The sequence below is a fragment of the Demequina sp. NBRC 110057 genome (assembly GCF_002090175.1).
GTDB lineage: Bacteria > Actinomycetota > Actinomycetes > Actinomycetales > Demequinaceae > Demequina.
This window is the reverse complement of record NZ_BBRN01000003.1, coordinates 685,387-794,964: the sequence shown is the minus strand read 5'-3', so window position 1 is coordinate 794,964 and position 109,578 is coordinate 685,387. Positions and strand designations below refer to the sequence as shown.

Annotated in this window: 118 protein-coding genes and 1 pseudogene (2 of these 119 cut by a window edge); 93 read left to right on the top strand and 26 right to left on the bottom strand. The window is 69.7% G+C overall.

Annotation, left to right across the window (positions count from 1 at the left end):
• The 12 genes from nusG to B7K26_RS03620 all read left to right on the top strand — a co-directional run.
• Positions 1–812, top strand: partial view of a transcription termination/antitermination protein NusG gene (nusG, locus tag B7K26_RS03675; protein WP_084077299.1) — the 3' portion only. The gene continues 52 nt to the left of window position 1, outside the view; 812 of the gene's 864 nt are visible here — the last part of the coding sequence; the start codon falls outside the window, past its left edge; the stop codon is at positions 810–812.
• Positions 813–872: 60 nt separating this feature from the next.
• A complete protein-coding gene (gene rplK / locus B7K26_RS03670) occupies positions 873–1,304 on the top strand; it encodes a 50S ribosomal protein L11 (RefSeq protein ID WP_084077298.1) in 432 nt (143 codons plus the stop codon).
• 69 nt (positions 1,305–1,373) lie between these two features.
• Positions 1,374–2,072, top strand: a complete 699-nt coding sequence (rplA, locus tag B7K26_RS03665; RefSeq protein WP_084077297.1) for a 50S ribosomal protein L1 — start codon at positions 1,374–1,376, stop codon at positions 2,070–2,072.
• A gap of 444 nt (positions 2,073–2,516) precedes the next feature.
• Positions 2,517–3,038, top strand: coding sequence for a 50S ribosomal protein L10 (rplJ, locus tag B7K26_RS03660; RefSeq protein WP_084077296.1), 522 nt, complete (start codon positions 2,517–2,519; stop codon positions 3,036–3,038).
• 59 nt (positions 3,039–3,097) lie between these two features.
• Positions 3,098–3,481, top strand: a complete 384-nt coding sequence (rplL, locus tag B7K26_RS03655; RefSeq protein ID WP_084077295.1) for a 50S ribosomal protein L7/L12 — start codon at positions 3,098–3,100, stop codon at positions 3,479–3,481.
• Positions 3,482–3,854: 373 nt separating this feature from the next.
• Complete coding sequence (locus B7K26_RS03650; RefSeq protein ID WP_084077294.1) at positions 3,855–7,334, top strand: DNA-directed RNA polymerase subunit beta; 3,480 nt, start codon at positions 3,855–3,857, stop codon at positions 7,332–7,334.
• Between the two features lie 14 nt (positions 7,335–7,348).
• Positions 7,349–11,224 (top strand): DNA-directed RNA polymerase subunit beta', encoded by a 3,876-nt coding sequence (locus B7K26_RS03645; protein ID WP_084077293.1) that lies wholly within the window; start codon positions 7,349–7,351, stop codon positions 11,222–11,224.
• 438 nt (positions 11,225–11,662) lie between these two features.
• A complete protein-coding gene (gene rpsL, locus B7K26_RS03640) occupies positions 11,663–12,037 on the top strand; it encodes a 30S ribosomal protein S12 (protein WP_084077292.1) in 375 nt (124 codons plus the stop codon).
• Positions 12,037–12,507 carry a 30S ribosomal protein S7 gene (gene rpsG, locus B7K26_RS03635; protein WP_084077291.1) on the top strand — a complete coding sequence of 157 codons (471 nt, stop codon included), beginning with the start codon at positions 12,037–12,039 and terminating at the stop codon, positions 12,505–12,507. The genes rpsL and rpsG overlap by 1 nt, the downstream gene beginning before the upstream one ends.
• 42 nt (positions 12,508–12,549) lie before the next feature.
• Complete coding sequence (gene fusA, locus B7K26_RS03630; RefSeq protein ID WP_084077290.1) at positions 12,550–14,664, top strand: elongation factor G; 2,115 nt, start codon at positions 12,550–12,552, stop codon at positions 14,662–14,664.
• Between the two features lie 118 nt (positions 14,665–14,782).
• Positions 14,783–15,973: an elongation factor Tu gene (gene tuf / locus B7K26_RS03625; protein ID WP_084077289.1), complete on the top strand. Its 1,191-nt coding sequence runs from the start codon at positions 14,783–14,785 to the stop codon at positions 15,971–15,973.
• Positions 15,974–16,075: 102 nt separating this feature from the next.
• Entirely contained in the window at positions 16,076–17,020 is a 945-nt protein-coding gene (locus B7K26_RS03620; protein ID WP_084077288.1) for a hypothetical protein, read from the top strand.
• 1 nt (position 17,021) lies between these two features.
• Here B7K26_RS03620 and B7K26_RS03615 read toward each other — a convergent pair whose 3' ends face one another.
• A complete protein-coding gene (locus B7K26_RS03615; protein WP_084077287.1) occupies positions 17,022–17,585 on the bottom strand; it encodes a hypothetical protein in 564 nt (187 codons plus the stop codon).
• Positions 17,586–17,864: 279 nt separating this feature from the next.
• On the opposite strand from B7K26_RS03615, the gene rpsJ reads away from it, so the two are divergent.
• From rpsJ to B7K26_RS03420, 39 genes and pseudogenes are all read left to right on the top strand, one after another.
• Positions 17,865–18,173: a 30S ribosomal protein S10 gene (rpsJ, locus tag B7K26_RS03610; protein WP_042213186.1), complete on the top strand. Its 309-nt coding sequence runs from the start codon at positions 17,865–17,867 to the stop codon at positions 18,171–18,173.
• A 27-nt stretch (positions 18,174–18,200) separates the two neighbouring features.
• Positions 18,201–18,863, top strand: coding sequence for a 50S ribosomal protein L3 (gene rplC / locus B7K26_RS03605; RefSeq protein ID WP_084077286.1), 663 nt, complete (start codon positions 18,201–18,203; stop codon positions 18,861–18,863).
• 4 nt (positions 18,864–18,867) lie between these two features.
• On the top strand, positions 18,868–19,557 hold the full coding sequence (gene rplD / locus B7K26_RS03600; protein ID WP_084077285.1) for a 50S ribosomal protein L4: 690 nt from the start codon (positions 18,868–18,870) through the stop codon (positions 19,555–19,557).
• Positions 19,554–19,859, top strand: coding sequence for a 50S ribosomal protein L23 (rplW, locus tag B7K26_RS03595; RefSeq protein ID WP_084077284.1), 306 nt, complete (start codon positions 19,554–19,556; stop codon positions 19,857–19,859). The genes rplD and rplW overlap by 4 nt, the downstream gene beginning before the upstream one ends.
• A 19-nt stretch (positions 19,860–19,878) precedes the next feature.
• Entirely contained in the window at positions 19,879–20,715 is an 837-nt protein-coding gene (rplB, locus tag B7K26_RS03590) for a 50S ribosomal protein L2 (RefSeq protein ID WP_084077283.1), read from the top strand.
• Positions 20,716–20,727: 12 nt separating this feature from the next.
• A complete protein-coding gene (gene rpsS, locus B7K26_RS03585) occupies positions 20,728–21,006 on the top strand; it encodes a 30S ribosomal protein S19 (protein WP_062293970.1) in 279 nt (92 codons plus the stop codon).
• A 31-nt stretch (positions 21,007–21,037) separates the two neighbouring features.
• The gene (gene rplV / locus B7K26_RS03580; RefSeq protein WP_084077282.1) at positions 21,038–21,409 is read left to right on the top strand and encodes a 50S ribosomal protein L22; all 372 of its coding nucleotides are present in this window, start codon (positions 21,038–21,040) and stop codon (positions 21,407–21,409) included.
• Positions 21,409–22,218: a 30S ribosomal protein S3 gene (rpsC, locus tag B7K26_RS03575; protein WP_084077281.1), complete on the top strand. Its 810-nt coding sequence runs from the start codon at positions 21,409–21,411 to the stop codon at positions 22,216–22,218. Before rplV ends, rpsC begins: the two co-directional genes overlap by 1 nt.
• Before the next feature lie 5 nt (positions 22,219–22,223).
• Positions 22,224–22,643 carry a 50S ribosomal protein L16 gene (gene rplP, locus B7K26_RS03570; protein ID WP_084077280.1) on the top strand — a complete coding sequence of 140 codons (420 nt, stop codon included), beginning with the start codon at positions 22,224–22,226 and terminating at the stop codon, positions 22,641–22,643.
• A pseudogene (rpmC, locus tag B7K26_RS03565) lies at positions 22,643–22,870 on the top strand (50S ribosomal protein L29); the annotation flags it as partial. The gene rplP and the pseudogene rpmC, both read left to right, overlap by 1 nt.
• 31 nt (positions 22,871–22,901) lie before the next feature.
• Complete coding sequence (rpsQ, locus tag B7K26_RS03560) at positions 22,902–23,189, top strand: 30S ribosomal protein S17 (RefSeq protein WP_084077278.1); 288 nt, start codon at positions 22,902–22,904, stop codon at positions 23,187–23,189.
• Positions 23,190–23,250: 61 nt separating this feature from the next.
• Positions 23,251–23,625: a 50S ribosomal protein L14 gene (gene rplN, locus B7K26_RS03555; RefSeq protein WP_084077277.1), complete on the top strand. Its 375-nt coding sequence runs from the start codon at positions 23,251–23,253 to the stop codon at positions 23,623–23,625.
• On the top strand, positions 23,625–23,966 hold the full coding sequence (gene rplX / locus B7K26_RS03550; RefSeq protein WP_084077276.1) for a 50S ribosomal protein L24: 342 nt from the start codon (positions 23,625–23,627) through the stop codon (positions 23,964–23,966). The genes rplN and rplX overlap by 1 nt, the downstream gene beginning before the upstream one ends.
• Positions 23,963–24,523 carry a 50S ribosomal protein L5 gene (gene rplE, locus B7K26_RS03545; RefSeq protein ID WP_084077275.1) on the top strand — a complete coding sequence of 187 codons (561 nt, stop codon included), beginning with the start codon at positions 23,963–23,965 and terminating at the stop codon, positions 24,521–24,523. The genes rplX and rplE overlap by 4 nt, the downstream gene beginning before the upstream one ends.
• A 1-nt stretch (position 24,524) precedes the next feature.
• Positions 24,525–24,710 carry a type Z 30S ribosomal protein S14 gene (locus B7K26_RS03540; RefSeq protein WP_062069937.1) on the top strand — a complete coding sequence of 62 codons (186 nt, stop codon included), beginning with the start codon at positions 24,525–24,527 and terminating at the stop codon, positions 24,708–24,710.
• A 62-nt stretch (positions 24,711–24,772) separates the two neighbouring features.
• Positions 24,773–25,171, top strand: a complete 399-nt coding sequence (rpsH, locus tag B7K26_RS03535; RefSeq protein ID WP_084077274.1) for a 30S ribosomal protein S8 — start codon at positions 24,773–24,775, stop codon at positions 25,169–25,171.
• A gap of 18 nt (positions 25,172–25,189) precedes the next feature.
• Positions 25,190–25,726: a 50S ribosomal protein L6 gene (gene rplF, locus B7K26_RS03530; RefSeq protein ID WP_084077273.1), complete on the top strand. Its 537-nt coding sequence runs from the start codon at positions 25,190–25,192 to the stop codon at positions 25,724–25,726.
• Positions 25,727–25,728: 2 nt separating this feature from the next.
• The gene (rplR, locus tag B7K26_RS03525) at positions 25,729–26,100 is read left to right on the top strand and encodes a 50S ribosomal protein L18 (RefSeq protein WP_084077272.1); all 372 of its coding nucleotides are present in this window, start codon (positions 25,729–25,731) and stop codon (positions 26,098–26,100) included.
• Positions 26,101–26,123: 23 nt separating this feature from the next.
• Entirely contained in the window at positions 26,124–26,687 is a 564-nt protein-coding gene (gene rpsE, locus B7K26_RS03520; RefSeq protein ID WP_084077271.1) for a 30S ribosomal protein S5, read from the top strand.
• Positions 26,687–26,869: a 50S ribosomal protein L30 gene (gene rpmD / locus B7K26_RS03515; protein ID WP_084077270.1), complete on the top strand. Its 183-nt coding sequence runs from the start codon at positions 26,687–26,689 to the stop codon at positions 26,867–26,869. The genes rpsE and rpmD overlap by 1 nt, the downstream gene beginning before the upstream one ends.
• Positions 26,869–27,555 (top strand): 50S ribosomal protein L15, encoded by a 687-nt coding sequence (gene rplO / locus B7K26_RS03510; RefSeq protein ID WP_084077269.1) that lies wholly within the window; start codon positions 26,869–26,871, stop codon positions 27,553–27,555. The genes rpmD and rplO overlap by 1 nt, the downstream gene beginning before the upstream one ends.
• Before the next feature lie 82 nt (positions 27,556–27,637).
• Positions 27,638–28,936, top strand: a complete 1,299-nt coding sequence (gene secY, locus B7K26_RS03505) for a preprotein translocase subunit SecY (RefSeq protein WP_084077268.1) — start codon at positions 27,638–27,640, stop codon at positions 28,934–28,936.
• On the top strand, positions 28,936–29,502 hold the full coding sequence (locus B7K26_RS03500; RefSeq protein WP_084077267.1) for an adenylate kinase: 567 nt from the start codon (positions 28,936–28,938) through the stop codon (positions 29,500–29,502). The genes secY and B7K26_RS03500 overlap by 1 nt, the downstream gene beginning before the upstream one ends.
• A 1-nt stretch (position 29,503) precedes the next feature.
• Positions 29,504–30,310 carry a type I methionyl aminopeptidase gene (gene map, locus B7K26_RS03495; protein ID WP_084077266.1) on the top strand — a complete coding sequence of 269 codons (807 nt, stop codon included), beginning with the start codon at positions 29,504–29,506 and terminating at the stop codon, positions 30,308–30,310.
• A 140-nt stretch (positions 30,311–30,450) separates the two neighbouring features.
• Complete coding sequence (locus B7K26_RS03490; protein WP_159449597.1) at positions 30,451–30,999, top strand: hypothetical protein; 549 nt, start codon at positions 30,451–30,453, stop codon at positions 30,997–30,999.
• A 116-nt stretch (positions 31,000–31,115) separates the two neighbouring features.
• Positions 31,116–31,745, top strand: a complete 630-nt coding sequence (locus tag B7K26_RS03485; RefSeq protein WP_084077264.1) for a hypothetical protein — start codon at positions 31,116–31,118, stop codon at positions 31,743–31,745.
• Between the two features lie 116 nt (positions 31,746–31,861).
• Positions 31,862–32,155 carry a hypothetical protein gene (locus B7K26_RS03480; protein ID WP_143340437.1) on the top strand — a complete coding sequence of 98 codons (294 nt, stop codon included), beginning with the start codon at positions 31,862–31,864 and terminating at the stop codon, positions 32,153–32,155.
• Between the two features lie 101 nt (positions 32,156–32,256).
• The gene (gene infA, locus B7K26_RS03475) at positions 32,257–32,478 is read left to right on the top strand and encodes a translation initiation factor IF-1 (RefSeq protein ID WP_061960952.1); all 222 of its coding nucleotides are present in this window, start codon (positions 32,257–32,259) and stop codon (positions 32,476–32,478) included.
• Positions 32,479–32,530: 52 nt separating this feature from the next.
• Entirely contained in the window at positions 32,531–32,644 is a 114-nt protein-coding gene (rpmJ, locus tag B7K26_RS03470; RefSeq protein ID WP_062069916.1) for a 50S ribosomal protein L36, read from the top strand.
• A 133-nt stretch (positions 32,645–32,777) separates the two neighbouring features.
• Entirely contained in the window at positions 32,778–33,146 is a 369-nt protein-coding gene (gene rpsM / locus B7K26_RS03465) for a 30S ribosomal protein S13 (protein ID WP_084077262.1), read from the top strand.
• A 3-nt stretch (positions 33,147–33,149) separates the two neighbouring features.
• Positions 33,150–33,539, top strand: a complete 390-nt coding sequence (rpsK, locus tag B7K26_RS03460) for a 30S ribosomal protein S11 (protein ID WP_061963598.1) — start codon at positions 33,150–33,152, stop codon at positions 33,537–33,539.
• Positions 33,540–33,714: 175 nt separating this feature from the next.
• On the top strand, positions 33,715–34,701 hold the full coding sequence (locus B7K26_RS03455; RefSeq protein ID WP_084077261.1) for a DNA-directed RNA polymerase subunit alpha: 987 nt from the start codon (positions 33,715–33,717) through the stop codon (positions 34,699–34,701).
• Between the two features lie 18 nt (positions 34,702–34,719).
• A complete protein-coding gene (gene rplQ / locus B7K26_RS03450; RefSeq protein ID WP_084077260.1) occupies positions 34,720–35,229 on the top strand; it encodes a 50S ribosomal protein L17 in 510 nt (169 codons plus the stop codon).
• 61 nt (positions 35,230–35,290) lie between these two features.
• On the top strand, positions 35,291–36,184 hold the full coding sequence (locus B7K26_RS03445) for a tRNA pseudouridine(38-40) synthase TruA (RefSeq protein WP_084077259.1): 894 nt from the start codon (positions 35,291–35,293) through the stop codon (positions 36,182–36,184).
• Positions 36,185–36,329: 145 nt separating this feature from the next.
• On the top strand, positions 36,330–36,773 hold the full coding sequence (rplM, locus tag B7K26_RS03440; protein WP_084077258.1) for a 50S ribosomal protein L13: 444 nt from the start codon (positions 36,330–36,332) through the stop codon (positions 36,771–36,773).
• Between the two features lie 29 nt (positions 36,774–36,802).
• Positions 36,803–37,282 carry a 30S ribosomal protein S9 gene (gene rpsI / locus B7K26_RS03435; protein WP_375537566.1) on the top strand — a complete coding sequence of 160 codons (480 nt, stop codon included), beginning with the start codon at positions 36,803–36,805 and terminating at the stop codon, positions 37,280–37,282.
• Between the two features lie 12 nt (positions 37,283–37,294).
• Entirely contained in the window at positions 37,295–38,659 is a 1,365-nt protein-coding gene (gene glmM, locus B7K26_RS03430) for a phosphoglucosamine mutase (protein WP_084077256.1), read from the top strand.
• 85 nt (positions 38,660–38,744) lie between these two features.
• On the top strand, positions 38,745–39,584 hold the full coding sequence (locus B7K26_RS03425; protein WP_159449596.1) for a DedA family protein: 840 nt from the start codon (positions 38,745–38,747) through the stop codon (positions 39,582–39,584).
• Between the two features lie 44 nt (positions 39,585–39,628).
• Positions 39,629–40,480, top strand: a complete 852-nt coding sequence (locus B7K26_RS03420; protein ID WP_084077254.1) for a bifunctional 2-polyprenyl-6-hydroxyphenol methylase/3-demethylubiquinol 3-O-methyltransferase UbiG — start codon at positions 39,629–39,631, stop codon at positions 40,478–40,480.
• Between the two features lie 36 nt (positions 40,481–40,516).
• Here the strand turns inward: B7K26_RS03420 and coaA are convergent, their stop codons facing one another.
• Positions 40,517–41,491 (bottom strand): type I pantothenate kinase, encoded by a 975-nt coding sequence (coaA, locus tag B7K26_RS03415; RefSeq protein WP_084077562.1) that lies wholly within the window; start codon positions 41,489–41,491, stop codon positions 40,517–40,519.
• A 71-nt stretch (positions 41,492–41,562) separates the two neighbouring features.
• Here coaA and glmS point away from each other — a divergent pair, with 71 nt between their 5' ends.
• The 6 genes from glmS to B7K26_RS03385 are packed head-to-tail and all read left to right on the top strand — an operon-like array spanning position 41,563 to position 46,496.
• A complete protein-coding gene (gene glmS / locus B7K26_RS03410; protein WP_084077253.1) occupies positions 41,563–43,428 on the top strand; it encodes a glutamine--fructose-6-phosphate transaminase (isomerizing) in 1,866 nt (621 codons plus the stop codon).
• Positions 43,428–43,787 (top strand): holo-ACP synthase, encoded by a 360-nt coding sequence (locus B7K26_RS03405; RefSeq protein ID WP_084077252.1) that lies wholly within the window; start codon positions 43,428–43,430, stop codon positions 43,785–43,787. The genes glmS and B7K26_RS03405 overlap by 1 nt, the downstream gene beginning before the upstream one ends.
• Positions 43,784–44,893, top strand: a complete 1,110-nt coding sequence (alr, locus tag B7K26_RS03400; protein WP_084077251.1) for an alanine racemase — start codon at positions 43,784–43,786, stop codon at positions 44,891–44,893. The genes B7K26_RS03405 and alr overlap by 4 nt, the downstream gene beginning before the upstream one ends.
• Positions 44,890–45,387, top strand: coding sequence for a tRNA (adenosine(37)-N6)-threonylcarbamoyltransferase complex ATPase subunit type 1 TsaE (gene tsaE / locus B7K26_RS03395; protein WP_084077250.1), 498 nt, complete (start codon positions 44,890–44,892; stop codon positions 45,385–45,387). Before alr ends, tsaE begins: the two co-directional genes overlap by 4 nt.
• A 10-nt stretch (positions 45,388–45,397) precedes the next feature.
• On the top strand, positions 45,398–46,009 hold the full coding sequence (gene tsaB / locus B7K26_RS03390) for a tRNA (adenosine(37)-N6)-threonylcarbamoyltransferase complex dimerization subunit type 1 TsaB (RefSeq protein WP_200810938.1): 612 nt from the start codon (positions 45,398–45,400) through the stop codon (positions 46,007–46,009).
• Positions 46,010–46,013: 4 nt separating this feature from the next.
• Positions 46,014–46,496, top strand: coding sequence for a GNAT family N-acetyltransferase (locus B7K26_RS03385; protein ID WP_084077249.1), 483 nt, complete (start codon positions 46,014–46,016; stop codon positions 46,494–46,496).
• Here the strand turns inward: B7K26_RS03385 and B7K26_RS03380 are convergent, their stop codons facing one another.
• Positions 46,497–46,877: a MerR family transcriptional regulator gene (locus tag B7K26_RS03380; protein ID WP_084077248.1), complete on the bottom strand. Its 381-nt coding sequence runs from the start codon at positions 46,875–46,877 to the stop codon at positions 46,497–46,499. It lies immediately after the preceding gene.
• Between the two features lie 88 nt (positions 46,878–46,965).
• Here B7K26_RS03380 and B7K26_RS03375 point away from each other — a divergent pair, with 88 nt between their 5' ends.
• A complete protein-coding gene (locus B7K26_RS03375; protein WP_234998672.1) occupies positions 46,966–48,504 on the top strand; it encodes a SulP family inorganic anion transporter in 1,539 nt (512 codons plus the stop codon).
• On the opposite strand, the gene B7K26_RS03370 is transcribed toward B7K26_RS03375, so the two are convergent.
• Positions 48,501–48,848, bottom strand: coding sequence for a DUF3817 domain-containing protein (locus B7K26_RS03370; RefSeq protein WP_084077247.1), 348 nt, complete (start codon positions 48,846–48,848; stop codon positions 48,501–48,503). The two genes, B7K26_RS03375 and B7K26_RS03370, sit on opposite strands and share 4 nt — an antisense overlap.
• Positions 48,845–49,444 carry a malonic semialdehyde reductase gene (locus B7K26_RS03365; protein ID WP_159449595.1) on the bottom strand — a complete coding sequence of 200 codons (600 nt, stop codon included), beginning with the start codon at positions 49,442–49,444 and terminating at the stop codon, positions 48,845–48,847. The genes B7K26_RS03370 and B7K26_RS03365 overlap by 4 nt, the downstream gene beginning before the upstream one ends.
• Before the next feature lie 112 nt (positions 49,445–49,556).
• Between B7K26_RS03365 and tsaD the strand changes: the two genes are divergently transcribed.
• Positions 49,557–50,597 (top strand): tRNA (adenosine(37)-N6)-threonylcarbamoyltransferase complex transferase subunit TsaD, encoded by a 1,041-nt coding sequence (tsaD, locus tag B7K26_RS03360; protein WP_084077245.1) that lies wholly within the window; start codon positions 49,557–49,559, stop codon positions 50,595–50,597.
• A gap of 6 nt (positions 50,598–50,603) precedes the next feature.
• Positions 50,604–52,349, top strand: coding sequence for a glycoside hydrolase family 3 N-terminal domain-containing protein (locus B7K26_RS03355; protein WP_084077244.1), 1,746 nt, complete (start codon positions 50,604–50,606; stop codon positions 52,347–52,349).
• An 8-nt stretch (positions 52,350–52,357) separates the two neighbouring features.
• On the opposite strand, the gene B7K26_RS03350 is transcribed toward B7K26_RS03355, so the two are convergent.
• Positions 52,358–53,230 (bottom strand): ArgP/LysG family DNA-binding transcriptional regulator, encoded by an 873-nt coding sequence (locus B7K26_RS03350; protein ID WP_084077243.1) that lies wholly within the window; start codon positions 53,228–53,230, stop codon positions 52,358–52,360.
• A gap of 70 nt (positions 53,231–53,300) precedes the next feature.
• On the opposite strand from B7K26_RS03350, the gene B7K26_RS03345 reads away from it, so the two are divergent.
• On the top strand, positions 53,301–53,909 hold the full coding sequence (locus B7K26_RS03345) for a LysE/ArgO family amino acid transporter (RefSeq protein ID WP_084077242.1): 609 nt from the start codon (positions 53,301–53,303) through the stop codon (positions 53,907–53,909).
• A 19-nt stretch (positions 53,910–53,928) separates the two neighbouring features.
• Complete coding sequence (locus B7K26_RS03340) at positions 53,929–54,432, top strand: helix-turn-helix domain-containing protein (protein ID WP_143340436.1); 504 nt, start codon at positions 53,929–53,931, stop codon at positions 54,430–54,432.
• Positions 54,433–54,437: 5 nt separating this feature from the next.
• Here B7K26_RS03340 and B7K26_RS03335 read toward each other — a convergent pair whose 3' ends face one another.
• Complete coding sequence (locus B7K26_RS03335; RefSeq protein WP_084077240.1) at positions 54,438–55,607, bottom strand: class I SAM-dependent methyltransferase; 1,170 nt, start codon at positions 55,605–55,607, stop codon at positions 54,438–54,440.
• A 204-nt stretch (positions 55,608–55,811) separates the two neighbouring features.
• On the opposite strand from B7K26_RS03335, the gene groES reads away from it, so the two are divergent.
• Entirely contained in the window at positions 55,812–56,105 is a 294-nt protein-coding gene (groES, locus tag B7K26_RS03330; protein WP_084077239.1) for a co-chaperone GroES, read from the top strand.
• A 65-nt stretch (positions 56,106–56,170) separates the two neighbouring features.
• Here the strand turns inward: groES and B7K26_RS03325 are convergent, their stop codons facing one another.
• Positions 56,171–56,461 carry a WhiB family transcriptional regulator gene (locus tag B7K26_RS03325; protein ID WP_084077238.1) on the bottom strand — a complete coding sequence of 97 codons (291 nt, stop codon included), beginning with the start codon at positions 56,459–56,461 and terminating at the stop codon, positions 56,171–56,173.
• A 294-nt stretch (positions 56,462–56,755) separates the two neighbouring features.
• Here B7K26_RS03325 and guaB point away from each other — a divergent pair, with 294 nt between their 5' ends.
• Positions 56,756–58,264: an IMP dehydrogenase gene (gene guaB / locus B7K26_RS03320; protein ID WP_084077237.1), complete on the top strand. Its 1,509-nt coding sequence runs from the start codon at positions 56,756–56,758 to the stop codon at positions 58,262–58,264.
• Positions 58,265–58,267: 3 nt separating this feature from the next.
• The gene (locus B7K26_RS03315) at positions 58,268–59,017 is read left to right on the top strand and encodes a TSUP family transporter (RefSeq protein WP_084077236.1); all 750 of its coding nucleotides are present in this window, start codon (positions 58,268–58,270) and stop codon (positions 59,015–59,017) included.
• Between the two features lie 137 nt (positions 59,018–59,154).
• On the opposite strand, the gene B7K26_RS03310 is transcribed toward B7K26_RS03315, so the two are convergent.
• Both B7K26_RS03310 and B7K26_RS03305 read right to left on the bottom strand, forming a co-directional pair.
• Complete coding sequence (locus B7K26_RS03310; RefSeq protein ID WP_084077235.1) at positions 59,155–60,429, bottom strand: Glu/Leu/Phe/Val dehydrogenase; 1,275 nt, start codon at positions 60,427–60,429, stop codon at positions 59,155–59,157.
• 50 nt (positions 60,430–60,479) lie between these two features.
• The gene (locus B7K26_RS03305; protein ID WP_084077234.1) at positions 60,480–61,187 is read right to left on the bottom strand and encodes an exonuclease domain-containing protein; all 708 of its coding nucleotides are present in this window, start codon (positions 61,185–61,187) and stop codon (positions 60,480–60,482) included.
• 108 nt (positions 61,188–61,295) lie between these two features.
• Between B7K26_RS03305 and B7K26_RS03300 the strand changes: the two genes are divergently transcribed.
• The 4 genes from B7K26_RS03300 to B7K26_RS03285 all read left to right on the top strand — a co-directional run bounded on the left by B7K26_RS03300 (position 61,296) and on the right by B7K26_RS03285 (position 65,460).
• Complete coding sequence (locus tag B7K26_RS03300; RefSeq protein WP_084077233.1) at positions 61,296–62,420, top strand: GuaB3 family IMP dehydrogenase-related protein; 1,125 nt, start codon at positions 61,296–61,298, stop codon at positions 62,418–62,420.
• A gap of 156 nt (positions 62,421–62,576) precedes the next feature.
• Positions 62,577–63,176, top strand: coding sequence for a hypothetical protein (locus B7K26_RS03295; RefSeq protein ID WP_143340435.1), 600 nt, complete (start codon positions 62,577–62,579; stop codon positions 63,174–63,176).
• Positions 63,177–63,382: 206 nt separating this feature from the next.
• Positions 63,383–64,288 carry an ABC transporter ATP-binding protein gene (locus B7K26_RS03290; RefSeq protein ID WP_084077231.1) on the top strand — a complete coding sequence of 302 codons (906 nt, stop codon included), beginning with the start codon at positions 63,383–63,385 and terminating at the stop codon, positions 64,286–64,288.
• Positions 64,285–65,460, top strand: coding sequence for an ABC transporter permease (locus B7K26_RS03285; RefSeq protein ID WP_084077230.1), 1,176 nt, complete (start codon positions 64,285–64,287; stop codon positions 65,458–65,460). Before B7K26_RS03290 ends, B7K26_RS03285 begins: the two co-directional genes overlap by 4 nt.
• A gap of 65 nt (positions 65,461–65,525) precedes the next feature.
• Here B7K26_RS03285 and B7K26_RS13065 read toward each other — a convergent pair whose 3' ends face one another.
• Together B7K26_RS13065 and B7K26_RS03275 are read right to left on the bottom strand one after the other, a co-directional pair.
• A complete protein-coding gene (locus tag B7K26_RS13065; RefSeq protein WP_084077229.1) occupies positions 65,526–65,816 on the bottom strand; it encodes a hypothetical protein in 291 nt (96 codons plus the stop codon).
• 120 nt (positions 65,817–65,936) lie between these two features.
• Positions 65,937–68,393: a phosphoketolase gene (locus B7K26_RS03275; protein WP_084077556.1), complete on the bottom strand. Its 2,457-nt coding sequence runs from the start codon at positions 68,391–68,393 to the stop codon at positions 65,937–65,939.
• Positions 68,394–68,518: 125 nt separating this feature from the next.
• Between B7K26_RS03275 and B7K26_RS12810 the strand changes: the two genes are divergently transcribed.
• Positions 68,519–69,550 (top strand): hypothetical protein, encoded by a 1,032-nt coding sequence (locus B7K26_RS12810; protein ID WP_143340434.1) that lies wholly within the window; start codon positions 68,519–68,521, stop codon positions 69,548–69,550.
• 47 nt (positions 69,551–69,597) lie between these two features.
• Here the strand turns inward: B7K26_RS12810 and B7K26_RS03265 are convergent, their stop codons facing one another.
• The 3 genes from B7K26_RS03265 to B7K26_RS03255 are packed head-to-tail and all read right to left on the bottom strand — an operon-like array spanning position 69,598 to position 72,264.
• Complete coding sequence (locus tag B7K26_RS03265; RefSeq protein ID WP_084077227.1) at positions 69,598–70,164, bottom strand: flavin reductase family protein; 567 nt, start codon at positions 70,162–70,164, stop codon at positions 69,598–69,600.
• A gap of 10 nt (positions 70,165–70,174) precedes the next feature.
• Positions 70,175–71,248, bottom strand: a complete 1,074-nt coding sequence (locus B7K26_RS03260) for a methionine synthase (RefSeq protein WP_084077226.1) — start codon at positions 71,246–71,248, stop codon at positions 70,175–70,177.
• 17 nt (positions 71,249–71,265) lie between these two features.
• Positions 71,266–72,264: a putative oxygenase MesX gene (locus B7K26_RS03255; RefSeq protein ID WP_084077554.1), complete on the bottom strand. Its 999-nt coding sequence runs from the start codon at positions 72,262–72,264 to the stop codon at positions 71,266–71,268.
• A 120-nt stretch (positions 72,265–72,384) separates the two neighbouring features.
• Between B7K26_RS03255 and B7K26_RS03250 the strand changes: the two genes are divergently transcribed.
• Complete coding sequence (locus B7K26_RS03250; RefSeq protein ID WP_084077225.1) at positions 72,385–73,326, top strand: LysR family transcriptional regulator; 942 nt, start codon at positions 72,385–72,387, stop codon at positions 73,324–73,326.
• 147 nt (positions 73,327–73,473) lie between these two features.
• On the opposite strand, the gene B7K26_RS03245 is transcribed toward B7K26_RS03250, so the two are convergent.
• On the bottom strand, positions 73,474–75,303 hold the full coding sequence (locus B7K26_RS03245; RefSeq protein ID WP_084077224.1) for an ABC-F family ATP-binding cassette domain-containing protein: 1,830 nt from the start codon (positions 75,301–75,303) through the stop codon (positions 73,474–73,476).
• Positions 75,304–75,355: 52 nt separating this feature from the next.
• Between B7K26_RS03245 and B7K26_RS03240 the strand changes: the two genes are divergently transcribed.
• Complete coding sequence (locus tag B7K26_RS03240) at positions 75,356–75,742, top strand: DUF3054 domain-containing protein (RefSeq protein ID WP_084077223.1); 387 nt, start codon at positions 75,356–75,358, stop codon at positions 75,740–75,742.
• A gap of 15 nt (positions 75,743–75,757) precedes the next feature.
• Here B7K26_RS03240 and B7K26_RS03235 read toward each other — a convergent pair whose 3' ends face one another.
• Entirely contained in the window at positions 75,758–76,969 is a 1,212-nt protein-coding gene (locus B7K26_RS03235; RefSeq protein WP_234998671.1) for an MFS transporter, read from the bottom strand.
• Positions 76,966–77,640 carry a GntR family transcriptional regulator gene (locus tag B7K26_RS03230; protein WP_159449594.1) on the bottom strand — a complete coding sequence of 225 codons (675 nt, stop codon included), beginning with the start codon at positions 77,638–77,640 and terminating at the stop codon, positions 76,966–76,968. Before B7K26_RS03230 ends, B7K26_RS03235 begins: the two co-directional genes overlap by 4 nt.
• 75 nt (positions 77,641–77,715) lie before the next feature.
• Between B7K26_RS03230 and B7K26_RS03225 the strand changes: the two genes are divergently transcribed.
• Complete coding sequence (locus B7K26_RS03225; RefSeq protein WP_084077221.1) at positions 77,716–78,396, top strand: glutamine amidotransferase; 681 nt, start codon at positions 77,716–77,718, stop codon at positions 78,394–78,396.
• Between the two features lie 3 nt (positions 78,397–78,399).
• Here the strand turns inward: B7K26_RS03225 and B7K26_RS03220 are convergent, their stop codons facing one another.
• The 3 genes from B7K26_RS03220 to pta all read right to left on the bottom strand — a co-directional run bounded on the left by B7K26_RS03220 (position 78,400) and on the right by pta (position 82,576).
• Entirely contained in the window at positions 78,400–79,191 is a 792-nt protein-coding gene (locus tag B7K26_RS03220) for a hypothetical protein (RefSeq protein WP_084077220.1), read from the bottom strand.
• Between the two features lie 173 nt (positions 79,192–79,364).
• Entirely contained in the window at positions 79,365–80,501 is a 1,137-nt protein-coding gene (locus B7K26_RS03215) for an acetate/propionate family kinase (RefSeq protein ID WP_084077219.1), read from the bottom strand.
• Complete coding sequence (gene pta, locus B7K26_RS03210; protein ID WP_200810935.1) at positions 80,498–82,576, bottom strand: phosphate acetyltransferase; 2,079 nt, start codon at positions 82,574–82,576, stop codon at positions 80,498–80,500. The genes B7K26_RS03215 and pta overlap by 4 nt, the downstream gene beginning before the upstream one ends.
• Before the next feature lie 192 nt (positions 82,577–82,768).
• Between pta and B7K26_RS03205 the strand changes: the two genes are divergently transcribed.
• Genes B7K26_RS03205 through guaA form a run of 4 tightly spaced genes read left to right on the top strand, consistent with a single transcriptional unit; the run spans position 82,769 to position 86,680 of the window.
• Entirely contained in the window at positions 82,769–83,953 is a 1,185-nt protein-coding gene (locus B7K26_RS03205) for a GGDEF domain-containing protein (protein ID WP_159449593.1), read from the top strand.
• Positions 83,950–84,735 carry an SURF1 family protein gene (locus tag B7K26_RS03200; protein ID WP_084077216.1) on the top strand — a complete coding sequence of 262 codons (786 nt, stop codon included), beginning with the start codon at positions 83,950–83,952 and terminating at the stop codon, positions 84,733–84,735. Before B7K26_RS03205 ends, B7K26_RS03200 begins: the two co-directional genes overlap by 4 nt.
• Entirely contained in the window at positions 84,732–85,085 is a 354-nt protein-coding gene (locus tag B7K26_RS03195; protein WP_084077215.1) for a DUF3817 domain-containing protein, read from the top strand. The genes B7K26_RS03200 and B7K26_RS03195 overlap by 4 nt, the downstream gene beginning before the upstream one ends.
• A complete protein-coding gene (gene guaA / locus B7K26_RS03190) occupies positions 85,082–86,680 on the top strand; it encodes a glutamine-hydrolyzing GMP synthase (RefSeq protein ID WP_084077214.1) in 1,599 nt (532 codons plus the stop codon). Before B7K26_RS03195 ends, guaA begins: the two co-directional genes overlap by 4 nt.
• Positions 86,681–86,810: 130 nt before the next feature.
• Here the strand turns inward: guaA and B7K26_RS03185 are convergent, their stop codons facing one another.
• The 3 genes from B7K26_RS03185 to B7K26_RS03175 form a co-directional block, all read right to left on the bottom strand.
• Entirely contained in the window at positions 86,811–87,503 is a 693-nt protein-coding gene (locus B7K26_RS03185) for a hypothetical protein (protein WP_084077213.1), read from the bottom strand.
• 91 nt (positions 87,504–87,594) lie between these two features.
• Positions 87,595–88,014, bottom strand: a complete 420-nt coding sequence (locus B7K26_RS03180; RefSeq protein WP_084077212.1) for a hypothetical protein — start codon at positions 88,012–88,014, stop codon at positions 87,595–87,597.
• On the bottom strand, positions 88,011–89,723 hold the full coding sequence (locus B7K26_RS03175) for a PspC domain-containing protein (RefSeq protein WP_084077211.1): 1,713 nt from the start codon (positions 89,721–89,723) through the stop codon (positions 88,011–88,013). The genes B7K26_RS03180 and B7K26_RS03175 overlap by 4 nt, the downstream gene beginning before the upstream one ends.
• Positions 89,724–89,904: 181 nt before the next feature.
• Between B7K26_RS03175 and B7K26_RS03170 the strand changes: the two genes are divergently transcribed.
• The 9 genes from B7K26_RS03170 to B7K26_RS03130 all read left to right on the top strand — a co-directional run bounded on the left by B7K26_RS03170 (position 89,905) and on the right by B7K26_RS03130 (position 101,024).
• Positions 89,905–90,924 (top strand): sensor histidine kinase, encoded by a 1,020-nt coding sequence (locus B7K26_RS03170; protein WP_143340433.1) that lies wholly within the window; start codon positions 89,905–89,907, stop codon positions 90,922–90,924.
• Complete coding sequence (locus tag B7K26_RS03165; RefSeq protein ID WP_084077209.1) at positions 90,924–91,574, top strand: response regulator transcription factor; 651 nt, start codon at positions 90,924–90,926, stop codon at positions 91,572–91,574. Before B7K26_RS03170 ends, B7K26_RS03165 begins: the two co-directional genes overlap by 1 nt.
• Positions 91,575–91,632: 58 nt before the next feature.
• Positions 91,633–92,769, top strand: coding sequence for a GGDEF domain-containing protein (locus tag B7K26_RS03160; protein WP_084077208.1), 1,137 nt, complete (start codon positions 91,633–91,635; stop codon positions 92,767–92,769).
• 12 nt (positions 92,770–92,781) lie between these two features.
• On the top strand, positions 92,782–95,451 hold the full coding sequence (gene pcrA / locus B7K26_RS03155; protein WP_084077207.1) for a DNA helicase PcrA: 2,670 nt from the start codon (positions 92,782–92,784) through the stop codon (positions 95,449–95,451).
• 73 nt (positions 95,452–95,524) lie between these two features.
• The gene (locus B7K26_RS03150; protein WP_084077206.1) at positions 95,525–96,160 is read left to right on the top strand and encodes a hypothetical protein; all 636 of its coding nucleotides are present in this window, start codon (positions 95,525–95,527) and stop codon (positions 96,158–96,160) included.
• 261 nt (positions 96,161–96,421) lie between these two features.
• Positions 96,422–97,375 (top strand): L-lactate dehydrogenase, encoded by a 954-nt coding sequence (locus tag B7K26_RS03145; RefSeq protein WP_234998670.1) that lies wholly within the window; start codon positions 96,422–96,424, stop codon positions 97,373–97,375.
• Between the two features lie 176 nt (positions 97,376–97,551).
• A complete protein-coding gene (sucC, locus tag B7K26_RS03140; RefSeq protein ID WP_084077204.1) occupies positions 97,552–98,718 on the top strand; it encodes an ADP-forming succinate--CoA ligase subunit beta in 1,167 nt (388 codons plus the stop codon).
• Between the two features lie 11 nt (positions 98,719–98,729).
• Positions 98,730–99,608, top strand: a complete 879-nt coding sequence (sucD, locus tag B7K26_RS03135) for a succinate--CoA ligase subunit alpha (RefSeq protein WP_084077203.1) — start codon at positions 98,730–98,732, stop codon at positions 99,606–99,608.
• Positions 99,609–99,752: 144 nt separating this feature from the next.
• Positions 99,753–101,024: a DUF6350 family protein gene (locus tag B7K26_RS03130; RefSeq protein ID WP_084077202.1), complete on the top strand. Its 1,272-nt coding sequence runs from the start codon at positions 99,753–99,755 to the stop codon at positions 101,022–101,024.
• Here B7K26_RS03130 and B7K26_RS03125 read toward each other — a convergent pair.
• Positions 101,008–101,436, bottom strand: a complete 429-nt coding sequence (locus B7K26_RS03125) for a hypothetical protein (protein ID WP_084077201.1) — start codon at positions 101,434–101,436, stop codon at positions 101,008–101,010. The genes B7K26_RS03130 and B7K26_RS03125 overlap by 17 nt on opposite strands.
• 49 nt (positions 101,437–101,485) lie before the next feature.
• Here B7K26_RS03125 and purN point away from each other — a divergent pair, with 49 nt between their 5' ends.
• The 3 genes from purN to B7K26_RS03110 are packed head-to-tail and all read left to right on the top strand — an operon-like array spanning position 101,486 to position 104,013.
• Positions 101,486–102,109 (top strand): phosphoribosylglycinamide formyltransferase, encoded by a 624-nt coding sequence (gene purN, locus B7K26_RS03120; protein WP_084077200.1) that lies wholly within the window; start codon positions 101,486–101,488, stop codon positions 102,107–102,109.
• A 24-nt stretch (positions 102,110–102,133) separates the two neighbouring features.
• Positions 102,134–103,690, top strand: coding sequence for a bifunctional phosphoribosylaminoimidazolecarboxamide formyltransferase/IMP cyclohydrolase (gene purH / locus B7K26_RS03115; protein ID WP_084077199.1), 1,557 nt, complete (start codon positions 102,134–102,136; stop codon positions 103,688–103,690).
• 8 nt (positions 103,691–103,698) lie between these two features.
• Positions 103,699–104,013 carry a DUF3017 domain-containing protein gene (locus tag B7K26_RS03110; RefSeq protein WP_084077198.1) on the top strand — a complete coding sequence of 105 codons (315 nt, stop codon included), beginning with the start codon at positions 103,699–103,701 and terminating at the stop codon, positions 104,011–104,013.
• Between the two features lie 81 nt (positions 104,014–104,094).
• Here B7K26_RS03110 and B7K26_RS03105 read toward each other — a convergent pair whose 3' ends face one another.
• Complete coding sequence (locus B7K26_RS03105) at positions 104,095–104,961, bottom strand: aquaporin (protein ID WP_084077197.1); 867 nt, start codon at positions 104,959–104,961, stop codon at positions 104,095–104,097.
• A gap of 207 nt (positions 104,962–105,168) precedes the next feature.
• Here B7K26_RS03105 and B7K26_RS03100 point away from each other — a divergent pair, with 207 nt between their 5' ends.
• The 4 genes from B7K26_RS03100 to B7K26_RS03085 all read left to right on the top strand — a co-directional run.
• Positions 105,169–106,386, top strand: coding sequence for an NADP-dependent isocitrate dehydrogenase (locus B7K26_RS03100; protein WP_084077196.1), 1,218 nt, complete (start codon positions 105,169–105,171; stop codon positions 106,384–106,386).
• An 87-nt stretch (positions 106,387–106,473) separates the two neighbouring features.
• Positions 106,474–107,463, top strand: coding sequence for a malate dehydrogenase (locus B7K26_RS03095; RefSeq protein WP_084077195.1), 990 nt, complete (start codon positions 106,474–106,476; stop codon positions 107,461–107,463).
• Between the two features lie 189 nt (positions 107,464–107,652).
• Positions 107,653–108,870 carry an ROK family transcriptional regulator gene (locus tag B7K26_RS03090; protein WP_084077194.1) on the top strand — a complete coding sequence of 406 codons (1,218 nt, stop codon included), beginning with the start codon at positions 107,653–107,655 and terminating at the stop codon, positions 108,868–108,870.
• Between the two features lie 69 nt (positions 108,871–108,939).
• A protein-coding gene (locus tag B7K26_RS03085; RefSeq protein ID WP_084077193.1) for an extracellular solute-binding protein crosses the window boundary here: on the top strand, positions 108,940–109,578 show its 5' portion. Its footprint extends 684 nt past the window's final position; 639 of the gene's 1,323 nt are visible here — the first part of the coding sequence; it begins with the start codon at positions 108,940–108,942; the stop codon falls past the right edge of the window.

The window sequence follows — 109,578 nt, the reverse complement described above, 5'->3', positions numbered from 1 at the left end:
CCGACATCGCCGAGGCGACCGACCGCGCCCAGGCGGCGGCGGACGGCCCGGCCGATGAGGCGACCCCCGCGGTCGACGAGGCTCAGCTGTCGGACGCCCCCGTCGACGCCGTGATCGAGGGCGACGACGACACCGTTCCCGCGGACGACCCGGTCGAGGCTGCCGAAGAGGCGGCCCTCGAGGTCGAGGAAGAGGCCGCCGAGGCGCCCGCCCCGCTCGACCCGATCGAGGAGTTCAAGGCTCAGCTGCGCATGCAGGAGGGTGACTGGTACGTCATCCACAGCTACTCGGGACACGAGAAGCGCGTGAAGCAGTCGATCGAGCACCGTCGCGAGAGCCTCCACCAGGAGGACTCGATCTTCCAGGTCGAGGTCCCGATGGAAGAGGTCGCCGAGATCAAGAACGGCCAGCGCAAGCTGGTGACTCGCGTCCGGATGCCCGGATACGTCCTGGTGCGCATGTACCTCTCGGACGAGTCCTGGGGCACCGTGCGCAACACGCCCGGCGTCACCGGCTTCGTGGGCCACGCCCACCAGCCCGTGCCGCTCACCCCCGACGAGGTCTACGCCATGCTCGCCCCCAAGGAGAGCGCGGAGTCCACGTCGGAGGAGTCGCAGCAGCAGTCCGCGACGCCCGTCGAGGTCGACTTCGAGGTCGGCGAGTCCATCACGGTCATCGACGGTCCGTTCGCCACCCTGCCCGGCACCATCTCCGAGATCTCCGTGGAGTCCCAGAAGCTCCAGGTTCTCGTCTCCATCTTCGGCCGGGAAACCCCGGTCGAGCTGGCGTTCACTCAGGTCCAGAAGATCTGAGACTGACTCCAGCACCCACGGCGGCAGCCAGCCGCCCCCAGCAACAGAAGGACCCGAAACATGGCAGCCCCTAAGAAGAAGGTCGCTGGTCTGATCAAGCTTCAGATCCAGGCCGGCGCCGCGAACCCCGCTCCGCCCGTCGGACCCGCCCTGGGTCAGCACGGCGTGAACATCATGGAGTTCTGCAAGGCCTACAACGCGGCCACCGAGTCGCAGCGCGGCAACGTGATTCCCGTGGAGATCACGGTCTACGAAGACCGTTCCTTCACGTTCATCACGAAGACCCCGCCGGCCGCAGAGCTCATCAAGAAGGCCGCAGGCGTCCCCAAGGGCTCCGGCACCCCGCACACCACCAAGGTTGGCTCGCTGACCGAGGCCCAGGTGCGCGAGATCGCCGAGCAGAAGATGGCCGACCTCAACGCCAACGACATCGACGCCGCCGCGAAGATCATCGCCGGTACCGCCCGCTCCATGGGCATCACGGTCTCCTAAGACCGCACCTGAATTACCAGTGGGAGGGGTCGCGCTGACCCGCCACCACGACTGCAAAGGAAGAAGCAGATGACCAAGCGCTCCAAGGCTTACCGCGACGCAGCCCAGCTCGTCGACCGTAGCCAGCTCTACACCCCGCTCGAGGCCGTGCGCCTCGCGCAGAAGACCGCCTCGAAGAACACCGACTCGACCATCGACGTCGTCTTCAAGCTCGGCGTCGACCCGCGTCACGCCGACCAGGCCGTCCGTTCCACCACCATCCTGCCCCACGGCACCGGCAAGACCGCTCGGGTCCTGGTCTTCGCCAACGGTGACAAGGCAGAGGCGGCACGTGAGGCGGGCGCCGACATCGTCGGTGGCGACGAGCTCATCGACGAGGTGGTCAACGGCCGCCAGGACTTCGACTCCGTGGTTGCCACCCCGGACCTCATGGGCAAGGTCGGCCGCCTCGGCCGCGTGCTCGGTCCCCGTGGCCTCATGCCGAACCCCAAGACCGGCACCGTGACGATGGACGTGGCCAAGGCCGTGTCCGACATCAAGGGCGGAAAGATCGAGTTCCGCGTCGACAAGCACGCCAACCTTCACTCGGTGATCGGCAAGGCGTCTTTCGGCGACGAGAAGCTCCTCGAGAACTTCCAGGCCGTCCTCGATGAGGTCCAGCGCGTGAAGCCGTCGGCTTCGAAGGGTCGCTACATCATCAAGGCCTCGATCTCCGCCACGCAGGGCCCCGGCATCCCCGTCGACGCCCTCGCCAAGGTCGAGAAGTAGAGCAGGCATACCGAACGCACTCGCGCGAGGCCCGGTGACCCCGGACTGAGCGTCTAGAGAGCACGCGATGGCTCGCGGCCCCCACCGGGGCCTCCCGACGTCGCCCGGCCCGGTCTCCCGTCCCACTGGACGGGAGACCGGGCCATCTGCTTGTCTGGGGCCGATGCCGCGGCGACTTTCGTCCGCTGCTCGCCCCCCGCATCGGCCGGGCGCGACACCCGGCCAAAACTCGTGTAAGATTGACGACGCCCAAGACCGCCGGTCATCAGGGCCGGTTCTCCGGTCCGGATCCAAGTCCCGCAGCAGCGGAGGCCAGCGCAGGTGAACTGAGAAGCACACATTCGTGTGTGCCCACCAGCCCCGCCTGCGCGGGGCTTTTCTGTTGTCCGGGGCTGGCCGTCTCCGCGAGGAGGCGCCGACGGTCACCCATAGGAAGGACAACCCATGGCGACGCCAGACAAGGTGGCAGCAGTCAAGGAGCTCGCGGACAAGTTCCGTGCCTCCGACGCTGTGGTCGTCACCGAGTACCGCGGCCTTTCGGTGCCGCAGCTCGCTGAGCTGCGCACGAAGCTCCGTGGCGCCGCGACCTACGTGGTCGCGAAGAACACTCTGACGGCGCTCGCGGCCAAGGAAGCCGGTGTGGAGGGTCTTGACGACCTCTTCGTCGGCCCCACGGCCATTGCATTCGTCACCGGTGACCCGGTGGAGGCTGCAAAGGGTCTGAAGGGTTTTGCCAAGGAGAACGACAAGCTCGTCATCAAGGGCGGCGTTCTCGAAGGCAACGTGCTCTCCGCTGAGGAGATCAACAAGCTCGCAGACCTCGAGTCCCGTGAAGTGCTGCTCGCGAAGGCGGCGGGTGCCATTCAGGCCTCGCTCGTCAACGCCGCATACATGTTCCAGGCACCGCTGTCCAAGGCAGCGCGCGCCGTCGACGCCCTGCGTGCCAAGCAGGAAGACGCGGCCTAAGGGCCGCTACCCCCATCGCAAGAACCTGCGTCACGCAGTCATAACGTAAGGAAACCACCATGGCTAAGCTCACCACCGAGGAGCTCATCGAGCAGTTCAAGGAGCTCTCGCTCATCGAGCTGTCGGAGTTCGTCAAGGCGTTCGAGGAGACCTTCGACGTCACCGCTGCCGCCCCCGCCGCTGTTGCCGTTGCCGCCGCCCCCGCGGGCGAGGCCGAGGCCGCTGAGGAGAAGGACGAGTTCGACGTCATCCTCACCGCCGTTGGCGACAAGAAGATCCAGGTCATCAAGGAGGTGCGCGCGCTCACGTCGCTCGGCCTCGGTGAGGCCAAGGCGCTCGTGGACGAGGCCCCCAAGGCCGTCCTCGAGGGCGCGAAGAAGGACGACGCCGAGAAGGCCAAGGAGCAGCTCGAGGCTGCCGGCGCCACCGTCGAGCTCAAGTAAGCTCGCCGACTTCGGCTTGAGGGCCGGGTCTCCCTTCGGGGAGGCCCGGCCTTCGTCGTGTGCGGCCGATGCCGTGGCAGGGTTTTCCCCATTCCGGGCGCCGTGGCACGCATCGGCCCTCGTCATTGGTACTCTCTTACCCAGCGATAGACGCCCCCGGCGATGACGATGTGGTCAACGCCCGGCGAGTCGACGTGCGCCGTTGGACTTTTGGTGCATGGGCGAGTAGGCTCTTGCTTTGCGCTGTCTATTGCCCTGCCCTCAGATGCCTACCCGGCGAGCCACCGCTCCATAGCGGTTTGGCCCCGGGATCCGGTGGAGCCGCGGCTTGAGACTCGCGACACGCACGCTACAAAAAGGGAAGGACCCGCCCTTGGCTGCTTCGCGCACCCCCTCGGCTACCGCCATCGCCAACCGTTCCGCGTCACCCCGCATTTCCTTCGCCTCGATCGCCGAGCCGATCGAGGTCCCCAACCTCCTGGGGATTCAGACCGAGAGCTTTGACTGGCTCATCGGCAACGAGACGTGGAAGGGCCGCGTCGCCGCGGCCCAGAAGGACGGACGCGACGACGTCCCGGAGATCGCCGGTCTGCAGGAGGTCTTCGAGGAGATCTCCCCGATCGAGGACTTCGGACAGACCATGTCCCTCAGTTTCTCGGACCCGTACTTCGAGGACCCCCGTAGCACTCCCGAGGAGTGCAAGGAGAAGGACTTCACCTACGCCGCTCAGCTGTTCGTCACCGCTGAGTTCATGAACCACACCACTGGCGAGATCAAGTCGCAGACGGTGTTCATGGGCGACTTCCCGCTCATGACCCCCAAGGGCACGTTCATCGTCAACGGCACCGAGCGCGTCGTCGTGTCGCAGCTGGTCCGTTCGCCCGGCGTGTACTTCGAGCGCACCCCCGACAAGACGTCCGACAAGGACATCTTCACCGCGAAGGTCATTCCCTCGCGTGGCGCGTGGCTCGAGTTCGAGATCGACAAGCGTGACGCCGTCGGCGTGCGTGTCGACCGCAAGCGCAAGCAGCCCGTGACGCTGTTCCTCAAGGCCCTCGGCATGTCCGACGAGGCCATCGCGACGGAGTTCAAGGACTTCCCCGCGCTGCTCGACACCCTCGAGAAGGACACCGTCCACTCGCAGGAAGAGGCGCTCGTCGACCTCTACCGCAAGCTGCGTCCGGGCGAGCCGCCCACGGTCGAGGCGGGCCAGAACCTGCTCGACAACTTCTACTTCAACTCGAAGCGCTACGACCTCGCGAAGGTCGGCCGCTTCAAGCTGAACAAGAAGCTCAAGGTCGGCAAGGCGCTGAACGACTCGGTGCTGAGCCTCGACGACATCGTCGCGACCGTGAAGTACACGCTTGCCGCGCACGCCGGTCACGCGACGTTCGAGTCGCTCGCCGGCGAGGTTGAGGTCGAGACCGACGACATCGACCACTTCGGCAACCGCCGCATCCGCGCCGTGGGCGAGCTGGTGCAGAACCAGATCCGCACCGGCCTGTCGCGCATGGAGCGCGTGGTGCGCGAGCGCATGACTACGCAGGACGTCGAGGCCATCACGCCCCAGACGCTCATCAACACGCGTCCGGTCGTCGCCGCCATCCGCGAGTTCTTCGGCACGTCGCAGCTGTCGCAGTTCATGGACCAGAACAACCCGCTCGCGGGCCTGACGAACAAGCGTCGTCTGTCCGCGCTGGGCCCGGGTGGTCTGTCCCGTGACCGCGCCGGCATGGAGGTCCGTGACGTCCACCCGTCGCACTACGGCCGTATGTGCCCGATTGAGACGCCTGAGGGTCCGAACATCGGTCTGATCGGTGCTCTCGCGACCTACGGCCGCGTGAACCCGCTGGGCTTCGTCGAGACCCCGTACCGCAAGGTCATCAAGGGCAAGGTCTCGGACAAGATCGACTACCTGACCGCGGACGACGAGGACCACTTCGTCATCGCGCAGGCCAACGCCGAGCTGTCGGACGACAACACCTTCGCCGAGGAGCGCGTGCTCGTTCGCTCGAAGGGTGGCGAGGTCGAGTTCGTGCCTCGCGACGCGGTGGACTACATGGACGTCTCGCCGCGCCAGATGGTGTCGGTCGCGACCGCACTCATCCCGTTCCTCGAGCACGACGACGCCAACCGCGCCCTCATGGGTGCGAACATGCAGCGCCAGGCAGTGCCGCTGGTCCGCGCCGACGCCCCGCTCGTGGGTACCGGCATGGAGCGCCGCGCGGCCGTTGACGCCGGTGACGTCATCGTCGCCACCAAGGCGGGCGTGGTGACCGAGGTCAGCTCCGACCTCATCACCGTCGCCAACGACGACGGCACCACCGGCTCGTACAAGGTGGCCAAGTTCCAGCGCTCGAACCAGGGCACCAACTACAACCAGCGCGTGCTGGTCGACGAGGGCCAGGCAGTCGTGCCCGGCTCCGTCCTCGCCGACGGCCCGTCGACCGACGAGGGCGAGCTGTCGCTCGGCCGCAACCTGCTGGTCGCCTTCATGTGCTGGGAGGGTCACAACTACGAGGACGCGATCATCCTGTCGCAGCGCATCGTGCAGGACGACGACCTCACCTCGATTCACATCGAGGAGCACGAGGTCGACGCCCGCGACACGAAGCTCGGCCCGGAGGAGATCACCCGCGACATCCCCAACGCCTCCGAGGAGGTGCTTGCCGACCTCGACGAGCGCGGCATCATCCGCATCGGCGCCGAGGTGCGTGCGGGCGACATCCTGGTCGGCAAGGTCACCCCGAAGGGCGAGACCGAGCTGACCCCGGAGGAGCGCCTGCTGCGCGCGATCTTCGGCGAGAAGGCCCGCGAGGTGCGCGACACGTCGCTCAAGGTTCCCCACGGCGAGTCCGGCACCGTCATCGGCGTCCGCGTCTTCTCCGACGAGGACGACGACGATCTGCCCGCCGGCGTGAACCAGCTGGTCCGCGTCTACATCGCGCAGCGTCGCAAGATCTCGGAGGGCGACAAGCTCGCCGGTCGTCACGGCAACAAGGGCGTCATCTCGACGATCCTGCCGGTCGAGGACATGCCGTTCCTCGAGGACGGCACGCCCGTCGACGTCATCCTCAACCCGCTGGGTGTTCCCGGCCGCATGAACGTCGGCCAGGTCCTCGAGACCCACGCCGGCTGGGTGGCCAAGAACGGCTGGGACGCGACCGACGTCAAGGACGACTGGGCGAAGAAGCTGCCCGAGCAGGCCCGCAAGTCGGAGCCCGGAACCCCGATCGCCACGCCGGTGTTCGATGGCCTGGAGGAGCAGACGCTCATCAACCTCCGCACCACCATCAACCCCAACCGCGATGGTGACCGCCTCGTGAACGAGGACGGCAAGGCGCGACTGTTCGACGGTCGCACCGGTGAGCCGTTCCCCGAGCCCGTGGCCGTGGGTTACAAGTACATCCTGAAGCTCCACCACCTGGTCGACGACAAGATCCACGCGCGTTCGACCGGTCCCTACTCGATGATCACCCAGCAGCCGCTCGGCGGTAAGGCCCAGTTCGGTGGCCAGCGCTTCGGTGAGATGGAGGTGTGGGCCCTCGAGGCATACGGCGCCGCCTACGCGCTGCAGGAGCTGCTGACCATCAAGTCGGACGACGTCGTCGGCCGCGTGAAGGTCTACGAGGCCATCGTCAAGGGCCAGAACATCCCCGACCCGGGCCTGCCCGAGTCGTTCCGGGTGCTCATGAAGGAGATGCAGTCGCTCTGCCTGAACGTCGAGGTCCTGAACCAGGAGGGTCAGGTCATCGAGATGCGCGAGTCGGAGGACGACGCGTACCAGGCTGCCGAGTCGCTCGGTATCTCCCTGTCCAGCCGCCCGGACGCCTCCAGCGTCGACGAGATCTGAGAAGAGGAACCTGAATGTTCGATGTGAACGAATTCGGCGACCTGCGCATCGGCCTGGCGACCGCGGACGAGATCCGCAACTGGTCGCACGGCGAGGTGAAGAAGCCCGAGACGATCAACTACCGCACGCTCAAGCCGGAAAAGGACGGCCTGTTCTGCGAGAAGATCTTCGGCCCCACCCGTGACTGGGAGTGCGGCTGCGGCAAGTACAAGCGTGTCCGCTACCGCGGCATCGTCTGTGAGCGCTGTGGCGTTGAGGTGACCCGTTCGCGCGTCCGTCGTGAGCGCATGGGCCACATCGAGCTCGCCGCTCCCGTGACCCACATCTGGTACTTCAAGGGCGTCCCGTCGCGACTGGGCTACCTGCTGGACCTCGCCCCGAAGGACCTCGAGAAGGTCATCTACTTCGCGGCGTACATGGTCACCGAGGTGGACGAGGAGGCGCGTCACCGCGACCTTCCCGAGCTCCGCAACGAGATCGAGAACGAGAAGAAGTACCTCGCGAACCAGCGCGACGTGGACATCAACAACCGCGCCGAGAAGCTGGAGAAGGACCTCGCCGAGCTCGAGGCCGAGGGTGCCAAGGCCGACGTGAAGCGCAAGGTCAAGGACGGCGCCGAGCGCGAGATGGCGAACCTGCGCAAGCGCGCCGACGCCGAGATCGAGCGCCTCGACGCGGTCTTCGACCGCTTCTCGAGCCTGAAGGTCCAGGACCTCGAGGGCGACGAGCTGCTCTACCGCGAGCTCCAGCGCCGCTACGGCCCCTACTTCAAGGGCTCGATGGGTGCCGAGGCGATCAAGAAGCGCCTCGAGGACTTCGACCTCGAGGCCGAGGCCGAGCTGCTGCGCGACATCATCGCCAACGGCAAGGGACAGCGGAAGACCCGTGCGCTCAAGCGCCTCAAGGTCGTCATGGCGTTCCTCACGACCTCGAACTCGCCCACCGGCATGGTGCTGGGCGCCGTCCCGGTCATCCCGCCGGACCTGCGTCCGATGGTGCAGCTGGACGGTGGCCGCTTCGCGACCTCCGACCTCAACGACCTGTACCGCCGCGTCATCAACCGCAACAACCGCCTCAAGCGACTGATGGACCTGGGCGCGCCCGACATCATCGTGAACAACGAGAAGCGCATGCTGCAGGAGGCCGTCGACGCGCTGTTCGACAACGGCCGTCGCGGTCGCCCCGTCACGGGTCCCGGTAACCGTCCCCTCAAGTCCATCTCGGACATGCTCAAGGGCAAGCAGGGTCGTTTCCGTCAGAACCTGCTGGGCAAGCGTGTCGACTACTCGGGCCGTTCGGTCATCGTGGTCGGCCCCCAGCTGAAGCTGCACCAGTGCGGTCTGCCCAAGCAGATGGCGCTCGAGCTGTTCAAGCCGTTCGTGATGAAGCGCCTCGTCGAGCTCAACCACGCACAGAACATCAAGTCTGCGAAGCGCATGGTCGAGCGTTCGCGTCCCGAGGTCTGGGACGTCCTCGAAGAGGTCATCACCGAGCACCCCGTGCTGCTGAACCGTGCACCCACCCTGCACCGACTCGGCATCCAGGCGTTCGAGCCCCAGCTGGTCGAGGGCAAGGCCATCCACCTGCACCCGCTCGTCTGTGGCGCGTTCAACGCCGACTTCGATGGTGACCAGATGGCCGTGCACCTGCCCCTGTCGGCGGAGGCGCAGGCCGAGGCCCGCGTGCTGATGCTCTCGAGCAACAACATCCTGAAGCCGTCGGACGGCCGTCCGGTGACCATGCCCTCGCAGGACATGATCATCGGCCTGTACCACCTGTCGCTGCTGAAGGACGACGTCAAGGGCGAGGGCCTTGCCTTCACCTCGTCGTCCGAGGCGCGCATGGCGTTCGATGCCGGCGAGATCGACCTCAACGCGCTCATCAAGCTGCGCGTCGACGGCGACACCGTCCCGCCGGTGGGCTTCGAGCTGCCCGAGGGCCACGTGGAGGGCGCGCCGTTCGTGCTCGAGACCACGCTGGGTCGCGCGCTGTTCAACGAGACCCTGCCGGTGTCGTACCCGTACGTGAACCGCAACGTCGACAAGAAGGTGCTGGGCGACATCGTCAACACCCTCGCCGAGCGTTACCCCAAGGTGGAGGTCGCGGAGTCGCTGGACGCCCTGAAGGCGGCCGGTTTCCACTGGGCCACGCGCTCGGGTGTCACGATCGGTATCGGCGACGTGGCGATGCCCGCGCAGAAGCAGGAGATCCTGGAGCGCTACGAGGCCCTGGCCGAGAAGGTTCAGGTCCAGTACGAGACCGGTCTGATCACCGACGACGAGCGCCGTCAGGAGCTCATCGAGATCTGGACCCAGGCCACCAATGAGGTCGACCGCGCCATGCGTGAGTCGTTCCCCAAGCACAACACCGTCCACACCATGGTCGGCTCGGGTGCGCGTGGCAACTGGATGCAGGTCCGTCAGATCGCCGGTATGCGCGGCCTGGTGGCAAACCCCAAGGGTGAGATCATCCCGCGTCCGATCAAGTCGAACTACCGCGAGGGCCTGTCGGTCCTCGAGTACTTCATCGCGACCCACGGTGCCCGTAAGGGTCTGGCCGACACCGCGCTGCGTACCGCCGACTCGGGTTACCTGACCCGTCGTCTGGTGGACGTCTCGCAGGACGTCATCGTGCGCGAGGAGGACTGCGGCACCGAGCGCGGCCTTGCGATGCCCATCGTCGAGACCACCGCGACCGGTGAGATCGTCAAGCACGAGCGCGTGGAGACCTCGGTCTTCGCCCGCACGCTGGCGACCTCCGTGACCGCCGAGGACGGCACCGTCCTGGGCGAGCCCGGCCAGGACATCGGCGACGTGCTGATCGACAACCTGATCAGCCACGGCATCTCCGAGGTCAAGGTCCGCTCGGTGCTCACGTGTGAGTCGGCGGTCGGTACCTGCGCCAAGTGCTACGGCCGTTCGCTCGCGACCCGCGAGCTCGTCGACATCGGCGAGGCCGTCGGTATCGTCGCGGCCCAGTCGATCGGTGAGCCCGGTACCCAGCTGACGATGCGTACGTTCCACACCGGTGGTGTGGCGTCCGCTGACGACATCACGCAGGGTCTGCCGCGTGTCCAGGAGCTCTTCGAGGCCCGTACCCCCAAGGGTGAGGCCCCGATCTCCGAGGCCGCCGGAACCCTGAAGGTCGACGACTCGGAGGCCACGCGCCGCCTGGTCATCACCCCCGACAACGGCGACGAGCCGTTCGAGTACCCCGTCACCAAGCGCGCGCGTCTCCTGGTTCAGGATGGCGAGCACGTCGAGGTGGGCCAGCAGCTGGTCGCCGGTGCCGTGGACCCGAAGAGCGTCCTGCGCATCCTCGGCCCGCGTGCCACGCAGAAGCACCTGGTCGACGAGGTTCAGAACGTATACCGCTCGCAGGGTGTGGAGATCCACGACAAGCACATCGAGGTCATCGTGCGCCAGATGCTGCGCCGCGTCACCGTGCTCGAGGCGGGGGACTCCCCGCTGCTGCCCGGTGAGCTCGCGGAGCGTGCGCGCTTCGAGAAGGCCAACCGTGAGACCGTGACGAAGGGTGGCAAGCCGGCATCGGCCCGCCCCGAGCTCATGGGTATCACCAAGGCGTCGCTTGCGACCGAGTCGTGGCTGTCCGCCGCGTCGTTCCAGGAGACGACCCGCGTCCTCACCGAGGCCGCCATGTCCGGCAAGTCCGACCCCCTGGTCGGCCTCAAGGAGAACGTCATCCTCGGAAAGCTCATCCCCGCCGGTACCGGTCTGCACCAGTACCGTACGGCGACGGTCGAGCCCACGGAGGAGGCCAAGGCCAACCTGTTCCCGACCTTCGGGTACGAGGAGTGGGACGGCCAGTTCTTCTCGGAGGGCACCGGCGAGGCCGTGCCGCTCGAGGAGTTCGACCTCCCGCGCGACTAACCGCGTCTGACACGAGGCCCGGTCACCCTGCGGGGTGGCCGGGCCTTCGTGCATTCCCACCCGGGCGTTCGCGCGTCTGCGGCGGGCCGATGCGGCGGCACAGCTCCGGGGTGCGCGCGCCTCGCGCGGCGGGAACCGCGGGCATCGGCCCTGGTAATCCCAGGCGCATAGCAGGGCACATGGTCCCGTACCCGGACCGCGCCCGGCGTGTCTACAATAGACAGTGGCAATTCGGCCGCGGGGGCAACGCCCCACGCGGCCGGGCCGCATTGGCCAGGCTTTGACGGCTACGCGTACGGCGAGTATTGTTGATACTCGTGCCCGCGACGTCGGGCCCCTATGCGTGCCCTCCGGGGCAGGCCATCAAGAAGGTGCGACACGCCCGGGCGCGGGGGTCGGACCACCACGAGTTTCGTCCACCGATCAAACGGAGAAGTAGTGCCTACGATTCAGCAGCTGGTTCGAAAGGGCCGGCACCCTAAGGCCAGCAAGACCAAGACGCCGGCCCTGAAGTCCAGCCCCCAGCGTCGTGGAGTGTGCACCCGCGTGTACACGACCACGCCCAAGAAGCCGAACTCGGCACTGCGCAAGGTTGCCCGTGTGCGCCTGTCCAGCGGCATCGAGGTCACCGCGTACATCCCCGGTGAGGGCCACAACCTCCAGGAGCACTCGATCGTGCTCGTCCGCGGTGGTCGTGTGAAGGACCTCCCCGGTGTGCGCTACAAGATCGTCCGCGGCTCGCTCGACACCCAGGGTGTCAAGGGCCGTCAGCAGGCTCGCAGCCGTTACGGCGCGAAGAGGGAGAAGAAGTAATGCCTCGCAAGGGACCGGCCCCCAAGCGGCCCATCATCAACGACCCCGTCTACGGCGCTCCGATCGTCACGCAGCTCATCAACAAGGTGCTGCTCGACGGTAAGAAGTCGACCGCAGAGGCGATCGTCTACGGCGCCCTCGAGGGTGTCGCCGAGAAGTCCGGCCAGGACGCCGTGACCGTGCTCAAGCGTGCGCTCGACAACATCCGTCCCGCCCTCGAGGTCCGCAGCCGCCGTGTCGGTGGCGCGACCTACCAGGTGCCGGTCGACGTGCGTCCGACCCGCTCGACCACGCTCGCGCTGCGCTGGCTCACCGACTTCTCGCGCGCTCGCCGCGAGAAGACCATGACCGAGCGCCTCATGAACGAGATCCTCGACGCCTCGAACGGCCTTGGTGCCGCGGTGAAGCGTCGCGAGGACATGCACAAGATGGCCGAGTCGAACAAGGCGTTCGCGCACTACCGCTGGTAGTAGCGAGCCCCCGTTCGACGGAAGACCCAAGGAGAACCACTCGTGGCACAGGACGTGCTCACGGACCTCAGCAAGGTCCGCAACATCGGCATCATGGCGCACATCGACGCCGGCAAGACCACCACCACCGAGCGCATCCTGTTCTACACGGGTGTGAACCACAAGATCGGTGAGACCCACGAAGGTGCGTCGACGACTGACTGGATGGAGCAGGAGCAGGAGCGCGGCATCACCATCACCTCCGCCGCGGTGACCTGCTTCTGGGACAAGCACCAGATCAACATCATCGACACCCCCGGTCACGTGGACTTCACCGTCGAGGTCGAGCGCTCGCTGCGCGTCCTCGACGGCGCGGTCGCGGTCTTCGACGCGAAGGAGGGCGTTGAGCCCCAGTCGGAGAACGTGTGGCGTCAGGCCGACAAGTACGACGTCCCCCGCATCTGCTTCGTCAACAAGATGGACAAGCTGGGCGCGGACTTCTACTTCACGGTCGAGACCATCGTGAAGCGCCTCGGCGCGAAGCCGCTCGTCATCCAGCTCCCCATCGGCGCTGAGAACGACTTCGTCGGCATCGTCGACCTCGTCGAGATGAACGCCAAGGTGTGGCCCGGCGACGCCAAGGGCGACGTGACCATGGGTGCGACCTACGAGACCACCGAGATCCCCGCGGACCTCAAGGACAAGGCCGAGCAGTACCGTGCCGAGCTCCTCGAGACTGTCGCGGAGTCGGACGAGGCTCTCCTGGAGAAGTACCTGGGTGGCGAGGACCTCACCACCGCCGAGATCAAGGCCGCCATCCGCAAGATGACGGTTGCCTCGGAGCTGTACCCGGTCCTGTGTGGCTCGGCCTACAAGAACCGCGGCGTGCAGCCCATGCTCGACGCCGTCATCGACTACCTGCCCGGCCCGGCCGACGTGCCCGCCATCAAGGGTGTCGACGCCAAGGACGAGTCCATCGAGATCGAGCGCCACGCCGACGCCAACGAGCCCTTCGCGGCCCTCGCGTTCAAGGTCGTGTCGCACCCGTTCTTCGGTCGCCTCACCTACGTGCGCGTCTACTCCGGTCACCTCGAGACCGGTGCCCAGGTCATCAACTCGACCAAGGGCAAGAAGGAGCGCATCGGCAAGCTGTTCCAGATGCACGCCAACAAGGAAAACCCTGTTGAGACCATCTCGGCCGGCCACATCTACGCGGTCATCGGCCTCAAGGACACCACGACGGGTGACACGCTGTGCAACCCCGACCACCAGGTCGTCCTCGAGTCGATGACGTTCCCCGAGCCCGTGATCGACGTGGCCATCGAGCCCAAGACCAAGGGTGACCAGGAGAAGCTGTCGACGGCCATCCAGAAGCTCGCCGAGGAGGACCCGACCTTCCGCGTCCGCCTCGACGAGGAGACCGGCCAGACCGTCATCGGCGGTATGGGTGAGCTCCACCTCGACATCCTTGTGGACCGTATGCGTCGCGAGTTCAAGGTGGACGCCAACGTCGGTAAGCCCCAGGTGGCCTACCGCGAGACCATCCGCAAGACGGTCGACAAGTACGACTACACGCACAAGAAGCAGACCGGTGGTTCCGGCCAGTTCGCGAAGGTCCAGATCCGTCTGGAGCCCCTCGAGGCCGACGCCGAGGTCCTGTACGAGTTCGACAACGCCGTGACCGGTGGTCGCGTGCCGCGCGAGTACATCCCGTCGGTCGACGCTGGTATCCAGTCCGCGATGGAGCTGGGCATCCAGGCCGGTTACCCGGTCGTGGGCGTCAAGGCCACGCTGCTGGACGGCGCCTACCACGACGTTGACTCGTCGGAGATGGCGTTCAAGATCGCCGGCTCGATGGCCTTCAAGGAGGCGGCTCGCCTCGCGAAGCCCGTCCTGCTGGAGCCGATGTTCGCGGTTGAGGTCCGTACTCCCGAGGAGTACATGGGTGACGTCATCGGCGACATCAACTCGCGTCGCGGCCAGATCCGCCAGATGTCGGACGCGTCCGGCGTCAAGGTGGTCGACGCGCTCGTGCCGCTGTCGGAGATGTTCGGTTACGTCGGCGACCTGCGGTCGAAGACGTCCGGTCGCGCCGTCTACTCGATGGTGTTCGACAGCTACGCGGAGGTCCCGAAGGCTGTGGCCGACGAGATCATCGCGAAGACCCGGGGCGAGTAACCCCACCGGTTGAAAATCAGGAACAATAACGACCAGTAGGGATCGCCCCCGGATGGCTTCGCGCCACGTCAGGGATTAGCATCTTTACCCAAGTCTCACTAATCAGGAGGAATACCTCATGGCTAAGGCCAAGTTCGAGCGGACCAAGGACCACGTCAACATCGGCACCATTGGTCACGTTGACCACGGTAAGACGACGCTGACTGCTGCCATCTCGAAGGTGCTGCACGACAAGTACCCCGACCTCAACCCCTTCACGCCTTTCGAGGACATCGACAAGGCTCCTGAGGAGCGCGAGCGCGGTATCACGATCAACATCGCGCACATCGAGTACGAGACCGAGAAGCGTCACTACGCGCACGTCGACGCCCCGGGTCACGCCGACTACATCAAGAACATGATCACCGGTGCCGCCCAGATGGACGGCGCGATCCTCGTGGTCGCCGCGACCGACGGTCCCATGGCGCAGACCCGTGAGCACGTGCTGCTCGCGAAGCAGGTTGGCGTTCCCTACCTGCTCGTGGCGCTGAACAAGTCCGACATGGTCGACGACGAGGAGATCCTCGAGCTCGTCGAGGTCGAGGTCCGTGACCTCCTGTCCTCGCAGGGCTTCGACGGTGACAACGCTCCCGTCATCCAGGTCTCGGCGCTCAAGGCCCTCGAGGGCGAGGCCGAGTGGGTCTCCAAGGTCGAGGCGCTCATGGACGCGGTGGACGAGAACGTCCCCACCCCGCAGCGTGACATGGACAAGCCCTTCCTCATGCCGATCGAGGACGTCTTCACGATCACCGGTCGTGGCACCGTCGTCACCGGTAAGGTCGAGCGCGGCAAGCTGGCGATCAACTCGGAGGTCGAGATCCTCGGCATCCGTGAGCCCCAGAAGACCACCGTCACCGGTATCGAGATGTTCCACAAGCAGATGGACGAGGCGTGGGCCGGCGAGAACTGCGGTCTGCTGCTCCGTGGTACCAAGCGCGAGGACGTCGAGCGTGGCCAGGTTGTGGTCCAGCCCGGCACCACCACCCCTCACACCAACTTCGAGGGTCGCTGCTACATCCTGAACAAGGACGAGGGCGGGCGTCACAACCCGTTCTACACGAACTACCGTCCCCAGTTCTACATCCGCACCACCGACGTGACCGGCGTCATCACGCTGCCCGAGGGCACCGAGATGGTCATGCCCGGTGACACCACCGACATGTCGGTCGAGCTCATCCAGCCCATCGCCCTCGAAGAGGGTCAGGGCTTCGCGATTCGTGAGGGTGGCCGCACCGTGGGTTCCGGCACCGTCACCAAGATCGTCAAGTAAGTAGTTTTTACTTCGCGCTAGCGGGGGTCCGGCTTCGGCCGGGCCCCCGCTTTCGTCTTGTCTGGGGCCGATGCCGTGTGCACCCGGTGCTAGCGTGTCCGGGTGAGAGGCATCCCCAGCTCCGTCGAGCGCATCGGCCGTTCCGTTGCGGTGTGGGATCCCCACGCCGACGTGGCGCACGCGCATCTGCTCACCGGCTCGGGCCGCTCGGGCACCACCTGGCTGCTCGAGGCCTACTCGCGGGCCGGCCGGCTGCGGCCCATCTTCGAGCCGTTCCGGCCGGACGTCGACTCGCGTTTCGAGGGCCTGCGCCCAGGCCGCTACGTGCCCGTGGACGCGCCGCACCTGCCGGGGGAGCGGGGAGTGCACGACGTCCTCGTGGGGCGGTACCGCCACCCGTGGACGGATCAAGAGGCGACCCTCAACCCGCTGGTCCCCATGCGTGGCAGGCTGGTCAAGGAGATCAGGGGCACCACCTGGACCGGGTGGATCGCGCGGCGCTACCCCGAGCTGACGGTGCTGCATGTCATGCGCCACCCGCTCGCCTCCCTCAGCTCGCAGAGCGTGCTCGGGTGGTCACCCGAGCGGTTCGCCTACATGCTGAGCCAGGACGCGCTCGTCGAGGGTCTCCTGGGCGACCTGCCCGTGCGCGACCTGGACACGACGGACCAGGCGTCGGCCCTCGTGGGCCGCTGGGCCGTCGAGAATGTCGTGGCGGCACGCACCTACGGGGGGCAGCGGTCGACGCTCATCAGCTACGACGCCGCGGTGGAGGACTCCACGGAGCTGCACGCGGGAGCGCGGGCGATGGGCATCGACCCCGCCGCGCTGGCCGACCTGTCGAAGCCGTCCCGCATGACCCATGCCAAGGGCGCCAACGCCCACGCGGGGAGCAATCGCCGCGCCTGGGTGGAGCGCATCGACGACGACACCCGCCGCAAGGCGGCCGCCGTGCTCGAAGCCTTCGGGCTGCGCGAGCCCTTCGGCGACGACGGCTCCGTCGACGCCGAGGCCCTCCGCGCGTGGTGGGCGGCTCAGGCGGCCTGAGTCAGGTCCACTCGCCGGCGGCGTCGACGGGCTCGACGAGGATCGCCACCGTGTCGTCGGTACCGCCGATGACGGTGGACGACGCCGCCTCGAGGCCGGCGGCGAGGCGTGCCTCGGAGGCTGCCACGTCGCCGGCCGACTGCCCGGGCGCGAGGCGCGCATGCGCGATCACTCCCGCGTCACTCTCGGTGAAGCCGAGCAGGGCGAGTCCCTCGTACGCGTAGTCGTCGCCTCGCCAGGAGCCGAGGCCGGCGTTCACGGCCGCATCGTCCCACCGCCACACGAGGTTGCGCGCGAACGTCCACCGGGGCCCGGCCGCCACCTCGATGGGGACGGGGAGCGGCTCGGGGGAGCGCCAGGGCGACAACCGGCTGCCACGTAGCCTCCAGGACACCGCCGCCACGGCTGCGGCGACGACGACCCCCGCGACGGGGGCCTTCCACGTCACCAGCGCAATCACGGCCGCCGTGCCGACGCCGAGGGCGACCGGTCGGCGCCTGGCGAGCCAGGCATCGGCCGCCGTGACGGGGGCCGATGCGGGGGGTGCGATGGGGGCGTACGGCACGGTGGTCGACCTCCTCGAGCCCCGGCGGGGCAGCACATGACGGATGCGGGATACCACGATATCCTGGATGGCCGCAGCACCCGGGGTGCCCGTGTTGCGGGAGTACCCCGGATCTGGCACAATATTCAGGTTGCCTATTGCGGGCAGCCGCACACCTCACCCACGTGACCCTCGAGAAATCGAGAGCGCACGGGCATGTCGAAGATAAGCGACACGCCCGAGCGCGGGGGCCGGTAGGTGGGGAGACCAAGTCGTCCGAGAGAAAAGGCAGACAACGCCATGGCGGGACAGAAGATCCGCATTCGGCTGAAGAGCTATGACCACGAGGTCATCGACTCCTCGGCCCGCAAGATCGTGGAGACGGTCACGCGCGCCGGCGCCTCGGTGGTCGGCCCCGTGCCGCTCCCGACGGAGAAGAACGTGTTCTGTGTGATCCGTTCGCCGCACAAGTACAAGGACTCCCGCGAGCACTTCGAGATGCGCACCCACAAGCGCCTCATCGACATCGTGGACCCGACGCCCAAGGCCGTCGACTCGCTCATGCGTCTCGACCTCCCCGCGGACGTCAACATCGAGATCAAGCTCTAACCCAGAGATTTAAGGACACAAAGCACCATGACTACGACTTCCAATGCCCAGCGCACCACCCGTGCGCTCCTGGGTACGAAGCTGGGCATGACGCAGGTGTGGGACGACGAGGGCCGGGTTGTTCCCGTCACCGTCGTTCAGGTTGACACCAACGTCGTGACCCAGGTGCGCAACGTCGAGCGTGACGGCTACGAGGCCGTGCAGCTCGCGTTCGGCACCGTTGACCCCCGTCGCGTCACGAACCCCCTGAAGGGCCACTTCGAGGCCGCCGGCGTGACGCCGCGCCGCCACGTGGCCGAGGTTCGGACCGCTGACGCCGCCGACTACTCGCTGGGCCAGGAGCTCACCGCAGAGGTCTTCGAGGCTGGCCAGAAGGTCGACGTCACCGGCACCACCAAGGGAAAGGGCACCGCCGGTGTCATGAAGCGCCACGGCTTTGCCGGTGTGGGCGCCTCCCACGGTGCGCACCGCAACCACCGCAAGCCCGGATCGATCGGTGGCGCCTCGACGCCGTCGCGCGTGTTCCGTGGCCTGAAGATGGCCGGTCGCATGGGTAATGACCGCAAGACCGTCCAGAACCTGACCGTTCACTCGGTCGACGCCGAGAAGGGTCTGCTGCTCGTCAAGGGCGCGGTTCCCGGTAACAAGGGCGGCGTCGTCCTCATCCGCTCCGCTGTGAAGGGTGCGTGACACCATGGCTGAGACCCAGACTGTCGACGTGCTCGACGCCGCAGGCAAGAAGGCCGGCACCGCCGACCTCCCCGCCGAGGTGTTCGACGTCGTCACCAACGTCCCGCTGATCCACCAGGTCGTCGTCGCCCAGCGCGCCGCCGCCCGCCAGGGCACCCATGCCACCAAGACCCGCGGCGACGTCGCGGGTGGTGGCAAGAAGCCCTACAAGCAGAAGGGCACCGGCCGCGCCCGCCAGGGTTCGATCCGCGCCCCCCAGTTCGCTGGTGGTGGCACGGTCCACGGCCCGCAGCCGCGTGACTACTCGCAGCGCACCCCCAAGAAGATGAAGGCCGCCGCCCTGCGCGGTGCCCTCTCCGACCGGGCCCGTGCCGGCCGCGTGCACGTCCTCCAGGGCGTCATCGCGGGCGAGACCCCCTCGACCAAGCAGGCCCTCGAGGCCGTCTCGAACCTCACCAACGGCCGCAGCGCCCTGGTGGTCCTCGAGCGTTCGGACGAGGTTGCCTTCAAGTCGCTGCGCAACTCGGCGTGGATCCACGTCATTGCGGTCGACCAGATCAACACCTACGACGTGCTGGTGAACGACGACACCGTCTTCACCGCAGGCGCGCTCGAGGCGTTCCTGGCCGGCCCGGCCACGGGCAAGTCGGCGACCGCTGTCGCCACCGAGTCCGAGGCGGAGGAGACCAAGTGAGCACCCTGAACAAGAACCCCCGCGACATCCTCATCCGTCCGATCGTGTCGGAGAAGAGCTACTCGCTCATGGACGAGGGCAAGTACACCTTCGAGGTCGACCCCCGGGCGAACAAGACCGAGATCAAGATCGCCGTTGAGCAGATCTTCAACGTCAAGGTTCTCTCGGTGAACACCATCAACCGCAAGGGCAAGACGCGCCGCACCCGCTTCGGGATGGGCAAGCGTAAGGACGTCAAGCGCGCGATCGTCACCGTCGGTGGCGGCGAGGCGCTGGACATCTTCTCGGGCCACGTGGGCTAGGTAAAGGACTCAAGCAACCATGGCTATTCGCAAGTACAAGCCGACGACGCCGGGCCGCCGTGGCTCGTCGGTCGCCGACTTCGTCGAGGTGACCCGTTCGACCCCCGAGAAGTCGCTGACCCGTCCGCTTCACAAGAAGGGCGGCCGTAACAACACCGGCCGCATCACCACCCGTCACCAGGGTGGCGGTCACAAGCGCGCCTACCGCGTGATCGACTTCCGTCGTCACGACAAGGACGGCGTTCCCGCGACCGTTGCTCACATCGAGTACGACCCCAACCGCACCGCGCGCATCGCGCTGCTGCACTACGCGGACGGCGAGAAGCGTTACATCATCGCCCCCGAGAAGCTGTCGCAGGGCACCGTGATTGAGGCCGGCCCCGGCGCCGACATCAAGCCCGGTAACAACCTGCCGCTGCGCAACATCCCGGTCGGTACGGTCATCCACGCTATCGAGCTCAAGCCCGGTGGCGGCGCCAAGATCGCCCGTTCGGCGGGCGCCTCGGTGCAGCTCGTCGCCAAGGAGGGCCGCTACGCCCAGCTGCGTATGCCTTCCGGCGAGATCCGCAACGTCGATGCGCGCTGCCGCGCGACCATCGGCGAGGTGGGCAACGCCGAGCAGTCCAACATCAACTGGGGTAAGGCCGGCCGTATGCGCTGGAAGGGCAAGCGCCCGACCGTGCGTGGTGTCGTCATGAACCCGGTTGACCACCCGCACGGTGGTGGTGAGGGCAAGACGTCCGGTGGTCGCCACCCCGTCTCGCCGTGGGGCAAGCCCGAGGGCCGTACCCGCAAGCCGGGCAAGGAGTCCGACAAGCTCATCGTCCGCCGCCGTCGTACTGGCAAGAAGCGCTAAGGAGCCTGAAGAATGCCACGCAGTCTCAAGAAGGGCCCCTTCGTCGACGACCACCTTCAGAAGAAGGTGGACGCCCAGAACGATGCGGGTACCAAGAACGTCATTAAGACCTGGTCGCGCCGTAGCGTTATCACGCCGGACTTCCTGGGTCACACCTTTGCCGTGCACGACGGCCGCAAGCACGTCCCGGTGTTCGTCACCGAGTCGATGGTCGGTCACAAGCTGGGCGAGTTCGCCCCCACCCGCACGTTCAAGGGCCACGTGAAGGACGACCGCAAGGGCCGCCGCTAAGGCGCCCGAGCGTAGGTAAGAGGAGTTACTGATGGAAGCCAAGGCGCAGACGCGATACCTTCGCGTGACCGCCCAGAAGGCTCGCCGCGTCGTGAACCTGGTCCGCGGGCAGAACGCTGTCGAGGCCGCCGCCTCGCTGAAGTTCCAGCCCCAGGCCGTCGCCGAGGATGTGCGCAAGCTCATCGAGTCGGCGATCGCCAACGCGCGGGTCAAGGCCGATGCCGCTGGTGAGCGTTTCGACGAGCGCGAGCTCGTTATCCAGTCGATCACGGTGGACGAGGGCCCGACCATGAAGCGCATTCAGCCGCGCGCTCAGGGTCGTGCCAACCGGATCCTGAAGCGTACGAGCCACATCACCGTGGTCGTCGCTCAGCCCGCCGCCGTCAAGGAAGGGGCCAAGTAATGGGTCAGAAGATCAACCCGCACGGCTACCGCCTGGGGATCACCACCGACCACCGCTCGCGCTGGTTCGCGGACTCGACCAAGAAGGGCGAGCGCTACCGCGACTACGTGGACGAGGACGTCAAGATCCGCAAGCTCATGTCGGAGGGCCTCGAGCGCGCCGGCGTGTCCAAGGTCGAGATCGAGCGCACCCGTGAGCGTGTGCGTGTCGACCTGCACACCGCGCGTCCCGGCATCGTCATCGGTCGCCGCGGCGCCGAGGCCGACAAGCTGCGCGCCAACCTTGAGAAGCTGACGGGCAAGCAGGTCCAGCTCAACATCCTCGAGGTGAAGAACGCCGAGGTCGACGCCCAGCTCGTCGCCCAGGGCATCGCGGAGCAGCTCGCCTCGCGTGTCGCGTTCCGTCGCGCCATGCGTAAGGGCATCCAGTCCGCGCTTCGCGCCGGTGCCAAGGGCATCCGTGTGCAGTGCTCGGGCCGCCTCGGTGGCGCCGAGATGTCGCGCTCGGAGTTCTACCGCGAGGGCCGCGTGCCCCTGCACACCCTCCGCGCGAACATCGACTACGGCTTCTTCGAGGCCAAGACCACCTTCGGCATCATCGGTGTCAAGGTGTGGGTCTACAAGGGCGACATGACGGAGAAGGAGTGGGCCGCCGAGCAGGCGAAGGCCCCCCGTCCCCAGCGTGGCCGCCGTGACGGCCGTGGTCCCCGTCGTGACGGTGGCCCCCGCGACCGCCAGCAGCAGTCCGCCTCCGCCCCGGCCGAGGCTCCCGCAGCCGAGGCTTCGGCCGAGGCCAAGAAGGAGGCTTAAGCATCATGCTTATTCCCCGTCGTGTGAAGTACCGCAAGCAGCACCACCCGAAGCGTTCGGGTATGTCGACCGGCGGTACCCAGGTGACGTTCGGCGACTACGGCATCCAGGCTCTCGAGCCCGCGTATGTCACGAACCGCCAGATCGAGGCGGCTCGTATCGCCATGACGCGTCACATCAAGCGTGGTGGAAAGGTGTGGATCAACATCTACCCCGACCGCCCGCTGACCAAGAAGCCCGCCGAGGTCCGCATGGGTTCCGGTAAGGGTTCGCCCGAGTGGTGGGTCTCCAACGTGAAGCCCGGACGCGTGATGTTCGAGCTCGCCGGCGTTCCCGAGGACCTCGCCCGCGAGGCCCTGCGCCGCGCGCAGCACAAGCTGCCCATGAAGACCCGTTTTGTGACCCGTGAGGGTGGTGACATCTGATGGCCATCGGTACCAAGAACCTGATGCCCGCCGAGCTCGACGCCATGGAGGACGAGCGCCTCGTGGAGGAGCTCCGCAAGGCCAAGGAGGAGCTGTTCAACCTCCGCTTCCAGTCGGCCACCGGCCAGCTGGAGAACCACGGTCGCCTCAAGGCCGTCAAGCGCGACATCGCTCGTATCTACACGATCCTGCGCGAGCGCGAGCTCGGTATCCGCACCGCTCCGTCGGCGTCGGCCGAGTAAGGAAGTTCGAGGAGTCATGGCAACCAAGAAGCACAGCACGGCGACCGCCGAGCACCGCGCGTACCGCAAGACGCGTCGTGGCTACGTCGTCAGCGACAAGATGGACAAGACCATCACCGTTGAGGTTGAGGACCGCGTCAAGCACCCCCTCTACGGCAAGGTCATCCGTCGCAACAGCAAGATCAAGGCTCACGACGAGCTGAACACCGCCGGCATCGGCGACCTCGTCGTCGTGATGGAGACCCGCCCGCTGTCCGCATCCAAGCGGTGGCGTCTGGTCGAAATCGTCGAGAAGGCCAAGTAACTAACGTTCGACCAGGCTCGGCGGGTGAGACCCGTCGAGAACCAGACGACAGGAGACACACATGATTCAGCAGGAGTCGCGGCTCCGCGTCGCCGACAACACCGGTGCCAAGGAGATCCTTGTCATCCGCGTGCTCGGTGGCTCGAAGCGCCGCTACGCCGGCATCGGTGACACCATTGTCGCCACCGTCAAGGACGCCATCCCCGGCGGCAACGTCAAGAAGGGCGATGTCGTCAAGGCCGTGGTCGTGCGCACCGCCAAGGAGCGTCGCCGCCCGGACGGCTCGTACATCAAGTTCGACGAGAACGCTGCAGTGATCCTCAAGAACGCCGACTCGGGCGAGCCCCGCGGCACGCGCATCTTCGGCCCCGTGGGCCGCGAGCTGCGTGACAAGAAGTTCATGAAGATCATCTCGCTGGCACCGGAGGTCATCTGATGGCGAAGATCAAGAAGGGCGACCTCGTTGTCGTCATTTCGGGACGTGACCGTGGCCAGCAGGGCCGCGTGCTGTCGGTGAACCCCGAGACCGACCGCGTGGTCGTCGAGGGCATCAACCGCGTCACGAAGCACATCAAGCCGGGCACCCGCCGCGACCAGCAGGCCGGTGGCATCATCACGACCGAGGCTGCGATGCACGTCTCGAACGTGATGCTCGTTGACCCGGAGACCAAGAAGGGCACCCGTGTGGGCTACCGCACGGAGGAGGTCGAGCAGGACGGCCGCACCCGCACCAAGCGTGTGCGCGTGGCCAAGCGCTCGGGTAAGGACGTCGAATGACCACCGCCACGACCCAGCCGCGTCTCAAGGAGAAGTACCGCTCCGAGATCCTTGCGGCGCTCCGCGAGGAGTTCGGTCACGAGAACATCAACCAGGTTGCCGGCCTCACCAAGGTGGTCGTCAACATGGGTGTGGGTGACGCCGCCAAGGACTCGAAGCTCATTGAGGGCGCGATTGCCGACCTCACCGCGATCACCGGCCAGAAGCCGACCGTGACCGCGGCCCGCAAGTCCATCGCGCAGTTCAAGCTGCGCGAGGGTCAGCCGATCGGCGCGCACGTCACGCTGCGCGGCGACCGCATGTGGGAGTTCCTCGACCGCCTGATCTCGATCGCGCTGCCTCGTATCCGCGACTTCCGTGGGCTCAGCCCCAAGCAGTTCGACGGCAACGGCAACTACACGTTCGGCCTCACGGAGCAGTCGATGTTCCACGAGATCGATCAGGACAAGATCGACCGCGTCCGCGGCATGGACATCACCGTGGTGACCTCCGCGACGACCGACGCCGAGGGCCGCTCGCTGCTGAAGCAGCTGGGCTTCCCGTTCAAGGAGAAGTGACATGGCGAAGACTGCCCTGAAGAACAAGGCCGCCGGCAAGCAGAAGTTCGCCGTCCGCGCCTACACCCGGTGCCAGAAGTGCGGTCGCCCGCACTCGGTGTACCGCAAGTTCGGCCTCTGCCGCGTGTGCTTCCGTGAGATGGCGCACGCTGGTGAGCTTCCCGGCATCACCAAGAGCAGCTGGTAAAACCACTACGCCACAGGTCCGCTTGAGTAGCGGAAACCACGGCGAGGAAGAGTTCAACACTCATGACGATGACTGACCCCATCGCAGACATGCTGACGCGTCTGCGTAACGCGAACGCGGCGTACCACGAGACCGTGTCCATGCCGCACTCCAAGCTCAAGGCGAACATTGCCACGATCCTGGAGCAGGAGGGCTACATCACCGGCTCGGAGACCGCCGACGCCGAGGTGGGCAAGACCCTCACCCTGACCCTGAAGTACGGCCCCAACCGCGAGCGTTCGCTCGCCGGCGTGCGCCGCGTGTCCAAGCCGGGCCTGCGTGTGTACGCGAAGTCGACGAACCTGCCCAAGGTTCTCGGCGGACTTGGCGTCGTGATTCTGTCCACCTCCTCCGGTCTGCTGACCGACCGCGAGGCCGAGAAGAAGGGCGTCGGCGGCGAGGTCGTCGCGTTCGTCTGGTAACCGGAAAGGAAGAGCACTATGTCGCGTATTGGCAAGTACCCCGTTCCGGTTCCCGCCGGAGTGGACATCACCATCGATGGCGCGGTTGTGACCGTCAAGGGCCCCAAGGGCTCGCTGTCGCACACCGTTGCCGCTCCCATCACCGTCTCGCACGGTGACGAGGGCGTCGAGGTTAAGCGCCCGGACGACGAGCGCATCTCGAAGTCCCTGCACGGCCTGACCCGCACGCTGATCGCCAACATGGTCGAGGGCGTCACCAACGGGTACGAGAAGAAGCTCGAGATTGTCGGCACGGGTTACCGCGTCGCGCTCAAGGGCTCGGACCTCGAGTTCGCGCTCGGCTTCTCGCACCCCGTCGTGATCGCGCCCCCGGCTGGCATCACGTTCACCGTCGAGGGCCCGACCAAGTTCTCGGTCGCGGGCATCGACAAGCAGCAGGTCGGCGAGGTCGCCGCCAACATCCGCAAGATTCGCAAGCCCGAGCCGTACAAGGGCAAGGGTGTGCGTTACGCCGGCGAGCAGGTTCGCCGCAAGGCTGGAAAGACGGGTAAGTAGCCATGGCTATCACTATCAAGGGCAAGGGGAAGCAGGTTCAGCGCAAGCGCCGCCACTTCCGCCTGCGCAAGAAGATCTCGGGCACGACTGCTCGTCCCCGTCTGGTCGTCACCCGCTCCTCGCGTCACATGGTGGCGCAGGTCGTGGACGACACGATCGGCAAGACCCTCGTCTCGGCGTCGACCCTCGAGGCCGACGTCCGCGCGCTCGAGGGCGACAAGACTGCCAAGGCCTCGAAGGTCGGGCAGCTCGTCGCCGAGCGTGCGAAGGCTGCCGGCATCGACACCGTGGTGTTCGACCGCGGAGGCAACAAGTACCACGGTCGCGTGGCCGCGGTCGCGGACGGCGCACGAGAGGGCGGCCTGGCCCTGTAGGGCCCGGCCGAGGAGGTATTCGTATGGCTGACAACAGCAACCGTCGCGACAACCGTCGCGGCAACGAGCCTGACAACAAGTTCATCGAGCGTGTCGTCACGATCAACCGCGTCTCCAAGGTTGTGAAGGGTGGTCGTCGCTTCAGCTTCACCGCTCTCGTGATCGTCGGTGACGGCGAGGGTAACGTCGGCGTGGGTTACGGCAAGGCCAAGGAGGTGCCCGCGGCGATTTCCAAGGGTGTCGAAGAGGCCAAGCGCAACTTCTTCCGCGTCCCCCGCATTCAGGGCACCATCCCGCACGCCGTGCAGGGTGAGGCCGCAGCGGGTGTCGTGTTCCTGCGTCCCGCGTCCCCCGGTACCGGTGTCATCGCGGGTGGTCCCGTGCGCGCCGTGCTGGAGTGCGCCGGCGTCCACGACATCCTGTCCAAGTCGCTCGGTTCGTCGAACGCGATCAACATCGTGCACGCGACCGTCGCGGCCCTGAAGTCGCTCGAGCAGCCCGAGGCGGTGGCCGCGCGTCGCGGCAAGGCCGTCGAGGACGTGGCCCCGGCCGCGATGCTCCGTGCGCAGGCAGCGGGAGTGAAGTGATGGCACGCCTCAAGGTTCAGCAGAAGAAGTCGACGATCGGCGTGAAGCCTCAGCACCGTGAGACCGTTCGGTCGCTCGGCCTGAAGCGCATCGGCGACATCGTCGTCAAGGAGGACCGTCCCGAGATCCGCGGGATGGTCAAGGCTGTCGCCCACCTGGTGACGGTCGAGGAGGTTGAGTGATGGCTGAGGAGAAGAACGCTCCCGCCGAGGCTGCTGCGGAGAAGAAGCCCGCCGCCAAGAAGCCGGCTGCTAAGAAGCCTGCCGCTTCGAAGGCTGCCGCCGAGAAGAAGCCGGCTGCCAAGAAGCCTGCCGCTTCGAAGGCGACCGCTTCCAAGGCTGCTGCCGAGGACAAGCCGGCCGTGAAGGCGACCGCCAAGAAGGCGGCCGCGAAGAAGGCCGACGCCGAGCCCGCCGCCAAGGTCACGACCCTGAAGATGCACCACCTGCGCCCCGCCGAGGGTGCGCACACCAGGAAGACCCGCGTGGGTCGTGGTGAGGCGTCCAAGGGTAAGACCGCCGGTCGCGGTACCAAGGGCACCGGTGCTCGTTACCAGGTTCCGGAGCGCTTCGAGGGCGGCCAGACGCCGATCCACATGCGCATCCCGAAGCTTCCCGGCTTCAAGAACCGCAACAAGGTCGTCTTCCAGGTCGTCAACGTCGGCCAGATCGGCGAGCTCTTCCCCCAGGGTGGAGAGATCACCAAGGCCGACCTCGTCGCCAAGGGCGCCGTCCGTCGCAACCAGCCCGTCAAGGTGCTGGGCGAGGGCGAGATCTCGGTCAAGGTGACGGTCGTGGACGCGGACAAGGTTTCGCAGTCCGCGAAGTCCAAGATCGAGGCCGCAGGCGGCTCGGTCAACGAGGGCTAGAGTCTAGGGCGGGCCGCACCACGGTGCGGCCCGCCCTATGCTTTTCTCCGGCACCCTGCCGGAACCCACTAGTGGAGGATCAATGCTGAGAGGCTTCGCCAACGCGTTCCGTACCCCGGATCTGCGCAAGAAGCTCCTGTTGACGCTGGGCATCATCGCGGTTTACCGCATGGGCGTGGCCATCCCGACGCCGGGAGTCAGCTTCGAGAACGTCGAGCTGTGCGCGAGCACCGCCTCGTCCAATAGCGCGTTCCAGATTCTCAACATGTTCTCCGGTGGCGCGCTGCTGCAGCTATCGATCTTCGCGCTCGGCATCATGCCGTACATCACGGCGTCGATCATGGTGCAGCTGCTGCGTGTGCTCATCCCTCGCTTCGAGACCCTCTACAAGGAGGGCCCAGAGGGCCAGGCGAAGCTCACCCAGTACACGCGCTACATCACGCTCGGCTTCGCCGCGCTGCAGTCCGCGTCCTACGTGACGCTCGCGCGCAACGACGTGTTCTTCCCCGGCTGCTCCTACCCGATCATCCCGAATGACTCGTGGTACGTGATCGCGATCATGATCCTCACGATGACGACGGGAACCGTCCTCATCATGTGGCTCGGAGAGCGCATCACCGAGCGCGGCGTCGGCAACGGCATGTCGCTCCTCATCTTCACGTCGATCGCCGCGTCCTTCCCGGGCGCCGCGTCGACCATCTGGAACTCGTCGGATGGCGTGCGCAACACCATCCTGGTGGCGCTCCTGGTCCTCGTGATCATCGCGGCCGTCGTCTTCGTCGAGCAGTCCCAGCGCCGCATCCCGGTCCAGTACGCCAAGCGCGTCGTGGGCCGTCGCACCCTGGGTGGCTCGTCCACCTACATCCCGATGAAGATCAACATGGCGGGCATCATCCCCGTCATCTTCGCGTCGTCGCTGCTGACGCTGCCCACCGTCATCGTCCAGTTCTCGGGCAATAACCCGGCCGACTGGGTGGTGTGGCTGCAGAACCACGTCGCCGATCCCGGCGCACCGCTCAACATCGCGCTGTACGTGATCCTGATCATCTTCTTCGCGTACTTCTACACCGCCATCACGTTCAACCCGAACGATGTCGCGGACAACATGAAGAAGTACGGCGGCTTCATCCCCGGTATCCGCCCGGGGCAGCCGACCGCCGACTTCCTGTCCTATGTGCTGTCGCGTATCACCGCGGCGGGCTCGCTTTACCTCGCGGTCGTGGCCCTGGTGCCGACCATCGCGTTCGTCGCGCTCGGGCTCGGCACGTCGATCCCCTTCGGCGGGTCGTCGATCCTGATCCTCGTCGGCGTCGGCCTCGACACGGTGAAGCGGATCCAGTCCCAGCTTGAGCAGCACAGCTACGAAGGGTTCCTCCGATAATGCGTACCGTCCTCCTCGGCCCTCCCGGAGCGGGCAAGGGCACCCAGGCCGCCCTCCTCGCCGAGCGCTACGGCGTGCCGGCGATCTCCACCGGCGACATTTTCCGCGCGAACGTCAAGGGCGAGACCGCCCTGGGCCGCAAGGCGCAGGAGTACATGTCGGCCGGCGCGCTGGTGCCGGACGAGATCACCAACGCCATGGTGCGTGACCGCCTCGCTCAGGACGACGTCAAGGACGGCTTCCTGCTCGACGGCTACCCCCGCAACCCCGAGCAGGCCGTCGAGCTCGACGGCATGCTCGGCGACCTCGGTGTCACGCTCGACGTGGCGATCGAGATCACGGCCGATGCCGACGCCGTCACCGAGCGTCTGCTCAAGCGCGCCGAGATCGAGGGCCGCGCCGACGACACCGAGCCGGTCATCCGCAAGCGCCTCGAGGTGTACGCGACGCAGACCGCGCCGCTGACCGCCTTCTACGAGGGCCGCGGCCTGCTCGTTCAGGTGGATGGGCTGGGCGAGGTGTCCGAGGTGACCGACCGCATCGTCGGCGCCGTCGAGTCCCGCTAGCGTGGCACGCGGCATCGAGTACAAGACCCGCGAGCAGATGCGGGTCATGGCGCGAGCCGGCGTCATCGTCGAGCGCGCCCTCGCGGCCGCCCGTGCCGCGGCGGCCCCCGGCGTCACCACGCGTGACGTCGACGCCGCCGCTCGTGAGGTGATCGAGTCCGCGGGCGCCACCTCGAACTTCCTCGGCTACCACGGCTTCCCCGCGGTCAGTTGCGTGTCGGTCAACGAGGAGATCGTGCACGGCATCCCTGGCGACCGCGTGCTGCGCGAGGGAGACGTCGTCTCCGTCGACTGCGGCGCGATCGTCGAGGGCTGGCACGGCGACTCGGCCGTCACCTTCGGCATCGGCGAGTTGTCGGATCGGGACAAGCGCCTTGTCGACGCCACCCGCCGCTCGATGTGGGCGGGCATCGCCGCGCTCGCCACGGCGCAGCGTCTCGACGACGTGTCCGCCGCGATCGAGGACGTGGCCGATGCTGCGGGCCTGTACCCGCTCGAGGGATACGTGGGCCACGGCATCGGCACAGCGATGCACCAGGCTCCCGACGTGATGAACTACCGCACGCGTGGCCGCCACCCCCGGGTCAAGGCGGGCATGTGCCTCGCCATCGAGCCGATGCTCGTGCTCGGCACGGGCGACTCGCGCGTCCTCGAGGACGACTGGACCATCGTCTCGGCCGACGGCTCGCGCGGCGCGCACTGGGAGCACTCCATCGCCGTGCACGACGACGGCATCTGGGTGCTCACCGCGTCCGACGGCGGCCGCGAGGTGCTCACGGGCCTCGGCGTCACGCCGGTCGCGCCGTAGGGTCCCCGCACGCCGTGTGACACATCCGACGCGGCGAAACGCAGGCTTCACACCCGGGCCATGCGGGGGCAACGGCTCCCTCTTAGCGTGATCCCCGAGCGCAAGCGCACCCCGCGTGGGCCGCTCATGCGGAGGGGATCGTGGCACGAGGGTTCAATTACGCACCGGGCGCGAGCGCCGAGGTGGAGGAGGCAGGCCAGCCCGGCCTGCACCGCACGCAGGTAGCGGTCCTCGCCGGCAGCAAGAATGTGCTCGTGAGAGCGGCCGTGGCGGCGCGTCCCGATCTTCCCCTGGGGCTTCTTGTCACCCTGGCGCATGATCGCGCCACCGAGGTGCGGGCGGCGATCGGCGCGAACCCCACCGCGACGCCCCCCATCATGGAGCACCTGCTGGGAGACAAGCAGGTCACCGTGCTCGAGGCACTGCTGTCCAACCCCTCGCTGAGCCCGGCCCTCGTGGAGCGCCTCGCCTTTCACCGCCGCGCGGAGGTCAGGCACGCCGCCGCGGCCCGCCTCAACGAGGCTCCTGAGGCGCCGGCGCCGCCGCCCGTGACCCTCGCCGCCGTCCCCGAGATCCAGGACCACGTGGTCATCGGCTTCCCCGCACCCGAACCGGAGCCTGCAGCGGAGCTTCCCGCGCGCCCCACCCGCACCGCGCCCATCCGAGGCTTCCGCATCCCGGGGGCGTGACGCTCGTCACGCCCCAGACCTCCCGTCACCAGAGGTTCATCGGACACGGCCCGCGCGGCCACCTTCCCGACACCTGGACTCCGTATCTTCGGGTCACCACAGGCTGAGGAGGCGCGATGAGCACGCGGGGTGACGACGGATCGTGGTCGCGCGCCTACATGGCGAGTTCGGGCCTCGCCTTCGGGTCCGGGCGGCGAGAGGAGTCTCCCGAGCTCCACCTGGCAAGCGGGGCCGACCTTCCTCGCGCGCGCGTCGCCGAGCTGTCGAAGCATCGGGATGTGGCAGTGCGCGAGGCGGTGGCACGCCGCCTCGACTGCCCGTTCGGCGTGTTGGCAGCGCTCGCTCACGACACGCGTCCGCTGGTGCGGATCGCCGTCGCGAGCCATCCGCGCGCGGGCCGCACGGTGCTCGAGCACCTGGCGGGGGACAGGGACCCCCACGTGCTGAAGGCCGTGGCACGCAACGAGCACACGCCGCTGGACATCGTGAAGGGACTGGAGGGGCATCGACGCGAGGAGGTGCGGCACATCGCGCGCCGGATGCTCGCCGAGCGTGCCGCCGCCATCGTCGAGGGAACCACAGTCTCCGCCGACGCGCCGTTCGCCCGTGGCGGTGGCGCCGCGCCGGCCCTGCACGCCGCTGCCGCCGTGCCCGCCGTGATGCCGGGGGAGCAGGGCCCGGAGCGGCGCCACGCCCCGCGCACGCTCGCGCCGAGGCCCTCGGTGGGGCGACGCCGCCCCGCGTGACACGGCCGCGACACGTGTCGACCTCGTCACGCCGCACGGACGCAGGGGGCCCACGCGGCTAGCATTGCCTCACCAGTCACGGATCGAGGAGGAACGTGGGCGTGAACATGTCGCCGATGCGCACCAGTGCGGAGGGGGTCACCGCGGCTGACGCGACGGACCTCGCCCCCGAGGAGCTCCTGCGCCTCGCGGTGCACCGCGACCCCCAGGTGAGGGCAAGGATCGCGGCCCGCGCCGACACTCCGGCGGGCGCGCTCATCTCCCTGGGATACGATTCTTCCCCGCACGTCCTCACGGCGCTGCTGTCGAATCCCCGCACCCCGTCCTCGGTGGTGCGCAGGCTCTCGGACCATCGCGACGACGCGATTGCCGAGGCCGCCGTGCAGCGGCTGCGCAACGGCTACCGCTGAGTTGACGCCCCGCGCTTGAGTCAAGCGCGACACTCGCGTATAGTAGATCGTCGGGCGTTTTAGCGCGCCCTCACACCAGTCAACCAACGTGAGTGGAGTCCATGGCCAAGAAAGACGGAGTCATCGAGGTCGAAGGCACCGTGGTCGAGGCGCTGCCCAATGCGTCGTTCCGAGTGGAACTGACCAACGGGCACCTCGTCCTCGCGCACATCTCGGGCAAGATGCGACAGCACTACATCAGGATCCTCCCTGAGGACCGTGTGGTCGTCGAGTTGAGCCCGTATGACCTGTCCCGCGGCCGCATCGTCTACCGCTACAAGTGATCGTCGTCCCGGAGCGTCCGCGTCTGGGCGTCCCGAGGCGAATGAAGGAATCATGAAGGTTAAGCCCAGCGTCAAGCCCATCTGCGACAAGTGCAAGGTCATTCGTCGCAATGGCCGTGTCATGGTCATCTGCGAAAACCTGCGCCACAAGCAGCGTCAGGGCTAAGACACACCCCTATAGACCACGCTCGCACAGCCCTAGGGCAATCCCCCGGCTCGGAGGCCGGGGCCCGCACCAGAAACCACGCGGGACGTACGAGCGTCAGACCTCCGACTACTGAGGAGTAGAAGCAAGACATATGGCACGCATTGTCGGTGTCGACATCCCGCGCGAGAAGCGCATGGTGATCGCACTCACGTACATCTACGGCGTCGGCCGTACCCGCGCACAGCAGATCCTCGCCGCCACTGGCATCAGCGAGGACCTGCGCGTCAAGGACGCGAGCGACGAGCAGCTCGTCGCCCTCCGTGACTACATCGAGGCCAACTTCACCGTCGAGGGTGACCTGCGCCGCGAGGTGCAGGCCGACATCCGCCGCAAGGTGGAGATCGGTAACTACCAGGGTCTGCGCCACCGTCGTGGCATGCCTGTCCGTGGACAGCGCACCAAGACCAATGCGCGTACCCGCAAGGGCCGCAAGAAGACCGTCGCCGGAAAGAAGAAGTAACCCATGGCCGCTCCCACTCGTAAGCCGCGCAAGAAGATCAAGAAGACCGTCGCGCACGGTCAGGCGCACATCAAGTCGACGTTCAACAACACGATCATCTCCATCACGGACCCCTCGGGCGCCGTGGTGTCGTGGTCGTCCTCCGGTCAGGTGGGCTTCAAGGGTTCGCGTAAGTCGACCCCCTACGCCGCGCAGATGGCCGCCGAGGCCGCCGCTCGCCGTGCGCAGGACGCCGGCATGAGCAAGGTCGACGTCTTCGTCAAGGGCCCGGGCTCCGGTCGCGACACCGCGATCCGCTCGCTCACGGCCGCCGGCCTCGAGGTGACCTCCATCAAGGACGTCACCCCGCAGGCGCACAACGGCTGCCGCCCGCCCAAGCGCCGCCGCAACTAGCGAACGGGGGCCGCGTCTCCTGACGGACACCGCGACCCCGCCTCCCCGCCGGCGGCCGATGCTCACGCATCGGCCGTAGGCGGGATCCTTTCAACTGAAGAACCTCCACCCTCGCGGACCGATCCGTGAGGACTTGCGAGCATCAAATAGCGGGTGCTCGGAAAGGAAATGAACAGTGCTGATCGCACAGCGTCCCACTTTGACCGAGACGGTCATCTCGGACAACCGTTCGCAGTTCTCCCTCAAGCCGCTCGAGCCTGGCTTCGGCTACACGCTCGGCAACTCGCTGCGCCGCACGCTGCTGTCGTCCATCCCGGGCGCGGCCGTGACGTCGGTGCGTTTCGAGGGTGTTCTCCACGAGTTCTCGACCATCGAGGGCGTCAAGGAGGATGTCACCGAGATCCTGCTGAACCTCAAGAACCTGGTCGTCTCCTCGGAGCACGACGAGCCCGTCGTGATGTACCTGCGCAAGTCGGGTGCCGGTGCCGTCACCGCCGCCGACATCGCGCCGCCGGCCGGTGTGGAGATCCACAACCCGGACCTGCACATCGCGACGCTCAACGCCAAGGCGCGCTTCGAGGTCGAGCTGACCGTCGAGCGTGGCCGCGGCTACGTGCCCGCCTCGATGAACAAGAGCTACGACGCGGAGATCGGTCAGATCCCCGTCGACTCGATCTACTCGCCGGTGCTCAAGGTCACCTACAAGGTGCAGGCCACCCGTGTGGCCCAGCGCACCGACTTCGACGAGCTGATCATCGACGTCGAGACCAAGAACTCGATCTCGGCCCGTGACGCGCTCGCGTCGGCCGGTTCGACGCTGGTCGAGCTCTTCTCGCTCGCCCGTGGCCTCAACGAGGCCGCCGAGGGCATCGAGATCGGCCCGTCGGACACCGACGAGTCGCTCGAGGAGGACTACAACCAGCCCATCGAGGAGCTGAACCTCACGCAGCGCTCGTACAACTGCCTCAAGCGCGAGGGCATCCACACCGTGGGCGAGCTGACCGCCCGCTCGGAGGCGGACCTGATGGATATCCGCAACTTCGGGCAGAAGTCGATCACCGAGGTCAAGGAGAAGCTCGCGGAGCTGGGCTTCTCGCTCAAGGACGGCGGCGTCGAGTACGGCGCGTCCCAGGGCGTGTACTTCTCGGGCAGCGAAGAGTAACTAGGAGAACGAAGAACTATGCCTACCCCCACCAAGGGAGCCCGCCTCGGCGGTGGCCCCGCGCACGAGCGTCACATGCTGGCGAACCTCGCGCAGAGCCTCTTCGAGCACGGTCGCATCACCACCACCGTCACCAAGGCCAAGCGCCTGCGCCCCTACGCCGAGCGCCTCGTGACCTTCGCGAAGCGTGGCGACCTCGCCTCGCGCCGCAGGGTCCTCGGGATCCTCTCGGACAAGGGCGTCGTGCACACCCTGTTCACCGAGATCGGCCCCGGCTTCGCCGAGCGCGAGGGCGGCTACACCCGCATCACCAAGATCGGCAACCGCAAGGGTGACAACGCCCCCATGGCCGTGATCGAGCTCGTCGAGTTCGGCGCGCCCGCCAAGAAGGCTGTCGCCAAGGAGGCCGAGAAGGCCACCAAGAAGGCCGCCCCCAAGAAGGCCGAGAAGGTCGAGGAGCCCGCCGCTGAGGCCGAGGCCACCGAGACCGTCGAGACCGAGGCTGCCGCCGAGGGCGACGACAAGTAATTCAGACGGCCGATGCGTGGGGCTCGCCCCACGCGTGACGCCGACGACGAGACGGGCCCGCATGACCGAGCTTTCCAGCCAGGTCGTGCGGGCCCGTCTCGTTTTCTCGTATGACGGCACCGACTTTGCCGGGTGGGCCGCGCAGCCGGGGCTGCGTACCGTGCAGGGCTCCATGGAGGAGGCGCTCGGGCGCATCGTCCGTGACCCGGCCACCGGGGCGCCTGGAGCGCATCGGCTGACCGTCGCCGGCCGCACCGACGCCGGGGTGCACGCGCGCCATCAGGTGGCCCACGTGGAGATTCCGCGGGTGGCGTGGGAGCGCATGCCGGGGCGCTCAGACAGGACGCCGGGGGAGGGCCTTCGCGACCGGCTGCAGGGCACCACGCCGGACGACATCGTGATCCTCGACGCCGGCGAGGCCCCCGAGGGCTTCGACGCGCGCTTCTCGGCGACCCAGCGGCGCTACGCCTACCGCGTGTGTGACCGCCGCGACGGCCTCGACCCGCTGACGCGCCGTCACGTGCTGTGGCACGACGGCGCCCTCGACGTTGACGCACTCAACGGGGCATCGGCCACCCTCACGGGGCTGAGGGACTTCGCCGCCTTCTGCAAAGCACGGGAGGGCGCCACGACTATTCGTGACCTCGTGGAGTTCTCGTGGGAGCGCGTGGCGGACGGCCCCGATGCTGGCCTCGTGGTCGCGACGGTCCGCGCCGACGCCTTCTGCCACTCGATGGTGCGGTCCCTCGTGGGGGCCGTCCTGCCCGTGGGGCAGGGACGGCGGGGCCTCGACTGGCTCGCCGCCGCGGCCTCGCTCACGGAGCGCGCCCAGGGCGTCGCTGTCGCGCCCGCGCACGGCCTCACGCTCGAACAGGTGTCCTATCCGGCCGACGCGGATCTGGCCGCGCGGGCCACCCTCACCAGGGCGCGACGAGCGCCGATGGATTCGGTTTGACCGTCAAGGCACCACGCCGGTAGAATCATCTGTCGTTGTGCGTTCCGGCTGGAAGTGCCTCCCACTCGCCTCCGCAGGACCCGCCGACCGAAACTTCAGCGGTGCATTCGCACCGCCCACCGTTCACGAGTAAGAAGGCTTCACAGTGCGTACGTATTCTCCCAAGCCGGGTGACGTCACCAAGAACTGGTACGTCATCGACGCTACTGACGTGGTTCTCGGTCGTCTGGCCTCTCAGGCCGCTTCGCTGCTCCGCGGCAAGCACAAGGCGACCTTCGCGCCCCACGTCGACGGCGGCGACTTCGTCATCGTCATCAACGCGGACAAGATCTCCCTGTCGGGCTCCAAGCTGACCGACAAGATGGTCTACCGCCACTCCGGCCACCCGGGCGGCCTCAAGGCCGTTCCGATCGGCGAGCTGCTCGAGAAGAACCCCCAGCGCGTCATCGAGAACGCCGTCAAGGGCATGCTTCCCCGCACCAAGCTCGGCCGAGCCCAGCTGTCCAAGCTCAAGGTCTACGCCGGCTCTGAGCACCCCCACGCCGCGCAGCAGCCGCAGGCGTTCGAGATCACCCAGGTCGCGCAGTAAAGCGCGTACGGACACAAGGACTGATTGAAGTGGCAGACGTGACTGACACCGTCGAGAACGACACCCCCACCGAGTACACCTCCGAGTCGTCGCCCGAGCGCGGCAAGGGTGCCTCGGCCATCGCCCCCGGCGCTGGCCTCGGCCGTCGCAAGGAGGCCATCGCCCGCGTGCGCCTGGTCCCCGGCTCCGGCCAGTGGAAGATCAACGGCCGCACCCTCGAGGACTACTTCCCCAACAAGGTGCACCAGCAGCTCGTGAACTCCCCGTTCGCGCTGCTCGACATCGAGGGCAAATTTGACGTCCACGCCCGCATCACCGGCGGTGGCCCCTCGGGTCAGGCCGGCGCGCTGCGCCTGGGCGTCTCCCGCGCCCTCAACGAGATCGACGAGGAGACCAACCGGCCCACCCTGAAGAAGGCCGGCTTCCTCACCCGCGACGCCCGCGTCGTCGAGCGCAAGAAGGCCGGTCTCAAGAAGGCCCGCCGCGCGCCGCAGTACTCGAAGCGCTAAACAGAAGAGCGCATGTCGCGACTCTTTGGCACGGACGGGGTCCGCGGCCTGGCTAACCGTGTTGTCACGGCTGAGCTGGCCGTGGACCTCGCCGTGTCTGCGGCCCGTGTCCTCGCCGAGCGCGGCGAATTCTCTGGGCACCGGCCCAAGGCTGTCCTGGGACGCGATACTCGCGTCTCGGGGCAGTTCCTGTCGCACGCCGTCGCCGCCGGGCTCGCGTCTGCGGGCGTCGACGTGCTTGACGTGGGAGTGGTGCCCACCCCCGGCGTCGCGTTCCTGACCGACGCAGTCGAGGCGGACCTCGGCGTCGTGATCTCCGCCTCGCACAACCCCATGCCGGACAACGGCATCAAGTTCTTCGCCCGCGGCGGCCACAAGCTCGACGACACCGTCGAGGACCTCATCGAGGAGGGTCTGCGCTCACCGTGGCAGCGCCCCACCGGCGCCGCCGTCGGGACCATCTCCGACGCCTCCCACCTTGCCGGCGACTACGTCGACCACGCCGTCGCCTCCGTGCGCTCCTTCGCGGGTGCTGAGGAGCCGCTGACCGGCCTCACGGTTGTTGTCGACACCGCGTACGGCGCCGCTTCCACGGTGGGCCCCCGCGCCCTCGCCGCGGCAGGCGCCACCGTCATTGCGATGCACGATGCCCCCGACGGGCTCAACATCAACGACCAGGCGGGTTCGACGCACATGGGTGCGCTCCAGGACCGCGTGGTGGCCGAGGGCGCCGACTTCGGCATCGCCTACGACGGCGACGCTGACCGCTGCCTCGCCGTCGACCACACCGGCACGATCGTCAACGGCGACCAGATCATGGGCCTGCTCGCCGTCGCCATGAAGGACGCGGGGAGCCTCTACCACGACACGCTCGTGGCGACCGTGATGAGCAACCTTGGCCTCCACCGCGCGATGGACGCCGCCGGCATCACCATCATCGAGTCGGCCGTGGGCGACCGCTACGTGCTCGAGGCGATGCGCGAGGGCGGGTACAGCCTCGGCGGTGAGCAGTCGGGGCACGTCATCGTGGCCGACTACGCGACCACCGGTGATGGCGTCCTCACGTCGCTCCTCATCGGCGCCCGCGTGCGCGAGGCGGGGCCGTTGCGCGACCAGTGCGCCGCCATCGAGACGCTCCCGCAGATTCTCATCAACGTCGCCGGTGTGGACCGCAGCCGCGTGCACACCGACACCGGCGTGCAGCAGGCCGTCTCGGCCGCCAGGCGCGAGCTGGGCAAGACCGGCCGCGTGCTGCTGCGCCCCTCGGGAACCGAGCCGCTGGTGCGCGTGATGGTGGAGGCCTCCACCGCCTCGGACGCCCAGCGCCACGCCGACGCCCTCGCGGCCGTCGTCTCCGAGCGCCTGGCGCTCAGCTGAGCGCGGCCCAGATCATCCCTGGGCGGATCCCCTCTCAGGGGATGCCCCGATCGCGGCGGCGCGCCGCGGCTGGAAGACTGTCCGCGTGAACGACCACTCCTTCAGCGACTGGATCCTGCACTTTTCCTCGGTGCTCGAGGAATTCATCCTCGCCCTCACCGAGTCGCTGTGGATCTACCCCGGTGTGCTGCTGCTGTCCCTCATCGACGGCGTCTTCCCCGTGGTCCCGAGCGAGTCGGTGGTGATCGCGACCGCCACGGCGTCGCAGCAGACGGGCTCGCCCATCCTTGTCCTCATCTTCGTGTGCGCCGCCGCCGGAGCCTGGCTGGGCGACCAGGCCGCCTACCTGATCGGCGCCAAGGCCGACGTGAGGCGCTGGCGCATCTTCACGCGCGGGCGCTGGCTCAACGCGCTGAACTGGGCGGAGAACCAGCTCGAGAAGCGCGGCACCACGTTCATCATCGCCGCCCGCTTCATCCCCATGGGCCGCGTGGTCGTGAACCTCATGGCGGGGGCGCTGCGCTTCCCGCACCGGCGCTTCATGGGAGTCGACGCCGTCGCCGTCACCATCTGGGCGCTGTGGAGCATCGCCCTGGGCACCATCGCCGGCGCAATCTTCCCCGAGGACAACCTGCTGCTGTCGATCGTCGTCGGCGTGATCGCCGGCGTCCTGCTGGGCTTCCTGGTGGACAGGGTGCTCGGCTGGTTCGGCCTGTCCCAGCCCGACCTTCCCGACCTCGCCAGCGACATCGAGGAGTCGCTCACCCCCGAGCAGCGGGCCAAGCAGGAGGAGCTCGCGCGTCACCGCGACGAGCGCAGGGAGCACCGCGCCGAGCGGCGCGAGGCGCGCACCGGTCAGATCCCGACCACGCGCCGGCGCCGCGAGGGCGAGCCGCACGACGACGACGTCCACGACGACACTTAGGCGCTGAGGGTGCGCGGCTCCCCTGGGCGGGCTAGCGTCGCCTGATGAGCGACTCACAGGCCGGCATCGGCTGGGACGAGGCCCGGGCCGTCAACCTCGCGAACTGGGAGGCTCGGGTCCCTCTGCACGTGGCGGCGTACGGACTGGACGCCATGAGGGACGATCCCTCCCACCTCAGCCAGGTGGTGCGCACCGACCTCGCGGCGCTCGCGCCGTTCCTTGCCGATGGCGTGGCCGGGCTCGACGTCTGCCACCTTCAGTGCCACATCGGCACGGACACGCTGTCGCTCGCACGCGCGGGCGCTCGCGTGACGGGCGTCGACTTCTCGCCTTCCGCCCTCGCGGCGGCCGCGGACCTCGCCGACGCACTGGGGCTCGCCGCGACCTGGGTCCACACGGACGTGCTCGACGCCCGCGCCGCGGTTGAGGGCGACTTCGACCTGGTCTACACGTCGATCGGCACCATCACGTGGCTCGCCGACCTGGACCGCTGGGCCGCACAGGCGTACTCGCTGCTGCGGCCCGGCGCGCTGTTCTACATCCGGGACGGGCACCCCGCCCTGTACGCCCTCGACGAGACCGCCGAGGGTCTCGTGACCGGCTACCGGTACTTCCCCAACGGCGAGCCAATCGAATGGGTCGAGGAGTCGACCTACGTGGGCGACGGCGTCGTCTCCAGCCCCCGCACCCTCGAGTACCCGCACTCCCTCACGGAAATCATCACCGCTCTGCTCGCCGCGGGGCTCGTCATCGACGCCTTCGACGAGGGCGACACCCTTCCCTGGCGCTTCAGTCCCGTGATGGAGGAGCTTCCCGACGGGGACTTCGCCTATCCGGCGCCGCTTCGCGAACGGATCCCCACCACGTTCACCGTCGTGGCGCGCCGCCCCGCCTGAGCCCCGGGTACGCCGCCGTGCCGCGGCATCGGCCGCCTACAGCTTGCGCATGTGGACGGACTCGATCTGGTGATCGGCGCCCTTCGACAGGATGATCGTCGCCCGCGACCGGGTGGGGGCGATGTTGCGCGCGAGGTTGGGCGCGTTGATCGAGTCCCAGATGTGGCCCGCCGTCTCGACGGCCTCCGCGTCGGACAGGTCGGCGTACTTAAGGAAGTACGAGTCGGGCCGCGAGAACGCCGTCGAGCGCAGGGCCAGGAAGCGGTCGATGTACCAGCGCCGCACGTCCGTGGGCTCGGCGTCCACGTAGATCGACACGTCGAAGTAGTCGGAGACGGCGAGGGCCGTCTCGTCGAGGTCGCGAGGGCTCGCGGGCTGTAGGACGTTGAGGCCCTCGACGATGAGGATGTCCGGCTGGCGCACCACGGCGCGCTCGCCGGGGACGATGTCGTAGGTGATGTGCGAGTAGACGGGGGCGCTGACCTCGTCGACGCCCGACTTCACGTCGGCGATGAACTGGCGCAGCGCGCGGCGGTCGTACGACTCGGGGAAGCCCTTACGTTGAAGGATGCCGCGCTCCGCGAGCACCGCGTTGGGGTGGAGGAAGCCGTCGGTGGTGATGAGCTCGACGCGCGGGGAATGCGGCCACCGCGCCATGAGCTCGCGCAGCACTCGCGCTGTCGTCGACTTGCCGACGGCGACGGAGCCCGCGATGCCAATCACGTAGGGCGTGCGCCGCGCTGACTCGCCAAGGAAGGCGCTCGTGGCGGAGTGCAGGCCGCCCACCGCCTCCGAGTAGAGGTCGAGCAGGCGCGACAGCGGCCGGTAGATGCGGTCCACCTCGGTGAGGTCGATCGGGTCCCCGAGGCCGCGGACACGGCGGATGTCCTCGTGGGTGAGGGGCAGGGGCGTGGCGTCGGCGAGCGCGGCCCACTGGTCACGCGTGAAGGCGGTGAACGGGCCGTCGATGGTCGCCGGGGGGACAGGACTCACGCCTCCATTGTTCCGCATCGGCGCGCCCACGCGGCGCGCGGTGCCTGGCAGGGCCGGTACGCGGGCGCCGCCGCCGTACACTCGTGCCCATGTGCGGAATCGTCGGATATGTGGGCGCCGGCGCGGCGGGGGACCGCGCGCAGGGTGTCGTCATGGGTGGCCTTGCCCGCCTCGAGTACCGGGGCTACGACTCCGCGGGAATCGCGCTGGTGGCCGAGGACCGCGAACGGGTCGCGACGGCCAAGAAGGCCGGAAAGCTCGAGCGGCTCGCCAAGGCGATCGCCGAGACCCCGCTGCCCGCGGCATCGGCCGCGATCGGTCACACGCGCTGGGCGACGCACGGCGCCCCCACCGACGCCAACGCGCACCCGCACCTGGCGCTCGGTGGACGCATCGCGATCATCCACAACGGCATCATCGAGAACCACGGCGAGCTGCGTGCCGAGCTCGCTGCGCAGGGCATCGACTTCATCTCCGACACCGACACGGAGGTCGCCGGCCACCTGCTCGGATCGCTCGTCGACGCCGGCCTCAGCCTCCCCGACGCCATGCGCGCCGCCGCGCGCCGCCTCGAGGGCGCGTTCACCCTCCTCGCCGTCGACGCGCGCGAGCCCGACGTCGTGGTCGGCGCACGCCGCAACTCGCCGCTCGTGGTGGGCCTGGGCGAGGGTGAGAACTTCCTCGGCTCCGACGTGGTCGCGTTCATCGAGCACACCCGCACCGCGCTCGAGCTGGGCCAGGACGAGGTCGTGGTCATCACGCCCGACGAGGTGGTGGTGACTGACGCGCGCGGCGAGGTGGTGGAGCGCGAGCCGTACCACGTCGACTGGGACGCGTCAGCGGCGGAGAAGGGCGGCTTCGCCACCTTCATGGAGAAGGAGATTTACGACCAGCCCGCCGCCGTGGCCGACACGCTGCGCGGCAGGCTCGACGATCGCGGTCGCCTCAAGCTGGACGAGGGGATGGTCGACGAGTACATCCTCAAGTCGATCGACAAGATCATCATCATCGCGTGCGGCACCGCCTCGTATGCGGGCCAGGTGGCGCGCTACGCGATCGAGCACTGGACGCGCATCCCCGTCGAGGTCGAGCTGTCGCACGAGTTCCGCTACCGCGACCCCATCGTGTCCGTGAAGACGCTCGTGGTGGCCGTGAGCCAGTCGGGCGAGACGATGGACACGATCATGGCCGTGCGTCACGCGCAGCAGCAGGGCGCGACCGTCATCGGCATCGTCAACGCCCAGGGTTCCACCATCGCCCGCGAGGCCGATGCCGTGCTCTACACGCGCGCCGGCCCCGAGATCGCTGTGGCCTCCACCAAGGCGTTCCTCGCGCAGATCACCGCCGGCTACCTGCTGGGCATCTACCTGGCGGAGCTGCGCGGTAACAAGTTCCCCGACGAGATCGACGCGCTGCTCGCCGAGCTCGACGCGATCCCCGCGAAGATTCAGCGGGTCCTCGACACGTCGGCACCCATCCGCGAGGTAGCGCGTTCCATGGCCGACGAGCGCACGGTGCTCTTCCTCGGCCGCCACGTGGGCTTCCCCGTGGCCCTCGAGGGAGCGCTCAAGCTCAAGGAGTTGGCCTACATCCACGCCGAGGGCTTCGCGGCGGGGGAGCTCAAGCACGGGCCCATCGCGCTCGTGGAGCAGGACCAGCCGGTGTTCGTGGTGGTCCCCAGCCCGCGGGGGCGCGAGTCGCTGCACTCCAAGGTGCTGTCGAACGTCCAGGAGGTCAGGGCGCGCGGCGCGCGCACGCTGGTGATCGCCGAGGAGGGCGACACCGTCGCCGCCGACCATGCGGCTCACGTGTTCTTCGTCCCGAGCGCCCCCGTGCTCATGACGCCGCTGCTGTCGGTGATCCCGCTGCAGATCTTCGCCCACGAGCTCGCGGCCGCCAAGGGCTACGACGTGGACCAGCCGCGCAACCTCGCAAAGTCCGTCACGGTCGAGTGATGGCGGTCCTGGGGCTCGGCATCGACGTCGTCGAGATCGCGCGATTCGAGGCCACCCTCGAGCGCTCGCCCTCGTTCGTCGAGCGCGTGTTCACCCCGGGGGAGCGCACGCTCGGTACGCATTCGCTCGCGGCGCGCTGGGCCGCGAAGGAGGCGCTCGCGAAGGCCCTGGGGGCACCTGCGGGCCTGCACTGGCACGATGCCGAGGTGCTGCGCGAGGAGTCGGGGCGTCCCGTCATGACGATGCGCGGCACCGTGGCGGCCCGTGCCGAGGAGCTGGGGATCACCCACCTTCACCTGTCGCTGTCGCACGACGCGGGGATCGCGTCGGCCGTCGTCGTCGCGGAAGGAGACCGATGAGCGCGCTAGAGGTCAGCATCGACTACGACGCGATCACCCACAACGTCGAGGTCCTGCGCGGCATGGCCGAGGGCGCCGCGGTGATGGCCGTGGTGAAGGCCGATGCCTACGGGCACGGCCTGCTGCCGGCCGCCGCGGCGGCCCGCGCGGGCGGAGCCGCCTGGCTCGGAGTCGCTCAGCCGGGCGAGGCTCTCGCGCTGCGCGCCGGAGGCGACACCGGCCGGATCTTCACGTGGCTGTTCGGCACCGAGGTGCCGGCGCGCGCGCTCATCGCCGCCGACGTCGACATGTCGGTGTCCTCTCCCGAGGTGCTGGGGGCAGTGATCGCCGCCGCGCGCGACCTCACCCGTCCCGCCCGCATCCACCTCGCTGTCGACACGGGGCTGGGGCGCGAGGGCGTCACCCTTCACGACCTCCCCGGGCTGCTTGACCTCGCGATCGCCGCGCAGGCCGAGGGGCTGGTGCGCCTGGTGGGCGCATGGTCGCACCTCGCCTGGGCGGATCAGCCCGGCCACGAGACCATCGACCTCCAGGCGGACACCTTCCGCAGCGCGCTCATGCTCATCGGCGAGCGCGGCATCGAGCTCGAGGTGCGCCACCTCGCGAACTCCGCCTGCACTCTCACCCGCCCCGAGCTTCACTTCGACCTGGTCCGCCCCGGCATCGCCCTGTACGGGTTGCCGCCCATCGAGGACCCCGCCGGCGCCGCCTTTGGCCTGCGTCCCGCCATGGCGGTGCGGTCGACGGTGGTGCTCGTCAAGGACGTGCCCGCCGGGCAGGGAGTGAGCTACGCCCACCAGTACGTGACGCCGTTCCCGACCACCCTCGGGCTCATCAGCGCGGGCTACGCGGACGGAGTGTTCCGCGCCGCGGGTAACCGCGCCGAGGTGGAGATCCGCGGGCGCCGCTACACGATCGCCGGCAGGGTCTGCATGGACCAGTTCGTCGTCGACCTCGGGCCCGCCACCGAGGTACGCGAGGGAGACGTCGCCACCCTCATCGGCCCCGATGGCCCGACCGCCACCGACTGGGCAGAGGCCGCCGACACCATCAACTACGAGGTCGTGTGCCGCTTCGGCGGGCTGCGACCCAAGGAGAGCGCATGATCGACGCCACCGTCACCGTCCCCGATGCCGAGGCCATGCGGGCCTTCGCGTCGGAGCAGATCGCGCCGCTGCTGCGCCCGGGCGACCTGCTCATCCTGAGCGGCGACCTCGGCGCTGGCAAGACCACGTTCACGCAGGGGCTTGGCGACGCCATCGGCGTGCGCGGCCCCGTCGCGAGCCCCACGTTCATCATCGCCCGCACCCACCCGTCCGAGGTGGGCGGGCCCGGCCTCATCCACGTCGACGCCTATCGCCTGGGATCGCTCGCCGAGCTCGACGACCTCGACCTCGACTCGACGCTCGAGGACTCCATCACGGTGGTCGAGTGGGGCGAGGACAAGGCCGAGCAGCTCGCCGAGGACCGCCTGCACCTCACCCTCACGCGCGAGCGTGGGGGAGACGTGGACCTCGCGAACCCCGACGTGGGCGTGCGCGAGGTGCGCGTGGTGGGTCACGGCCCGCGCTGGTCGGACGTCGCGCTCGCCGCGAACTAGGCTGGACGCCGTGATCCTCGCCATCGACACCTCCGCCTCCGTGTCCGTCGCGCTGTACGACGAGGGGGCCGATGCGGTCCTCGCCGAGCGCGCCGAGTTCGCCCCGCGTGGTCACGCCGAGCTGCTGAGCGGCTTCGTGGAGCACGTGCTTGCCGATGCAGGCGCCACCGGGGCCGACATCACGCGGATCGTCGTGGGCACCGGCCCCGCGCCCTTCACCGGGCTGCGCGTGGGCCTCGTCTCGGCGCGCACCCTCGGGTTCGCCTGGGGCGTGCCGGTGCACGGCGTGTGCTCGCTCGACGCGCTCGCGGCCGCGCACGGCGGTGAGGTCACCGTGGTCGCCGATGCGCGCCGCAAGGAGGTCTACTGGGCCTCCTACCGTGATGGCGAGCGCCTCGACGGGCCCGCGGTCGCGGCCCCCGCCGACGTGAACGCGACCGGCGCCGTCATTGGCCGCGGAGCCCTGCTGTACCCCGAGGCCTTCCCCGCCGCCGAGGGTGGCGACGTGGATCCCGCATGGCTGGCCCGCGTCGCGGTGCGTTCCCTCGCGGCCGGCGCGGACCTTCCGTTGGAGCCGCTATACCTGCGCCGCCCCGACGTGCACGGCGTCCCCGGCGCCTGAGCCCATGTTCGACGCGGGCACGACGCCCGAGGACGAGGGACTCGTCTCCCTGCGTGACCTCACCGAGGCCGACCTCGACTGGGTGGCGCAGCGCGAGGTGGAGATCTTCGGCCTGGCGGCCTGGTCACCGTCGCTCATCCGCGAGGACTTCCTTCACGGCTTCTCGCGTTGGCGAGGGGTCGAGGTCGACGGGACGCTCGCGGGTTACGCGGTGTACGGCTTCGAGGGGGACGCGTTCCACCTCATGAACCTCGCGATCGCCCCCGAGGCGCGCCGGCGCGGGCTGGCGCGCGTGGTGATGGGGGACTTCCTGGCGGAGGCCAGGCGGCTCGGTGCGCCCGATGCATGGCTCGAGGTGGCGACCACCAACACCGCCGCGCTGGCGCTGTACCGCGCGTACGGCTTCGAGGACGTGAGGGTGCGTCCCCGGTACTACCAGCCGGAGGGCCTCGACGCGCTCGTCATGCGGCTGCGGCTGCGGGACTGATCACGCGTCCCTGGCATCGGCTCGCCGTGACTCGAGGATCGCGATGAACTCGTCCGCCATGTCAAGGGTGCGGCGCAGCTTCTCGCGGCGCTGCGTCGCGTCGGCGAGCAGCTCCTCCAGCCTGCCCACCGCATCGGCCCCCGCGTCGATCTCCTCCGACAGCGCGATGAGCGCGCCCATCTCCTCCAGCGAGTAGCCGAGCGGCTTCATGCGGCGCACCAGCAGGATGCGGTCGATGTCCTCCTCCGTGTAGAGACGGAAGCCGCCCTCGGTGCGCGCGGAGGGAGTGATGAGGCCCACCTCCTCCCAGTGGCGCAGGGAGCGCAGGGACAGGCCGGTGCGCTCGGCCACGGCGCCGATGTGATGGGTGGCGGCGGTCATGGGGCCATCTTCCCAGACGGGCGTGGTCCCCAACCCTCACGTCGCGGTAGAGTTCTGTGCGCCCCCCGCCATCGTCATGAGGACACCCATGCCCGTCGCGCCCGCCGACCGCCGCCCCGAGCCCTCCCCCGTGAGCGGCGCCCCCGAGGCCGACGCCTCATACTCCGTGCGCGCAGCCCTGCGCTCGCCCCGGCGCCTGCGCACCGAGGTCCTCGCTGGCCTCGTGGTCGCGCTCGCACTGATCCCCGAGGCGATCGCGTTCTCGATCATCGCGGGGGTCGACCCGCGCATCGGCCTCTTCGCCGCCTTCACGATGGCGGTGACGATCTCCTTCGTGGGCGGCCGGCCGGCGATGATCTCCGCGGCCACCGGCGCCGTCGCGCTGGTGGTGGCCCCCGTGGTCGCCGACCACGGCGTCGACTACCTGGTGGCGACGGTGATCGTCGCCGGAGTCTTGCAGGTGCTGCTGGGCGTGGCGGGCGTGGCGCGGCTCATGCGCTTCATCCCGCGGTCGGTCATGGTCGGCTTCGTCAACGCCCTCGCCATCCTCATCTTCATGTCGCAGGTCACACACCTCGTCGACGTGCCCTGGGGCGTGTACCCGATGGTGGCCATCGGCATCGCCATCATCGCTCTGCTGCCGCGCTGGACCACCGTGGTGCCCGCGCCGCTCGTGGCGATCGTGGTGCTCACCGCCGCAGCGGTCATCGCCGGGATCTCCGTGCCCACCGTGGGCGACGAGGGAGCCCTGCCCGAGACGCTGCCGCAACTGCTCATCCCCGACGTGCCGCTGACGTGGGAGACGCTGCGCATCGTGTTCCCGTACGCGCTCGCCATGGCGCTCGTGGGCCTGCTCGAGTCGCTCATGACCGCCAAGCTGGTCGACGACATCACCGACACCCACTCGAACAAGACTCGCGAGGCGTGGGGTCAGGGCGTCGCCAACGTCGTGACCGGGTTCTTTGGCGGCATGGGCGGCTGCGCGATGATCGGCCAGACCATGATCAACGTCAAGGCCTCGGGCGCGCGCACCCGCATCTCGACGTTCCTCGCGGGAGTGTTCCTGCTGATCCTCGTGGTGGGGCTCGGCGACGTCGTCGCGATCATGCCGATGGCAGCGCTCGTGGCCGTCATGGTGATGGTGTCCGTCGGCACGTTCGACTGGCACTCGATCCGGCCGTCGACCCTGCGCCGCATGCCTCGCTCGGAGACCCTCGTGATGGTCGCGACGGTCGTCGTGACCGTCTGGACGCACAACCTCGCGTACGGCGTCATCGTCGGCGTGCTGATCGCCATGGTGCTGTTCGCACGTCGCGTCGCTCACCTCACCTCGGTGACGCGGCTCGACTCATCGGACGAGGACGGCGAGCGCGTGTACGCGGTGCGCGGCGAGTTGTTCTTCGCGTCCTCGAACGACCTCGTCTACCAGTTCGATTACTCGGGTGACCCCGAGCGCATCGTCATCGACATGACCGACGCGCACGTGTGGGACGCCTCCACCGTCGCGACGCTCGACGCGGTGCGCACCAAATACGAGGCGCGCGGCAAGACCGTCGAGATCGTGGGGCTCAACGCCGACTCGGCCGCCAGGCACAGCCGGCTGTCGGGAAACCTCGGCGAGGCCTAGCGCGACTGCAGGCGCCCGGTGCGGCGCAGCCACACCTCCATCGGCAGGGTGGTCAGCGGCGGCACCGCGGCGACGAGCGCGAGCAGCGTCACCCCGAGGCCCCACCGCAGGCGCACCGCGGCCACCACGGTGACGGCCGCGTAGGCAAGGAAGGCCACGCCGTGGAGCGGGCCGAAGATGGTGACCCCCATCTCGGTGGTCTCGGGTCCGTACTTGATGCCCATGCCGATGAGCAGGCCGGTCCAGGTGATGGCCTCGACGAGGGCGAGGATCGCGTAGGCGCGGCCGATGCCGGCGAGGCTCGCGCGGCCCGAGCCGGCGGCCGTGACGGGGCGAGTGGTCATGCCTCGCGCACCGCCACGTCGGCGCCCATGCGGCCCTTGCGGTCACCGGCGCCGTGATCGTCGGCCGGGTAGCCCACGAGCAGGAGGAGCTCGGAGCTCCACGACGAGTCGGCGAGCAGCGTCGCGTCCAGCGCCGCCCGGTCGAAACCGCCGACGGGGCGCACGGCGAGGCCGGCGGCGCGCAGGCCGAGGATCAGGTACCCGGTCTGCAGCATCGTGTTGGTGTGCGAGAAGCGGGTGCGCGCCTCGGGGTCGGCCTCGAAGCGGGCCGCGGCAGTCTCCGATCCTCCCGTGATCTCGAAGGTGTCGTGGAAGCGCTCGTCGCGTGCGGCCACGAGCACCAGGGGAGCGGCGGCGACCTTGTCGCGGTTGCCCGCCGCGGCGGCGTCGAGGACGGCGGTGCGGGCCGGCTCCGACGTGGCGGCGAGGACGCGCAGCGGCACGGTGTTGTTGGCCGTGGGTCCCCACTTGATGAGGTCCCACACCTCGCGGACGGTGTCCATCGTGACGGGGCGCTCGGCGAAGGTCAGGGCGGAGCGGGCGTCGGTGAACAGGGTCGCGCGCGCGGCGGCGTCGATCGCGAAATTGGTGGACATATCAACCATCCTCTCACCGTCAATTGGATCCATTTGACGCGTCTAAGAGCCTAAAAGAGTGGAAATCGACCGCGGGGGTGCGGGGCGACGGACGGCAACTAGACTCCATGACGTGGATCCGTTGGTACTGGGCATTGAGAGCACGTGCGACGAGACGGGCGTGGCGCTCGTCCAGGGCACCGAGCTGCTTGTCGACGTCACCGCGTCGTCGATGGACGAGCACGCGCGCTTCGGCGGCATCGTCCCCGAGGTCGCCTCGCGCGCGCACCTTGAGGCCTTCGTGCCGACGCTCGAGGAGGCGCTCAGCCGTGCCGGCAAGACGCTCAGCGACGTCGACGCGATCGCCGTCGCCGCGGGCCCCGGCCTTGTCGGCTCCCTGACCGTCGGCAACGCTGCCGCCAAGTCGCTCGCCGTCGCGCTCGGCAAGCCTCTGCACGGGGTCAACCACGTCATCGGCCACGCCGCCGTCGACGAACTGGTGCACGGCGAGTTCCCCGAGAAGGTGATGGCCCTGGTCGTCTCCGGTGGCCACACGTCGCTGCTCAAGATCGACGACGTCGCGACCCAGGTCACCGAGCTGGGCCACACCCTCGACGATGCCGCGGGCGAGGCGTTCGACAAGGTGGGCCGCCTGCTCGAGCTGCCGTACCCCGGCGGCCCGCACATCGACCGCCTGGCACGCGAGGGCGACCCCACCGCGATCCCGTTCCCGCGGGCGCTCACCGCCGCCAAGTTCCAGGAGAAGCACGCCTACGACTTCTCCTTCTCCGGCCTCAAGACCGCCGTCGCCCGCTGGGTCGAGCGCGAGCGGGACGCCGGCCGTGAGATCCCCATCAACGACGTCGCCGCGTCCTTCGCCGACGCCGTCGCCGACGTGCTCGTGATGAAGACGCTCAACGCCTGCCGCGAGCACGGCATCGACACGCTCGTGATCGGCGGTGGCTTCTCGGCCAACTCGCAGCTGCGCGAGATGGCGACCAGGCGTGGCGAAGAGGCCGGGATCGACGTGCGCATCCCGCCCATCCGCTACTGCACCGACAACGGCGCCATGATCGCCGCCCTCGGCTCTGCCGTGGTGCGCCGCGGCCTCGCGCCCTCCGACCTCGGCTACGGGGTCGACTCGTCGATGCCGCTCACCCGCGTGGTGGCGTAGGCGCCCTTGCGGAGGTGGCTCGCGCCCGTCGCGGCACCGGTCGCCGCGCTGTGCGCCGGCGCGCTCGCGTGGTGGGGAATCGGCGCGCTCGCGTCCGTCGCTGACCCGGCCCGCGTGGTGGTGGCCGATGCCGTCGCGGGGTTGCGGACGGCCGACAGCGTGCCCGGGGGCGAGCGGGCTGTCGGTGGCGAGGCGTCGCGTGGCCGGGAAGTTTCGGCGGTCACCGCCCCCGCGGGCGTCGGGCCCGGCTCTGAGTCCTTTCCGCGGATCGCGGTGACGCCCGCGAGACCGACGTGGCGCCCGAGCGAGGCGGAGAGCGCGGCCGCGCTCGCCGATGCCCGCGCGCTACCGCTGAAGGAGGCCGCCGGCCGGGTGATCGTGGCGGCGTGGTCGGGCGGCGACGCCGCGGGACTCGCGTCGCTCGTCGACAGGCTCAGCCTGGGTGGCGTGATCCTCATGGGCTCGCACGGGGACGCAGCCCAGGTCGAGTCGCTCGCCGCCGCCGCGACGGGGGCGACCGACCGCGACTGGGGCACCATCGTGGGCGTCGATGAGGAGGGCGGCACCGTGTCCCGCATGGCGGGCGTCGTGCCGACGCTTCCCGGCTTCATGTCTGCGGGCGCCGCGCGCGACGCCGACGTGGTCACCGAGGCGTACCGGGCGCAGGGCGCGTCGCTCGCCGGGCTCGGCGTCACCATGAACTTCGCGCCCGTGGCCGATGTGACGGTCGGCGCCGCGGACCCGGTCATCCGGTCGCGGTCGGCGGGGGACGAACCGGCGGACGTCTCGGCGACCGTCGACGCCGCGATCGAGGGATACGTCGACGCCGGTGTGGTCCCCGTCGTCAAGCATTTCCCCGGCCACGGTTCCGTCACCACCGACTCGCATCACGCGCTGCCGGTCCAGGCCGCGAGCATCGAGGCCCTGCGCACGCGCGACCTCGCGCCGTTCCAGGACGCCATCGACACCGGTGCTCCCGCCGTGATGATGGGGCACGTCGCGGTCGAGGCGTGGGGCGGGGAACCGGCCTCTCTTGACCCCGACGCGTATGCGTACCTGCGCGACGAGATGGGCTTCACCGGCCTCGCGGTGACCGACGCGCTCAACATGGGCGCCGTGGCTGGCGACGCCGGCGCGGTGGCCGTCGCGGCGCTCGCCGCGGGGGCCGACGTGCTGCTGATGCCGACCGACCCCGCCGCCGCGCGCGACGCGATCGTCGACGCGGTGCGTGACGGGTCAGTGCCGCGGGCGCGGCTCGACGAGGCCGTGTCGCGGGTGATCCTCGCCGGGCGGTGGCAGGCCTCGCTCGACGGCGTGGAGTCGGAGGCCGCCGACGGCGGGAAGGGCGGGGACGCCGCGGCGGCCGCGCGCGAGCTGGCCGTCGCCGGGGCGAGCCTCGCCGCGCGGGACTGCGACGCGGTGGTGGTGGGCGACGCCGTGTCACTGACCGGCGGCACCGCGGACGACCGCGCGCTTCTCGCGGCCGCGCTCGAGAGGCGCGGCGTCACGGTCGGGTCGGGTGGCACGCGGGTGCAGCTGCTCGGCTCCGACACGGGTAGCGGCGACGCCGACGTGGTGGTGGCGCTCGCGGGGCCGTGGGGCCTCGAGGGCTCCCGCGCCGACGCCTACCTTGGCCTTTACGGCAGATCGGCCCCCTCCATGGCCGCGCTCGCGGACATCCTCACGGGCGACGCGACCGCGGGCGGCGAGTGGCCCGTCGCGCTTGACCTGCCCGCCCCCGACTGCGCGTAGGGCAGGGCTCAGGCGGGGTCGAGCGCCTCGCGCGCCGCGGCGGCGACCTCCGCGGCGATCCCCGCGAGGGTCGCCGAGTGCGTGCGCCACTGCTGCCAGTACAGGGTGACGGTCACGTCCCCGCCTCCGAGGTCCACCAGACTCAGCCCCTCCCGCTGGGCGTCGGGAAGCATCGCCCACCCGAGCCCCAGCGCGATGGTGCGCGCGAACTCGGTCGACGACGGCACGTAGTGGCGCGGCGGCGCGGCGGGGTCGACGCCGCGGCCCTCGAGGTAGCGGCTCTGCAGGGTGTCCCGGCGATCGAAGTCGAGCACGGGGGCGACCGCGAGGGCGTCTGCGGTGACTCCGTCGGGGAACCAACGCGCCACGAAGTCCGGGGCCGCGACCGCGCGGTAGCGCATGCTTCCCAGCGCCGTCGAGGTGCAGCCAGGCACCGGCGTGGCGACCGTCGTCACGGCGGCCGTGACGGTGCCGTCGGCGAGCAGGGCGGTGGTGTGCCCCTCGTCCTCGCGGTGCAGGTCAAGCAGCACCCCGTGGTGGGTCGCGGCGGCGGTGAGGGGCGGCAGGATCCACGTGGCGAGGGAGTCCGCGTTGACGGCGAGCGCGACGGTGGGGTGCCCCGCCTCGATGCCGATGCGCCCCGCGAGGTCGTGGTCGAGGTGGGCGACCTGGCGGGCGTAGCGCACCACCTCGTCGCCCGCGGCCGTCGCGCGCACCGGGCGCGAGCGCACCAGGAGCACCTGTCCGGTGACGCGCTCGAGCGTCGCGAGGCGCTGGCTCACCGCCGACTGCGTGAGGTGGAGTCGGCGGGCCGCCGCGTCGAGGGTTCCCTCCTCGACGGCAACGGCGAGCGTGTGGGCGAGATCGACGGGCACCAACATGAAGCCAGATTAAGGCAAGTGAAGAAATCCTTGGTGGTGCTAATGCGAATCTCTCCCTAGCGTGGACGGCATGACCTTCCTCGCCGGCCTCGGCCTCGGCCTGTCCCTCATCGCCGCCATCGGCGCCCAGAACGTCTTCGTCCTGCGCCAGGGCATCCGCCGCGAATTCGTCGTGGTGGTGGTCCTGGTGTGCGCGCTCTCGGACGCCATCCTTATCACCGCCGGCACCGCGGGGCTCGGCACCCTCATCTCGGCGCACCCGTGGATCGAGACCACCGCGCGCATCGGCGGCGCCGTCTTCCTCGCCACCTACGGCATCCTGGCCGCCCGTCGCGCCTGGCGCGGGGGCGAGGAGGGCCTCGAGGCCGACGGCGCGGCCCGTGTCGCCACCACCCCGCGGGCCGTGGCCCTCACCACGCTCGCGATCACGTGGCTCAATCCGCACGTGTACCTCGACACTGTGGTGCTCCTGGGCTCCGTGGCGGGCACGTACGGCGACCAGCGGTGGATCTTCGCCGCCGGCGCCATGGCGGGCTCGTTCGTCTGGTTCACCGCGCTGGGCTACGGCGCCAGGCTCCTGTCGGGCGTGCTGTCCCGGCCGCGTGCCTGGCGGATCCTCGACGGCTTCGTTGCCGTGGTGATGCTGGCCCTCGCGCTCTCGCTGCTACTGGGCGCGTGACGCGCCCTAGCATGGGGCCATGGCGAGGCTCAGCGACGACGACGTGGTGCGGCTGCGCGAGCGATACGCCGCCGGGGACAGCCAGGCAGGTCTAGCCCAGGAATTCGGGGTGTCGCAGACGTCCGTCTCGGCGCTCGTCACGGGCAAGACCAGGGCCGATGCCGGCGGCCCGCTCGCCGTCGGCTCGCCGAGGCCGCGACGCGCCTCGGCACCCGCGTCGGCCTCGCCTCGGGTGCGGCTCACGGACGCGCTCGTCGCGCAGGTGCGCGAACGGGTGGGTGCTGGCGAGGCGCGAGCCGAGGTGGCATCGGCCCTCGGCATCTCTAAGGCGAGCGTCGATTCGATCATGTCGGGCAGGCGCGGCGGCGCCGCCTCGACCCGGGCGGGTGCGCTCGACGACGCCGCCCGCGCAAGGATTCGCACCGCACACGCCGCCGGCCAGTCGCAGAGCGCCATCGCCCGCGAGCTCGGCACCAGCCAGCAGATGGTGAGCAAGGTGCTGCGCGCCGCCGATGAGGACTGACGTTTCTAGAGGGGCTCGGCGATGAGGGCCACGCGTCGCCCGCCCACGCGGGTGAGGATGACCGTGAGGCGCGCGTCGCCCTTCAGCTTGAGCTGAGGCCGCAGCTGCTCGGGCGTGATGTCGACGCCGCGCTTCTTGATGTCCACCGTGCCCACGCCGCGTGCACGTAGCGCCGCCGCGATCGCCTTCGCCTTGAGCGGGGTCGTCTCGAGTACGCGGTAGCCGCGCGTGAACGGGGTCACTGACGGCGCATCGGTGGTGAGGTAGGCGATGGTGGGATCCACGAGGCGGCCGCCGATGCGCCCCGCCACCTCGGCGACGAGCCCCGCCCTGATGAGGGCGCCGTCGGGCTCGTACACGTACTCGCCGAGCGGCCCGGCCTCGGCCTGATCCGTGGAGCCCGTTAGCCGGTGCGCCTCGCCCCCGCGCAGCACCAGCGCGGCGTGGCCGGGCGCGTGCGCGAGCGGGCCGTGCCACAGCGCCGCCTCCACCACTGAACCGTCGACGGAGACCCACTCGGCCTCGGCATCGGCCGGCACCGCGTCGTGCGGGATGGCGGGCCCGACCTTGACCCCCAGCGCTGGGTGGGTGGCGCGCAGTGCGAGCACGTCGTCGAGCGCGGGGGAGTAGTCCTTCGGGTCGTGGCGGCGCCCGCGTGCGGTGCGCCTGGCGGGGTCGGCGAAGAGGGCGTCGACCTCGAGGCGCGAGGCGATCTCCATGGAATCGGCGTGCACCACGCGGGCGGTGTCCCAGTGGCGCAGGTTGTGGTCGGCAAGCAGCGCAGTCGCCTCGTCCCTCTCGATCGCCGTCACGGCGATGCCGAGGGCGGCGAACGCCATCGCATCGGCGCCGATGCCCGAGGTGAGGTCCGCGACCGAGCGCATGCCCGCGTCGCGGTAGCGAGCCGCATGGCGGGCGGCCACCGCGAGGCGGGTGGCCTGCTCGAGTCCGTCCTGGGTCAGCAGCATCCCGTCGGCGAAGTCGCCGAGCTTCGCCCGCGCGGCCGCACGCAGCCGCGACTGCGTGAGGGCGGCCGCCACGAGCGCGGGATCGACCCCCTGGGAGCGCATGGACTCGCCCATCGCGAGGGACAGGCGCTCCTCGTAGGGTGGGAGCGCGTCGACAAGGGCGAGACCGTCCGGGGACGTGAGCAGGCGGGCGGTCGCGGCATCCATGCCCCGATCCTTCCACGGCACGGTTCGCGCGCGGTGAACACCCGGTGATCGGTTAGCACTCGTGGGGGGTGAGTGCTAAATTGGTCAGCGTCCCGGCATCGGGATGCGTGGCCTCCATCGGCCGTTCTGACCCCCGCGACGGCAGGTCGGACGAGGAGCCGCGACACACACATCTGTCATGGATCACGGAAGGTGAGGTCCGCTGTGTCGGTCTCTATCAAGCCTCTTGAGGACAAGGTCGTGGTGAAGCCCTCTGCCGCCGAGCAGACCACCGCGTCCGGCCTCGTCATCCCCGACACCGCCAAGGAGAAGCCCCAGGAGGGCGTCGTCCTGGCGGTGGGCCCCGGTCGCGTCGACGACAACGGCAACCGCATCCCGGTTGACGTCGCTGTGGGTGACAAGGTCATCTACTCGAAGTACGGCGGCACCGAGGTGAAGTACGGCGGCGAAGAGCTGCTGATCCTCTCGGCGCGCGACCTGCTCGGAGTGGTGCAGTAATCGCATCCGCGTAAAACAGAGGGCCCTCGGACATCGCGTCCGGGGGCCCTCTGTCGTTGCGTCGTCTAGCTCGCCTGCTTGAGGCGGCCGGCGAGCATCGCGTGACGCTCGTCCTCGCTCATCCCGCCCCACACGCCGAACGGCTCGCGCGCATCCAGCGAGCGCTCGCGGCACATGTCCAGGACGGGGCAGCGGGCGCAGTACTGCTTGGCCGCCTCCGCGCGACGGCGGCGGGCGGCGCCGCGCTCACCCTCGGGGTGGAAGAAGAGGTCGGGGTCGGCCTCGCGGCACGCACCCTCGTACTGCCATTCCCACTGATCCTGCGTCGGTGCGGGTAGCTTCGCAACCGAGTCCATGGCGCGCTCCAATCTCCGAAAAGAGACTCGCCGCGACTCGTCATTGAGTCGCGATCCGTCAGTGTTCACACAGACCGGCCCAGAGCCCACCGCCAGGGGTGGAGGGCTCGGCCCGAAAACGCCATCTACAGACATTCATACCTGGAAGAACGGGGTTTGGCTAGACCCATTTGTCCCGTTCACCGAGTGTTCGCAGGGCGGCCGATGCGGACGGCGAGCCGCGCCTCGTCACCCGCCCCGGCATCGGCCAGGAGCACGTTCGCCCCGTCCGTGCGTGCCACGTAGAATCTGGCCATGGCGCCCGAGCTCAACGATCCCTTCACCCAGACCGGCCTCACCTACGACGACGTCCTGCTCCTTCCCGGGCAGAGCGACGTCATCCCGTCCGAGGTCGATACCTCGACCCGCCTCACGCGCGGCATCCGCATCGCGACCCCCCTCCTGAGCGCCGCGATGGACACCGTCACCGAGGCGCGGATGGCGATCGCCATGGCGCGCCAGGGCGGCATCGGCGTGCTGCACCGCAACCTGTCGATCGAGGACCAGGCCCACCAGGTCGAGATCGTGAAGCGTTCCGAGTCCGGCATGATCACCGACCCCGTCACCGTGGGCCCCGAGGCGACACTGACCGAGCTCGACGCCCTGTGCGGCAAGTACCGCGTCTCGGGCCTTCCCGTTGTCGACGAGGACCGCCGCCTGCTGGGCATCATCACCAACCGCGACCTGCGGTTCGTCGACCACTCCGAGTACGACTCGCTCAAGGTGCGCGAGGCGATGACTCCCATGCCGCTCATCACCGCGACCGAGGGCATCTCGAACGACGAGGCAGCCGACCTGCTCGCGAAGCACAAGGTCGAGAAGCTTCCCCTCGTCGACGCCGACGGCCGCCTCACGGGCCTCATCACCGTCAAGGACTTCGTCAAGACCGAGCGTTACCCCAAGGCCACCAAGGACGAGCAGGGCCGCCTGCGCGTCGCCGCCGCCGTCGGCTTCTTCGGCGACGCGTGGGAGCGCGCGACCGCCCTTGTCGACGCCGGCGTTGACGCCCTCGTGGTCGACACCGCCCACGGCCACGCCCAGGCGATGATCGACATGATCAAGCGCCTGAAGTCGGACCCCGCCACGAGCCACGTCCAGGTCATCGGCGGCAACGTCGCGACCCGCGAGGGCGCCCAGGCGCTCGTGGACGCCGGCGTGGACGCCGTCAAGGTGGGCGTGGGCCCCGGCTCCATCTGCACCACCCGCGTGGTGGCGGGCGTGGGAGTGCCCCAGATCACCGCGGTGTGGGAGGCCTACCAGGCTGCCGGCCCCGCGGGTGTCCCCGTCATCGCCGATGGCGGGCTGCAGTACTCGGGCGACATCGCCAAGGCGATGGTCGCCGGCGCCGAGTCGGTGATGATCGGCTCGCTGTTCGCCGGCTGCGCCGAGGCGCCCGGCGACCTGGTGCTCGTGGGCGGCAAGCAGTACAAGTCGTATCGCGGCATGGGCTCGCTTGGCGCGATGGCGTCGCGCGGCCGCGTGTCGTACTCGAAGGACCGCTACTTCCAGGCCGATGCCCCGAGCGACGACGACATCATCCCCGAGGGCATCGAGGGCCGCGTCCCGTTCAAGGGCTCGCTGCACAACGTCGCCCGCCAGCTCGTCGGCGGCCTTGGCCAGTCGATGTTCTACGTGGGTGCCCGCACCATCGACGAGCTGCGCTCGCGCGGCAAGTTTGTGCGCATCACCGCGGCAGGCCTCAAGGAGAGCCACCCGCACGACATCCAGATGACGGTCGAGGCGCCCAACTACCAGGGTCGCTAACGGGTGGAGGTCACCTGGCAGCTGCTCGCGATCCTCGGGGTCGTCGCGCTGCTTGCCGGGTGCCTCGACACCCTCGCCGGCGGCGGCGGGCTCATCACCGTGCCCGCGCTGCTGGTGGCTGGGGTGCCTCCGCTGCAGGCGCTCGGCACCAACAAGCTGCAGGGCACTGCCGGCACCTTCATGGCGACCACGCAGGTGATCCGGCGCCACGGCGTGAGATGGGTGGACGTCAGGCGGCCGATGCTGTGGGCCTTCCTCGGTTCGGCCGCGGGCTCCGTGGCGATCCTGTTCGTCTCGACCGATGCGCTCGAGGTCGTCATCCCCGTGGTGCTCGCGCTCATCGCCGCGTACTTTTTGTTCGTCCCCAAGTCGCACGAGCCGCCGGCCGCGCCGCGCATCACCGACCGCGCCTACGAGGGCGCGGTGGTCCCCGTCATCGGGGCGTACGACGGCGCGTTCGGCCCGGGGACGGGCTCGCTCTTCGCGCTGTCGGGGGTCGCCCTGCGCGCGCTGCCGCTGCGGCGCGCGACCGCGGTCGCGAAGACGCTGAACTTCGCCACCAACATCGCGTCGCTCCTGGTATTCGCCGTGGCAGGAAAGATGATCTGGGCCATCGGCGGCGTGATGATCGTGGGCCAACTGATCGGCGCCTACCTTGGCTCTCACCTGCTGCTCAGGGTCAACCCCCTGGTGCTGCGCGTGCTCATCGTCGTCATGTCGCTGGGGATGCTGGTCCGCGTGCTCGTGGCCTGACCCGCGCCTGGCGCGTACCGCTCAACACACGGCAGTGACGCGTGGGGCTCGTGTGGCCCGTGTGCATGCACCGTGGCCCCACCTGTCACATCGGTCCCACGTGTGTGGTGAGCGGTACGCGGCGGATGGCGCAGGGATCAGGGGTAGAGGCCGCGCAGGTCATGCGCCTCGATGACGCGCTTGACCGCCAAAGCCGTCGCCGCCTCGCGGTACGTGGTCCCGTGGACCCCCGCATGCTCCACCACGGCGTGCCAGGCGTTCGTCATGCGCTCCCCGAGCCGCTCGTTCACCTCGGACTCGCGCCACTGATAGGCCTGGTTCGACTGCACCCACTCGAAGTAGGACACGATCACGCCGCCGGCATTGGCAAGGATGTCCGGCACCACCAGCACGTCCCTGTCCGTGAGGATCTCGTCGGCCGCCTGGGTGGTGGGGCCGTTCGCGCCCTCGACCACGATCGACGCCTTCACGTCCGGGGCGTTGTCCTCGGTGATCACACCCTCGAGGGCCGCGGGCACCAGTACGTCGACGTCGAGGGTGAGCAGCGCATCGCGGTCCAGCTCGTCGGCGCCGTCGAAGCCGCGCACCGATCCCGTCGTATCCACGTGGGCCGCGAGCCGCATGACGTCGAGGCCGCCCTCGTTGACGACGGCCCCGTCGACGTCGGACACCGCGACCACGGTGACGCCCGCCTCCTGCAGGAACCGGGCGGCGTCGCGGCCCACCTTGCCGAAGCCCTGGACGGCGGCCGATGCTCGCGCCGGCTCGAGCCCCCTGCTCGCCATGGCGAGCAGGGCCACGTGAGCGACGCCGCGGGAGGTGGCGCTCGCGCGGCCGAGCGAGCCGCCGAGCGCGATCGGCTTACCGGTGACCACGCCGGGGACGGTGTGCCCCTTGGACGCCGAGTAGGTGTCCATGATCCACGCCATGGTGCGCTCGTCGGTGCCGATGTCCGGCGCCGGGATGTCCATGTCGGGGCCGATGATCGGCAGGATCTCGGACGTGTAGCGCCGCGTGACGCGCTCCAGTTCGCCGACCGAGTGATCGCGCGGCTCGATGGCCACGCCGCCCTTCGCGCCCCCGTAGGGGACGTCGACGAGCGCGCACTTCCAGGTCATCCACATGGCGAGCGCGCGCACCTCGTCGAGATCCACGGCGGTGGAGAAGCGCAGGCCGCCCTTGGCGGGCCCGCGCGAGAAATTATGTTGGACGCGGAATCCCTCGTAGACGGCGATCGAGCCGTCGTCGCGCCGCAGCGGCACCGCGACCGCCATTTCCCTGCGGGACGTGGCGAGCATGCGGTGAACGCCCTCGCTCACGTCGAGCTGCGCCACTGCCTGGGCGAGCTGTGCCTTCGCGTCGTCGAGCGGACCCCGGGTCAGGGTCGCCTCGGCGCTGATGGATGGGTTCATCCGGGCCTCCTCGTTGAGTCCCTTCCGACTCTAGCCCCGGGCGGAACCCGTCAGACGCACACCGGCCACTCGGGTCGCGGAAGGTCGTCGGTGCGGCCCTTCGAGCGCAGCCAGGACGCGAACTCCGTGGCCCAGACGCGGTGCGCCTCGACCTGCTGACCCTGAAGGTCGGCGAGCTCGACGGTGCCGAGCGCGCGGTGCCTCGCTGCCATCGCGGGAAGGAGGTCGAGCGTGGCTGCCACGTCCGCATCGGCCGCGTGAAGGTCGTCGGCGACCACGGCGACGCCGTAGTGCTCGCACATGTTGATGAGCTTGCGGGGGCCGCGGCGGTAGCGGTCGAGGTGGCGGTCGAGCACGAGCGGGTCGACCACGGGGGCGACCTCGCCGCCCGGCAGGCGCGACGCGAGGGACGGTAGGCCGTGGCGCGCGAGCTCGCTCTCGAGGATGGAGAGGTCGAACTGCGCGTTGAAGGCGACCAGCGGGAACCCCGCACCCATGGCGGCGGCGAGGATCGCGGCGATCTCGTCGAGCGCCGTCGAGGGCTGCACCCCGTGCTCCCTGGCGTGCTCGGTGGTGATGCCGTGCACCTCGGTGGCGCGCGCCGGGATCTCGACGCCGGGGTCGATGAGCCACGTGCGCGTGGTGGTCTCGCCGCCGGTGCGGGTGAGGATGGCGGCGGTCACGATGCGGTCGTGCGCCGTGGACACCCCTGTCGTCTCGGTGTCGAATCCCACCATGGTCTCGTCGAGCCAGCTCATGGTGACACTCTCCCACGGGGCGCCGACATCGCCCGCCCGCGCCGCGCATCGGCCCCGCGTGGGACACCCACCGGCACGGCGGCCGCCCGCGCCCGATAGGCTGGGGCGGTGAGCTACGAGACCGAGATCGGACGCGGCAAGCGTGGGCGCCGCGCCTACTCCTTCGATGACATCGCGGTGGTGCCCTCGCGCCGCACGCGCGACCCGCAGCAGGTGTCGCTGAACTGGCAGATCGATGCCTTCCAGTTCGACATCCCGGTGATCGCCGCACCCATGGACTCCGTGATGAGCCCCGCGACAGCGATCGCCCTTGGCCGCCTCGGCGGGCTCGGCGTCCTGGACCTCGAGGGCCTGTGGACGCGTTACGAGGACCCGACGTCGCTGTTCGAGGAGATCGCGCAGCTGGACGGCCTCGCCGCGACCGCGCGCATGCAGGAGATCTACCGCGAGCCGGTCAAGGGCGAGCTGATCGCCGAGCGCCTGCGCGAGATTCGCGCCGCCGACGTCACCGTCGCGGGCGCGCTCAGCCCGCAGCGCACCCAGGAGCACTACGAGACGGTCCTGAAGGCCGGCGTCGACCTGTTCGTCATCCGCGGCACCACCGTGTCTGCCGAGCACGTGTCGCCCGAGGTCGAGCCCCTCAACCTCAAGAAGTTCATCTACGACCTCGACGTTCCCGTCATCGTCGGTGGCGCCTCGACTTACCAGGCCGGACTTCACCTCATGCGCACCGGCGCGGCCGGCGTGCTGGTGGGCTTCGGCGGCGGATCCGCGCAGCGCACGCGCACGACGCTCGGCATCCACGCGCCCATGGCGACCGCCGTGTCGGACGTCGCCGCGGCGCGCCGCGACTACCTCGACGAGTCCGGCGGCCGCTACGTGCACGTCATCGCCGACGGCGGCCTTGGCCGCTCGGGCGACCTCGTGAAGGCGTTCGCGTGTGGCGCGGACGCCGTCATGCTCGGCGCCGCCCTCGCCCGCTCCGAGGAGGCTCCCGGCCGCGGCTACCACTGGGGCCAGGAGGCGTACCACTCCGAGCTTCCGCGCGGCGAGCGCGTCGAGGTGGGCACCGTCGCTCCGCTCGAGGAGATCCTGCACGGCCCCGGTCACCTCGCCGACGGCACCACCAACATCATGGGCGCGCTGCGTCGCTCGATGGCCACGACCGGCTACTCGGACCTCAAGGAGTTCCAGCGCATCGACGTGGTCGTCTCGCCGTACCACCCCTCCTGATCGCGTGACCCAGGCGTGGGGCCGATGCGGTGGTGACCACCGCATCGGCCCCACGCCTGCGTTGTCCCCGGTGACGCGCGGCAGGTGATGCCGCCGTCGCGACAGGTCATGCGATGACGGCACCCGCGCGTCGGCCACGCTCCTACGCTGGCCGCCGTGATCCCCGCACTCCTGCGTCCCTGGTCGCGGTTCGCCGAGCGCCGCCCCGAAACCGCCCAGTTCATCGTCTTCATGGGCGTCAATACCGCGATGACCGTGCTCCAGCTGGCGCTCATGCCCGTGCTGAAGTCGTGGTTCAACGGCACCGAGCTTGTCGACGTCTCGGTGCAGGTCATGCCGATCGGCGACACGTTCGTCTTCGACTACCCGGCGGGGGCGCTGCCCGACGGCGGCGGCGGACTCGCCTACTTCCTCGCGGTGCAGCTCACGATCGCCGTCGCGCAGACCATCAACTTCTTCCTGCAGCGCAACGTGACCTTCAAGTCCAACACCAACCCGTGGCGCGCCGCCGCCTGGTACGTGCTCGCGTACGTGGTGATTACCTTCGTCGCCGCCGTGGCCCAGGGCTTCTACAAGACGCCGATCTACGACCTGTTCATCGACACGTGGGGCCTCGGCGCGACAGGCGAGACCCTCGGCGACGTCACCACCATGCTGATCAACGCGGGCATCTCCGTCCTCGTCTTCTACCCGATCTTCAAGGTCATCTTCGGGCGCGAGGCCGAAGGTGACCGCGAGCTCGCGTCCGCCGTGTGACCGGTCGCCCCTCTCCTGGTGGCCTGTTGTGCGGCGCGTCGCGCGTCTTCGAGCCGCACATGCGGCCATTTGCGGCAGGAGAGGGGGGCAGGCAGGGGTAGGCAGGGGGAGGGCGGTCGAGCACATCCTCCCCGCGGATGACGACACGTCCCGTTTGCCCTGGTTAGGCTCTGGTGGTCCCTCGACCCCCTCACCAGGAGACCCGAGTGCCCGACCTCCATCTTGACCATCTGTCCAAGTCGTACGGCAGCCTGCGCGCCCTCGACGACGTGTCGTTCAGCGTGGCCGGAGGCGAGTTGTTCGGCTTCGTCGGCTCCAACGGCGCGGGCAAGACGACCACCATGCGCATCATCCTCGGCGTCCTGCGCCCCGACGCCGGCACCGTCTCGTGGGACGGCAAGCCCGTCGACCTCGAGGTGCGCCGCCGCATCGGCTACATGCCCGAGGAGCGCGGCCTGTACCCGCGCATGAAGGTGGGGGAGCAGCTGACCTACCTCGCGCGCCTGCACGGCTTGTCCGAGCGCGACGCGACCGCCGCGATGGAGCACTGGACCGAGGTGCTCGGCGTCGAACAACGCCGCGGCGACGAGGTCGACAAGCTGTCGCTGGGCAACCAGCAGCGCGTCCAACTCGCCTCCGCTCTCGTGCACGGGCCCGAGATCCTTGTCCTCGACGAGCCCTTCTCCGGGCTCGACCCCGTCGCGGTGGGAGTCATGAGCGAGGTGCTGCGCGATCGCGCAGCCGCCGGCGTCCCCGTCATCTTCTCCTCCCACCAGCTCGAGCTCGTCGAGCGGCTGTGTGACCGCGTGGGAATCGTCCGCTCGGGCCGCATGGTCGCCCAGGGAACCATCGACGAGTTGCGCGCCACCGACCGTCCCCAGTGGGAGCTCGCGGGCACGCTTCCCGCGGGGTGGACGGCCGATGCCCCCGGCGCCTCGGTGACGCAGGCCGGCCCGGGCGTGTGGCGGGTGGAGGCTGCCTCGGCCGAGGCCGCCCAGGCGGCCCTCGCATCGGCCGTCGGCGCCGGCACGGTGACGTCCTTCGCCCCCGTGCGCCCCAGCCTGACCGAACTGTTCCAAGACGTGGTGAGCGAGACCGAGGAGGCGGCATGAGCACCCTGTGGCTGATCGCGCGGCGCGAGTTCCGCGTGCGCACCCTTTCCAAGGCGAGCCTGATCTCGTCCGGCATCATGATCGCCGTCATCGTGGTGGGCGCGATCGTCGCGAAGCCGTTCCTCGCCGACGACGGAGAGCCGTCCCTGGTGCAGGTCGACACCGCGACCGCCGCCGACCTCGTTCCCTACCTCGAGGCCACTGCCGAGGCGCAGGACGCCGACTATGCCTTCGAGGAGGCCGACGCCCCGGCCGAGCCCGCGCTCGGCGAGGACGTCGCGGGCCTCATCTTGGGGCCCGTCGAGTCGCCCACGCTCTACGTCGAGGACGGCGACGACACCCTGACCGGCATCCTGCAGGCCGCCACCCAGGCCGCCGTGCTCGACGCTCAGGTCACCGCGCTCGGCGGCGACCCCGCGGAGGTGTCGACAGCGCTCGCGGCATCCGCTCCCACCGTCGAGACGCTCGGCGACGGCGGCTCTAGCTTCGACTCGGGCGAGTTCTTCGCCGGCTTCGCGGTGATCCTGATCCTGTTCTTCGTGCTCATCCAGAGCTCGTCGGTCATCATGATGGGCGTCGTCGAGGAGAAGTCCTCGCGCGTGGTCGAGATCCTGCTCGCGACCGTGAAGCCCGCGACGCTGCTGGGCGGCAAGGTGCTGGGCGTCGGCCTCTACGCCCTGGTTCAGGCGGCCGCGATGATCGTGCCGCTGCTGTTCGCGTCCTGGTACCTGGGGCTGCTGGGCGACCTGTCCATCGGGGTCGGGGCGCTGCTGACCAACTTCAGCATCTGGTTCGTGCTGGGCTTCGCGCTGTTCACCGTGTTCTTCGGCGGGCTCGCGGCGCTCGTGTCGCGCCAGGAGGACATCGGCGCGGTGACCACGCCGATGATGCTGCTCATGATGGTGCCGCTGTACCTGGCGATCTACCTGGTGCCGAGCGACCCCGACGGCCCCCTCACGTCCATCCTCACCCAGGTGCCGTTCTTCGCGCCGTTCATGGTGCCCATGCGCGCCGCCTTCGGGGCCATCGCCCCGTGGGAGATTGCGCTCGCCATCGGGCTGTGCGTCGCCGCGATCCCGGCCCTCGTCTGGGTCGCCGGCCGCGTCTACGCCGGCGCCGTGCTCAACACCGGCGGGCGGATGAAGCTGCGCGACGCGCTCGCGCGCCGCTGAGTCGACGACGAGGGGCCGATGCCGTGGCGACCACGGCATCGGCCCCTCGCCTGTCGTCGGGCGGGTTAGTGCTCGTCGTAGTGGTCGCCGTGCGCCGCGTGGTGGTGGCCGTCGTGGACGTAGTCCGTGTGGCCCTCGTGCGCGACTGCCTCGTGGCCGCAGTCGGTGCCGTGCTCGTGCGCGTGTGACTCAGCGACGGCGTGCACTCCCGTGTGCTCGTCGACGTGGTCGCCGTGCGGGTGATGGACGTGGCCGTCGTGGACGTAGTCGGTGTGCCCGTCGTGGGCGACGGCGGCGTGCCCGCAGTCCTCGCCGTGCTCGTGGGGGTGCTGATCGTGGGTCTCGTGCTCGGACATGGCCGCCTCCTCGCGTCGTGTCCTCGTCAGCCTAGGGCGGCCAGGTGGCCCGCGCATGACGAGGGGCCGATGCCGTGGTGACCACGGCATCGGCCCCTCGCCTGTCAGCGGCGCACGCGGCTACTCGTTGTCGCCGCCCGTGTCCTGCACCCCGGCCATGGCCTCGCGCGTCGCGGCACCGGCATCGGGCCACACCCAGTCGGCCACCTCGGGAAGGTCGGCGCCGTGCTCGCGGGCGTACCGTCGCGCCTCCAGCCGCTTGTCGTGCAGGTCCTGGCGCAGCTGCGCGGCGCGCGTTCCCAGGTGCGGCACGCGGTCGATGACGTCCATCGCCAGGTGGTAGCGGTCGATGTCGTTGAGCATCGCCATGTCGAACGGCGTGGTGGTGGTGCCCTCCTCCTTGAAGCCGCGCACGTGAAGGTTCGCGTGGCCGTTGCGGCGGTAGGTGAGGCGGTGGATCAGCCAGGGGTAGCCGTGGTAGTTGAAGATGATCGGCTTGTCCGTAGTGAACAGCTGGTCGAAGTCGCGGTCGGAGATGCCGTGCGGGTGCTCCTTCTCGGGCTGCAGGCGCATGAGGTCAACGACGTTCACCATGCGGATCTTCAGGTCGGGGAGCTCGCGGCGCAGGATGTCGATCGCCGCCAGGATCTCGAGCGTCGGCACGTCTCCGGCGGCCGCCATCACCACGTCGGGCTCCTCGCCCAGCGGCACGTTGGAGGCGAACTCCCAGATGCCCAGGCCCCTGGTGCAGTGGTCGATCGCCTGGTCCATCGTGAGCCACTGCGGAGCGGGCTGCTTGCCCGCGACCACCACGTTGACGTAGTCGCGCGAACGCAGGCAGTGGTCGTAGGTGCTGAGCAGGGTGTTCGCGTCCGCGGGAAGGTAGACGCGCACCACCTCCGCCTTCTTGTTGATGACGTGGTCGATGAAGCCGGGGTCCTGGTGCGAGAAGCCGTTGTGGTCCTGGCGCCACACGTGGCTGGACAGCAGGTAGTTCAGCGACGCGATGGGGCGGCGCCACGGCAGCTCCTGCGACACCTTCAGCCACTTCGCGTGCTGGTTGAACATCGAGTCGACGATGTGGATGAACGCCTCGTAGGACGTGAACAGGCCGTGGCGTCCCGTGAGGAGGTAGCCCTCGAGCCAGCCCTGGCACTGGTGCTCGGAGAGCATCTCGACCACGCGGCCGGACGGGCCGGTGTGGGCGCCGTCGTCCTCGCGCCGACCCTGCCACACCTTGTCCGTGACGTCGAGGACGGCCTGGATGCGGTTCGAGGCCAGCTCGTCGGGGGCGAAGATGCGGAAGTTGTCGTCGTTGGCCTCCATGATCGCCTTCAGGAAGCTGCCGAGCTCGCGCGTGGCCTCGACGGGGCCGGCGCCCGGGTTCGGCACGTCAACCGCGAAGTCGCGGAAATCGGGCATCTTGAGGTCGCGCAGGATGAGCCCGCCGTTCGCCTCGGGGCGCGCGGACATGCGCAGCTCGCCCTCGGGGGCCATGGCGCGGGTGGCGTCGGTGGGCGCGCCCGACTCGTCGAAGAGCTCGTCGGGGCCATAGGACTGCATCCACGACTCGAGCGTGCGCAGGTGATCCTCGGTGTCGCGGGCGCTGGACAGCGGCACCTGGTGCGCGCGCCACGAGCCCTCGGTGACGTTGCCGTCGATCTGGTCGGGGCACGTCCAGCCCTTGGGGGTGCGGAACACGATCATGGGCCACATCGGGCGGTCCATGCCGGGGTTGTCGGCGGCCTCGGCCTTGATCGCGGCGATCTCGTCCATGACCTCGTCGAGCAGGGCCGCGAACCGGGCGTGGATCGAGTCGTGGCTCTCGTCGTCGAAGCCGGCGACGAAGACGTGGGGCTTGTGGCCGTAGCCCTTCATGAGGTCGTTGAGCTCGTCGTCGCCGATGCGGGCGAGCACCGTGGGGTTGGCGATTTTGTAGCCGTTGAGGTGGAGGATCGGCAGGACCACGCCGTCGGTGGCGGGGTTGATGAACTTGTTGGAGTGCCAGCTGGTGGCGAGCGGCCCGGTCTCGGCCTCGCCGTCGCCCACGATCGCCGCGACAAGGAGGTCGGGGTTGTCGAAGGCGGCTCCGTAAGCGTGGCTGAGGGCGTAGCCCAGTTCGCCGCCCTCGTGGATGGATCCGGGGGTCTCGGGGGCCACGTGCGACGGGATGCCGCCCGGGAAGGAGAACTGCTTGAACAGGCGGCGCAGGCCGGCCTCGTCCTCGGAGATGTCGGGGTAGGTCTCGGTGTACGTGCCGTCGAGGAAGCTCGAAGCGACAAGACCCGGGCCGCCGTGGCCCGGGCCGATGATGTACATCGTGGGTTGCTGGCGCGCCTTGATCATGCGATTGAGGTGCGCGTACAGGAAGTTCAGTCCCGGGGTGGTGCCCCAGTGGCCCACGAGACGCGGCTTGACGTCGTCGCGCTTCAGGCCTCCCTTGAGGAGGGGGTTGTCGAGGAGGTAGATCTGCCCGACCGAGAGGTAGTTGGTGGCTCGCCACCAGCGGTCGATGCCGTCGATCTCCTCGGCCGATGCGGCCTCAGAAGTGCGGGTCTGCCAGGGGTGCTGCGTCATGTGAACCTCCGTGTCGTGGACCAACAGGTCCAGCATTCCACCGCGGCAGCCGATGCGCGAGGGCGAAGGTCCTATTCGCCTCCGGCCTCACACCGCAGTCCGCTGAGCCCCAGTACGGTGTGCGCATGACGGGATGCGAACTCTGCGAACTCCAGACACATCTGAAGTCTCGGGGGGAGGACATCGACCTCGGAGATGGGTGGCGCGTCAACGTCTTCCAAGGGACAAGCGCGCGTCCCCGGTTCGTGATGCAACCTGAGGTGCATGCGGAAAGCCTGCACACCCTCGGACCGCGCCGCCTGGCGTCCATGGGGCGGCTGATGGGTCGCGTCGAGCGCTCATTGTTGGAACGCCCTGGGATCGAGCGCGTGTACTTCCAGATCTTTTCCGAAACGCCGCCAGGTCACCCGCACATTCACGTGGTGCCACGCTTTAGGGGAGAGTCAGAACTGGGCCCCCACCTGGTGGATGCCATGCCAACGGGCCACCACCTGGACGTGAATGCTGCACTCGCGGGGATGTCTCGCCGTCCGCACACCTACCGTGCTGCGCCCCTGGTGAGCCGGATCCTCGGCGCCGTTGACGCATGGAACTCGCGGCTCTCGCCGTCGCGTATTGTTCGACGATTCGAGCGGCCGGCGGGCCGAGTCGATGACTTCGCTACGACCTACGTGGCACTGTCGCTGGCGATGCTTGGGGCGTTTGCAGTGGCACTGAGCTTCCCGCTTCCCGAGGGGATTCACGGGGCACTTGCGGTCGTCGGTGCCGCGTGGGCATGGTGGCGGTTTGTCGACATCGCCGCCTTCGTCGTGGGCTTCGTGCTCGGTGCTGGACGCGACCGTCTCCAGCACGCCGCCCGTTCCCTCGTCATGTTCTGTGCGAACGCCACCGAAGTCATGCTGATCGGAGTGGTGGGCTTGATCGCCCTGGGCGCGAGCGCCGGCGACGCATGGGTCACCGTTCTCGCCTCGATCGCTCCACTCGATGCTGCGGTGCTGACCTGGCCGCAGACAGTCTGGGTCGTCGCGGTCGCGACTGTCGGCATCGTTGTCCTGACCGCGGTCATCGGCCTGATCGTCGGCAAGCTCGGCGAGCGGTTTGTGGACGAGGACACCCTGCACGACACCGACGCGCTCGCGGGCAACAAGGACCACTAGAGGTCTCGGCGAACCCTCAGCGGTTCGCCGAGCTGCGCCTCGCGAACTCAGATGCGCGAGTGATCGCCCAGCCGGTGCCACGTGCGGTCGTGGTACACGAGCGCACCCTCGCTGCCGGCAAGGTCGACGTCGCGCTCGATGTGCGACTCGAGCGCCTGCGCGGCGAAGATCGTGGAGGAGCCTGCGTGCAGGCGGTCGATCACGGCGCAGCGCACCCATGCGCGGACGTCGTGATAGACGGGCTCGCCCGTCGCGAGACGCGTCCACTGGTGCGTCGCCGCGAAGCGGTCGATGCCGCGCGCTGCTCCCAGCTTGGCGAGCTCGAGGTCGCGGGCGTCCAGCAGGTGCACCACGACGGTCTCGGCGCGCGACAGCACGTCGGAGGCGGATGACGAGGCGGAGATGGAGAACACCAGCAGCGGCGGCTCGGCGCTCACCGACGACACGGAGGAGGCGGTGAGGGCGACGGGACCGTCGCCGGCATCGGCCGTAATCACGGCGACTCCGCCCGGGTGCCCGCGGAAGACCGCCTTGAAGTCGTCCGCGGACAGCGAGGGCGCCAGGTCGTGCGCGGGCGCCGCGAGCTCCGAGGCGGGGACGGGACGACGTGCCATGGTGGCGCTCCTAGGCATGGGCGGCGGTCGCGGCGCGCTCGTCCGGCACCGAGGCGCCGGCGAGCTCGTCGCGGACGATGCTCGCGCCGGCGCTAAGGGCGCTGAGCTTGGCCAGGGCGATGTCGCGGGGGAACGGGGCGAGCCCGCAGTTGGTGCTCGGGATGAGGTTCTCGGCGTCCACGAAGGTCAGGGCTCTGCGCAGGGTGTCGGCGACCTCGTCGGGCGTCTCGATGGCGTGGTTGGCCACGTCGATGGCGCCGAGCATGACCTTCTTGCCGCGCAGGATCTCGATGAGGTCCATCGGCACGTGGGAGTTCTGCGACTCGAGCGAGACGATGTCGAGCGACGAGCGCTGGAGGAGGGGGAAGGACTCCTCGTATTGGCGCCACTGCGACCCGAGCGTCGCCTTCCAGTCGGTGTTCGCCTTGATGCCGTAGCCGTAGCAAATGTGGACGGCGGTCTGGGCCTTGAGGCCCTCGGTCGCGCGCTCCAGCGCGGCGACTCCCCAGTCCTTCAGCTCGTCGAAGAAGACGTTGAAGGCGGGCTCGTCGAACTGGATGATGTCCACCCCGGCCGCCTCGAGCTCCTTCGCCTCCTGGTTGAGGATCCCGGCAAACTCCCACGCGAGCTGCTCACGGCTGCGGTAGTGGGCGTCGAAGAGCGTGTCGACCATCGTCATGGGCCCGGGCAGGGCCCACTTGATGGGGCGGTCGGTGGTGGCGCGCAGGAACGCGGCGTCCTCCACGAAGACTGGGCGCTCTCGCGTGACGGCGCCGACGACGGTGGGCACGCTCGCGTCGTAGCGATCGCGGATGCGCACCGTCTCCCGGCGCTCGAAGTCGACGCCGCTCAGGTGCTCGATGAAGGTGGTGACGAAGTGCTGGCGCGTCTGCTCGCCATCGCTGACGATGTCGATGCCGCGGCGGGTCTGCTCGTGCACCGCGATGCGCAGGGCGTCCTGCTTGCCCTCGACGAGGGCGTCGCCCTCGAGCGTCCACGGGGACCACAGGGTCTCGGGGGCGGCGAGCCAGGAGGGCTTGGGGAGGCTTCCGACGATGGAGGTCGGGAGGAGGGTGTGCGTCATGAGGCGTCCTTGGTCGTTCAGGCGACGGGCGCGAGGAAGTCGGCGGCCCACTGCTCGAGGATTTCGCGGTGGGGCTCGATAAAGTGCTCCGCGGTGTACTTGCCCTGCAGGGCGCCCAGCTCGCTGCGCTCGACGCGGTCGTAGTCGATCTGCGTCCGCGAGAAGTCGCCGCTGTCCAGGCTGGGGCGGTACGTCGCGGCGGCCGAGGCGTTCGCGTTGTAGATCTCGGGCCGGTAGATCTTCTGGAACGTCTCCATCGTCGCGATGGTCCCGGCGAGCTGCAGGTCCGAGTAGTCGTTCAGCAGGTCGCCGCGGAAGTAGAAGGCGAGCGGGGCGACGCTGCCGGCGGGCATGAAGTAGCGGACCTGGAGCCCCATCTTGGCGAAGTAGGCGTCCGTGAGCGACACGCCCTCCTGCTCCAGGACGTACTCGACGCCCAGCACGGGGTGGAGATTCGTGGTCCGCACGTACGTCTTGCTCGTCGACACGCTGATACAGATCACGGGCGCCTGGGGGAAGCGCTCGCGGTAGGCCTCGGAGTCGACGAAGTGCTGGAACAGCTTGCCGTGCAGGTCGCCGAAGTCCTGGGGGAGGACGGGCTTGCCGCCACCGGCGCTGGCCTCGGGCAGACGCACGCTGAAGTCGTAGTCGCGCACGTAGGAGGAGAAGTTGTTGCCGACGATGCCGTGGCGGCGCGTGCCGGTGTTCTGGTCCACCACGTGAATGTCGAGGACCTCGAGCAGCGGAAAGCTCTGGGCAGCGCCATCGGCCTCGAACTGCAACTCGGCCGACACGATGTCGAGGTCGAGCGTGTAGCGGTCGCCGTGGGGGTTGTCCCACCGCACCAGGTCGTTGACGCGGCGGTTGATCATGGTGATCGCGGCCCGCAGGTTCTGCTCCCGCTGCTCCCCGCGCGCGAGGTTCGCGAAGTTGGTGGTCGCGCGGGTGTTCGTCGACGGCGTGTAGTCCTCGTCGAAGCGGGTGGTGGTGAGGCTAAAGGTGAACTCGTGCGCCATGATCGCCAATCCGGTCAGGGAGGCCGGGGTCGGCCCTGGTGGATGAATGACTCCATGGTGCGGCCAAAGCCCTGATATCGGGTAACTCGACTGATCTATGTCTTTGTATAGGATTTGCCTATGGCACAGGGAGCGAGCGGTCTGACCCTTCAACAGTTGCGTTACTTCATCGAGGTGGCGGCGGAGGGATCCATCTCCGCCGCGGCCGACCTGCTCTACGTCGCCCAGCCGACGATGTCCGCGGCGATGAAGGATCTCGAGTCGCGCATGGGGCGCGCGCTCCTGGTGCGGTCCGCGAGGGGTGTCAGCCTGACCGATGACGGCGCCGAGTTCCTGGGCTACGCGCGGCAGGTCGTCGAGCAGGTGGAGTTGCTGGAGCAGCGCTACCTGGGGCGGCCGCCGTCGCGGCGCCTCCTCGGGGTCTCCGCGCAGCACTATTCGTTCGCGGTGGAGGCCTTTGTGCGGATGGTGAAGGCCTCCGAGGCGGCGGAGTACGAATTCGCGCTGCGCGAGACCCGCACGTTCGACATCATCGAGGACGTCAGGACGCTCCGCAGCGAGGTGGGCATCCTCTACCGCAATGACTTCAACCGCAAGGTCGTCGACAAGCTGCTGCGCGACTCGGGCCTCGCGTTCAGGACGCTCTTCCTCGCGCGTCCCCACATCTTTGTGGCCCGCAGCAACCCGCTCGCCGGACGCGACCGCGCCACCCTCGCCGACCTGGAGGGCCTGCCGCGGCTGACGTTCGACCAGGGCGCCAACAACTCGTTCTACTTCGCCGAGGAGATCCTCTCGACGCTGTCCTCCGAGCAGGAGATCAGGGTGTCCGACCGCGCGACCATCTTTAACCTCATGATCGGTCTGGGCGGCTACACCATCTCGACGGGAATCGTGAGCGGCGAACTCGACCCCGAGATCGCCGCCATCCCGCTCGAGGTCGACGAGCACATCGAGATCGGGTGGATCGGCCACTCGGCGATCCCGCTGACCCGGCAGGCGGAGCGCTACCTGGACGAGGTGCGCGCCGTCGTGTCCGAGTTTGGTGTCGAGCTGCTCGGGTAGTCCCTCTCTTTGAATCAGTGGCACAGGCGACACACCGGTGCGGGTGGCCGATGCCTGGGCTCAGCCGGCGTGTCGGTCGCCGGACTGGTTCACATCGTCGGGCGGGCGAGTAGGGCGAAGTCGGGCGGGCCGGGCGAATCGTCCTCGTCAGGCGCCCAGTTGCTCGCTGAGGTCCAGCCACCGCTCCTCGAGCTCGGCGTTCTCCTCCTCGAGGTCGCCGATCTGCTTGGTCAGCGCCGCCAGGCCGGCGAAGTCGGCCTGATCGTGCATCACCATCTCGTGGTGGACGCCCTCGGTGAGCTCGCCCACCTTCGCCATCCGGCGCTCGACGGACTGCAGCTCCTTCTCCAGCGCGCGCCGCTCGGCGCCGGTCAACTGCGGCGCCTGCGGTGCGGACGCCGTTCCCGCGGAGGGGGAGGAGGCGCCGCCAAAGGTGCCCACGCCATCGGCCGCAGCACGGCGGTTGCGGGTGAGTTCGACGTACTCGTCGACGCCGCCGGGAAGGTGGCGAAGGCCCCCGTCCATGACCGCGAACTGGTCGTCGGTGACGCGCTCGAGCAGGTAGCGGTCGTGGCTCACCACCACGAGCGTGCCGGGCCAGGAGTCGAGGAGGTCTTCCATCGCCGCGAGCACGTCCGTGTCGAGGTCGTTGGTGGGTTCGTCCAGCACCAGCACGTTGGGCTCGCTCAGCAGCACCAGGAGCAGCTGGAGGCGGCGGCGCTGGCCGCCCGAGAGGCGCTTGACCTGCGTCTTCAGTTGCGCGGAGGTGAAACCGAGGCGCTCCAGCAGCTGGGTGGGGGTCATCTCCGAGCCGTCGGCGAGCTCGATCGAGCTGAACTGCTTGACGACGCCGGAGACGCGCTCCTCGGCGTGCTCGTCGAGCTCCGCGAGCTGCTGGCTCAGCTGGGCCACACGCACGGTCATACCCGTCTTGACGCGTCCCGACGTCGGCTCCTGGTCACCGGTGATGAGTCGCAGCATGGTGGACTTGCCGGCGCCGTTCTCGCCCAGCAGACCCACGCGCTCGCCGGGGCCGATGTTCCAATCCACCTCGTGAAGGACCTCGCGGGTGCCGCCGTCGACGGTGGGGTAAGACACGGAGCAGCGGATGAGCTCCACGACGTCCTTGCCCAGGCGCGCCGTCGCCATGCGCGTGAGCTGCACCTGGTCGCGCACGGGAGGGACGTCGGCGATGAGGGCATTGGCGGCGTCGATGCGGAACTTGGGCTTAGAGGTTCGGGCGGGGGCGCCGCGGCGCAGCCACGCCAGTTCCTTGCGCATGAGGTTCTGGCGCTTGGCCTCGGTGGCGGCGGCGATGCGGTCGCGCTCGACGCGCTGCAGCACGTACGCGGCGTAGCCGCCCTCGTACATGTCGACGGTGCCGTCGTGCACCTCCCACGTGCGCTCGGTGACGGCGTCGAGGAACCAGCGGTCGTGGGTGACGACGGCGAGCGCCCCGCGCCCGCGCGCCCAGCGGCGATTCAGATGGTCCGCGAGCCAGGCCACGCCCTCGACGTCGAGGTGGTTGGTCGGCTCGTCGAGGAAGACCACGTCGTGCTCGCCGGTGAGGACCGCCGCGAGGGCGACCCTGCGCTGCTGGCCTCCGGAAAGGGTGCCCACCACGGCATCGGCCGGAAGGTCGGGAACCAGGCCGGACATGATGTCCCTGATGCGCGGGTCGGAGGCCCACTCGTGGGTGTCGGCGTCGCCCACGATCGCCTCGATGACGGTCAGCGACTCGTCGACGTGGTCGGACTGGTCGAGGACTCCCACACGGGTGCCGCGGGTGGTGGTCACCTGCCCGGAGTGCGGCGCCAGGCGACCCGCGAGGATCGCCATGAGCGAGGACTTGCCCGCGCCGTTGGAGCCGACGATGCCGATGCGGTCGCCGTCCTCGAGCCCGACCGTCACGCTGCCAAGGACGGTGCCGGTGCCGAAATCGAGGCCGATGGACTGCGTGCCGAGGAGATGTGCCACCCGTCAAGGGTAGTTGCGTGCGCGCCGGGTCCGATGCGCGAGACTGGCTGCCATGAACATCAGGCAAGCGGCGCTCGGGGCTGCGGGGATCGACGTCGCGGCGATCGGGTTGTTCGCCGCCATCGGCAGGGCGAGTCACGACGAGGGGATCCTGGGAGAGAGCGGCCTTGGCTACCTCACCACCGCGTGGCCGTTCCTGGCGGGCGCGGCGCTGGGGTGGCTGATGGTGCGCGGCTGGACGCGCCCGTGCGCGTGGAGGCCGACGGGACTCGTGGTGTGGGCGTCCACGCTCGTGGGTGGCATGGCGCTGCGCCTGGCGAGCGGCCAGGGTGTCCAGGTGTCGTTCGTCGTCGTCGCCGCGATCTTCCTCGCGCTGTTCCTCATCGGGTGGCGCGTCGTCTCCGGCGTGATCGCCCGCCGCCGCGGCCTCAAGGCCTGACGGCGGGCGTCCGCGTCACGCCTGGGCGGGAGGCGACCAGGTCCACGGCCGCACCCTGACCGTCACGACCGCGAGGCAGGCCGCGCACGCGAGTGCCACGGCGGTGAGAGTGAGGGCGTACGGCACGGCCGCGAGCGACGCCGCGAGGACGGTCGGCAGCAGGAAGCCGGTGTAGGACAGGGCGTAGTAGACGCCCGTGAGTCCCGCGAGGTCGTCCGGGGTGGCGATCGCCATGACGTGCGTCAGCCCCGCCACCACGGTGATGCCGTAGGCGGCGCCCAGGACGGCCGCGACGCCGAGCGCGAGCCACGGGTCCGCGGCGCGCGCGGCGAGGGCCGCTAGGCCCATGCCTGCCGTCATGAGGGTGAGCCCCACGGGAAGCGCGCGTCCCCCGGTCCGCGAGTCCAGCCGCGCGACGAAGGGCTGGACCGCCGCGCCGATGCCGAGGGTGACCACGGTCAACACGGTGGCGTACAGGGTGGCCCAGTTGCCCAGCGACGTCTCGGCCACCGCGGGCATCACGGCGTAGGCCACCCCGGCGGCGGCGAACACCCACGGGGCGGCGGGGAGCACCACGCCGAGGAAGCGGCGCTGGCCGGCGGCCGGCACAGTGAGGTCCCGCCACCAGGCGCCGGTGGCCCGGTGCTCGGGCCGCACTGTCTCGGTGGCGCGCAGCACCAGCACTGTCGCGGCGACGGTGCCGACCAGGTGGGCGGCATAGGGCCAGAGCGCCGGGGCGTCGCTCCACTGGGCGAGGGCGCCCGAGACGGCGGCGCCGACGGCGAAGCCCACCGTGAGCGTGAGGGCGCCTCGCCTGGCGCGCGCGCCCTCGCCCGCGTGGGGGTCGAACCGAGGCGAAGACAGTTCGGCGATCCAGCTCGCTCCGACCGACATGGCGACCCCCACGCCGATGCCCGCGAGGGCGCGGCCGAGCGACAGCAGCGCGAGGTGGTGAAGGCCCGCGGCGAGGATGAGGGAGCCCGCGGCGCCCGAGGCGAGGCCGGCGAGCATGACGGGACGGCGGCCGCGGCGGTCGGACACCGCTGCGGCGACGAGCAGTCCGGGGATGAGGCCCACCACGTACATGCCCAACAGGAGGTTCGCCTGCCAGGGCGCGTACGGGCCCAACTCCTCGTACACGTGGAGGAGAGGCGTGAAGTGATTGCCTCCCCACGCCAGCATGAGGACGGCGGGTGCGACCAGGCGCCAGTCGGCGCGCCGGGTCAACGGACGGCGCCGGTAGGGCGGCTGCCTGCGATGTGGGTGTGGACCGAGCCGGCGAAGGCGGCGCCGTCGCCCGAGCGGATGACGGCGGCGAGGTCGCGGTGCTCGTCGAGGAAGCGGCGCGCTGCCTTCAGGTCGCCGGCGACGGCCATGTAGGTGACGCGTGCCAGGCGCGGGCCGAGCAGGTCGACCACCTGCTGGACCACCTCGTTGCCGTCGATCGCGATGATCTGCAAGTGGTACGTGACGCACAGCCCGGCGAACGCGAGGGCGTCCTCCTCGGCGATGGCGCGCTCCTGCGCGGCGTGGAGGTCGTCGAGGCGGTCCGCGAGCTCGCCGGCGAGCTCAGCATCGGCCGAGATCACCTCGCCCGCGCGCTGCTCGAGAGACGACCGGACGTCGAGCAGTTCGTCGCGCTCGCGGTCGCTCATCACCGTGACGACGGCGCCCTTCTTGGGCATGAGGCGCACGAGGCCCCACGTCTGCAACTGCACCATGGCTTCGCGGGCGGGGGTGCGGCTCGCGCCGCCCTCGTCTGCGAGCGCGGATTCGGTGAGGACGGTGCCCGCGGGGATGGAGCCGTCGACGATGCCGCGGGCGGCGTTCGCGGCGAGGCGCCAGGAGACGGAACGGAGGTCGGAATACTCCCAGGGGAGCGCTGAGGTGGGGGACATAGGTCCCACGTTACACCTTGTATGCGTTGATGCATGCATCTGGCGCGAGTCGATGCCCCGCCTAGACTCGCGTGCATGAGATGCGTCGCGGTACGCCACGTGCGGTTCGAGGACCTGGGGCTCTGGGAGGCGGAGATCCGCGCGCACGGCTACGAGATCACCTACCTCGATGCGGGGGTGGACGACCTCGGCGCCGCCGCGATGGCGGACCTGACCGTCGTACTGGGTGGGCCCATCGGGGTCGGGGACCGCGCCTCCTATCCGGTTCTCGACGAGGAGATTGCGCTGATCGCGCGGCGGCTCGACGCGGGGCTGCCCACCCTCGGCGTGTGCCTGGGCGCGCAACTCATGGCGGCCGCGCTGGGCGCCCAGGTGCGCCCGGGTGAGGTGGAGATCGGGTGGGGCGACCTCGCCCTCACCCTCGCCGGCCGCACCGGGCCGCTGAGCGCGTTCGCGGACGCCCCGGTGCTGCACTGGCACGGGGACACCTTCGACCTTCCCGACGGTGCGACCCTGCTGGCGTCGTCCCCGGCGACCGTGCACCAGGCCTTCGCCGCCGGCTCGGGCCTCGCGCTCCAGTTCCACGCGGAGGTCGACGGCGAGGCGATCGAGCCGTGGCTCATGGGTCACGCCGTGGAGCTCGCTCAGCGGGGCATCGACCCCGTCGCCCTCAGGCGGCAGACCGCCGCTGTCGCCGATGAGGCGGCGATGGCGGGAATCGTGATGATCCGCGCGTGGTTGCGCGACCTCGCGTAGGCGCTACGACAGCTCGCGGCGCGCGCCCTCGGCGTCCCTCGCGTCGTCGGCGCTGAGGCACCGCTCGGGGTCCCACGTCTCCGGCGCGCGCACCGTGACCAGCGGCCACAGGGGAGGGCTCAGCAATACGCGGGCGGCGGCATCGGCCTTGTTCTGGGAGATCTCGTCGCACAGGTCCTCGAGCAGGACCGCGACGTGGCGGTGGATGTCGACGGGCTCCTGCAGCGTGAAGTCGACGTCCACCGTGTAGGTGCCCCAGCCCGAGGCGCGCAGCAGGTCCTCGCGCTCGATCGCCTCGTCGAACGGCTCGGCCAGGGGCGCGTACATGAACGGCAGCACCACGCCGTGATACTCGGGGCGCAGCAGCGCCGCGGAGTGGGCGTCGAAGATGTCGATGTCGGCGAACTGGCGCTCGGTGATGACGGGCACCACCAGCACGTGCGGGTCCGTCTTCGCGAGCTCGAGCGCGGCGGCCAGCGCCGACTCGTCTCCGCAGTGGAGCACCTCGAGCGACTGCGGGCCGAACATGTCGCTCGGCACGAGGTCGGACATCGGGGTGAAGCCGTGGTCGTCCTCGTGGGTCTCGCCGGGCAGGACAACCACAGTGCGCAGCCTGCGCTTGTGCGCGGCCCGGTCGACGTGCGCGATCACGAACGCGCGCAGCGGGTCCGTGAGGGGCGCGCAGTTCACCGTGCTATCGGTCACCGCGGCGCGCCAGCGGCGGTCGAGTGCGGTCAGAAAATCGTCGCTGGGCTCACGCGTCGCGTGGGTCACCCACGCCGAGACGTCGATCATGGGAAGGGCTCCTCACCGGGCCGCCCGTGCCATCGAAAGCGACCGTAGTTCTCCACTCTAGGCGTCCGGAAAGCCCGAATAGTGCCACGGCGCAGTGGGATAGATCACAACGATGAAAAGGGGCGTGTCGGCGACCGCCGACACGCCCCTCGAGACGGGATTCCGCAGCCGGGTTACGACACCGCCGCGATCGACTGGAGGGCGATCTCGCGCTCCTCGTTGGTGGGCACCACCCACACCTGGACGCGCGACGCGTCGGTGCTGATGAGGGTGGGCTCCTTCTTGCGGCCGGCGTTGCGCTCGGGGTCGATCTCGATGCCGAGCTCCTCGAGGCCGGCGAGCGCGCCCGCGCGCACCACCGGATCGTTCTCGCCGACGCCGGCGGTGAAGGTGATCGCGTCGAGGTGGCCCAACTGGGCGTAGTAGTTGCCCACGTAGCCACGGATGCGGCGGCAGTAGACGTCCATTCCCACGCGGGCCTCGTGGCTTCCCGCCTCGATCGCGGCGTTGACGTCGCGCATATCCGAGTAGCCGGTGAGTCCGACCATGCCGGAGTGGCGGTTCAGCAGGGTGTCGACCTCGTCGGGGGTCATGCCTGCCGTGCGGGCCAGGTGAAGCGTGACCGCGGGGTCGATGTCGCCGGAACGGGTGCCCATGACGAGGCCCTCGAGCGGCGTGAGGCCCATCGACGTGTCGACCGAGATGCCGCCCTTGACGGCGCACGCCGAGGCGCCATTACCGAGGTGCAACACGATGGTGTTGACGTCGCCGACGGCGCGTCCCATGAGGCGCGCGGTCTCTCGCGACACGTAGGCGTGCGAGGTGCCGTGGAAGCCGTAGCGGCGCACGCCGTGCTCGGCGGCGACGTGGCGGTCGACGGCGTAGGTGTACGCCTCCACCGGCAGGGTCGAGTGGAACGCCGTGTCGAAGATGGCGACGTGCGGAAGGTCGGGGAACGCCGCCCTCGCCGCGGTGATGCCGGCGAGGTTCGGCGGGTTGTGCAGGGGCGCGAGCGCGGCGAGCACGGCGATCTTGCGCTCCACCTCGTCGTCGATGATCGTGGGCGCGGAGAACTCGGCGCCTCCCTGGACCACCCGGTGGCCCACCACGGTCAGGGTGGTGAGGTCGACGCCGGATCCGGGCTCGGACAGCTGCGCGATGATCTCGCGGATGGCCTCCGAGTGGTGCGTCACGCGCTCCACGAGGCCGACGGCCAGCGGCTCGTCCTGGGTGGTGTCGACCACCTGGTACTTCACCGAGCTCGAGCCGCAGTTGAGGACCAGCGCGAGCCCCACGTAGTTGACGCTCATGCGTTGTCCTCCTTGGCCTTGAGGCCCTGTGCCTGGATCGCGGTGATCGCGACGGTATTGACGATGTCCTGGACGAGCGCTCCGCGCGACAGGTCGTTGACCGGCTTGCGCAGGCCCTGCAGCACGGGGCCGACGGCGACCGCGCCCGCCGAGCGCTGCACCGCCTTGTAGGTGTTGTTTCCCGTGTTGAGGTCGGGGAACACGAGCACGGTGGCGCGGCCGGCGACGTCAGAGTCGGGGGCCTTCGATGCGGCCACCGACGGCTCGACGGCGGCGTCGTACTGCATCGGCCCGTCGACCAGGAGGTCGGGGCGACGCTCTCGTACCAGGCGCGTGGCCTCGCGGACCTTGTCGACGTCGTGGCCGGAACCGGACTCGCCGGTGGAGTACGACAGCATCGCGATGCGCGGCTCGATGTGGAACTGCGCCGCGGTCTCCGCGGAGGAGATGGCGATGTCGGCGAGCTGCTCGGCGGTCGGGTCGGGGTTGACCGCGCAGTCGCCGTAGACGAGGACCTTGTCCGGCAGGCACATGAAGAACACCGAGGACACGATCGAGACGCCAGGCGGGGTCTTGATGACCTGGAACGACGGCATGATCGTGTGCGCGGTCGTGTGTGCGGCGCCGGACACCATGCCGTCGGCGAGGCCCTGGCGCACCATCATCGTGCCGAACATCGACACGTCCTGGACGGTGTCGCGGGCCTGATCCAGCGTCACGCCCTTGGCCTTGCGCACCTCGGCGTAGTCCGCGGCGAAGCGTTCGACGAGGTCGGGGTCGGACGGGGAGACGATGCGGGCGGCGCCGAGGTCGAGCCCCAGCTCGCCGGCGCGGCCACGGATCGCTGCCTCGGGTCCCAGGATCGTGATGTCGACCACGTCGCGCGTCATGAGCGTCGAGGCGGCGCGCAGGATGCGGTCGTCGCTTCCCTCGGGAAGGACGATGTGCTGGCGGGCCGAGCGGGCGCGGTCCAGCAGGTCGTGCTCGAACATGAGAGGCGTCACCACGTCGGTGCGCGCCACGTCGAGCAGCGCGAGCAGGGCGTCGGCGTCGACGTGGCGGTCGAACATGCTGAGGGCGGTGTCCACCTTCACCGCGGACTCGATCGACACGCGGCCGCGCGTGTTCCAGCAGCGGCGAGCGGTGCCGTAGGTGCCCAGCTCGGTGGTGATGACGGGAAGCGACGAGCCGAGGCCCTCGATGAGGCGGGCGATCGCCGGCTCGGGGGTGAAGCCGCCGTTGAGGATGATGCCGGTGAGCGACGGGAAGTTGTCCGCGGCGTGGGCGGACAGGAGCGCCAGCAGGGTGTCCGAGCGGTCGCCCGGCGTGATGACCACGGTGCCCTCGTCGATGCGCTCCAGCAGGTGCGCGGCGGTCATCGCGCCGATGTTGACGGAGCGCACCTCGCGGCTGAGGAGCGCCTCGTCGCCCGAGATCAGGGTGCCGTCGACCGCCTCGACGAGTGCGCCCAGCAGCGGGGCGGTGAGGATCGGGTCCTCGGGCAGCGCGCCCATCCCGATGTCGGCCGGCAGGGACTGCCTGATCGCCTCGAGCTGGCCTGGCTCGCAGCGGTTGGCGAACACTGCCGCGACGCGGGCGTGGCCCTCCTCGAGCTCGGCGCGGGTCTGGCCCACGACGCGGGCGATCTCCGCGGGGGTGCGGTCGCGGCCGTGCACCACGAGCGCGACGGGGGAGCCCAGGTTCGCGGCGATGCGCGCGTTGAACGCGAACTCGGCCGCGCCGGACACGTCCGTGTAGTCGGTGCCGACGATGACGACCACCTCGGACGCCCTGGCCACCTCGTGGTAGCGGGCGACGATGGTCGCGAGCGCCGCCTCGGGATCGGTATGGACGTCCTCGTACGTGACGCCCACGGCGTCATCGTTGGAGGTCACCACGCCGTCCTGCCCCAGGAGCAGATCGAGAACGTAGTCGGATCCGTCGGCCACTCGCGCGACGGGTCGGAAGATCCCCACACGGCCGACCGTTCGGGCCAGCAGGCGGGTGATCCCGAGAGCGACGGTGGACTTACCGGTGTCGCCCTCGGCCGATGCGATGTAGATGCTTCGTGCCACGCGCCCATCCTTACACGTCCGCGGCATCGGTGCCCGTGACGATAGGCCCGGTAGAAGCCCGCTCGGGGGCGTACGAGCCGGTCCCGTATCGGTGGCGAGCCGCGGGGCGCCGAACTAGGCTGGTGCGCGCTGAGGCGGCGGGGCCCCGCGACACGGTCGACACGTCGCGGGCCGCCAGAGATGGGGACCGTGATGACCACCACCCCCGCACGCGCGCGCGGGACGCTCACCGGCATTGCCGTGCGCGTCCTTGACCGCAGGGTGGGGGCGCTCACGGGCGCCGCTGGCCGCGCCGTCGGCACCACCCACGCGTTCCTGGTCTTCTCGCTGATCCTCACCCTGTCGTACGCCGCGTTCTACCTCACGTACGACATCATCGGGCTGGGCGGGCTCATCGTCGCCCACATCTTCTGGGTGGCCGGCTACGTCGCGGGCATCCTGCTCGCCCGGCTGGGGCGCCAGCTCGCCGCGGCGCTGCTCGCCTTCGCGGTGCCGATGGCGCAGATGGTGACCGCGACGGTGTTCCTGGGGTGGGAGGCGGGGATGCACCTGTACCTGCTCACCGCTGGCCAGTTGGTCTACGTCATGTTCACCGAGCGCCAGGCGGTGTGGCGATGGGTGACCCTCGCCGTCGCGCTCGCGGCCTTCCTCGCGTGCCAGGTCGGCATGCCCGCCGGCGGCGCCCTCTACGCGATGCCCGCGGCGCTGCTGCAGACGCTGTTCTCGATCAACGCCCTGCTGACGGCCTTCATCCTGTTCATGGCGGCAGCGCTCGCCCACCATCGGGTCGAGCAGGCCCGAGCGCTCGCGGACCTCAGCGCACGCCGCGCCGAGTTCCTGGCGAATACCGACGCGCTGACCGGCCTTGCCACCAGGCGCCCGGTGCTCGAACGCCTCGCGACCCTCGCGCATCACGACGGTGCCGACTTCTGCCTCGCCATCGGCGACCTCGACCACTTCAAGGCGCTCAACGACGAGCACGGCCACGGCTGCGGCGACACCGTGCTGGAGAACGTGGGAGCCCGCCTGCGCACGCACCTGCGGCTCACCGATTCCGTGGGACGATGGGGAGGCGAGGAGTTCATCTTCGTGTTACCCGAGTCAACGCTCGAGGACGCCGCCACCACGATGGAGCGGGTCCGCTCCGCCGTGGGCGACACCCCTTTCGCCTGTGACGGCCACGAGCACCGCGTGACGATGTCGGTGGGCCTGACCGTGGGCGACCACGCCGGCACCCCGCACCACGCGCTGATCCGGGCGGACAGTGCGTTGTATGACGCGAAGCGGAAGGGACGTGACCAGGTGGCGACCACCATGCCGGCGGCCGACGCCGCCTCCGAGGCGCCCGCGAGGCAGCGCCGACGGGACAACGGATGAGCGCCAGGCCGGGAGCCCTCCGCTGGGGCGTGATCGTCGGCGTGTGCGCCGTCCTCGCCGTCGTGCTGGGGGTGTGCGGCTCGCTCGGCCTGTGGCAGTGGCGGGTCGGGACCGAGCAGGGCGACGTCGTGGCGACCGCCGAGGCCGTCCCGCTGGCCGACGCCCTCGCACCCGCGAGCCCCGCCGAGTCCGGCGTGGGCAAGACGGTGACGGTCGAGGGTTCCTACGCCGATGACGACGCCGCCCTCGTCGGCGGCGGACGCGTGATCGACGGCGTCGAGGCCGTCCTGGTGGTGCGCCCCTTCACGGTGGACGCCGACGCCACCGGCACCGGCGAGGCGGCGACGCTTCCCGTCGTGGTGGGCTGGCTGCCGGCCGATGCCGTGGATGAGCTCGGCGGCCCCGGCGAGGCCACCTCCCTGGAGGGCTATCTGAGGGGGTCCGAGGGAGCATCGGCCTCCGTCGATGACGCGGCGCCGGAGGGCGCCTACTGGGCGTCGACGCTGTCGCCCGCGGTCTTCGCCCAGCACTGGGAGAGCCCCCTGTACTCGGCGCTGCTCGTGGCGGACGAACCCGAGGAGGGGCTGAACGCCATCCCCGACCCGGAGCCCGAGCACGAGCTGAACTTCCGGTCGATCGTGTACGCGCTCGAGTGGTGGCTGTTCGGCGCGTTCTTCCTGTTCGTCGGCGTGCGCTGGATACGGGACAATGGCCGGGTGCAGCCGGACGCGGACGCCTCCGCGCAGCCCGCCCCGGAAAGCGTCAAGGAAGGATCCCCGTGACCTCGCCCGCCACCCGCCCGGCCATCACCCCCGGCGCCCTCACCCGTTACAAGGTGATGGCGATCATCACCGGAACGCTGCTCATCGTCGTGTTCGTCGGGATGATCCGCTACATCCCCGGACTCGAGGGCCTCAAGGAGTCGATCGACCCCACGATGCTGGTCATCGCCCAGATCCACGGCTTCGTCTACATGGTCTACCTCGTGACCGTGCTGCAGCTGTGGCTGCAGGCCAAGTGGGGCTACGGCCGCCTGGCCACGATGTTCTTCGGCGGCATCGTCCCGTTCCTGTCGTTCGTCGTCGAGCGCCGCATCTCCGATGAGCTCGCCCCCAAGGAGGCCACCGCATGACCGCCCAGCCCGCAGCCGAGGTCGCTGCCGAGACCCAGCATCGGCCCGTCCTCGTCGTCGACTTCGGCGCCCAGTACGCCCAGCTCATCGCGCGTCGCGTGCGCGAGGCGAGCGTGTACTCCGAGGTCGTCCCCCACACGATGAGCGCCGAGCGCATGCTCGCGAAGAACCCCGCCGGCATCATCCTGTCCGGCGGCCCCTCGTCCGTGTACGAGGAGGGCGCCCCGAGCATCGACCCTGCCATCTTCACCGCCGGCGTGCCGATCATGGGCATCTGCTACGGCTTCCAGGCCATGGCGCAGGCCATGGGCGGCACCGTCGCGCAGACCGGCCGCCGCGAGTACGGCCGCACCGTCGCCACGGTGGCCGATGCGGGCACGGCGCTCGCGGGTTCCGGCGCCGAGCAGACGGTGTGGATGAGCCACGGCGACTCCGTGCAGGCCGCCCCCGAGGGCTTCACCGTCCTCGCCACGACCGAGGGCGCGCCCGTCGCCGCCTTCGAGAACCTCGACGTCAAGATGTGCGGCGTGCAGTGGCACCCCGAGGTCAAGCACTCGCCCGAGGGCCAGGCCGCGATCGAGAACTTCCTGTACAACGTCGCGGGCATCGCCCCCGACTGGACCAGCGCCAACGTCATCGACGAGCAGGTCGAGCGCATCCGCGCGCAGGTGGGCTCCAAGCGGGTCATCTGCGCGCTGTCCGGCGGCGTCGACTCCGCCGTCGCTGCCGCGCTCGTGCAGAAGGCCGTCGGCGACCAGCTCACCTGCATCCACGTCGACCACGGCCTCATGCGCGCCGGCGAGGTGGAGCAGATCGAGAAGGACTTCGTCGCCTCCACCGGCGTGCGTCTTATCATCCGCGACGAGAAGAAGCGGTTCCTCGATGCGCTCGCCGGCGTGAGCGACCCCGAGACCAAGCGCAAGATCATCGGCCGCGAGTTCATCCGCGTGTTCGAGGACTCCGCGCGTCAGGTGGTCGAGGAGGCAGGCGCCCACGGCGAGGACGTCGAGTTCCTCGTCCAGGGCACGCTGTACCCGGACGTCGTCGAATCCGGCGGCGGCGAGGGCGCGGCGAACATCAAGAGCCACCACAACGTGGGTGGCCTTCCCGACGACCTTCAGTTCTCGCTCGTCGAGCCGCTGCGCGCGCTGTTCAAGGACGAGGTCCGCGCCGTGGGCCGTGAGCTGGGCATTCCCGAGGAGATCGTGGGCCGCCAGCCGTTCCCCGGCCCCGGTCTCGGCATCCGCATCATCGGCGAGGTCACCGAGGATCGCCTGGACATCCTGCGCGCCGCCGACGCGATCGCGCGCGAGGAGCTCACCAAGGCAGGGCTCGACCAGGAGATCTGGCAGTGCCCCGTGGTGCTGCTCGCCGACGTCCGCTCCGTGGGCGTCCAGGGAGACGGTCGCACCTACGGCCACCCCATCGTGCTGCGCCCCGTGTCCTCCGAGGACGCGATGACCGCCGACTGGTCGCGACTTCCCTACGACGTTGTCGCGCACATCTCCAACCGCATTACCAACGAGGTGCGCGAGGTCAACCGCGTGGTCATCGACGTCACGTCGAAGCCGCCGGGCACCATCGAGTGGGAGTAATCCCCGCGCCCGTCACCGCCGTCGCTTTTGCCCACGGAGGTGACGGGTGACACGCACGAGGCGCGTGTGACAGTCCCGCACTGTCACACGCGCCTCATGCGTTTCAGGTGTGGGCCATACGGACCCGGGGCTACTTGACCTCGGAGGTCTCGAGCACCGCGGTGAGGATCGGCACGTCGTCGCCATCGACGTACCCCGCGACGTCCACGTTCCAGGCGCGAGCGAGGACCCACAGGTCGCCGTGCAGCGCGTACAGGTCCTCGACGTCCTCGCCGGCGTCCTCGTAGGTGCCGTGCACCAGGGGAGTGTCGCGTCCGTCGACCTCGGTGGCCTCTCCGCCGTAGGCGGCCTCCAGCTGCTCGGCGAGCCCCGCGGCGTCGTCGGCGACGGCATCGGCGAACGGGGACTCGCCGCCCACCCGGTACGTCTCGACCTGCACCCACACGGACTCCCGGTAGGCGTCCGAGCCGGGCTCGGAGAGGTCGAACGGCTGGCTCGCGTCCACCAGCACCGCGTAGGGGAGTGCGCCATCGCCGTAGGTTCCCTCGTACTGCCACTCGTCCGGCAGCGTGACCGCCAGGGTGGCGTTGGCGGTGCCGAGCGAGGCCACGCCCTCCGCGTCCTGGGCGTCCGCCGTCGGGTCGCCGCCGGAGTCGACGTCGATCGACGCGTCGGTCTGGGATGTGGGGGAGGCGTCGGGGTTCGCCTGAGTGGCGGTGGCCGATGCGTCGGGCGTGCCGTTGCCCGTGTCGTCCGCGTCCGTCGAGCAGGCGGCAAGGGCGACGGCGGCGGCGAGGGGCAGGGCGGCCAGGCGGCGGTTCACGTGAGGCTCCTTTGGGGTTGGCGTCACGGTTGCCAACGACGACGGCGTGCCCTCGCTTCCCGCGAGGGCACGCCGTGATCGTGAGGCCGCGTCAGCCGCGCGGGGTCTCTGTGCCGTCCTCGCGGTCCCGATCCACGTCGGTGAAGAGCACCTCGGTGGGGGTGGCCTCCGAGGGTGCAACGGGCATCGGCGCCGTGGGCGCGACGGCGTCCTCGTCGTCCTCGGGGGTGGACTCGTCGGCGGGCGCGGCCGGCTCCTCAAGGGGCTCCTCGACCACGGGGGCGGTGGCCTCGCGGATCTCCTTCGAGCGGCCGATGCCGCTGAGGACGGCGGACAGCACGAGCCATCCACCCACGGCCCCCAGGGCGATGATGGCGGCGAGCTCGAGGTCGATCGCGGTCCCGGAGAACGCGACGGCCATCATGATGCCGGCGCCGATGACGAGCAGCGCCCACAGGGCGGAGGCGATGCGCTGGCCCGCGCGGCGGCGGACGGGGGCGGTGGTGATCACTGGGAGACCTCCTCGGTGATGTAGAGCGTGGACACGTCGGGTGCCTCCAGGGTCAGCACCGGGCCGTCGCCGGCGGCGAGGTCAAGGACCGTGGAGTCGGCGGTGCCGTCGTTCCACAGGTCGCACCACACCTGGCGTTCGGTGAAGTCGACGGTGACCGACCCCGGCGACGTGACGATCAGCGAGGTGCCCGAGGGGATGACGGCCTCGGTCGTCGACCCGCGCACGGGGATCGACATGTCCTCGTCGACGGTGGAGAGCTGGATGTAGGAGTCGGCGGGGCCGAACATCTCCTCGCTGGCGCTGTCGGAGTAGTCCCAGCAGCTGCCCGCGGCGTAGATGGTCGTGTAGTCGTCGCCGAAGGCCTCACGGATGCTGACCTGCTCGGGGCCCGTGGCCGTGGCCGACGCCTCGGGCTCGGGGCCTCCGTCGTCGAAGCCGAAGGCCTCCTCGTAGTCGATGGCGCTGCCGTCCATCCAGTAGCCCCAGTCGCCGTAGTTGGCGCGGATGGTGTCCGCGTTGGCGACCATCGGGATCGACACGGCGACGGCGCACACCGACAGGAAGCCGAGGAATCCGAAACGACGCCCCGAGAGCGCGACGACCAGCAGGACAGCGCCGAGGCCCATCGTGATGATGGCTCCCCAGGCGAGGACCGGGCTCACCGCGAGCTGACCCGAGCGGGCGATGGCGAACACCACGGCGACCGCGATGACCAGCACCCCGAGGAAGGCGAGCCAGGCTGCCTTGCCGGGCCCGGGCACGCGCGGCGGCTTCGGGGGACGGGCGGGGGCGTAGGCGGGCGTGGTGGACCGCTCGCCGGTCGAGGCGTTCCACGCGTACGAGGAGGCCCACGGGTCGGCGGCGGGTGTGCCGTGCGGGTTCTGGCGTCCCTGGTGATGTTGCCGTGGCGGCACCGTGACGCGCGGGTCGCCGGGAAGGAGGGCGGGCTCCCACGGCTGAGGCTGGCCCGTGGTTCCCGTGGCCGATGTTGCACTTGCCGCCGCGGCCGCAGCGGCGGCTGCGGGCTGCTCGGGTGAGGTCGCCTCGCCAGGCGCCTCGTCGTGCACCTCGCCGTCCTCGCCGGGCGCCGCTTCCGCGGCACCGGCGGTGGCATCGGCCGCTGCCTGGTACGGGGGAGGGGTCGCGCCGGAGTCCTGCTGCTGGCTCGTCCAGTACGTCCCGCCCGGCCCGGAGTGCACAGTGCCGGCCTTGTTGCGTCGTACGAGGTAGACGATGAGGAAGACCAGGCCGCCGAGGATCGCCAGCGGGATCATGACGCCGAAGAACGCGGCGATGATCTCGAAGGGGCCAAAGTTGCCGAGGCTGTCCCAGGGGAACGGGTCGGCGCCGAAGATGCCGCCGAACAGCCCGCCGTTGTCGATGGTGACGAATCCCAGCACGCCCATGATCGCGATGCCGATGAGCGCACCCACGTTGGTGACGCCGCGGCCGAAGTCCTGAATGACGATCGACCCATGGCGGTCGGGAAGCAGCGCCCACGCCGCGGCGTACGCGAGCAGCACGAGGCCGTTGAGAAGGACGCCTGCCAGCACCATGAGGAGCCTGGCGGGTACGGGGGCCATGCCCACCTTGGCGCCGAGCCCGGATGCGACGCCGCCGAGCAGGCGGTCGCCGCGCTGGATGTCCCAGCCACGGATCGCGGTGAAGAACGCGGCCTCCTGCGGCGGCTGCGGTGTCTCGCTCATGTCACTCCTGAGGTTCCTGGGGCGGACGGGCCGCCCGACGATGGCTCCACTGTCGCAACGACAAGGCCGGGACCGCTATGAGGGGACGCCCTGATCGGCACCCTGATCTTCAGGAGGATCCGCCCCTGATATCGCGCGATATGCCTGCTTCCGCGCGGTGCGCTGTGTGACGATGGATGCCGTGACCACCGCCCCGACCCCCAGGGTCGCCCGCCCCCTGCAGCGCCGTCGCGGCGCGCCAGTGTGGTGGCGCGCGCTCGGCGGCGTCGCGATGTTGGCCATCGCCGGGGTTCTCGCGTTCGATCGCTGGGGAGGCGAGGACCTGCCCGGGTGGCTGATCCCGCTGATCCTGTTCCTGGTGTCGCTTGCGCTGACGTGGAGCCCGCTGGACGGTGCCTTCGGGCAGGACCCGTGGCGGCTCGACGTGTCGGGACTGTTCCGGCGCGACGACTGGTGGCGGCTCCTCATCGGGCTCGCGCTGGGGATCACCGCGCTGTGGTGGTTCGCGCTGTGGGACTACACCGACAGCATGGCGGTGCGCTCCGTCGTCACCACCCTCGTCATCCTGCTGGGGCTGGGGCTCATGCTCGCGCCCTGGTGGATGCGCGCCATCCGGCAGGTCTCCATCGAGCGCCAGGCGCGCATCCGCGAGCACGAGCGCGCCGAGATCGCCGCCCACCTTCACGACTCGGTGCTGCAGACCCTCACCCTCATCCGCGCCAGGGCCACCGACCCCGATGCCGTGGCGCGCCTGGCCCGCGCCCAGGAGCGCGACCTGCGCGCCTACCTGTACGGCGAGCGGCGCGACCCGGACGCGTCCGTCGCGACCGCCGTCGCGGAGGCCATCGGCGAGGTCGAGGACGCGCACTCCGTGGTGGTCGACACCGTCACCGTGGGGGACGCGCCCCTCACGGAGGACCTACGCGCGGCGGTGGCCGCGACGCGCGAGGCGGCGAAGAACGCCGCCCGCCACGGCATCGGCCCCATCTCCGTGTACGCCGAGCTCACGGCCGATGCGTTCGAGGTCTTCGTGCGCGACGCCGGCCCCGGCTTCGACCCCCGCGCGATCCCCGACGACCGTCTGGGTATTCGCCAATCGATCATCGGCCGCGTGGAGCGCCACGGCGGCCACGCCGAGATCCACTCGTCCCCTGGCGGCCGCACCGAGGTTGCCCTGTCCATCCCCCGAAGGGAGTCCTGATGTCCGTCACCGTGGTGATCGTCGACGACCACGACGTGATTCGCGTGGGAGTGCGCGAGTCGCTCGACGACCAGATCGAGGTCGTGGGGGAGGCGCGTGACGTCGAGTCGGCGATCGCGGAGATCCTCGACAAGCGTCCCGAGGTGGTGATCCTCGACGTGCACCTTCCCGGAGGCACCGGAGCCGGGGCGCTCGACGTGCTTGCCGAGATCAAGGGCCGCGTGGAGGGCACCCGCACCCTGGCGCTGAGCGTGTCCGACTCGGCAGAGGACGTCGTGTCCGTGATCCGTGCGGGAGCCCGGGGGTACGTCACCAAGTCCATCTCCGGCCCGGAGTTGTCCGATGCCGTGCGCAGGGTCGCGGGCGGAGACGCCGTGTTCTCGCCTCGCCTCGCGGGCTTTGTCCTCGATGCGTTCGGCGCGGCCGGCGGCGAGGTGGCCATCGAGGACGACGAGCTCGATCAGCTCACCGCCCGCGAGCAAGAGGTCATGCGCCTTATCGCGCGCGGCTACACGTACCGCGAGGTGGGCGAGAAGCTCTTCATCTCCATCAAGACGGTCGAGACTCACGTGGGAAAGGTGCTGCACAAGCTGCAGCTGTCCAACCGCCACGAGCTGGCGCACTGGGCGGCTCAGCGGCGAATCGTGTAGCCCTGGAGTTCACGGTTCCCCGCGACGGGAGCCGCTGTCCGCTCTACGATGACCGACCATGGGGCGGATGGACATGGGGGCGGCGGTGCGCGTCGTGCGTGCGGGCTACGACAGGCGCGGCACTCCCAGCCGGACGGTCGTCGTGACGCTCTCGCTGGCGTCGATGGCCACCGCCGCCGCCTACCTGGCGCTGTTCCTGTGGTGGAGCCCTCCCGGCGACGCGCTGTTCCTGACCCTCGGCCTGCTTGCCCTCCCCGTTTATCTGGGGGCGGCGGTCGCGGCGTGGCGCGGTCGGGTCATCGGCGCCGCCATCGCGGTGCTCGCCACCACCTTCGTGTGTCTGGTGCCTTTCGCCGCGACGTTCTCCGTGGCGTCGGGCGTGCAGAGCCTGTTCCTCGCGGTGGGCTTCGTCACCCTCGTCGTGGTGCCCGAGCGCCTGGTGGTGACCCGCCTGGTGTTCTGCGGGACGGTCATCCTCGCGATGCTCGCGGTCGAGATTTTCGCGCCGCCGGCGACCTCCGCCGTGCCCGTGGACGATGCCGTCTTCGAGACGATGGCGAGCGTGACGCGCCTCGGCGGGATCGCCGCGGTGCTCACCTCGCTGACCCTCATCCTGCTGAGGACGGCGCGCGCGGAGCGAGAACTGACCCGCCTTGCCGCCATCGGGGAACGCCGCGCCAACACCGACGACCTCACGGGGATCGCGAACCGGCGTCCCGTGATGCGAGTCCTCGACGAGCTCGATGCCGACCCCACGCGTGCCGCCTGCGTGGCGCTCGTCGACATCGACCGCTTCAAGGACATCAACGACGCCCGCGGCCACGCGGTGGGCGACGAGGTGATCCGCGCGGTGGCGCGCCGGCTGGACCACGACCTCGCGCCGGGCTGCTTGGTGGCCCGCTGGGGCGGAGACGAGTTCCTCCTCCTCGCGCGTGACGGCGACCGCGGCCTCGTCGCCACCCTCGAGGCGCTGCGCGCGAGCATCGCGGACGCCCCGATGGAGGTCACCGACGGCGCGGTCGACCTCACGCTGTCCGTCGGTGTCGCGTTCCGCGACGCGGGCGAGGGCGCGATGGCGCTCCTGGCCGCCGCCGACAGGGCGCTGTACGAGGCAAAGACGTCGGGCAGGGACCGCGTGGGTGTGGCAAGCCCCGGCGCCGCCGGCCCGGCCCCCGGTGTCACCGCCAGCGCCTAGACTTTTCGGGTCATGGATGCGCTCTTCGAACTCGACGGCCCGGACCCGATCAAGCCCGCCAAGGGCGGTGGCCGCGCTGCCGCCTCTGAGCCCCAGGCGCCCGCCCCGCAGGCGCCGCCGGCGCCTTCCCGTGGAGGGGACGCCGCTCCCGTCTACGAGCCCGCGCCCTGGCCCGAGGAGGAGCCCGACTGGGAGCCCGGACCCGAGCCCGCGCCGGAGGCCGAGGACGAGCCCATGCCTGAGGAGGCCTGGACGCCGCCGGCCGAGCCTGTCCAGCCGGCCACCGCATCGGCCGCGCCCCGACGAGGTGGCTGGGGAGAGCCGCTGCCCGACGCCGCCTCGCTGGTGGAGGGGCTGAACCCCTCGCAGGCCGAGGCCGTCGAGCACGCCGGCGAGGCGCTGCTGATCATGGCCGGAGCGGGCTCGGGCAAGACGCGCGTCCTCACCCACCGCATCGCTTACCTGTTGGCGACGGGCCGCGCGCGGCCTCACGAGATCCTCGCGATCACGTTCACCAACAAGGCCGCCGGCGAGATGCGTGAGCGCGTCGAGAACCTCGTGGGGCCCGATGCGCGGCGCATGTGGGTGTCGACCTTCCACTCCGCGTGCGTGCGCATCCTGCGCGCCGACCACGCGGCCGCGGGGCTGAAGTCGACCTTCTCGATCTACGACCAGACCGACTCGGCGAACCTCATGAAGCTCGTGTCCAAGGAACTGGACATCGACCCCAAGAAGTTCACCCCCAAGGCGCTGCTGAACCGCATCGGCAAGTTCAAGGACGAGCTGATCAGCCCCATGGAGGCGCTCGCGGCCACCGAGAAGGCCTCCAAGTTCTCCATCGACCACGCCGCGGGCCGCGCCTACGCCGAATACCAGCGCCGCCTCGACGCCGCGAACGCCGTCGACTTCGACGACATCATCGTGCGCACCGTGCGCCTGCTGCAGCAGAATCCGCAGGTGGCGCGCGCCTACCGGGAGCGCTTCCGCCACGTCCTGGTGGACGAGTACCAGGACACCAACCACGCGCAGTACATCCTGGTGCGCGAGCTCATCGGCAAGGCGGGAGACCCCGAGCTGCCGCCGGGAGAGCTCACCGTCGTGGGTGACGCCGACCAGTCGATCTACGCGTTCCGTGGCGCCACGATCCGCAACATCCTCGAGTTCGAGGCGGACTACCCGGCCGCGCACATCGTGCGCCTCGAGCAGAACTACCGCTCGACGCAGAACATCCTGAGCGCCGCCAACGCCGTCATCAAGAACAACGAGGGCCGCCGCCCCAAGAACCTGTGGACCGACTCCGGGGCCGGCGCCAAGATTGAGGGCTACGCGGGCGAGTCCGAGCAGGACGAGGCCCAGTACATCGCCGGCGAGATTCGCCGACTCCTCGACGCGGGCGACTACTCGGCGGGCGACATCGCGATCATGTACCGCGCCAACGCGCAGTCGCGCGCACTGGAGGAGCGGTTCATGCGCGCGGAGATCCCCTACAAGGTCATCGGAGGCACGCGCTTCTACGACCGCAAGGAGATCAAGGACATGCTCGCCTACCTCTCGGCGATCGTGAACGAGGACGACGACATCGCGATGCGGCGCATCATCAACACCCCGCGACGCGCCATCGGCGACACCGCCGTCGAGGGTATCGACGGCCTGCGGCGTTCTCTCACGACGGCCGATGCGTCCGTCAGCTTCGGCGATGCGCTGCGGCGGGCGGACGAGGCGGGCCTGCAGACCCGTGCCGTGCGCGCCATCGGCGACTTCGTGTCGCTGATGGACGACCTTCGCGCCATCGCCGCCGACAACGGCCCCGCGGGTGTGTTGGACGCCATCGCCGACCGCTCCGGGATGCTCACCGCGTACCGCGCCTCGGACGACCCGCAGGACGCGAGCCGCGTCGAGAACATCATGGAGCTCGTCGCCGTGGGGCGTGAGTTCTCCGAGGAGAACCCCGAGGGCACGCTCGAGGACTTCCTCGAGAAGGTGGCCCTCGTGGCCGATGCCGACCAGCTTCCCGACGAGGACGGCGCGGGCGGCGTGGTCACCATGATGACGCTGCACACAGCGAAGGGCCTCGAGTTCCCCGTGGTGTTCCTCACCGGCATGGAGGACGGCACCTTCCCCCACATGCGCTCCATCGAGTCCGGCGAGACCAAGGACATGGAGGAGGAGCGGCGCCTGGCATACGTGGGCCTGACGCGCGCCCGCCAGAAGCTGTACCTCACGCGTGCGCAGGTGCGCTCGAGCTGGGGAGCGCCGCAGTACTTTGGCGCATCCCGGTTCACCGAGGAGATCCCCGCCGAGCTCATCGAGTGGAAGATCGCGCAGACGTCGATGGCCTCGCTCAGGGCCCGCTCCGACCGCGGCACAAGCCGCTCCGGGTCGTGGGGCGGCTCCGGTGGCTTCGGTGGCGGCGGCTACGGAGGCAACCAGGACAGGGCCGACGGCAACGCGTACTCACGCGCCGGCGCCGTCACCTCGCGGTACGTGCCGCCGAGCCCGCCAGGTGGCGGCATCGGCGACGTGGGCTTCGAGGTGGGAGACCGCGTGATGAGCGACAAGTTCGGCATGGGCAAGGTGGTGGGCACCGAGGGTTCGGGTCGCAACGCCGTCGCCAAGGTCGACTTCGGCACCGAGGGAGTGAAGCGCCTGGTGCTGCGGTTCAACGCGCTCGAAAAGCTGTAGCGCGCGGACCCCGGCCGGGATAGGTTTCCCTCAACGCACCGCCCGTCCGCGGCGGCGCGGCAAGGGGGAGCCCATGTCGTGGTGGGTGAAGGTGGGCGTCGCGGTGGCGGCGCTGGGCGTCGCAGCCGTCCTGACGGCCGTGCCGGTCCGGTCTGTTGACGGGGCCGCCACGGAGGTGTCCCAGACGGCGACCGTCGTGGACGGCGGGTGTGGTGAGATCACCCTCGACGCCACCCTGGAGTCGACCGGGCGTGCACCCCTCGTCGACGTGTGGGGGCTGACCCGCGTCGAGGTGACGATGGTCGAGCCCACCATCACGACCGCGCGGACGCAGGCGTGCACGGACGACATCGTGCTGACCGGGGGAGCCCTCGTCTTCGACCCCGACTGCGACGTGCCGGTGGAGGTCAACGAGGACGTCGACCTGCTCGAGCCAGGCGAGCCCGAGCCGCGCTGCGGCGGCGACGGGTGGGTCCTCCAGCCGTGGGCGGGGCCCTCGGGGCTCGACGGCGTCGAGGCGGGAGGCCAGTCCTTCACCTACGCGGGCGATCGCCTTCCGCTCGGCGCCGGCACCACTACCCACGACCGGTGGTGTGCTGGCTCCCAGCAGTATGTCGAGCAGCGCTGGGAGACTCTCGCGGGCATCAACGTCGACGGCCCGACCGCCGAGGTGGTGGACGGCGACCTCTGCGTTCCCACGCGTCCCTGACGGGCGATCGCTCGCTGGCCGCGGGCCCGGCCGCCGCGGGCCCGGCCGTCGCATCGGCCCGTCGCGACCCGGTCATCTGGTCACGAAGTGACGGTGATCTGGCTGACACGCCGAGCGGCGCGCCCGAGGGCGCGGAGTGTCGCCCCCAGGAGCCGTCGCTTTGTCACGCGCCGCGCCCCTTCGCCACCCGACCGCGAAGCGGCGCGGGTGCCGCGGCCGCCAAGTAGGCTGGCGCCACAGCCCCCATCCCAGGAGGAAACCGTGGAGAGCAAGACCTCGAAGGTGTCGATCGTCGGAGCGGGAGCGGTCGGTGCGACCCTCGCGTATGCAGGCCTGATGCGCGGATTCGCGCGTACCGTCGCGTTGTACGACATCAACAAGGCGAAGGTTGAGGCGGAGGCGCTCGACCTCGCCCAGGGCATCCAGTTCATGCCCGAGGCGACGGTGCTGGGCTCGGACGACGTGGACGTCGTGTCGGGCTCCGACGTGGTGGTCATCACCGCCGGCGCCAAGCAGCAGCCGGGCCAGTCCCGCATGGACCTCGCGGGAGCCACGATCTCGCTCATGGACAAGGTGCTGCCGCCCCTGCTGAAGGTGGCGCCCGACGCGATTTACATCCTCGTCACGAACCCCGTCGACGTGGTCACCTACGCCGCGATCAAGAAGTCGGGAATGGACCCGGCGCAGATGTTCGGCTCGGGCACCGCGCTCGACACGTCCCGCCTGCGTCACCAGATCGCCGCGACCTGCGACGTCGCCGTCGGCAACGTCCACGCGTACATCGCGGGTGAGCACGGCGACTCCGAGGTGGCGCTGTGGTCGTCGGCCACCATCGGCGGGCAGCTGCTGTCCGAGTGGCGCGACCGCGAGGGCAACGTCGTGATGACGCCCGAGAAGCGCGAGCAGATCCACCACGACGTGATGCGCTCGGCCTACACGATCATCGAGGGCAAGGGCGCGACCAACTACGCGGTGGGCGCCGCGGGAGCCAGGATCGTCGAGGCCGTGCTGGGCGACCAGCGCCGGATCATGCCGGTCTCGACCCTGATCGACTACCCCGGCGTGGGCGAGGTCTGCATGTCGCTTCCCGCGGTCGTGGGTCGCCACGGCATCGAGCACCACGCGACCGTCCCGATGGACGAGGCGGAGACCGCAGCCCTGCTTGCGTCGGCCCAGTCGATCAAGGACGTCGCGAACCGCTTCGGGGTCGCCTAACCGCCTCGCACCGTCACGGGGATCCCCTGGGCTCGCCTCCGGCGGAAAAAGAACCCAGGGGATCCCTGTGACGCCAAGCGGGGAGCGTCACCGGGGTGCAACATCGACCCGGTATCGTGACCCCCACGTACTGGCGCGCGAGACCCGCGCGGCCTTTCACGACAGCAAGGACGCACATGGACCTGTACGAGTACCAGGCTCGGGACATGTTCGAGAAGCACGGGGTTCCCGTGCTGCCCGGCATCGTCGCCGAGACCCCCGCGGAGGCCAAGGCCGCCGCCGAGAAGCTGGGTGGCGGCGTCGTTGTCGTCAAGGCCCAGGTGAAGACCGGAGGACGTGGCAAGGCCGGCGGCGTGAAGCTCGCCCGCTCGCCCGAGGAGGCCGAGGCCGCCGCGGCGCAGATCCTCGGCATGGACATCAAGGGCCACGCCGTGCACCGCGTGATGATCGCGGCCGGGGCGGCCATCGCCGAGGAGTTCTACTTCTCGGTGCTGCTTGACCGCGCGGAGCGCCGCTACCTGGCGATGTGCTCCGTCGAGGGCGGCATGGAGATCGAGCAGCTCGCCGTCGAGCGGCCCGAGGCACTCGCCCGCGTCGCGGTGGACCCGCTGGTCGGCATCGACGCCGCCAAGGCCGCCGAGATCGTCGACGCGGCGAACTTCCCCGAGGACCTGAAGGCGCCCGTCGCCGACGTCATCCAGAAACTGTGGACCGTCTACGCCAACGAGGACGCCACGCTCGTCGAGGTGAACCCCCTGGTGCGCACCGAGGACGGCGCCATCATCGCGCTCGACGGCAAGGTGACGCTCGACGAGAACGCCGGCTTCCGCCACGAGGACCACGAGGCCCTCGAGGACAAGGCAGCCGCCGACCCGCTCGAGGCGAAGGCCAAGGCCCTGAACCTCAACTACGTGAAGCTCGACGGCTCCGTCGGCATCATCGGCAACGGCGCCGGCCTGGTTATGTCGACCCTCGACGTGGTCGCCTACGCCGGCGAGGCCCACGGCGGCGTGAAGCCCGCCAACTTCCTCGACATCGGCGGCGGCGCCTCGGCGGCCGTCATGGCCAACGGCCTCGACGTGATTCTGAACGACCCTCAGGTGAAGAGCGTGTTCGTCAACGTCTTCGGCGGCATCACCAGCTGCATCGAGGTCGCGAACGGCATCGTGGGCGCGCTCGAGACGCTCGGCGACGCGGCCACCAAGCCGCTCGTGGTCCGCCTCGACGGCAACTCGGTGGACGAGGGCCGCGAGATCCTCGCCGCCGCGAACCACCCGCTCGTGACCATCGTCGACACCATGGACGGCGCTGCGGCCAAGGCCGCCGAGCTGGCCAACGCGTAAGGGAGCCTCACATGTCGATCTTCATCAACAAGGACTCCAAGGTCATCGTCCAGGGCATGACCGGCTCGGAGGGCTCCAAGCACACCGCGCGCATGCTCGCCTCCGGCACCACCATCGTTGGCGGCGTGAACCCCCGCAAGGCAGGCACGTCCGTCGACTTCGACGGCACCGACATCCCGGTGTTCGGGACGGTGGCCGATGCGATGGCTGAGACCGGAGCCGACGTCACCGTGCTGTTCGTGCCCCCCGCCTTCACCAAGGCCGCGGTCATCGAGGCAGTGGACGCGGGCATCGGCCTGGCCGTCATCATCACCGAGGGCGTGCCCGTCGCGGACACCGCCGAGTTCTACGCGTACGCGAAGTCCAAGGGGGTGCGCCTCATCGGCCCCAACTGCCCCGGCCTCATCACCCCCGGCGAGTCGAACGTGGGCATCACTCCCGCGAACATCACCGGCGCCGGCCGGATCGGCCTCGTGTCCAAGTCGGGAACGCTGACCTACCAGATGATGTTCGAGCTGCGCGACATCGGCTTCTCGACCGCGGTGGGAATCGGCGGCGACCCCGTCATCGGCACCACCCACATCGACTGCCTTGAGGCGTTCGAGAACGACCCCGACACTGACGCGATCGTCATGATCGGCGAGATCGGCGGCGACGCCGAGGAGCGCGCTGCGGCGTACATCAAGGAGCACGTCACGAAGCCCGTCGTGGGTTACGTGGCCGGCTTCGAGGCGCCCGAGGGCAAGACCATGGGCCACGCCGGCGCGATCGTGTCCGGCTCGGCCGGCACCGCGCAGGCGAAGAAGGAGGCCCTCGAGGCCGCCGGCGTCAAGGTGGGCAAGACCCCCACCGAGACCGCCGAGCTCATGCGAGCCCTCCTCACGAAGTAACCCGTCCGCCCCGGGAGTCGCCGGGTGCGCGGAATTCTCGGATTCCACGCCCTCCGTGACTCCCGGGGCGTCGGCGTCTGTGGGTGAGGCCCCGCTGCGCGCCGATGCTCGGATTCGGCGCGCTCACGGGTCACCATAGGAACCATGCGCCGCCCGTCCACCGCCCCGCTCCGTTCCGCGTGGGCGTGGCTGCAGCAATGGTTCTCGGGTTACCCCGGCTGGGTGGGCGGCGTCCTCGCCGGCGTCCAGGCCGCGCTCGGCCCGTACCTCGCGGTCACCATCCTCGCGATGGCCGTCATCGCCTCCGACCCCGGCCCCACCACGATCGACGGGATCCCATGGGGCTCCGCGTTCACAGTGGCCACCACCGTATTCCTCATGGCTCACGGCGTGCCCGCGGTCACGAGCATCGGCACCATCACCCTGCTGCCGCTCGGCCTCACGGTGCTGAGCGCCGCCGCCATGGTGGGGCTCGCCCGTCGCTTCGCCACGCGCACCTGGACCAGCTGGTCCCTCGCCGTCGCGAGTTACGTCGCCATGGTGGGCGTGATCGGCTCGATCGCGCTCGGGGGACAGCCCGAGGGCGGCAGCCTCATCGTGCGCGCCTGCACCGTTGCCGCACTCATCGCCGCCCCCGCCGCCGCGGCGGGAATCTGGCGCGCGCACGGCGCCGAGTTTGCCTGGCTGACGCAGCTTCCCGCCTGGGTCCTGCGCGGCGCGAGGCGCGCGACGGCGACCCTCGCGTGGGCGCTCGGCCTCGCCTCGGTGACCGCGCTCGTCTTCGCCGTCGTGGGCCGCGGGGCGGTGGCCGATGCCGCGACCGGCCTGGGAGTGGACGGCGTGGGCGGCGTGGTGCTCGCCATCGGCGAGCTCGCCTACGCGCCGACCATCATCGTGTGGATGCTCGCGTGGCTCACCGGACAGGGCTTCTCCGTGGGGCTCGGCTCCGCGTACGCGCCCGGTGAATTGGCGGCCGGAGCGTTGCCCGAGGTACCGCTGCTGGGCGTCCTCCCGGACGTCGCCGGCGGATGGCTCGTGTGGGTGCCGCTGGCGCTCGTGGCGGTAGCTGCCGCGGTGCGCCTCGCCTCGCGCCGGCGCGGCGCTCTCACCTGGGACGATGCCAAGGCCGATGCCGTGGCACTCGGCCTCGTCGCCGTGGGAGGCCTCGCGGTGCTCGCGATGGCGGCGGGCGCGATTGGCCCCGGCAGGCTCGCCGAGTCGGTGGGCGCCGACCTCATCCCGACCACCACCGCCCTCGCGGGACTGGTGCTGGGCGGCTACCTGGCGGCGACGGGAGTGCTCGCGCTGAAGGATGCCTGGGTGCGCTGGCGCGCGGGCAGGGGCGAGCGCCAGGAGGCCGCCGAGCGGGCGGCGACCGACGCATCGGCCGCCGAGGAGGTCACGACCCCGTCGTGACCCCGAAGCGCTCGTAGAGGTCCTCGACGACGTTGTTGAGCGAGTCCTGATACTCCTGCTCGCACTGGTCGGCGGCAGAGCGGGTCACGGCGCGGTCCATGCAGTCGGACAGGTCGGTCATGATGCCGTTGAACACGACGAGTCCCAGCGCGGTGACCGTCATGAAGCCCGCCACGATGGTCCCGAAGGTCATCGACAGCCGGAAGTACGCCAGCGCCTTGTCCTTGCGCGTGACCCACAGCGCCCTGAGCCCCACGAGGGCCGCGGCGGGGCCCGTCAGCAGCATCCCGTACGCGAGGGGGATCGAGAACAGGTACAGGAGCAGGGTGAGCCCGAGCAGCACCATGAACGGCACCGAGTAACGGCGCGCGGCAGGGGACAGCTGCGGGGACGGGGTGTCGTTGTCGGGCACGGTGCTCCTGGGATCGAAGGTGACCCCAGCATGCCGATAGGCTCGCCCCGTGACAAACCGGCACGCCCCCGCACGCCTCGTCGTCCTCGCCTCCGGCGCCGGATCGACCATGCGCGCCGTCCTCGAGGCGGCCGCCGACGAGGCCTACGGCGCGAGCGTCGCCGCCGTCATCACCGACAAGCCCGCCGTGGGTGCCCTCGACATCGCGGCCGATGCGGGGGTCGCCTCCGCCGTCGTGTCGCCCCTGGACTTCGCGAACCGCGCCGCCTGGGATGAGGCGCTCGTCGACGCGATCGCCGCCCACGAGCCGGACCTGGTCCTGTGCCTGGGCTTCATGCGCATCATCGGCGCCCCGACCCTCGACCGCTTCGGCGGCAGGATCGTCAACACCCACCCCGCGCTGCTCCCCTCGTTCCCCGGCGCGCACGGGGTGAGGGACGCTCTTGCGCACGGCGTACGCATCACGGGCTGCACGGTCATGCTCGTGGACGCGGGCGTGGATACGGGCCCGATCCTCGCCCAGGCCTCTGTCGAGGTCTGGGATGATGACACCGAGTCCTCCCTTCACGAGCGCATCAAGATCGCGGAGCGCGCCCTGGTCACCGAGACGGTGGGCAGGATGGCGCGCGAGGGCTGGACCGTCGATGGAAGACGTGCGCGCCTCGGCGCGTGAATCAAGCACAACGGAAGGCGCAGCATGGCTGAGCGGCAGGCAGTGGCACGGGCACTCATCTCGGTGTACGACAAGACGGGGATCGAGGACCTCGCTCGCGGCCTCGCCGCCGCGGGCGTCGAGATCGTCTCGACCGGTTCGACGGCGTCGCGGATCGCCGACGCCGGCGTGGCGGTCACGCGTGTCGAGGAGCTCACCGGGTTCCCCGAGTGCCTCGACGGCCGCGTGAAGACCCTGCACCCCCGGGTCCACGCCGGCATCCTCGCCGACCGCCGCCTCGAATCGCACCGCGCGCAGCTCGACGAGCTGGGCGTCGCGCCCTTCGACCTCGTGGTGGTGAACCTCTACCCGTTCACGCAGACCGTCGCCTCCGGCGCCGCGCAGGACGAGGTGGTGGAGCAGATCGACATCGGCGGCCCGTCGATGGTGCGCGCCGCGGCCAAGAACCACCCGTCGGTCGCCGTCGTCGTGGACCCGGCCCGGTACGACGAGGTGCTCGCTGCCGTCGCCGAGGGAGGCTTCACCCTCGCCGAGCGTCAGGCGCTCGCCGCCGCGGCCTTCCGCCACACCGCCGACTACGACATCGCCGTCGCGTCCTGGATGACCTCCGTGGTGGCCCCCGAGGAGGGCGCCGACCTGCCCCAGTGGGTCGCCGCGTCCTTCGACCGCTCCGCGACGCTGCGCTACGGCGAGAACCCGCACCAGTCCGCCGCCGTGTACACCGACCCGTCGGTCGCCGGTGGCCTCGCGCAGGCGCGCCAGCTCCACGGCAAGGAAATGAGCTTCAACAACTACGTCGACGCCGACGCCGCGCTGCGCGCCGCCTACGACTTCGACCGCCCTGCCGTGGCGGTCATCAAGCACGCGAACCCGTGCGGCATCGCCGTCGCGGAGACCATCGCCGAGGCCCACGCCAAGGCGCACGCGACCGACCCCGTGTCGGCGTTCGGCGGCGTCATCGCCGCCAACCGCCCCATCTCGGTGGCCGCGGCGGAGCAGATCAAGGACATCTTCACCGAGGTGGTCGTGGCCCCCGGCTTCGAGGACGGCGCGGCGGAGGTGCTGCAGGCGAAGAAGAACATCCGCCTGCTGACGGTCGAGCCGCGCGCTCAGGTGGCCGAGTGGCGCCGCATCACCGGCGGGCTGCTGGTGCAGGCCGCCGACGCGATCGACGCTCCCGGCGACCCCGCCGACACGTGGGAGCTCGTGGCGGGCGAGGCCGCCGATGAGGCCACCCTCGCCGACCTCGACTTCGCATGGCGCGCGTGCCGCGCCGTGAAGTCCAACGCGATCCTGCTGGCGAAGGACGGCGCCGCGGTCGGCGTCGGCATGGGCCAGGTCAACCGTGTGGACTCCTGCGGCCTCGCGGTGACGCGCGCCGGCGAGGAGAGGGCGCGCGGCGCCGTCGCGGCCTCGGACGCGTTCTTCCCGTTCGCGGACGGCCTCCAGGTGCTCATCGATGCGGGCGTCAAGGCCGTCGTGTCCCCCGGCGGCTCCGTGCGTGACGCCGAGGTGATCGAGGCGGCCAAGTCCGCCGGCATCACCCTGTACCACACCGGTACCAGGCACTTCTTCCACTAGGTAGCGCGATGGCCGACGAGCACGAGGACACCGAGCCGGGCGTGGAGGAGATCCGCGCGCAGGACAACACCACCCAGGCGAGCCTGGCGACCGCCGCGATCGCGCTGGGCGTCGTGGCCGTCTGCGTGCTGGTCGGCGCGCTCGTGGATGCCCAGGCGGGCACCCTCATGCTCGCGGGCTCGGCATTCGGCGGGGCGGCAGTGAGGACCGCCCTCCCCGCCGGGGTGTCCTTCTCCGTGCGCCGCCGCGCAATCGACGTGACGCTGATGATCGGCTTCGGCATCGCGCTTGCGGTGCTGGGACTGACGGTGCCGCTCGACTGAGCCACCGCATCGGCCGTCCATTCCTGGACGCGAAAGGCCCCCAGCCTGACGGCTGGGGGCCTTTCGTATGACGGCGAGGTGTCAGTCCTCGATGACCGCCACGGTCTCCTCGATCCGCTCGACGACGATGAGGTCCTCCTCCGGGCCGAAGGCGCGGAACAGGAGGCCGGCGATCGCGGCGCCGATGATCGGGGCGACCCAGAACAGCCACAGCTGCTCGAGGGCCCACGAGTCCGACCACACGGCGGTGCCGGTGGCGCGGGCCGGGTTCAGGGCGCCGTTGGTGAAGGGGATGGCCACGAGGACCAGGAAGCCGACGGTGAGGCCGATGCCGAACGGGGCCGCCGCGGCGCCCGCCTTGTTGAGCACCGAGGTGACGGACAGGACCACGGCCACGAGCAGCGCCGCGATGATGACCTCGACGATGCCGGCGGGCAGCCAGTCAAACTGCGTGGGGGAGTGCTCGCCATAGCCGTTCGAGGCCGTGCCGATGAACTCCTTGGTGGTGCCGAGCTGGTCGTACAGCTCGTTGGTCGAGACAAGGAAGGCGAACAGGCCGGACGCGACCACGGCGCCGATGACCTGCGCGACGATGTACGGAGCGACGTCGCGGCCGGGGAAGCGGCCGCCCAGCCACACGCCGATGGTCACGGCGGGGTTGAGGTGGGCACCCGAGATGCGGCCGAAGATCAGGGCGGCGATCATGACACCGAGCGCGAAGCCGAAGGCCACCGCGAGGAGCCCCCAGCCCATCACCGACGAGAACAGGGCCGCGCCCACACCCATCAGCACCAGGATGAAGGTTCCCGCCGCCTCCGCGAACATGCGCGAGACGAGGCCGGGGCCGCTCGTGTCCTCGATCCACTCGTCAACCTCGAACTGCTCCTCCACGACCTCGTCGGTCGCGGCGAGCTCCGGGGTGACGTCCTCCGGTCGGCTCTCCGACATCTCCTGCACCTTTCGTTAAGGGGACTGCGCGGTGCGCGCACAGAGGCATCGTGGCACGGGTGGACGCGCGCCGCCGTTCGACCGGGCCGAATTCTGAGCGAATGTTGAGGGTAGGCCGCCGATGCCGGGCGTACCGGGGAGAAGGGGGGATGGACTAGCCTGGGTCCGGAATCTGCTCCCCGATACCCACCTGTGTGAGGCACCTCAATGGCGAAGATCAAGGTCGAAGGCAAGGTCGTCGAGCTCGACGGCGACGAGATGACGAGGATCATCTGGCAGTTCATCAAGGACCGCCTGATCCACCCCTACCTGGACGTGGACCTCGAGTACTACGACCTCGGCATCGAGTCGCGTGACGCGACGGATGACCAGATCACCATCGACGCGGCCAACGCGATCAAGAAGCACAACGTGGGCGTCAAGTGCGCGACCATCACGCCCGACGAGGCGCGCGTGGACGAGTTCGGCCTCAAGAAGATGTGGGTGTCGCCCAACGGCACCATCCGCAACATCCTCGGCGGCGTCGTGTTCCGCGAGCCGATCATCATCTCGAACATCCCGCGCCTGGTGCCGGGCTGGACCAAGCCGATCATCATCGGCCGTCACGCCCACGGCGACCAGTACAAGGCGACCAACTTCAAGGTCCCCGGCGCCGGCCAGCTCACCGTCACGTTCACGCCCGAGGACGGCTCCGCCCCCATCGAGCACGTGGTCGCCAACTACGGCGCCGACGGCGGTGTGGCCATGGGTATGTACAACTTCAACAAGTCGATCGAGGACTTCGCGCGTGCGTCCTTCTCGTACGGCCTGCTGCGCGACTACCCGGTCTACATGTCGACGAAGAACACCATCCTGAAGGCCTACGACGGCGCCTTCAAGGACATCTTCCAGCACATCTTCGACACCGAGTTCAAGGCCGAGTTCGAGGCCAAGGGCCTCACCTACGAGCACCGCCTGATCGACGACATGGTCGCCTCCGCGATGAAGTGGGAGGGCGGCTACGTCTGGGCCTGCAAGAACTACGACGGCGACGTCCAGTCGGACACCGTCGCGCAGGGCTTCGGCTCGCTGGGCCTCATGACCTCCGTGCTCATGACCCCCGACGGCAAGACCGTCGAGGCCGAGGCGGCGCACGGCACCGTGACCCGTCACTACCGCCAGCACCAGCAGGGCAAGCCCACCTCCACCAACCCGATCGCCTCGATCTTCGCGTGGACCGGTGGCCTGAAGCACCGCGGCAAGCTGGACGGCACCCCCGAGGTCACGGGCTTCGCCCAGACCCTCGAGGACGTGGTCATCAAGTCGGTCGAGTCCGGCAAGATGACCAAGGACCTCGCTCTCCTCGTCGGCCCCGACCAGGAGTGGCAGACCACCGAGGCCTTCCTCGCCACGCTCGACGAGAACCTCTCGGCCCGCCTGGCGTGATCGCAGGGCCCGCAGGCAGACCGCCTGCGGGCCCTTCTTTTTGCACCACCCCTTTAGTCCCCACCCCAGACAAGGAGCCACACAGACGTGAGCACCACTCCCGTGACCGTCACCGTCACCGGCGCCGCTGGCCAGATCGGCTACGCGCTCCTCTTCCGCATCGCCTCCGGGCAGATGCTCGGCGCTGACACGCCGGTCAAGCTCAACCTTCTCGAGATCCCGCAGGGCCTCAAGGCTGCCGAGGGCACCGCCATGGAGCTCGACGACTGCGCCTTCCCGCTGCTCGCGGGGATCGACATCTACGACGACGCGAAGGCCGCCTTCGACGGCGTCAACGTGGGCCTCCTGGTGGGTGCCCGCCCCCGCGGCGCCGGCATGGAGCGCGGCGACCTGCTGGCCGCCAACGGCGGCATCTTCGGCCCCCAGGGCGAGGCGATCAACGCCGGCGCCGCCGACGACGTCCGCATCCTGGTGGTCGGCAACCCCGCCAACACCAACGCCCTCATCGCGTCGGCTCACGCTCCCGACGTCCCCGCCGAGCGCTTCAACGCGATGATGCGCCTGGACCACAACCGCGCCCTCGCGCAGCTCGCGGCGAAGACCGGCACCACCGTGGCCGACGTCACGAAGGTCGCGATCTGGGGCAACCACTCGGCGAAGCAGTACCCCGACGTGGCGCACGCCGAGATCGCCGGGCGCCCCGCGCTCGACGTCATCGGGGACGATGCCTGGGTCGCCGACACGTTCGTGCCGACCGTCGCGAAGCGCGGCGCCGCCATCATCGAGGCGCGCGGCGCCTCGTCGGCCGCCTCCGCCGCCAACGCCGCCATCGACCACGTGCGCGACTGGGTCCACGGCACCCCCGAGGGCGACTGGACGTCCGTCGCGATGCCGTCGGACGGCTCGTACGGCGTCCCCGAGGGTCTCGTGTCCTCGTTCCCCGCCGTGTCGCGCGGCGGCGCGTGGGAGATCGTCCAGGGCCTGGACATCGCCGCGGACGCCCGCGAGAAGATCGACGCCTCCGTCGCCGAGCTTGTCGAGGAGCGCGACGCGGTGCAGGAGCTGGGGCTGCTGTAACGCGCCGTCACGCCTGACGAGGGGCCGGTCGCCACGAGGCGGCCGGCCCCTCGTGCGTGTCCCAAGGGTGCTGGCGGCCGCGGGGAAGTGTTTCCGCCTGTTTCCGGGTGGTCACGACTCGGTAACAGTCAAAATCGAAACGTTCCGACCCCTTGCGCGAGGTTGGTTAGTAATCTTTACTAACTAACCATGACGACCAAGGGAGCGCAGCGAGGCGCCGTGACCGAGGGGGCCGAGAAGGCCGTCCGGGCCGGACGCCCCGTCGCCAGCAGTGCCCGCCCCGTGCGGGCCGCCACCGCGCGGCCCACGTCGCGGCTGCGCCCCGAGCACGCGCGCCGTCACAACCGCGCGCTGGTCATGCAGGCGCTCTATCGCGCCGAGGGCCTGTCCCGCGCGGACCTCGCCCGCGAGGTGGGCCTCACCCGCGTCACCATCTCCGACCTTGTCGCCGACCTCATCGCCGAGGACCTGGTCATCGAGCTCGGGCTGCGACCCGACTCGCGTCCGGGCAAGCCCGCCACCCTGCTCGACCTCAACCGCCAGGGCTTCAGCATCGTGGGCCTCGACCTGTCGAACAACTCGGCCTTCCGCGGCGTGCTCACCGACCTCGACGGCACCGTGAAGAGCCGCGCCGAGGTCCCCGTGCGCGGGGTCACCGGCATGGAGGCCGTCGACGCCGCGTACCGTCTCCTCGACGAGCTGCTGGCCGGCGCCGAGGCGCCCGTCATCGGCATCGGCATCGGCAGCCCCGGCCTCGTCGACCTCGACGGCACTGTCGTGCAGGCCCCCAACCTTGGCTGGCACGACGTGCCCCTGCAGCAGCTGGTCTCCGAGCGCTACGACCTGCCCACCCAGGTCGCCAACGACGCCAACATGGCCGCCCAGGGCGAGCGCACGTTCGGCGGCGCCAGCGCGGACACCATGCTCATCCGCATCGGTCGAGGCGTCGGCTCCGGCCTCGTCATCGGCGGCCACCTGGTGCACGGGTCCGGCTTCGCCGCCGGCGAGATCGGCCACGTGGTCGTCGGCACCGACGGCGGCGCCGACTGCGCCTGCGGCAAGGCCGGCTGCCTGGAGACCTGGCTCGCATCCCCCCGCCTCGAGGCGAACCTCGCCGAGGCGACGGACGATGCCGGCAGGACCGCCGTACTGCGCGAGGCGGGGGAGCGGCTGGGCATCGCGCTCGGCCCCGTCGTCGGCGCGCTCAACCTCGGCGAGGTCATCCTCGCCGGACCTCACGATCTTCTCGCCGGGGACCTCCTCGAGGCCACCGCCGAGACGCTCCGCAGTCGCACGATGGGAGAGCTCCACGGAGACCTCTCGCTGCGGATGACCGCACTGGGGCGCGACATCGTCGTGCTCGGGGCGGTGGTCACCGTCCTCACCGGACAACTGGGGATCTCGTAACCCCAGGCACCACAACGACGTGGCTTCCCTAAGTCACGGACGGCACACACAACAGAAGGAAGTATCACCATGAAGAAGATGACGCAGGGAGCGGTGGCCATGGCCGCCGCCTCGGCCATCGTCCTCGCCGGATGCTCGTCGTCCGGATCCGATGACGACGCGACGACGGAGGCTACGGACTCCGCTGCTCCGACGACCGAGGAGACCTCGGCAGCGGAGGACATCACCCTGTGGCTGATGGGTGAGCAGGACACCCCCGAGGCCCTGGTCGACTACCTCAAGGAGACCTACACCGAGGAGAACGGCGGCACGCTGACCGTCGAGCGCATCGGCTGGGGCGACGCGATCTCGTCGCTCACCACCGCACTTCCCGACTCGGCGAACACCCCCGACGTGGCCGAGGTCGGCAACACGCAGTCCTCGACCTTCACCACCGTGGGCGCGTACCTCGACATCACCGACATGTACGAGGAGCTCGGCGGCGACTCGCTGCTGCCCGGCTTCGTCGAGGCCGGCAAGGTGGGCGAGTCCAACTTCACCCTCCCCTACTACTTCGGCTCGCGCCTCACCTGGTACCGCAAGGACCTGTACGAGCAGGCCGGCGTCGAGGTGCCCACCACCCTCGCGGACATCACGACGGTGAACGCGAAGATGAAGGACGAGGGCATCGCCGGCTTCTACATGGGCGGCCGCGACTGGCGTAACGGC

What these genes read in the sequence shown, in the direction of transcription:
- rplK (WP_084077298.1), top strand. Translation starts at nt 873, where the DNA reads ATGGCAGCCCCTAAGAAGAAGGTCGCTGGTCTGATCAAGCTTCAGATC.
- rplA (WP_084077297.1), top strand. Translation starts at nt 1,374, where the DNA reads ATGACCAAGCGCTCCAAGGCTTACCGCGACGCAGCCCAGCTCGTCGAC.
- rplJ (WP_084077296.1), top strand. Translation starts at nt 2,517, where the DNA reads ATGGCGACGCCAGACAAGGTGGCAGCAGTCAAGGAGCTCGCGGACAAG.
- rplL (WP_084077295.1), top strand. Translation starts at nt 3,098, where the DNA reads ATGGCTAAGCTCACCACCGAGGAGCTCATCGAGCAGTTCAAGGAGCTC.
- B7K26_RS03645 (WP_084077293.1), top strand. Translation starts at nt 7,349, where the DNA reads ATGTTCGATGTGAACGAATTCGGCGACCTGCGCATCGGCCTGGCGACC.
- rpsG (WP_084077291.1), top strand. Translation starts at nt 12,037, where the DNA reads ATGCCTCGCAAGGGACCGGCCCCCAAGCGGCCCATCATCAACGACCCC.
- tuf (WP_084077289.1), top strand. Translation starts at nt 14,783, where the DNA reads ATGGCTAAGGCCAAGTTCGAGCGGACCAAGGACCACGTCAACATCGGC.
- rpsJ (WP_042213186.1), top strand. Translation starts at nt 17,865, where the DNA reads ATGGCGGGACAGAAGATCCGCATTCGGCTGAAGAGCTATGACCACGAG.
- rplC (WP_084077286.1), top strand. Translation starts at nt 18,201, where the DNA reads ATGACTACGACTTCCAATGCCCAGCGCACCACCCGTGCGCTCCTGGGT.
- rplD (WP_084077285.1), top strand. Translation starts at nt 18,868, where the DNA reads ATGGCTGAGACCCAGACTGTCGACGTGCTCGACGCCGCAGGCAAGAAG.
- rplB (WP_084077283.1), top strand. Translation starts at nt 19,879, where the DNA reads ATGGCTATTCGCAAGTACAAGCCGACGACGCCGGGCCGCCGTGGCTCG.
- rpsS (WP_062293970.1), top strand. Translation starts at nt 20,728, where the DNA reads ATGCCACGCAGTCTCAAGAAGGGCCCCTTCGTCGACGACCACCTTCAG.
- rplV (WP_084077282.1), top strand. Translation starts at nt 21,038, where the DNA reads ATGGAAGCCAAGGCGCAGACGCGATACCTTCGCGTGACCGCCCAGAAG.
- rpsC (WP_084077281.1), top strand. Translation starts at nt 21,409, where the DNA reads ATGGGTCAGAAGATCAACCCGCACGGCTACCGCCTGGGGATCACCACC.
- rplP (WP_084077280.1), top strand. Translation starts at nt 22,224, where the DNA reads ATGCTTATTCCCCGTCGTGTGAAGTACCGCAAGCAGCACCACCCGAAG.
- rpsQ (WP_084077278.1), top strand. Translation starts at nt 22,902, where the DNA reads ATGGCAACCAAGAAGCACAGCACGGCGACCGCCGAGCACCGCGCGTAC.
- rplN (WP_084077277.1), top strand. Translation starts at nt 23,251, where the DNA reads ATGATTCAGCAGGAGTCGCGGCTCCGCGTCGCCGACAACACCGGTGCC.
- rplX (WP_084077276.1), top strand. Translation starts at nt 23,625, where the DNA reads ATGGCGAAGATCAAGAAGGGCGACCTCGTTGTCGTCATTTCGGGACGT.
- rplE (WP_084077275.1), top strand. Translation starts at nt 23,963, where the DNA reads ATGACCACCGCCACGACCCAGCCGCGTCTCAAGGAGAAGTACCGCTCC.
- B7K26_RS03540 (WP_062069937.1), top strand. Translation starts at nt 24,525, where the DNA reads ATGGCGAAGACTGCCCTGAAGAACAAGGCCGCCGGCAAGCAGAAGTTC.
- rpsH (WP_084077274.1), top strand. Translation starts at nt 24,773, where the DNA reads ATGACGATGACTGACCCCATCGCAGACATGCTGACGCGTCTGCGTAAC.
- rplF (WP_084077273.1), top strand. Translation starts at nt 25,190, where the DNA reads ATGTCGCGTATTGGCAAGTACCCCGTTCCGGTTCCCGCCGGAGTGGAC.
- rplR (WP_084077272.1), top strand. Translation starts at nt 25,729, where the DNA reads ATGGCTATCACTATCAAGGGCAAGGGGAAGCAGGTTCAGCGCAAGCGC.
- rpsE (WP_084077271.1), top strand. Translation starts at nt 26,124, where the DNA reads ATGGCTGACAACAGCAACCGTCGCGACAACCGTCGCGGCAACGAGCCT.
- rpmD (WP_084077270.1), top strand. Translation starts at nt 26,687, where the DNA reads ATGGCACGCCTCAAGGTTCAGCAGAAGAAGTCGACGATCGGCGTGAAG.
- rplO (WP_084077269.1), top strand. Translation starts at nt 26,869, where the DNA reads ATGGCTGAGGAGAAGAACGCTCCCGCCGAGGCTGCTGCGGAGAAGAAG.
- secY (WP_084077268.1), top strand. Translation starts at nt 27,638, where the DNA reads ATGCTGAGAGGCTTCGCCAACGCGTTCCGTACCCCGGATCTGCGCAAG.
- B7K26_RS03500 (WP_084077267.1), top strand. Translation starts at nt 28,936, where the DNA reads ATGCGTACCGTCCTCCTCGGCCCTCCCGGAGCGGGCAAGGGCACCCAG.
- B7K26_RS03485 (WP_084077264.1), top strand. Translation starts at nt 31,116, where the DNA reads ATGAGCACGCGGGGTGACGACGGATCGTGGTCGCGCGCCTACATGGCG.
- B7K26_RS03480 (WP_143340437.1), top strand. Translation starts at nt 31,862, where the DNA reads ATGCGCACCAGTGCGGAGGGGGTCACCGCGGCTGACGCGACGGACCTC.
- infA (WP_061960952.1), top strand. Translation starts at nt 32,257, where the DNA reads ATGGCCAAGAAAGACGGAGTCATCGAGGTCGAAGGCACCGTGGTCGAG.
- rpmJ (WP_062069916.1), top strand. Translation starts at nt 32,531, where the DNA reads ATGAAGGTTAAGCCCAGCGTCAAGCCCATCTGCGACAAGTGCAAGGTC.
- rpsM (WP_084077262.1), top strand. Translation starts at nt 32,778, where the DNA reads ATGGCACGCATTGTCGGTGTCGACATCCCGCGCGAGAAGCGCATGGTG.
- rpsK (WP_061963598.1), top strand. Translation starts at nt 33,150, where the DNA reads ATGGCCGCTCCCACTCGTAAGCCGCGCAAGAAGATCAAGAAGACCGTC.
- rplQ (WP_084077260.1), top strand. Translation starts at nt 34,720, where the DNA reads ATGCCTACCCCCACCAAGGGAGCCCGCCTCGGCGGTGGCCCCGCGCAC.
- B7K26_RS03445 (WP_084077259.1), top strand. Translation starts at nt 35,291, where the DNA reads ATGACCGAGCTTTCCAGCCAGGTCGTGCGGGCCCGTCTCGTTTTCTCG.
- glmM (WP_084077256.1), top strand. Translation starts at nt 37,295, where the DNA reads ATGTCGCGACTCTTTGGCACGGACGGGGTCCGCGGCCTGGCTAACCGT.
- B7K26_RS03420 (WP_084077254.1), top strand. Translation starts at nt 39,629, where the DNA reads ATGAGCGACTCACAGGCCGGCATCGGCTGGGACGAGGCCCGGGCCGTC.
- coaA (WP_084077562.1), bottom strand. Translation starts at nt 41,491, where the DNA reads ATGCGGAACAATGGAGGCGTGAGTCCTGTCCCCCCGGCGACCATCGAC.
- glmS (WP_084077253.1), top strand. Translation starts at nt 41,563, where the DNA reads ATGTGCGGAATCGTCGGATATGTGGGCGCCGGCGCGGCGGGGGACCGC.
- B7K26_RS03405 (WP_084077252.1), top strand. Translation starts at nt 43,428, where the DNA reads ATGGCGGTCCTGGGGCTCGGCATCGACGTCGTCGAGATCGCGCGATTC.
- alr (WP_084077251.1), top strand. Translation starts at nt 43,784, where the DNA reads ATGAGCGCGCTAGAGGTCAGCATCGACTACGACGCGATCACCCACAAC.
- tsaE (WP_084077250.1), top strand. Translation starts at nt 44,890, where the DNA reads ATGATCGACGCCACCGTCACCGTCCCCGATGCCGAGGCCATGCGGGCC.
- B7K26_RS03385 (WP_084077249.1), top strand. Translation starts at nt 46,014, where the DNA reads ATGTTCGACGCGGGCACGACGCCCGAGGACGAGGGACTCGTCTCCCTG.
- B7K26_RS03380 (WP_084077248.1), bottom strand. Translation starts at nt 46,877, where the DNA reads ATGACCGCCGCCACCCATCACATCGGCGCCGTGGCCGAGCGCACCGGC.
- B7K26_RS03375 (WP_234998672.1), top strand. Translation starts at nt 46,966, where the DNA reads ATGCCCGTCGCGCCCGCCGACCGCCGCCCCGAGCCCTCCCCCGTGAGC.
- B7K26_RS03370 (WP_084077247.1), bottom strand. Translation starts at nt 48,848, where the DNA reads ATGACCACTCGCCCCGTCACGGCCGCCGGCTCGGGCCGCGCGAGCCTC.
- B7K26_RS03365 (WP_159449595.1), bottom strand. Translation starts at nt 49,444, where the DNA reads ATGTCCACCAATTTCGCGATCGACGCCGCCGCGCGCGCGACCCTGTTC.
- B7K26_RS03350 (WP_084077243.1), bottom strand. Translation starts at nt 53,230, where the DNA reads ATGTTGGTGCCCGTCGATCTCGCCCACACGCTCGCCGTTGCCGTCGAG.
- B7K26_RS03345 (WP_084077242.1), top strand. Translation starts at nt 53,301, where the DNA reads ATGACCTTCCTCGCCGGCCTCGGCCTCGGCCTGTCCCTCATCGCCGCC.
- B7K26_RS03340 (WP_143340436.1), top strand. Translation starts at nt 53,929, where the DNA reads ATGGCGAGGCTCAGCGACGACGACGTGGTGCGGCTGCGCGAGCGATAC.
- B7K26_RS03335 (WP_084077240.1), bottom strand. Translation starts at nt 55,607, where the DNA reads ATGGATGCCGCGACCGCCCGCCTGCTCACGTCCCCGGACGGTCTCGCC.
- B7K26_RS03325 (WP_084077238.1), bottom strand. Translation starts at nt 56,461, where the DNA reads ATGGACTCGGTTGCGAAGCTACCCGCACCGACGCAGGATCAGTGGGAA.
- guaB (WP_084077237.1), top strand. Translation starts at nt 56,756, where the DNA reads ATGGCGCCCGAGCTCAACGATCCCTTCACCCAGACCGGCCTCACCTAC.
- B7K26_RS03310 (WP_084077235.1), bottom strand. Translation starts at nt 60,429, where the DNA reads ATGAACCCATCCATCAGCGCCGAGGCGACCCTGACCCGGGGTCCGCTC.
- B7K26_RS03305 (WP_084077234.1), bottom strand. Translation starts at nt 61,187, where the DNA reads ATGAGCTGGCTCGACGAGACCATGGTGGGATTCGACACCGAGACGACA.
- B7K26_RS03285 (WP_084077230.1), top strand. Translation starts at nt 64,285, where the DNA reads ATGAGCACCCTGTGGCTGATCGCGCGGCGCGAGTTCCGCGTGCGCACC.
- B7K26_RS13065 (WP_084077229.1), bottom strand. Translation starts at nt 65,816, where the DNA reads ATGTCCGAGCACGAGACCCACGATCAGCACCCCCACGAGCACGGCGAG.
- B7K26_RS03275 (WP_084077556.1), bottom strand. Translation starts at nt 68,393, where the DNA reads ATGACGCAGCACCCCTGGCAGACCCGCACTTCTGAGGCCGCATCGGCC.
- B7K26_RS12810 (WP_143340434.1), top strand. Translation starts at nt 68,519, where the DNA reads ATGACGGGATGCGAACTCTGCGAACTCCAGACACATCTGAAGTCTCGG.
- B7K26_RS03265 (WP_084077227.1), bottom strand. Translation starts at nt 70,164, where the DNA reads ATGGCACGTCGTCCCGTCCCCGCCTCGGAGCTCGCGGCGCCCGCGCAC.
- B7K26_RS03260 (WP_084077226.1), bottom strand. Translation starts at nt 71,248, where the DNA reads ATGACGCACACCCTCCTCCCGACCTCCATCGTCGGAAGCCTCCCCAAG.
- B7K26_RS03255 (WP_084077554.1), bottom strand. Translation starts at nt 72,264, where the DNA reads ATGGCGCACGAGTTCACCTTTAGCCTCACCACCACCCGCTTCGACGAG.
- B7K26_RS03250 (WP_084077225.1), top strand. Translation starts at nt 72,385, where the DNA reads ATGGCACAGGGAGCGAGCGGTCTGACCCTTCAACAGTTGCGTTACTTC.
- B7K26_RS03240 (WP_084077223.1), top strand. Translation starts at nt 75,356, where the DNA reads ATGAACATCAGGCAAGCGGCGCTCGGGGCTGCGGGGATCGACGTCGCG.
- B7K26_RS03230 (WP_159449594.1), bottom strand. Translation starts at nt 77,640, where the DNA reads ATGTCCCCCACCTCAGCGCTCCCCTGGGAGTATTCCGACCTCCGTTCC.
- B7K26_RS03225 (WP_084077221.1), top strand. Translation starts at nt 77,716, where the DNA reads ATGAGATGCGTCGCGGTACGCCACGTGCGGTTCGAGGACCTGGGGCTC.
- B7K26_RS03220 (WP_084077220.1), bottom strand. Translation starts at nt 79,191, where the DNA reads ATGATCGACGTCTCGGCGTGGGTGACCCACGCGACGCGTGAGCCCAGC.
- B7K26_RS03215 (WP_084077219.1), bottom strand. Translation starts at nt 80,501, where the DNA reads ATGAGCGTCAACTACGTGGGGCTCGCGCTGGTCCTCAACTGCGGCTCG.
- B7K26_RS03205 (WP_159449593.1), top strand. Translation starts at nt 82,769, where the DNA reads ATGACCACCACCCCCGCACGCGCGCGCGGGACGCTCACCGGCATTGCC.
- B7K26_RS03200 (WP_084077216.1), top strand. Translation starts at nt 83,950, where the DNA reads ATGAGCGCCAGGCCGGGAGCCCTCCGCTGGGGCGTGATCGTCGGCGTG.
- guaA (WP_084077214.1), top strand. Translation starts at nt 85,082, where the DNA reads ATGACCGCCCAGCCCGCAGCCGAGGTCGCTGCCGAGACCCAGCATCGG.
- B7K26_RS03175 (WP_084077211.1), bottom strand. Translation starts at nt 89,723, where the DNA reads ATGAGCGAGACACCGCAGCCGCCGCAGGAGGCCGCGTTCTTCACCGCG.
- B7K26_RS03165 (WP_084077209.1), top strand. Translation starts at nt 90,924, where the DNA reads ATGTCCGTCACCGTGGTGATCGTCGACGACCACGACGTGATTCGCGTG.
- B7K26_RS03160 (WP_084077208.1), top strand. Translation starts at nt 91,633, where the DNA reads ATGGGGCGGATGGACATGGGGGCGGCGGTGCGCGTCGTGCGTGCGGGC.
- pcrA (WP_084077207.1), top strand. Translation starts at nt 92,782, where the DNA reads ATGGATGCGCTCTTCGAACTCGACGGCCCGGACCCGATCAAGCCCGCC.
- B7K26_RS03150 (WP_084077206.1), top strand. Translation starts at nt 95,525, where the DNA reads ATGTCGTGGTGGGTGAAGGTGGGCGTCGCGGTGGCGGCGCTGGGCGTC.
- sucC (WP_084077204.1), top strand. Translation starts at nt 97,552, where the DNA reads ATGGACCTGTACGAGTACCAGGCTCGGGACATGTTCGAGAAGCACGGG.
- sucD (WP_084077203.1), top strand. Translation starts at nt 98,730, where the DNA reads ATGTCGATCTTCATCAACAAGGACTCCAAGGTCATCGTCCAGGGCATG.
- B7K26_RS03130 (WP_084077202.1), top strand. Translation starts at nt 99,753, where the DNA reads ATGCGCCGCCCGTCCACCGCCCCGCTCCGTTCCGCGTGGGCGTGGCTG.
- purH (WP_084077199.1), top strand. Translation starts at nt 102,134, where the DNA reads ATGGCTGAGCGGCAGGCAGTGGCACGGGCACTCATCTCGGTGTACGAC.
- B7K26_RS03110 (WP_084077198.1), top strand. Translation starts at nt 103,699, where the DNA reads ATGGCCGACGAGCACGAGGACACCGAGCCGGGCGTGGAGGAGATCCGC.
- B7K26_RS03105 (WP_084077197.1), bottom strand. Translation starts at nt 104,961, where the DNA reads ATGTCGGAGAGCCGACCGGAGGACGTCACCCCGGAGCTCGCCGCGACC.
- B7K26_RS03100 (WP_084077196.1), top strand. Translation starts at nt 105,169, where the DNA reads ATGGCGAAGATCAAGGTCGAAGGCAAGGTCGTCGAGCTCGACGGCGAC.
- B7K26_RS03090 (WP_084077194.1), top strand. Translation starts at nt 107,653, where the DNA reads ATGACGACCAAGGGAGCGCAGCGAGGCGCCGTGACCGAGGGGGCCGAG.